This is a genomic window from Bacillus sp. FSL W8-0519 (assembly GCF_038005585.1).
GTDB lineage: Bacteria > Bacillota > Bacilli > Bacillales > Bacillaceae_G > Bacillus_A > Bacillus_A paranthracis.
The window spans coordinates 964,651-1,079,993 of the sequence record NZ_JBBOTL010000001.1 but is presented as its reverse complement, the minus strand read 5'-3'; the positions used below and the strand labels follow the sequence as shown (position 1 = coordinate 1,079,993).

Below are 115,343 nucleotides of genomic sequence, written 5' to 3'. Positions count from 1 at the left end.
TCCATATGCAATCAGAACAAATAAAACAAAGTTGAAGGGGAGCGATCACATGTATTTCGGAAGCAAAGGTTGGTATGTAAAAGAACTTAAAAAATTAGGTATCCGTACTTATGAAGGTAAAAAACTAGAATCGTATCGTACGCATGTGTTATCTAGTTTACTTGAGAGAATGAAGAGAGCTTCGGCTTAATAAAAAATAGAAGAGGCCACTTTTCAAGTGGCTTCTTGTCAGAGTATTAGGAAAGCCTTCCATCTTGTAAGGGTTCAACTGCAACATCAACTAGTGTAAAATTATGTCTTTCATTCACAAAGACATTTTTATTTTCCATTAAACCTGCTATGTGCATGGCTATCAATAATCATATTATTCTCCATCCCTTACGTTTTTTTACTTTGTTGCCATTTTTCTTTCTTCAAATACTTCCGTAGCAACTGTCAAAATCGTATTTAAAGCTATTGGAAAACCACCATAAATCAACATTTGCATCATTACTTCTACAATTTCTTCTTCTGTCCACCCTACATTTAAAGCTCCATTAATATAAAACTTAAGTTGTTGCGTATTTCCTAATACCGTTAACCCAGCTACTGTAGCTAATAGACGAGACTTTAAATCTAATCCTGGTCTTGAAAAAATTTGTCCGTAATTAAATTCAACAGCTAATGTGCCTAAATCTGGTGCAATAGAATCTTTAAAACTATCGAGAATCGCTTGATAATTCTCCTCGTCTATTTTTTTCAGAATATCTATACCTTTTTGATAATTCTCTTCATTCCTTACCATTATGCATCGCCCCTTTTCATATTTTCAACCATTTTTAAGCTCTTAACCTCATTTTTCATGTTTAAAAGACTCGTAAATCCTAAACTCACCATCACCATACCTGTTATGCAAACTCCTAGCCAACCCCAATTGCTCCAAGCTAATACCCCTATATACGATCCAAGTGCCCCACCTAAAAAAGTGGCTACCATATACAGTCCATTTAATCTACTACGTTTATCTGGGGAGAGCTGAAATATTCTGGCTTGACATGCAACTTGATTTGCTTGTGTACCTACAGTTACTAATAATGCAGATAAAATTAAAGCAGTTAACCAGTAACCTAACGTAATAGAAATAATAAATGCTATGAATGTAATTGTCATACAAAGAGTATTCGCATAAATTGGACCCTTTTTATCAATTACCCGCCCAATTATAGGAGTAGCAAATGCACCTCCTATTCCAACTAACCCAACTAATCCTACAACATCACTTCCATATGAATAAGAAGGTGATTGTAGAAGGAAGCCAAGAGTTGTCCAGAACACGCTAAATGCACCAAATATCATTCCTTGGCTTATACAAGCTTGACGCAGTACTTTTTCTTGTATAAACATGGGGCCTAATGAAGTCAATAACTCACTATACTTCATAGAAGCAACCCCTTGACTTTTGGGTAGTAAAAGTCTTGTGAGTACAATGATTACCAGCATACTTGCAAAGGAGACCCAATACATTGCTCTCCAACCAAAATGCACGTCAATCAAGCCACTAACAAAACGTGCTCCTAAAATCCCACATACCAAGCCTATGGCTACATTTCCTAGGACCTTTCCGCGCACCTTTTCATCAACCAAACTAGCTACAAGGGGTACAATTATCTGAGGAATAACCGTACAAATCCCTATCAAAAAGTTGGTCACCACAAGCCAAGTCACATTTGGTGAAATGGCGGCTGCTGCTAGTGAAAGACTTACTGCACATAGCAACGTTAAAATTAATTTTCTTCTCTCAAATATGTCCCCAAGTGGTACTACTAAAAGATTCCCTAAAGCATATCCTACTTGTGTTAAAGTGGCTACAATACCAATAGATGCTGCTGCTACATTAAATGTCTTCCCCATGCTTACAAGCAAAACCTGATTTAAATACACATTCGCCACTGTAAATCCACAAGTAACTGCCATGAAAAAGATTACTCCCTTTGTAACTCTTGGGTTTTCTTGTACAGAAGCATTGGCTTTATTCACTTTATTCACCCCCTTTATCAAAACTACAACTTTAATATAAAACAAATATTTTAATGTAAATAGATATCCAGTTATACTAGTATTAACAGTACTACCTTAAAGAAAGGGGCTTTTTATGAACAGTGAACAGGAAAGAAAAAAAGAACTCGGAAATTTTTTGAAGTCTAGACGCAACCGACTTTCTCCACAAGATTTTGGATTACCAATTAGTTCACGCAGAAAAGCCAAAGGATTACGTCGTGAAGAAGTAGCACAACTAGCTAATATTGGGGTAACTTGGTACACGTGGATTGAACAAGGCCGAGATATCCAAGTCTCAATACAGGCTTTAGAAAGTTTAGCTGATGCCTTACGCTTAGATAAAGAAGAACGTGAGCATATGTTTTTATTAGCTCATCAACAGTTACCTCCTGAAAAGCCTTTAAAAACTGATGACGAAGTAAGCCCTGTACTACAAAATTTTATAGATGATTTAAAGTTTTACCCGATATATGTAACAGATCAACTTTGGGATGTTGTAACCTGGAACCGTGTTGCAAGTGCAGTATTTGGAGATTTTGAAACTATGAGTTTCAAAGAAAGAAATGCAGTTTGGAGATGTTTTGCCTCTCAAGAATATCGAACCTTATTAGCAAATGATTGGGAGGCCCATGCAAGGAGACTTTTAGCACAATTTAGAGCTACATGTAGTCGTTTTGTTGGTGAAGAATGGCTCAAAGAAGTAGTGGAAGAATTAATGGCTATTAGCGTAGAGTTCCAAGAATGGTGGCCCGCTCACGATGTTCTCGGTACACCGAGTGGGAAAAAGGAAATCCATCATCCAATAGTAGGCACACTATTATTCGAACATATTACATTCCGGGTGTATGACGCTCCAGACTTAAAACTCACTATGTATCGACCTAAAGACCCAGAAACTTTAAATAAATTAAAACAATTACTACAATTAACTTCCAATTAAATATAAAATACATACTCATACTGATTATTAACATAAGGCCTACACTGCAAATTATGCAATACTAGGCTAAACCTTACAAACTAGAACGAGAAGAATAATAGCCTTTTGTTCCCTTTTATTCATTTTCAACAAAATAGCCCTTCAAACCAAAAATGCTATAATAAACCCAATCAAACTAAGGGGGATCATTTATCTTGCACGGAAAACACATTCAATTTCACAAGTTCGGCAATCCAAAAGATGTACTACAAGTTGAATATAAAAATATAGAACCATTAAAAGAGAATGAAGTTTTAGTTCGTATGCTAGTTAGACCGATTAATCCATCTGACTTAATTCCAATAACGGGAGCGTACGCTCATAGAATTCCTTTACCTAACATACCTGGTTATGAGGGTGTTGGTATTGTAGAAGATGTTGGCGCGGGCGTTACGAGAGAGCTTATCGGTAAACGTGTTTTACCTTTACGCGGAGAAGGTACTTGGCAAGAGTATGTGAAGACGTCAGCTGATTTTGTAGTTCCTATTCCGGATTCTATCGATGATTTTACAGCGGCACAAATGTATATTAATCCTCTTACAGCGTGGGTTACTTGTACAGAAACGTTAAACTTACAACGTAATGACGTTTTATTAGTGAATGCTTGCGGATCCGCCATTGGTCATCTTTTTGCGCAGTTATCAAACATTTTAAACTTCCGACTCATTGCCGTGACAAGAAATAATAAGCATACAGAGGAGTTACTACGCCTTGGTGCTGCATATGTAATCGATACTTCCACTACCCCGCTTTATGAAACCGTTATGGAATTAACGAACGGGCTCGGCGCGGATGCTGCAATTGATTCTATCGGGGGATCAGATGGAAATGAATTGGCTTTCTCCTTACGTCCAAACGGGCACTTTTTAACGATCGGTCTTCTATCAGGTGTACAAGTTAACTGGGCAGAGATTGTCACGAAAGCAAAAGTGCACGCGAACATATTTCATTTACGACATTGGAATAAAGAAGTAACGCCATATAAATGGCAAGAGACGTTTCGTCATTTAATTCACTTAGTAGAAAATAAGCAATTACGTTTTATGAAAGTACATTCTACATATGACTTAGCGGATGTGAAAACGGCGGTTGATGTTGTGCAGTCTGCTGAGAAAACGAAAGGGAAAGTCTTTTTGACTAGTTATTAACTACAATTGAAGTGGGCTTTTTGATTGGCCTTTTAAATAGACTAGATAATACCTTTAAGAGCGAACATTTGTAAGTATCTGGTATAATTCTATTAAAAGGTGGAAGGAGATTTTCACATGTGGTTAATTTCGGCAATTTGGCCTGTTATACTAGTCGGGGGAATTGTAGTATTTGTAATAAAAAGATTGGAACATAAATATAAGAACGGAAAATTAGGTAAGAAAAAATCAAAAGAAGCTCAAAACTTATTAGATAGTCTCATACCTATAGGAATGCTTGTTGGCTGTATAATCGGTTTGATTTTCGGTATGTTTTTCCCGGACTTCTCCCTGCTTTCAGTTAGTTTAGGATCTGGAATAGGCTATTTATTTGGTTATTTCGCCTATGAAATTTATAGTAAGACAGGCAACAATTTTTCCTAATCCAAAAAGAATAAGCCGGACAGTACATAATAGTCATATAAAATATGTACTGTCCTTTATTTTTGCATCAACGTTATCACCGTACCTTCCACATCCTATACACCTTTTTGATTGATTTTCCTCTCCTCCCTCTTTTGTATATTCTCTTTTTTATTTTCATTAGATCTATACCCATAGTAAAGTAGAGCGCATGTAATAACTGAGCCTACAATGTATCCTAAAAAACATCCTAACCAAAACATAATATAATCGCCTCCATCCATAATAAATTTTATGTAATATAACTCTTTACATGCTCAATCGTTTATTTCTATCAACTATACACTCTCTAAAGCTATTCATACTATTATTTCTCTTCTTACCTCAAATAATAATTTTATTATTTGTCATAAAGTTAACATTTTTCCATATTATTACTTTTATCTTCGAGAATAATATACTACATTTGAAATAAGCAGGCTAGTATATCAGCTCTTCTCCCTCTTACCTTTAGTTATGAACAAAAAAAACCCCTCAAAGCATAAGCTTCGAGGGGTGAGCCTGTTTTTTTACTTATATACGTACAGCTGTACCACTTACAGCAACCATTAACATTCCATCACGAACTACTTCGTAATCTACGTCAACGCCAACGATAGCGTTCGCACCTTTTTGTTTTGCAAGTTCTTTCATTTCATCCATTGCGATATCACGAGCTTCTTTTAGCTTGCTTTCATAAGAACCAGCACGACCACCGACAACATCACGAACAGAAGCGAATAAATCGCGGACAATATTTGCACCCATAATAGCTTCACCATTTACAATATCGATATACTCAATAATTTCTTTACCTTGAATTCCAGACGTTGTTGTTACAATCATGACTGACACTCTCCTAATAAGTTGTAGTTTTAATTAGCTTTCTTATGTCTTTATTATGACATGGAACAAGCAACGAATCTATTGAATTACCTTACAGGAATGTGACAGTTTTGTAAGAATACAGCGACTATTTTGTTTAATAAAGTGCTTTAACATTAGGATACATAAACGACTCCCTATTTTCTTTCCAGTCGCGTTCTACTTCTTTAAAAGTTGGTCGTCCTAATTCTTCCTTGTTTTCATGTTTACGAAACCATTTCTTCACATACTGATCTCCATTCTTATTTTGCACTGTACAAAGGGAGCTATTACTACTATCCTTTAATATTTTTACAATCACGACAAGACACCCCTTCTCTCTGAAACTTGATCTTTTACCATAAGCCCTTCCTCTCTTATAGTCATACGACTCCTCGGTCGCGCCAAAGTTGTAAGATCAAAAACGATATTTACTTTGTTTACATTTTATTTAAAGAAATCAGAGTTATAAGCATTATGCTTATCAAATATTTTGTAGATTTCTAACTTATCATCTAATTTTGCATCTACTAAAATTAATATATTTCCATCGTAAATGTATTCTTCATATTTCTTAGCGTGTTCTTCTGGAATGCCTAATCCGATAAATGCTCCTATTAAACTTCCAGCTCCTCCGCCAATACCGGCTCCCCCAATTGCTGCTGCGATCGGTCCCGCTGCTACAATTGGGCCCAGTCCAGATACAGCAAGTACACCAAGGCCTGTTAATAAACCTCCGAGTCCGCCTGCTACTCCTCCTGCTACAAGTCCTGTCGCTGAAAAGATATCTCCTTTATGTGCAGTTTCATGATTCACTTTCTCACCTGATTTTTCTTCCAGATGTTCAATTTCCTTTTGATCTTTCGCAATAGCTGAAATGTTATCTGCCGAGTATCCTTTTTCCTTTAATTCATTAATAACGAGTGCCGCATCATCAATTGTTGGAAAAACACCTACTATTTTTCTATCCATATTCATAACTATTAACCTCCTAAAATTTTATATAACGTATCTTTATTACTCTTCGTTTTTATATACACTAATTTTTTTATTCACATAACCATTTACGAAAAATGCTAATAATAAAAGGACTACAAGAGAACTACTTAACAAGTAAATGAAATCAAATGTAATATCCGTTATCATTTTATCCATATGTAACAGTCTCCTTTTTATTTAAAGTAAAAGTATATTTTTATAGACTAAAACTTTACAATCCATCTTCGGTCAATCTCTTTATGGTATATGTATACCCTTCTTCCCCCTTTCTAAACGTAAAAAACTATAATTATATTTTTTTTATTTATATGTTTAACATTTTTTAAAACGGGTACGTTTATATTGTTATGCTTATTATATGGAAAGGAAAATTACGATGAACGCCATTCACTCTACTACTATTCTTTATAATGAAACACCTACAATAACGCAGATTCATCATTTTTATGCTTTAATGACAACATTTCAAACAAATGTATTTATAAGTAAACGGGGAACACTTACTTCTATTAAAAACTTAAGCACATTAGTATCATTTTTCCTTACTGTAAAAAAGAGAGAGCTTGTACTATTTATATTTGAAGGAATAGATGCAAAAAGAGCTTTAAGAACACTCTTTCCTTCTTAAAGGTTTTATTACCCCCTATTCCCTCGATTGTTATTTTTCATACATAGTTTTATACTTCAAAATGATTTCCTCTATTCAAAACGAGACCCCCTAATACAATAGGGGGATTTCTAGTTTAGCCCTATGAAAACTGATATAATATATATTACGTTTTTCATTCTTTAAAATAGAAAACTTTTAATAACCTTGAAGGTAGGAATTTTTAATGAAATCGAAAGCAAAATTTAGTATTCGCTACAAAATTATGGCTGGTTATTTAGTTATCATTTTGTTTTTACTTATTTCTTTTATTATGTTAAACAATCAGATTTCCAATTTACAAAAATCTCGTAATTTTATTATTGATCACGATTTTAAAGTTCTCAATTTAACGAATCAAGTGGAGAAAGACTTGCTAACAATAGAAAATAAAGCGAAAGGCTTTATTACTTCTAATAACGCGAACTATTTGCAATCTCTTAACTCTGCCGAAAGAGATTATGAAAAACATTACCATAATCTTTTTTCTTTATTAGAAGATAATCCATCTCAGCAAGAAAAATTAAAAGAGATTAACGGAAACATTACTAATTGGATGAATAAAGAGATTCACCCGTTAATTGCAAATCATAATAGTAATAAAATACAAGAAATCGACACTACCGAAATCCAATCATTACAATCACAACTAACTGACTTCCGTAGCACTGAGGAGCAATTAACGAAAAAAAGAGCTGCACAATTAGATACTAAAAATAATAAATTAGAGCTTTGGTTATACAGTTTATTGTTCTTACTATCTTGTGTTTCTATTATCGTTTCACTTTATATTTCGAATTCCATTACAAAAACGATTAAAAATGTAATTCAAGCTATTAAATCCATTTCTTCTAAAGAAAAAATTACGGAAAGAATTCATGTAAATACACATGATGAAATAAAAGATCTTGCTCATACAACGAACCATCTGCTAGACGAAATATCGAAAAGAGAGTGGTTACAAACGGAGATTGCAGAATTAATTTTAATGTATCAAGGTGTATCTTCTATTGAGATGTTAGGTAACAAAATTTTGAGTGGAATTATACAAAAAACGCAAACTTCTTGCGGTGCGTTTTATGTACGTGAAGAAGTTGAAGAAACTGTCTACTTTGTGAAAAAAGCTTCTTTCGCCGATCAAGGTGTTGATATTGGAAAACAATCTATTAAAATGGGTGAAGGCTTCATTGGACAGTCTGCTTTAGAAAAGAAAAGTTTTATTCTTAGGGACATACCTGAAGAGTTTCGTTACGTTACTACTGGATTATTAGAAATACGCCCTAAAAATTTACTAGTCATCCCTGTCTTATTTGAGGATGAAGTGATTGCAGTAATGGAGTTAGTAAGTGTAACTGACATTTCAGATTTACATCAAGATTTAATTCACCAAACTGTTGATAATCTAGGTTTAACAATCCACAGCATTATGGGACGTATGCGAATTCAAACTCTTTTACATGAATCACAAGCAATGACAGAAGAGTTACAAGTTCAATCAGAAGAATTGCAAACGCAAGCGGAAGAACTACAAATGCAAGCCGAGGAATTAAGAACAACGAACGAACAGTTAGAGTCTAGAACGGAAGAGGCCGAGCAAAAGACAGCTGACTTACAAGTGACTAAATTAGAATTAGAAGAAAAAGCAAGCGAGTTGTTACGTAGCTCAAAATACAAATCAGAATTCCTAGCAAATATGTCACATGAATTACGCACACCGTTAAATAGTATTTTACTATTATCTGAAATGTTAAAAGAAAATCATGATAATCATTTATCCGATGATGAAATTGAATTGGCAACCGTCATTCATTCATCAGGGAAGGATTTACTTACTTTAATTAATGACATACTAGATTTATCTAAAGTAGAAGCCGGAAAACTAGATGTCATTTTTGAAGCAACGAACATAAGTGATATGGCAGCAAGTATGCAGCAAAACTTCTTACATATCGCTGCACAAAAAAATGTAGAATTTACTGTTGAAGACAGTGACACCATTCCTAATCTGTTTTATACAGATGCAAAACGGATTGAACAAATTATTAAAAATTTATTATCCAATGCATTTAAATTTACGGAAAAAGGATCTGTCTCTTTACATTTCGATTCAATAGAAACAAGCAACTTGAGTCATGATATCCAGTCTATAAGTAAAGACTGGATATCAATTTCAGTAAAAGATACTGGTATTGGTATCGCTAAAGAACAGCATCAACTTATTTTCGAAGCCTTTCAACAGGCAGATGGTGCAACAATTCGAAAGTATGGTGGTACAGGATTAGGTTTATCTATTTGTAAAGAGTTTGCTAGACTATTAGGTGGTTGGATTACGTTAGAAAGTAATGTAGGAGAAGGTAGTACTTTCACTGTATATATTCCTAACCTTCCAAACGGATTAACTGATATACAAGTATCCAATTTAGAAGTCGCAGCAACGGTAGATGAAGTTATTCCTGCTGAAGTTGTTGAGGAAACTATCGTGATTCCAGAAACAAATAACGTTTTCCAAGAGAAAACTATTTTAATTGTCGATGATGATCACCGAAATATATTTGCATTACAAAATGCATTAAAAAAACACCATGCCAATATCATTACTGCACAAAACGGCCTAGAGTGTTTAGAAATACTAAAAAACAATACAAATATCGACCTTATTTTAATGGATATTATGATGCCAAATATGGACGGTTATGAAACGATGGAACATATCCGAATGAACTTAGGGTTACATGAAATACCTATTATCGCATTAACTGCTAAAGCAATGCCAAATGATAAGGAAAAATGTTTATCTGCTGGCGCTTCAGATTATATAAGTAAACCATTAAATTTACATCAACTCTATTCGGTAATGAGTGTATGGTTAATAAAATAAGTGAGGTTTCGTTTCAGTGGAAAATAAGTATTATAATTTTGATCCATCAGTAGATGCGGATAAGCGTACGAACTTAGAAATTGACTTACTATTGGAAGCGGTATTTAAACTATCAGGATTTGATTTTCGCCAATACGCTCGCACATCTATTTATAGACGGATTTGTAATCGAATGCAAATTTCTCATATCCCTACCATTTCAAAATTAATAGAAAAAGTAATTCACGAGGAAGGGGTTTTAGAACAGTTATTAAATGATTTCTCGATTAATGTAACTGAGATGTTCCGTAACCCTATCTTTTTTAAGGCGCTAAGAGAGCATGTTATTCCTGAATTAAGAAAGCATCCTGAAATTAGAATTTGGCATGCTGGATGCGCAACTGGTGAAGAAGTATTATCCATGGCCATCTTACTTCACGAAGAAGGATTAAGTGAAAAAGCTGTTATTTACGCAACAGATATGAATACAGACGTGTTAGAAAAAGCAAAACAAGGAATCCTTCCGTTAAATAAAATGCAAACTTATACGAAAAACTATTTACAAGCTGGCGGTACACAAGCGTTTTCTAACTATTATTCAACGGATAGTCGTTTTGCTTATTTTAATCCTTCACTGTTACAAAACATTATTTTTGCACAGCATAATTTAGTAACTGATCAGTCTTTTAACGAATTTCATATTATACTTTGCCGTAACGTTTTAATTTACTTTACAAGTAAACTTCAAAACCAAGTACAGCAACTATTTTATGAAAGTTTAAGTCACAATGGATTCCTATGTTTAGGAAATAAAGAAACCCTTCGTTTCTCGGATATCATGCCGCATTATACCCAATTTAATCCGAACGAACAAATCTATCAAAAAATACAATAAAAGCGTATGAAATCCTCTATTTGGATTTCATACGCTTTTTATTTCGCATTCGCTTGTATCATAATGAGACACATATCATCTGATTGTGCTTCCTTCTGTTCTTCCTTGTAAAACCCTTCTATCTCTTCTTCTAACTCTCCCCATTTTCTTTCTGTAAAAGTACGTAATTTCTCTTCAGCCTCAAACTCATCACTTGCTATTGCTTCAAGAACACCATCTGTAAACAATACGATTTGAGCGTTCTTTTCAAAAGGTATAACTGTCTTTTCAACTTTTATTTCATCAAAAAACCCTACCGCACAACTTCCGCGATTTAGTTCAACTACATTTGTTTCATCAACTAAAACATATCCAGAAGGATGTCCTGCATTTACATATTCAATCGTTCTATCTTCTGTATTAACTACTAAATATATCGCTGTAAAATAATATGGAATATTGTCATTCTCATTATGTAAAAGAGTCATATATTTATTTAAGTCTTTCATAACGAGTTCTGGGTCGATTAAACTTTTAATCGTTTCACGTAATACAGACGAAATGAACATGCAAACTAAGGAAGCGGATACACCATGTCCCATCACATCTAATAATATAATACCGTAGCGGTTTTCATCGATTTTATACCAGTAATACATATCTCCAGCTAGTTTAAATGAAGGTAAGTAACTTGCTTCGATTTTTATGTGTTCTTCTCTTAATGGGCTACTTAATAAGTTTCTTTGTACTTGCGTAGCTAAATCTAGTTCATTCCGAAGATTTTCTTCCTGTTCTTTATGCCAATTTAATTCCGATTTCAAGCGTAATGCTACACGCATACGCGCTAACAATTCAACTTTATTTATAGGTTTCGTAATATAATCCATTGCCCCCATATCAAGAGCTTCAGCTAATTTATTCGCATCTTCTAAAGCTGTTACAAAAATAATAGGAATATCTTTAAACTTCTCCTCTTTTTGTAATCGCCTACAAACTTCAAGTCCATCAATTTCAGGCATCATAATATCTAATAGTATTAAATCTATTTCATTATGCCTGGAAGAATCTTTTCCAAAATGGATGTATTCGAAAAGCTCTTGTGCAGAATTCAGCGATACAAGATCCTGATATCCGGCTTGTTTTAAAATCTTCTTAATTACAAAGATGTTAACCGGATTATCATCTACAATTAAAATGGACACAAGTGATTTCCCCTTTTCTTATATAAAATGTAAATCGATTATTATTTTCTATTTTTCTAGTATTACATACTCAGTTATAAAATAAAAATTTCCTACTCAAACATATTTTTTATATAGCAAAAGAACAAACCCCCAGAAATGAGAGTTTGTTCTTTCACTCTATAAGTTTCCACTTTTAATTTAACACCATTGCTTTATCACTTAAAAGACGATCCAATTCTTCCATATGATTTGTTTCATCTGCGATCATATCTTCTAACTTTACAACTAACTCTGTCATATTTAATTTCGCTGCTTGTTCTTTTCTCTTTTCATAACGCTTAATTGTTTCATATTCTGACTTTCTAGCTTCTTCTAACATTTCTCTAACGTCTTCTACTTGTTTCACTGGTAAAGGGATCGTAGTAGGTGTACCACCTAACGTCTTAATTTTCTCCGCTAAATATAGGGCATGTCCTTGTTCATCACTAATTTCAGATTCAAAGAAAGGTTTTAACACTTGTCTATATATACCAGAAACTGTTGCTGCATTATGGTTATACATAATAATTGCTGAGTATTCTCCTGCTAAATCTTCATTCAATCCTTCGATTAGTTCTTTCACATCGTGTGACATTTTTATATCTCCTCCTATACTTAATACGTACCCCTTTTCTCATGTTTTAAACATCATTATTTTAAATTTTTTATGTATCTAAAAATGCGGCTTGCTTCAATTTACTTATCGCTTGTCTTTTAATACGAGAAACGTGCATTTGTGAAATACCTAACCGTTCTCCTGTATCCTTTTGATTTAAATTCTCTTCAAATATATAATGAATAACACTCTTTTCCGTTTCATTTAATACATTAAAAATATCCTTTAAAACGAGACGCCTTTCTGTCTCTTCATATCCTTGCTCTACTTCACCTACAGATTCAATTCTCGCTACCGAACTTCCATCAGATGCATTTTCAACTACATCATCTAAGGAAGATACTCGATAATTATTTTTCGCATCCATAATTTCTAGTACTTCCTCTTCGGATAGTCCTAAATGATCCGCAATCTCTATAATTTTCGGTGAACGTTGCAAATGATCTGTTAGCTCCTCTATCGCAAGTTTAATTTTTCCGCCTAAATCTTTAATTCGCCTTGGAACGTGAATGCCCCAAGTTTTATCGCGTAAATACTTCTTTATTTCCCCTACTATCGTAGGTATTGCAAAAGGCTCAAAAGCATTCCCTATCGAATAATCATACCTTCTTATTGCGCCTAAGAGCCCTAGCATGCCTACTTGTATAATATCCTCATGCATCGGCCCGCCTTTTGAATAGCGATATGCAATGGAATATACGAGATTTTTATAATGATCAACTAACCTTTCCTGTGCTTCATCACATTGGTTTTGTTGAAATTCTGCAATTAGTTTCATAACGTCTTCTTTAGTAAGATTCGTAGGTTGAGATTGGATTTCCATCATTCTCCACCTGCTCTCTTTGTATATATTTTGTCATTAAAACTGTCATGCCCTCATCATGCATGATTTGTATATCATCCATTAACGTATTAATTAAATATAAACCTAAACCATTTTCCGGCAAATGTTCTACTGGTTTACTAATATCATACGGACCAACTTTCCTTTTTAAGTTATTAAAATCAAAGCTAACCCCATTATCAGCAACCATAATTTCTAATCGATCTTCATATAGCCCAAAGACAATTGCAATTTCTCCAACGTCTTCTTTGTATGCATGTTGTACAATGTTTGTACATGCTTCACTAATAGCAATTTTCATATCTTCTATATCGTCATAAGCAAAGCCCATTCGATTCGCAACACCAGCCATCGTTAAACGAATAATAGCCACATATTCTGCCTTTGCAGGAATTTTCATTTCTATCTTTTCAAATCTCTCCATCATCCCTAGTCACCTTCTTTCTACTTTTTCAAAATCGGAATTCAAATTTAATATTTCTGTTAACCCTGTAATATCAAATAATCTTTTTAACCTTTTAGATACACCAATAAACTCTAGTTTTCCATCATTTTTCTTAACTGCTTTTAATAGCGCTATAAAAACACCTAAACCTGTACTATCCATATACTCTACCTCAGTAAAATCTACTACCATATGAACCTCTTTTTCGCTTGCAATAGGCATCATCTTATTTTTTAAATCTGATGCCGTATATGCATCAATTTCACCATTAAGTTGTACCGTATACCCTACATCATTTTGCAAAATATTTATTCCCAAATTCATCATTTCCGCCCCCTTATCTCAAACTACTACTATGTTAATTACCCATAAAAATTAGTTTTAAACATATTTTTTTATTTTTATTATAAATAAATTTTCCACACCTTTCTCGGCTTAACACGTAAAAAATACTACCAAATGTTTAAACCTTATAAATTTGTGTATATATAATCTATAAACATTATTTTTAGGGGGATCTATCTATGGAAGAGCACAATTTTAAAAAAGGAGATTTTGTTCAATTTTCTTATCGACACGATCATGCTACAAAATTAGTTGGTTCCATTATTAATATACTAACGAATACAATTGTAGTTGATATAGGTAATAACGAGGACTTATCTCATATAGAACCAAGGCAGGTCGTAAGAATAAACGCTTGTAAAAAAGTAACGATGGCTTAATACATAAATAGAAAGTGTAATTTCAATGAGCGGGGGCCTTCATCCCCCGCTCATTCCTATGCAGATTACATAAAAAAGCATCCAATTTATTTGAATTGGATGCTTTTTTATGTATATTTATCATTCTATTTACTTTATAACTATATATAATAAACTTAAGATTACTATTCATTATCATACTTACGCTTTCCGTAGCATTCTAGAGAAGAATGTAACGATTAAAATAAAGACAATTGCACCTAATAACGCTGGAAGAATAAAGATGCCTCCCCATTCAGGACCCCAATGACCAAATAACGCACTACCTACCCAAGATCCGATTAATCCGGCAATCACATTACCAACTATACCTAAAGGAAAGTCTTTTCCCGTAATCATTCCAGCTAACGCACCAATAAGTCCACCTACAATACACGTAATAATAAGTCCCACAATTAACCCTCCTATATTCGTTTTATATTGTATTTATCAAGCTTTGGTATGTAACCAAAGCTTGATAAACATGTATTATTCTTTATTATCCAACCCATCACTTATCTTCTGTTTCACTTTTCCGACTTTTTCTTTTATCGTTCCCTTCGTCTTGTCCCACTTCCCTTCATTTTTCAACTTTCTATCTTCTGTAACTTCACCAATTCCTTCTTTTACTTGTCCCTTTGTCTTTTCCACTTTACCAGTAATTTGTTCTTTTAGTCCGCTCTCACTCATATTTCCCATCTCCTTTTCGTAATAGATTTATAGATTTACAGGATACAAATTTAAATAGAATACACGCATCTTCTTTCTTGTAACCATTCACCGACTCTCTCTAAATCTTTAACGAATAACAAGATTTTCCCTTCATCCAGCTTTTCTTCGTAGAAGTTCGCTTCTTCCTCATTAAGCCCTAACTCCTGCATCTTATTTCTTAACTGATCTCCCGTTTTTTGAAAGACGTTAATAATACTTGTCCCAAGTCCCTCCTCTTGTATACCAATTGTATTCACGTCTGCATTGTCTGCGATTCTATCTGTCCTTTCTTTCTCGTGTGTTAATACGTAAATATCTTTTTGGTCTATTCCTTTCTTTACTAGATCATTCGCCGCATTCATGACCTCTTTCTCCGTAATAAATTCATATACAAAAGGTTTCCTATACTTCGTTTCCATCTTTAACTTCCTCCTTTAAAATGAATTATTTGTTATATTATATGTAGTACACCTATTTTCGAAATGTTAAACATAAAATTTGAAAAAAAAAAAATGAAAAGGAGAGTACATATGCACTTTCGTCTAGAGTTATTTGTAGAAGATTTGCAAAGATCTATTCGTTTTTATGAGGAAATCCTTACCCTTGTATTCTCAAAAAAGAATGCAACTAGTGCAATGATTAAACTAGGGGATTTTTCTTTATTATTAACCCCTGATTATATTCTCAATGAAAATCATTATTTAAAAACAGGTGGACTTAAGCCAAAAGGTAAAGGTGTTGAAGTTATCATGGTTTTTGATAATATTGAACAAATATACCAACATGTATTAGAAAAAAATTATCCAGTGGAATCTAACCTTAAAATGCAATCTTGGGGAATGAAGGATTTTCGTATTGTAGACCCTGATGGTTATTATTTACGGTTAACCTCCTCTTGAATTTTCTCTATCCTAAAACTAGTAAAATAAATCCTCTTACAATAACTACCTAAATTAACAGAAAATTGTTATGATTAAGCCAAGGAGGGGATATAATGAAAAAAACCACTTATATATGCGCTCTAACCGCTCTATCTTTCACTTTAATAGGCTGCACAAGCACCTCAGCTACAGATAAAGCTTCACAAGCTAAGCAAGAACAGAAACAAAATGCCTTTCAATTAAACTCCGCAAACATTACAGATATCGAAATACTTCAGACAACCAATAATACTACTTCTAAATCTCAAACAGACAACGAAGAAATGATACAATCTATCGTTTCCGCAGTTCAAAAAGGCACGCCTAAAACAATCACTTTAGATCAAAAAAAGCGAGAATCGGCACATTCTACTATTACCGTTACATATAAAGATGACACAAAAGAAGAATTTCTTGTTTGGGTTGATAATAATGAGAAAATTACGATTGCTAAAGATGAGAAGAAGGATAAGGTTGAAGGTGTAACAGTGAATATTAAAGATGTAAAAATGATGAAGGATTTCTTTTAAAATTTTAATATAATTGATGTTAAAAAAGAGTAGGATGTAATCCTACTCTTTTTTAATCTTGTCCAATAAATAAACTTTTATAAAAGCTATTTAAGATCTAATTTTGCTAAATCATGTTGTAAAACATTATTTCCTTCTTGTGGGTTAAATACGATTGCACTAAGACCAAAAACATTCGTAACAACATCTCTATCTTTCGAACGAATGATTCTTACTTCATAAGCAAAAACACCTGAAGAAAGAGCTGCTGAACGAAAAGTAACACGTCGATTAGGTGCCAATGTTTGTGTTGAAGGGTCTACTAATGGTAACAATACCGGAGAACCCGATGACCAATCAAACATTTCAACAGTTACTGTATGAGTATCATCTGGATCAACATTCATAGCTTCCACAGTAAGAAACAACGTAGCGGAATGTCTACGTAATACACCCGTTGACAAAGTTTCATTGTGGTGTTTATGATGTTTTTCAGGAGGATGATCATAGCCATAACTCATACCAATCCCCCCTTTCATTTACAATTAAGGATAAGTATTCCTTACAATATATAATGCTAGTATTATTTTAATGAAAGGTATAAAAGCGGATTTCTATCTGTGTTTTTGGAAATTTTATTCCCCACTTATTCCCTATTAATAAATAATATAAATTCTCCTATTTTGTCCTTGAACTCCTTCAAAGAATAAATCTATTTTGAAAAGAACCTGCTCCATTCATAAATACATAAAGTAAATGGAATCCGTTAAAACACATAATTGATCCTTTGTTTTCCCCCTCCTATTTAAAGGAGGAACTGTTCTCGGCTTTGGTGATAGTTATGGCTTCGCGGGAGGATTTGCTTTATTAGTTGTATTGTTTATTTTATTAATCATCATTGGAGCTGCTTGCTTCTGCTAAAAAACTATTGGAAAAGACATGCGATATGCAGAGTTTCAAGTGCAACTATTACTTTAATGATGTAATATTACATTCGCCCCCAAAATGAACTTCGATGCTATAAAAAAGATAAAGTGTTCATTTATACAACCTTAGCTTGATAGCAATATCATGAGTTCCCATCCCAGACAAACTAGTTAACATCTCAATAATTGCTATTGCAGAAAAGTACAACAAGCTGGACAACATAGATTTCAAACTGTAAGATTAGATGTTGGTGAAATCGGACAGCAAAGTATATATAGAAAATAGGTGTTAATTTTGAAAATCAATAAAAAATTTGAACCGATAATTTTTAATCTCTTTATGATTTTAGGTATATCTAGTATTATCTCTTTCGTCATGGTTTCAATGAATGTTGGGTATACAGCTTTATTTCTCAAATCATGGATAAAAACATGGGCAATTGCTTTCGTGCTTGCATTTTTAGCTTCTAAATTACTACCCTTTGTAGTGAAAAGGATAATGAAAATATTCATATTTGTTGAGAAGGATGCTTAAAAATAAAGTGATGTACTACTCTAGTTCATTTAAATGAAAAGAAATAATCATCACAAAACTTAACCTAGTAAAATGTTTCAACTCAAAGAAAGGTACTTGAAAAGTTGTCTTTTCTTTATATGTTAAAAAAGCTCGCCTATTTCCGTAGGCGAGCTTTATCTTTATTACACAATAAGAAAGTATACTCTCTTTTTCTCGGAAATTTTATGTAATTTTACATATTCATGAACATACATGTTTTGATGGACTTTATCTATATACTCATGGCAGTAATCCATTAAAAATGTATCTTCTTGAAAGCAAAACTCTCTTTTAGAAAAAAGAAAAGACACCCTAAAGTGCCTTCCTCCGACTTGAACCATCTTAATTTTAATAATATGTATTGGACTCCCATCCAACTATTATTTTACCATGTTAAGTTGTTTTTGTTTATTGAGAAATACAATAATTTATTTATGCTGACCGTCTGTATGAGATCCTTTGTAGTCCATGCAGCGATTAACAAGAGAACAATAGCCGTGATAAACACCTAAAAGTCCTTGCTTGAGCCACATAGATAATGCGGCATTTGAGCCAATGGTTAGAAACATAAGCATGACTGTGTATTTATTAAATCTCATTATAAGCAATCTCCTAGTGGAACTGCGCATAAGAAAATTTCACCATTCATTTATCACGTAAAAAATGGTATTAAATAAAATTTAGATTCCTTATTTACAATTAAAATCTATATTTTTAAAAATGATATAGAAGAGGGCATGAGTAAAATTATGCACTAAGCCAATGTGATACTATCTCCGAAGGAAATACCGTATTGCAGAGTAAAAACATTGTACTTCCTAGTGGAGTGAAATTCAGTGTTATTTTTATAACTCTCCATGTTTCCATTCTTTATTATGAATATCTAATCCTTCTTGACCAAAGAAATGGAGAATAAATTCTTTTTCATCACTAACAGTTTTTTTAGCTAGTTTAGATCCTTCCATACTTTGCTTTGTTCCAGAACGTAAATAATGAATTTCCCTAAAGTCTTCAACTGCAGATTCGAAATTTCCATCGTACCATTTGTTCAGAATAGATTCATATTTGGGTCTTTCATCATTATTGATAACATTTAAGTTGTTTTTTAAGTATTGAATGTTTTCTTTTATCATTTGAAACCGCCCTACATCACGAGTACCAGAAACATGAAGATTATTTCCATTGAATGTGAGTTTTTGTAAAGACATATGTATCATCATATCATTTATCGTTTGCTCGTTTTGGATTTCACCAATCGACTGTGCCGCTTTAGATAATTCATCTTCACTTACTACATAACTATCTTTTTGTTGCTTTTGAATGGTTTGAACTTTCAATTTTTCCTGAACCTTTTCTTCTTGTTTAGGTTTTGATTCAGTTGCAGCCTTCTCATTTGAGCTACAAGCAGCCATTCCCATAAGCAATGTACTGCATGTTAACGCCGTAAGTAACTTTCGTTTCATTTTTTCACGCCTATCTGTATTGGTTATTTTAAATAGATTTTTTAGAATGTAAGATTTCTCATCTCATAGTAGCAAACAATTCGTTTGTATATTGTCATGTTTTGTCGAAGGATAATAAAAAACACCCTATGGTGCCTTTCTCCGGCTTGAATTATCTTAATTTTAATAATATGTATTGGACTCTCATCGCCTATCAAGCTAAGAAAATACAACTACCCCAGAACGAGATTGTATCCTAACTTACAATAAAAAAGTTCATTTTTTCGTTTTGGGGTAATTTAAAATTTTTAAGTTAATAGGCACAGGGCACGCTCTATAAAGCATATTTTTTGAACGGTGTAACATATAAATAAAATGATATGTTAAATTAAGTTATAAAAAAACAACCTAGATCCCATAGGATCTAGGTTGTTTTTTTACATAAATGTAATCGTCACTAAAGAATATCCTTCTTTCGCATTATACGGCTCCGCTTTATAAGAAACACGGTTTGCTCCTTGCGGATAACCGATTTCTCCAATTGCTTTTTTCACATCTTGCAATGCGCCATTCATTGATTGTTTATAAAGGATTTCGATCTTTGGTGACTTTTCGTTATAACGTTGCTGCATTTTATTTTTTAATTCGTTATAGTTATTTGCGATGTATTCATTTCCTAAATAGTTTAACTTTGTATCTTTTAATATTTGCTGATAGGCAGGGATTTTCGTACCACCTGCAGCAATTTTATTTGTTAATGTACTATAATAATTTGTTGTAGCTTGCGGATAGTCCCCGCGGTTCCACTCATGATTTCTTGCGATTTGCTCATCTGATAAGTTGAAATAAGAATATGTTACGCGGCCTTGTTCATCTGGCACAGGATCATCGAATGTTGTATCAAGGTGATACCATTTGTTTTCGATTTTCACTAAGTTCCAAGCATGAGGCTGACCGTCTCCAGTTCCTACTACAAAATGATTCTCAATTCCTGCTTCTTTTAATAATTGATAAGTTAATAGTGCGTAACCTTGGCAAACCGCAGAACGATTTACGAGTGCTTCATATGCTGTGTAAGCTTTATAAGACGTATCATAAGAAACATGTTTTACGACATAATCATGAATCGCTTTCACTTTTTCGTGATCATCCATCCCAACTTGTGTAATAGAAGAAACAATTGCCTTCGCTTGCTTCATTACATATTCTGTTTGTTCTTTCGTTTCACGATATGTAATTTTTAGCGTAAACGTATAATTTCCAGGTGATCCAGAAAGTCCATATGAAACATTCGATCTATTATTATTTGTATACTCATTTTTACTTGCCACTTCTTTATAGGCGTTAAAAAGTGTATTCATCACTTCTTTTGTATTACTATTTGTCGTTTTATATGGAAGTGTAATATTCGTTTCGTACGCATTAATACGCTTCTGCACTTCATCTTTGAATGCTGCTAATAGTGCTGCATCTCCTGTATTTTGCACCGCAACCGCAGGCTTTTTATACTGCAAAGCATTATATAAAAACTGTGCATATTGTTCACGCGTTACCGTTTTAGCAGGTTCAAATTTCCCTTCGCCTGTACCAGATGCAATCCCGTTTGACTGCACCGCACTAATTGCCCCTTCTGCCCAAAAACCATTCGGAACATCATTAAATGTATGCTTTTGCTTAGCCGAAACTTGAAAAGCATTTTTAATAATTTGCGCCATTTCTGCACGGCTAACAGAATCTTTCGGTCTAAAACCTCCGTTTCCATCCCCGTTAAAAATCCCTAATTTCGTTAACGTTAAAACCTCTTCTGGAAACAATGTGGATCCTGAGCGAATATCTCGATACGGATTGTTTAAAGTAGATCCATCTTGTAATACGTAACGAGCACCATCATTACTAAACGCACCACCTTGCTTATTCGGTAACAACGCACGATAAATTAAAGCTGCAACTTGCTCTCTCGTTGCAACATCACCGAAACCAAACTTCCCATTTCCATAACCAGAAATAATATTTTTACTCGATAAATCTTTAATCGCCGGATACGACCAATGCGACGTAGGCACATCAGAAAAAATACTTGCCTCAGCTGCTCTCACATCACTACCATTTGTATATAGTAAAGCACCACCAATAAGTGATAATGATGTAATTGATTTTAGTAGTTTTGTGTACATAATTCCTTCTCCCAATATCGTTTCTATTTATGTTATTTTTTGTCGAAAAATCTAAAAGAATATGACAAAACATATTATACTATTAAAATTTTTTGAGGGATATATTAGGTTTTGAAATATGCAAAAATTCATATTGTTATAGGGATTCATGGTGATATTATGTTGTTTTATTTGTGGATATATAAATAGTAACCCGTTATAACTCCCTCATGATAATCTCTAATTTAGTATTGAAATTCTCTAAATCTCAATGTATTATATTTTTGTATTTTCTCAGTTTCCCAAGCCGAGAAAACATCATCACTTCTAAAAGGACCCGAACTCCAGGGGGTCCTTTCTTTTATTCCTCATTTTTATAAACGTATTTATCGTTTTATCTAGTACAATACTAAGAGACTCTCGCGTTTGCTTTCGTGCCATATCATCACTTATTTCATTATACAAGCTACAGCCATTTCTAATTTCTGTGGAGCGATGTATTGCCTTACTAACCCTAAACCAATCGTATCATTTATTAAATTATCTATTATTATAATCTAATTTATAAAACATGAATTCCTTCGAATAAAACTCAATATTATGTCCATAATGTTGATAGGCTGTATGCCAAAACCCATTTAGTTTTCTCTGTATCTCCTTGTATTGAGCAGTTAGCCTTTGCTAGCTGCTCTTTTATTTGTAACCTTGTTAGACAAGTTTTCATATAATGTAGTCATTCCTTTCTTATAAATTAAGCTCGTCACTTGAATTATAAAAATGGGATTATATCCTATAACATTTTCAGGAATTATCCATATTTTATTTCTGAAAAAGTGCTTTATTTTGCTGAAAGGTGGTTGCGGAAACAACCGCCTTTTTATTTATGGCAAAATGAGATTTCTATTACGATCTATTACAAAGTATGTTATTACTGGTACAATCCGGTATAATAAATACAGATCAAATATTGAAAGGAAATATGACAATGAAAAGATATTTGAACTTCATTTCACTTTTCTTAACTGTACTTGTAATAATTAATCTTACAAATATACATACGAAGTACCAATTCTTTATAGGTGCATCTATAGCAATATGTTTAACTATTATTTCTACAAATGAAATTATAAAATTCCTTGCTACTAGTAGCTTATTAGTTTATGGATTTGCCGCTTTTACTTATTTAAGTATTGCTTGCTAACTTTCAATTTCGTTTTGTATTAAAATAACATTTTTATTTAACTTCATCACGTTAAGTTATATAGAAAACTATATATAATTGAATATTAAAAATGTTATTTCGATTCTAATATAGAGGCACATACGACTTTTTTCTTTGTTTATGGAGTTCTTACATAATAGTAAGGACCTTTTTTATTTCAAACACAATTTGTTCATTTTTTTGATACATTTATGAAACATTCATGTGTTATCTTCAGTACGTTCTATTCTTTTTATAATGTCGTGTGAGATATACCAAAACGTGAAACCCTAGACCCCTTAAACCTAGGGCGATTTTATTTAATTACTAGTTTTCATCAACCCGAGAGCTTAGTAATTACCTCTTCAGGCTCAACTCTCTCCCTTTTGAGAATTGAGCCCTTTATTTATAATATTATCTCCATACTTCCTACTTATTTGTACAAAATTCTACTTCAACCTCTCCCAAAAACTTTAATATCACATAAAGCTTACGTAAAGATTGCTATAATTCAATTTATCCCTCAATAAACGTTATATAATAAAATTGAAAATATCCAGTTTGCATACAATTGTCTTTCTGTATGACATATAACTCTTTTGCTAAGAGAAATCCTAGCTTTTTTATAGAGAATCAGTTTAAAAATCAAAAATAAAAGAACCTCAATACATGAGGTTCAAAAACTCTACTATTTTAAATTACCTTCGTAAAAAGCAACTCCATTTTGAACATGCTTTAAATACCATGTAATCGTCCCGCCACAAACATTTTCATTAAAACTATTAGCATATACTCCATTTGAGTAATAAAGAGTTCTTTTAAATTTACCATTAGAATACTCATAAGGAATTGAGCATGCTGCTTGCTTCGGAGAACTCACAGCTTTTTGCGTATCAGCTGAAGCCGCTCCAATTCCTCCTGTTAATGCAATACCAGTTGCCAATAGCCCTACTACTAATTTCTTAAACATAATAAATCCCCCTTTAATAGTTTTTATAGCTTACAACTTAAATGTATCACTTTTGTAATTTATGTAAATATCTTGAATATGTAGAAATATTTATTTAACTCTTGGTAATATTAGGATTTTATTTTATCAAATGAAAAATAGAGGAATTTAGAGAAGTATGTAACAGTGCATAATAAAGTGAAACCTTAATCAGTGGGGGGTCTTTATCCTCCACTGATTATTAGTTGAACCAATCGGACTTTTATGGGCAGTTGATCCCCCACCTAACTTCTTTGCTTTCGCTGGAGGATTTGCTTTATTAGTTGTATTATTTATTCTATTAATCATTATCGGATGCAGTTGTTTCTGCTAAAAAACTATTAGAAAAGGTACCTATATGGGTACCTTTTCTTTATATGCCTTATTCATTATCTAGTTCCAAATTTTTATCACGATTGAATTTGTTTTTTCATTTTTCGTATTCATCATACCTGAAATAAGAATCGATTTCAGACATGTGTTTTTAACGAAAAGAATTGGGGACCATTTTTTCCCACAAAGGAAATACCTTTTTGAAAATCTCTACCATGGAAGGATCAAATTGTGTACCAGATCCTTCTATAATACGTCTATACGCTTCTTCAGGAGATAGAGCCGAACGATACGCTCTTGAAGAAGTCATCGCATCAAAAGCATCTGCTATTGCAACAATTCTTGCGCATAATGGTATTTGATTTCCTTTTAGTTTTTGAGGATAGCCCTTTCCATCCCATCTTTCATGATGAGAAAGAATTATATCTTCGCTACCTTTTATTAAAGATATATTTTTAAAAACTTCTAATCCTAATTGTGGGTGTGTCTTAATAATATTATACTCTTCTTCTGTAAGAGAAGATGCTTTCTTTAAAACCTCATCCGGAATACCTATTTTCCCTATATCATGTAATAAACAAATAAAATGAAATTGTTTTAAAAAATTATCATCATATTCATTTGTTTCTTTAGCAAGAATCGTAGCATAATTGGCTACACGTTCACTATGTCCTTTCGTATATTGATCCTTTAATTCCATTATCCTCATTATCGATAAAGCTGTTTCTTTCATTTGTTTTTCATAGGATGCTTTAATTTTTTGTACTAAAAATTTTAATGAAAGAAATACAAAAAATGACGTAACAAAAATGATTAGAAACAATAATATTAATGATATTGGATAATTAATTTCAAAATAATAAATAGCAATTAAAAATCTACATACCATACAAATAGATACCGTTAGAAGATAATGAATACTTAAAAATAAAGGTGCAGAAATTACTAGGAAGCACTCTAAATATGGGATATGTAAAGACGAACCTGGATCACGTATAAACATAAGATCATATGCCAAAAGATAAATAATACTAACACCAAGAAAAATATATTTTGTAAACATTTGTTTATTCATTTTTTGTAAACACTTATTACATAAAAAAAATGAAATGAAAATAAATAAAAATACGAGTTCAAATAAAAGCTTCTCTAGTGTAAAATCCTTTCCAAGAATAAAATGTTGATAAATATTATCAAACAAAAGAGTACTACAGGGAATAAATAGAAACATGTTTATCGGTTCTTTCGTTTCAATATTTTTAATCCCTTTCATCATTTTACACACCGCCAAACTTTTTTAATAAAAACATAAGTTCATATAGATATTATTAATAATATCCAAGAATAGATAATAGTGCAAAAAATACCCTTTCTCATAACCTATAAATGGGGTACCGCCATGATAGGAATGTATAAAGAGATGGATAGGGTTATAGAAAAAGAAAAAGGCGAATTCCTTTTGAAGTTTGGAATTCGCCTTTTTCTTGCTACCGATAATGAGACGTTATATTAACCTCATATGTATAGAATATACAGTAAACTAAAAAGGAAAATTTTACATTTTTTATTGTTTCTTATAAGTGAACTATTTGTATTCCTGTCTATATAATTTAAACGAATAAATAGCTCCAATAAAGAATACAAAAGCTTCAAATAATATAAAGATTTGACGGAAATTCTCGATATCTTTACCAACTAAAGAAATAAATATTGCATTCATTAGAATTTGAGTAATAAACATACGAGAAGTAATTTTTAAATAAATAGCATTTGTTCCTTCATCTGGTTTACCAATTTTTTTGTAAATAATAATAAGTGCAATTACTGAACCTAAAAATAGAAGTGCTGTAAGTCCTACAACAATATTGAAATTCCCTGTACTTTCTAACATCCATTTATTTAATAAATCAATCATTATTATCTTCCTTTCCTACATAAGAGAATATTTCTTTCTTCTTTTTCACTATAATAAAAAAAGAAAAAGGAAAACATCGAACTTTCTTACAAACATTCTTGTATTCTTACAATTTTGTCATTTTGCAAATGTATTCATCGCCTTTCCTTTCATTATTTTCTTTGGAAAGCATAGTGAATTACGAAATAGAGCGCTACATGATCAACTTCCAAGAAGTAGTGCACGAAACCTCTTAATTCATGCAATTAGTATGTAGAATACTAATGAGTTATTGATTAAGAAGATAAAGGAATAAGAAATACGATAAAGAATTAGAATAGATAATGTAAAAAATGGAAAGAGGGGAAAAGATGAATCTAAAATTAATAGATGTAACAGAAGAAAATTTCTTTGAAATTATTAATTTAAAATCAGATAAACTTCAAGAAAAACACATTCAAATATATGAAAGATGGGTTGGTTCAAATGCTTTCTTTCTTGCAGCTTGCCAAACGTTTGGGTTTACTCCGAAAGCTATATATGATAATGATGTTTTAATAGGTTTTGCTTCGTATGGGTTTAGAAATGAAACGAAGCAATATGAGTTAATTAGTATGATGCTTGGCCATCAATATCAAGGGATAGGGTATGGGGTTCCTGTTTTAAAAGCAGTAATAGATATTATGGTTCAGACGTACAAATGCGAAGAAATATTCTTATCGGTTATTCACGATAATGAACGCGCAAAGCGGATTTATGAAAAAGTGGGTTTTAGGCCAACAGGAGAGATTGAAGAAGGACACCATCCAGAATTAGTTTACTGTTTAAAATTAAAAAACTATGTAAATGTATAAAACTATATATACCTCTAGTTCTGTATAAATCTTTTCATTTTCTGGTTTTTGCTCCATATTCTTTAACATATGAAGCAAAAAAATTAATTTTGTGTAGTTTATTTTTGTTAGCATGATAGCGATGTGGTACTCCCCCTGTTAGTAGTAATTTTAATATCACTATGGATAAATTACTTTTAGAACTTTACTTCCAAGAATGAATTTTATGTGAACAATTAGTTGAAAATTCCCTTTATTAATTAACTAAGTAATATTTTGAAAGAACATATAGATATAATAGAAAGAATACTCGGTGCATCATCTCAACGCGCTGAATAGGTACATTATTGCATGTTAAAAATTTAACTTAAGGTGGAATTGTATATGACTGAAGATAAAAGACTGAAAAAGCCGGTGGTAAGTTTTATATTACTAACCAACATTATTTTTTGGCCACTTTTTCTGCTTGTAGGAATTACAAAGTTATTACATTTTCCAACTTGGATTTTTGATGTAATGCTCTGCATATCAGCTTGGTCTTCCACTTTTGCTTTTATGTTTCTATTTAAAAGAATTTATCCTGGACAAAGTTTTATTCAATTCGTAAAAGATAGATTTAAAAATAAACTTAACTACTCTATCGTTCTTACTGTCAGTATGATTCAAATAATTATATTTTTGACGATGTTGTTTCTCATTTCGACTAATAGTGAAGCAGACTCTATTTTTAATAGAACTACATGGGGCGTGTTAATTTATTATGTTGTTAAAACTATTGTATCTGGACCACTAGGAGAAGAATTAGGGTGGAGGGGTTTTGCATTAATGGAGCTCCAGAAAAAATACTCACCATTAAAATCTTCCATCATTATTGGTTTTTGGTGGGGAATGTGGCATCTACCTATATGGTTTACTACAGGTTTTACAGGCAGTAATTTAATCAAATATATTTTATTTTTTATGATTGCAATTATATCTACTACAATTATCATGGCAACATTTTATAATTTAAATCAAAATTTAATTATTCCAATGATCATCCACTTTTTCTTTAACTTATTTATTGGCATAATCAATGGACAATTAATTGAATTAATTATGTATACTGCAATTTTTTATTCCATAGTTGCGATTTTACTTATAATTATAAATCCAAAGAAAGTTTTATATCGAAGATACTATAATTTTTTATAATTCTTGATTTCTCACTCTTCTTGCATGATAAATTTCTCCATACTAATTAACAACTAATATTAAAACTATTAATCCAATAAATCCCTAGAAAAAATGGTTATCTATACACTAACTTAGTTAAATATGGATATTTTTCAAGGAGATAAAAAAAACTAATCCCTATAAGGGATTAGTTCAATATCTCAAAAGCTATTATATTACATAGTTTTATGAGCAAACGTTATATAATGTTGTGTGGGATACATAACCTGTCATCCCTTTATAAGTAACTTTTAACCACTGTTTAGAATTACTATAATGCCCTTGAACATACTCACCTGTTACCCATGTGCCAGTAATTTTCTGACCACTAGTAAATGTATGTAAGACAGGTGATCCCACAGTGTAACCACTGCGCATCTTTGCACCATATGTACCTACCGTACCTCCCTTGGCACAAGCTGCTACTACTGTTTCATTTTCAGTAGTATTCGTAGCCGCGAAAGCAGAGCCGTTAAATGTAAATAAAGTAAACATAAAAGCTGTTAATAAAGTACAAATAGATAAGCGACGTAACAAAATAAATTCCCCCTTTTTTTATAATTTCTTTCTTCACAAACGATTATCTTAAATATTCTAATTATTTTCAATATATTAATGTTGAGAAATATTAGTTGTATTTTTGAAATAAAATTTTATCAAAAATAGTAACAAACTCATATTTTACAGAGAGCCCGAAAATAGTCTTCTACCAACTATATAAAAGCCCCTTCACCTTAAGGCAAAGGGACTTTCTCATTCCTATTTCAAACTACCCGCAATCTCCGTAAAGATAACTCCAAGCGCATGTGCACCTGCATCTGGGTAGCCTAAGCTTCTTTCACCAACTGTACCGGCGCGGCCCATGCGAGCTACGATTTCTTTCGTATACTCTGCTCCTTTGACCGCTGCTTCTGCTCCTTTTTCAAAGGCAGTTTTCATGTCTTCTTCGCTTGAAGCGCTAGCTAACCAAGAGTCTACACATGGAGCAAGTGCGTCAACAAGTGTTTTGTCACCAACTACCGCTCCTCTGCCGAATGATCTTTCACCGATAGATTGTATGCCTTGCAGTGCTGCTTGCAACATTTCAGCAAATTCTTTCACTGTTAACTCACGCTTCTCGCCTGCTGCTTTACTAGCTGCGCGGAATGCACCGCCCCAAATTGGACCAGATGCGCCGCCGCAATGTTCCATAATAATCATGGAACAACCGTCAAGGAATGATCCGATCGTTACGTTTTCTTGTTCTACAATCGAATGCCACTCACGTTTTAATTGCTTAAATCCTTTTGCTACACTCATTCCGAAGTCTCCATCACCTGCATGCGTGTCTAACTCACAGAATGGTACTTCATTTTTAATAATACTATCGCTCATTTTATCAACGAGATAAATCATGTTGTTTAATGTAATAACATTATCTTTAATCACAGCGTGCTCTTCCGCTGTTTCTAGTTCAAATGAAACTTCCTTCTCTTCTGTCTCTTCAAGTACATTTACATACTCAACACTTTCAACTGGCCCATCTACTTTAAACGCTGGTGTATTACACTCTTTTGATAGTAATGTTTTTAGCTCGTCATCTAGCTTCATCACTGTTAAAGACATACCAGCCATATCGATACTCGTCATATAATTGCCGACAAATACTCTATTAATTTTAATGTTTCTAGCAGCTAGTTCTCTCGTCACTGCGTTGTTAAATAAGTAAAGTTCTTGCAGTGGTGTTCCGCCAAAACCGTTAACTAGCAGTGCGATTTCCTCGCCGTCTTTTACTCCTAAATCTTTCATTAAATCATTTGTCATACGGTTCGCTAATTCATCTGCTGACAGCATTTTTTCACGTTTAATTCCTGGTTCGCCGTGAATACCTACGCCGTATTCCATTTCATCTTCCGCAAGTGTGAAAGTAGGTGATCCGCTCGCTGGAACTGTACAAGAAGTTAACGCTAAACCGATTGTGCGCACGTTAGCCGCTGCTTTTTCCGCTACTGCTTTCACCGCTCCTAAATCCATACCTGCTTCCGCTGCTGCACCGGCAATTTTATGGACTAAAATAACGCCCGCAACGCCGCGGCGTCCTACTGTGTATAGACTATCTTCTACCGCAATGTCATCGTCTACTTTTACATAGTCGACTTCGATTCCATCTTCAGTCGCTAAATGCGCACCGTTTTTGAAATTCATAATATCGCCGCTGTAATTTTTAATAATTAATAACGTACCTTTTTTACTAGCTGTCTCTTTAATCGCTTGGTACACCTGAATTTGTGAAGGCGAAGCAAACACATCTCCGCACACTGCCGCATCTAACATTCCCTTTCCGACTAATCCCGCATGTGCCGGCTCATGACCACTACCGCCTCCGCTAATTAACGTTACTTTATTTTCGTTCATTTCTTTCTTCTTAATGACTTTATATTTTTTCAAAAGCTCAAGCTCTGGATGAGCCATAACCATTCCGTTACACATTTCCATTACTAATGTTTCTGGTTTGTTTATAACCTTTTTCATTGTAGTTCTCCCTCAATTCCTTTAATATATTATGATATATTTGAAATCTTCTTCTTACTATCCATGTTAAAATGAAAGCGTTTTATAGTAAACGGACAAAATGGACAATCTGTCTAAAGACACCGCTCTCATTTATAGATAGGATTTTTATATTACTAACATTCTAGGGATGATTGAGATGACCTCTTCTATAATTTCTAAAAAGATAATTGCGAACTCATTGAAGTATTTAATGGAAACAGAGTCGTTTCATAAAATATCAGTGAGCGATATCATGTTACACTGTCAAATGCGTAGGCAAACTTTTTATTATCATTTTAAAGATAAATTTGAACTATTAAGCTGGATCTATAGAGAAGAAACGAAAGAAAACATTATCGACTTTCTCGACTATGAAACGTGGGAAAACATTTTCGATTTATTATTTGATTACTTTTATGAAAATCAAAAATTTTACCGAAATGCTTTTAAAGTCATTGAACAAAACTCGTTTAATCACTATTTATTTGAGCATACGAAAAACTTATATATGAAGATTATTGATGAACTATCCGTGAGCTGCGGATTCAGCCTTTCTGATGAGACAAAAAATACGATTGCCTCCTTTTATAGTCACGGCTTCGTTGGAACGATAAAAGATTGGATTGAAAGCAAGTGCGAAGTAAATCCTTCCATTATGTCTTCTCTCATGAAAAATATGATAAACAATCAATTACTACTATTACTGGAGCAATCAGCAAAGTAATTAAAGGGTGGCAAAAGCAATGAAAAAGATTATGAATGATGTACAAAATATCGTTCAAGATATGATGCATGGCTTTTATTTTGAACATAACGACAAAGTAAATTACGACGAAACAAATAACATCATTTATGTAAAAGATATCGAAAAAATGACGCAAGACGTCGCGATTATAAGCGGAGGTGGTAGCGGACACGAACCAGCTGATATTGGTTATGTAGGAAAAGGAATGCTTACGGCGGCCGTAAACGGCAGCATCTTCACTCCGCCTACAGTGGAACAAATTGTGGCGGCAACTCGCCTCATGCCAAAAGAAAAAAGTATACTATTCATCATAAAAAACTTTAAAGATGACGTAGCTAACTTTTTAGCGGCAGAACAAATCGCAAAAGAAGAAGGAAGACAAATTGACCACATCATCGTAAATGACGACGTTTCAATTGAAGATGATGCTTCTTTTAATAAAAGAAGACGCGGCGTCGCTGGTACTGTTTTCGTTCAAAAAATATTAGGTGCGGCCGCTCTTGAAGGTCATTCTTTAGAAGAACTAACAACACTCGGCCGTTCTGTTACCGAGAACTTACACACATTAGGAGTCGCCCTTTCACCTGCAAACGATCCAGTGAAAGGTAAAGCTTCATTCACATTAAACGATGATGAAGTCTTTTACGGTGTCGGCATTCACGGAGAAAAAGGTTACCGTAAAGAAGCACTATCCTCTTCTGAAATATTAGCGATTGAACTAATGAACAAACTTAAAAGCATTTATCGCTGGAGAAAAGGCGACAACTTCGCCATCCTCATTAATGGACTCGGAGCCACTCCATTAATGGAACAATACATTTTCGCAAACGACATTCGCCGTTTATGTGAGCTGGAAGGATTACATGTGAAGTTCGTAAAAGTCGGTACCCTGCTCACTTCTTTAGACATGAAAGGTGTTTCACTCAGTTTGCTTAAGGTAGAGGATTTGGATTGGGTGAAGTGGTTGAAGGCGGATGCTCGAGTGGGTAGTTGGTAAGTAAGAATTATGATGATAAAAGCCTTTAACTATAACAAGTTAAAGGCTTTTTGCACATTGAAATATCGCACGAGCGTTCAAAAGAAATTCGTAATCACCTCACTGAAGGATGACAGGTCTTCCAAATAAAGCTGGATAATAAATTAACATCGCACCTACAAAGGAACACACTAAACAAAAAACAGCCTCGTATTTTATAACAAGAGAAGAGTTCGTATCCAGCTGTTTTTCCTTTCTTTTAAATATCAGTTTAAACAAAACGCTATATAATAAATACCCAATAATCGCCCCGAGGGTGTTCGTAAATAAATCATCAATATCTGTAATTCTATTATTTAACAATTGATTTAACTCAATTGCCAATGAAAAAAAGAATCCCGCACATACGGTTTTTTTCATTTTTCTAAACTGCGGCCAAATAGTCGGTAATAAAAAACCGAACGGCATAAACAATACAATGTTCAAAAGATACGTAGTACTACCCGCCGTATCAAATAGAGTCAAGTTAATTTGATTTACACGAATCCACGTTTCATATCTACTTATATCCCATACAGTCGCAATCTGCGTCACCTTATACACTAACGAAAGGTAGAATAGAAAAACATACACCCATAGAAAATGCCGAATAGATATATTGTTTTTCGCTTTAAAATAAAATCCAATTTGAAATAAAATACAAAACATAATTGTAAAAAAATAAGTATACAAATAACTCATTAAAACTCCTGTATGCATGTGGAATCCCCTAACTTTACATTTTCATCTATGACTTTGTTGTTTATAGGATAGGAGAAACTTTTAAAATAAAAAGTGGGGTAAATATAAAATTTTTCTTAAATTTCATATTGGGTTTTATTATTACTCTTATTAGGAATCCACTATTCGTTGTTAGATAGCAACATGCTTACACCTATAAAAACATTAAACTACTGAAGAATTCTTTCCTCAATATGACAGCAGATTCACATCAAAAATGTAAATCCTCATTCCCCTCGTATTTTCCTTTATTCAGTCTTTTTCTTATGAATAATTCTGCAACAATTACATTAGGTACCCACGCTAACCAAGCAATAATAGCGTAACTAAGTTCAAACCGCTCTATTCCAAATAGAGCGATAAACAGCGGTAGCCAAATTCTTAATGTAACTGCCGCAAAGGTTAAAGAGTAATTTCTGATCATCCAATTTCGATGGTCTTTCATTTTTTTATTCTTAACTCTATGTAATGCTTGATATGCTGATGTTAGCCAAAATACGGATAACAAACCGAAACCCAGTTTCGCTACCAATCCTCCTGTAGCATAAAAGGATAGGTATAGTCCAGAAAGGCCTCCTAATAATATACCAACCATATAGATTCTCCCCATTATTCGATGACGATTGATATTCCTTTCTCTAAATTTAGTCGATAATGTAAACGGACCAATTACTAATGCTACTATACTCGTTGTAATATGTGTAAATAACATACTATACCAGAACTCACTTAATTTAGATCCAAACATAAGCTTGGCTTTTACAAGCCCTGTTTGAAATCCATCCATAATAAAATATTGGACAATAATATAACCAGATACTAAAAGAGCAAAACAAGTAAATACAAACCAAATTTTCCTGTTCAAATTTCACTGCCTCCCTATTACATTCATGGAAATTAGATTATACGTTACTGTTCATTCTTGTAAAAAATAGAAAATCCTTCTAGACAAATGAAATACCTCTGAAAAAAGGACATGTAATAGATTAAGATTTCCAAAAATAAGGAATATATATGTTATATTGTTAAAGGTACTGAAATGGGGGGTCTAATGGATATGTTGCAACAAGTAATAGATACATTTAAAATGAGCAAACTTTTTATATAATAAAAAAACCTCAAGTATATCATTCTATACTTGAGAGTTTACTCATCTATTCCTTCGCATCCCTCATACTGTAATACCCCAAATTAATAATAACCAAGAAATACCCACTCATAATTCCAGCAGCAAATGTCCACATGAATTCATGGTGTTCAATTTCATACATAATAATTGCGCCGAGAATTGCGGCTGCGAACCGGTTCATCATCCCGAGCATCGGTGCTTTTTCTTTTTTTACAATGCTATCCCCAAACTTTTCAATACGTCTTCCTAAAATCCAGGCGCAGTACATACTCACTAAAAGTCCAATGCTTATCCCTACGAACTGGGCTGAAAAAGGTGTCATCCACCATCCCAATAACATTACGCCTAGCAAACAATATATTTGTATGTTAAATGATCTTAATGCCATACGAATCATGTTCTGCTCCTTACCTTTCTCTTTAATTCCATCTTTCGGACTTCAAGCTTTCCGATATATCTTTTTTAAAATGAGGGAATTTGATTTTACTCACCATTAAATACGCGAGTACGCATGTGCCAAACGCTACAGAAACTGGATTATTCAGGAGGCATAAAATAAGAAGGCACATTGCCGCAAATGGAATGGGCATGCCGATAAAGGTTGGGAGTTTGCTTTGCTGCGTGTTAAATCTTGCAAGCCGAAGCATTCCGCAAATACTGTAAGCGAGTGCACATATCACCCCAACAGACTGCAGATCTTTTAACGCAACACTATAGGCAAGAATAGACGGCGCCACACCAAAGGTAACTAAATCCGCAAATGAGTCTAACTCTCCGCCAATTTCCGAAACAGCATCTAGTTTCCGAGCAATCATGCCATCAAACAAATCAAATACCATACCTGTAATAATGAACATGACTGCACCATACATATCGTGAACGAAAACAGCGTGAATAGCGAGAAGTCCACATACAAAGTTTGCTATCGTAATCATATTTGGTATGTAACTCATCACATGCTTCCCCTCCTTTTTACTCATTACCTCATCTAAGTTCTTACTCATTACAATCAAGATCCTTCTGTTTTTCTTCCAATATCACCTTATTTATTTTCTTTAACGTATCCGTCATTTGCTCTAAAGCACCGATATCAATTTTTGAAAAATACTTTTCAATTAATACATCATCTAGCTCAGACAACTGCTCCATATACTTACTACCGTTTGGACCAAGGGTAAGGAAATACTCCCTTTTATTATTAGGATTTACTTGTTTTGAAATCATCTTCTGCTTTTCCAATTTCGATAAAACTTGGCTCACAGCACTTTTCGATATATTAAAAGTTGTCGCAATGTGATTTGCTGTCGTGTTTTCATTTAAATGAATATGAAATAACATACTCTCTTGCTGCCCTGTAAGACCATACTCATCTTTCAACTCCTGAAATAGTAAAATGTAGAATTCATTATAGGCTCTGTTCATTTCATTAATTATTTCTTTATACGTTCTCGTCATAGCACTCTTCCTCCATGCTGTTATTTTGTTTCGTTCAATAGTTAAGTTCACTTAACTTAACTATATTATACTGTTATGTTTGTGTAAAGGGAAATCGATTTCTATCCATTCCTATAACACGGAATAAAGTATGCCATTTGCCTTTTCCACTGTTTTTCATTGATCAAATTCTGCTCTCTCTGGCATGATACATCTATCATTTCGAATAAATAAACATAATCATTACAAAAATTCCATATAGACCCATTACTGGTTAAAATGTTATAATAAAATCACCCTACATAGTTACTCATATTCCGATTGAGGAACTAGCGTCTTATTAAGCAATGCGCATAACTCAAATAAAAAAGACACTTTTTACAGTGTCTTTTTTATTTATATTCTATTCCTAAGAATTCTCTCTTTTACAAACAAAATCTATTACATGACAAAGGAGACTATCAAATGGAGAATACTGTATCAAGAGAACTACGTAACATACGTATATGCCTTATCATCTTGATCATTGTCATTGCATTTTGGGACCGTGAGAAACCTGTGGAAATCACTGACCATGGTGGCGATCCTACTTTAAAGGTCAGCAATATGACCCAAATTAGTGAGAATACCTTTGTCACTAAAGATGAATATGATCAAATTAAAATATTTAAGTTTAACCCAGACACAAATGAAATCAAACTAATAAAAGAGTTTTACGCTGACGAAGAGTAATAAAATCCATTGGACAGAAGGCACCTCAAGGTGTCTTTTTTATTTCCAAAAGGACCTGCTCACATTCATGCGTCAAACATAAAGTAAATAGAATCCGTTAAAAAAACACGAGTGACCCTTTGTTTTCCCCTCTTATTAAAGGAGGAACTATTATGGGATTTGGTGGTAGTTGCGGCGGAGGCTGCGGTTTTGCTGGAGGATTTGCATTATTAGTTGTGTTATTCATTTTATTAATCATCGTTGGAGCTGCTTGCTTCTGCTAAACAAACTATCGGAAAAGACACTCTTATATGGGTGTCTTTTCTTTATGAAGTAGAATGATGAAAAGACGGATTTACCAAGCTAAGCGACTTGTTGGTACTCTGCCTAAAAGAAGATATGTCTTTATGACCTGACTTCTTATTTTACTCGGCTACTTCATCTATTTTTTCATTTTAAAAATTCTACACATAAAAAAAGAAAGTGAGAAAAAACACTTTCTTTTTTAAAATCTACATATCTAACTTTTGTAAAGCACCAGTTTTCTTATTTACTCCATAGAAAACTGTTTCATGCTTAGACCAATCTGTTACTTTATATCCATATTGATCTTCAGTTTCAAATTCTTCTATATATACCGCAGTTCCAGGATGGCCCTGAGCTTTTAAAAATGAATTTACAATAGACAATCCCACTTTAAAATTAGGTACTTTTAGATTCGTAGCTTCATTATTCACATTTTCTTTATTACTTTTCTCTTCTACATTAGAAACTTCTTTTTTCACTGGTTCTGGTTTTTGTTGTTCTTCTTGTTTTTGTTCTTGTTTTTCAAGTTTTTGTTCTTCTTGTTTTTCAGCAATTTGCTTCTGTTGCTCTTCTCTTTTCTTTTGTTCTTCTCGTTTTTTCTGCTCAGCTAACTTTTTTTTCTCTTCTTCGTCGTTTACAAAAGATTTTACTTCTTCTTTAGCCTTTGTAACTATTTCTGACCACTTTTTTTCTTGATCTTTAATTAATGGATGATCAATAGTGAACTTCATAAGACCATCTTTCGTTACTTCATCAACATTACTTAATTCTTTATTTTTAAGAACTTCTTCAACCAACTTCATATTCTTTTCATTTTCTTGCAATTGCGATTGGAGTTCTTCTGTCTCTTTTTCAACACTTAATAAAGATTTTGTAATTTGTTTTTCAAATTGATGTTTAGGTAGCTTTTTTACTTTATCCATTTGCTCTAGTGTAACCTTTGGTGTTTCTGTTTTTTTCATATCATTTAAACGATTCATCTCTTTAGACAAAGTTTTTAAATCATCTGTTTTCTTATCTTGTTTTAACTCACTAGCCTCTGCATATAAATCATTAGCCTTCTTATAATCTTCTTTTTCCATTGAGGAATCTGCTCTCTCAATAATAGTATTCACTTTCCCACTTCCTAAGAAGTAATTAACTCCGAATCCTAGTGCTAAAACTAAGATGACCAATAATGGGATCCATAAAGCTTTTTTCATAAGTTTGTAACGCTCCTTGATTATTTTTTTATTAATATATAACATATATTAAAAGTACACTTCATTATAAACCACTATAGTGGAAAAATGAACCAAAAAAACTTTTGTAATATAATTTATTAGAAATTACTTAGCAGTTACAGTTAAGGGTAGCATCACATCACCATCAACTTAAACAATTGATTGTGCATCAATAATGAAAGAAATGTGCTGATCTTATGAATAATTGTAAAAAAGGGGGCATTTTCGTTATAGAGATGTTTCAAAATCTTAGCTTGATGGGCATGTGGTGCTACCCTCTGTTTTACTAAAGCTACATAAGCTTACAACATTTGTTCAAGAACAAGATGGTACTGAGAATTACCATCTTGAAAGTTTCTTATGAAATAATTAATCAACTTATAAATTATCATGTAAAAAAAGAATTAACTCTAGACCAGAAAATAAAATTACTTCTTTTTTCATTATCGGCTACTAACACATATTGATAGACAGATAGGCATGTGAAGTTTTCCCTAAATGCTGAGTAGATTCTTATAAATTATATTACAGAAGTTTTTCGTTCATTTTTTTGCTGTGGTGGTTTATAATAAGTTGTATTTAAATATAATGATAGGATGATTTAATAATGCAAGAATGTATTGACTGTGGAAAACCCATTTCAGTAAACGCTGAAATTTGTGTACACTGTGGATCAACAAGACCTCATAGTGATTTCGATTTTATATTCGATTTAGTATCTGCCGGGGTATTTTTAGTAGGAAGAGCGCTACAATTGAGTCCATTAATAATTCTTGGCGCTTTTTTAGAATATATAGTTTTTAAAGAGATAAAATATAGCTGGATATTTTGGACGAGTAGTGCCATTCTCTTTTTCATTTATTTTAAATATAGAAAAATATCCGTATTTTTATTCCCTATTATTCTTGGCATCATGATATGCTTTATGAGTATACTTTATGGATTTTTGATAGGTTTTGTCCTGCTCTTAGTTAACTACTATTACTATAAAAAAACACAGTAACCAGATATATAGTTGATACTCTAAAATAAAAAACACTCTTAATGAGTGTTTTTTATTTTAGAGGGACATGCACACCCCAATCAAACTGAGATAAGTTTATATACCCAAACAGGGATTTTATGATTATAAAAGATGTTAATATTTATCTGAAATCTTTATAAACTAAAAAGTATGAGAATCCGATCCTTTAGCCATAATTACGACTAAAGGATTTTTTTATATGAAAATTAAAACATAGTAAAAAACGGCATACTTACTCAAATTGTTTTTCACCTTATTAATTATATCCAAAAAGTTGGATAGCTTCTTTTACTACTCATGTTATTAATGAATAAAGCAATAACTACAATAACAAGGGAACCAACTAAAACTGGTGTTACTAAATAACTCCAACTGTATGCCCCTAAAATAACGATAATTGGATCAGCCCCTGCCGGAGGATGCGTTGTTCTCGTTAACATCATAACGGCTATTGCCATCCCCACTGCTAAAGCTATCGTCCAATATTCATTCCCAAACAAATGATATATTGATAGACCAATGAAAGTTGAAATCAAATGTCCTCCAATAATATTACGTGGCTGTGATAACGGTGCATTCCAAACTCCAAACGCTAATACACAACTCGCCCCAAATGGAGCCATTAACAATTCTGTAGAAGTTATACTCGTTAAATATGTTAAGGTGAGAATTGTTAAAAATCCCCCTAATAGTCCCGTCAAAGAGTCCTTTATGTTTACTTGTAACGGACTTCTTCCTTTCCCTTTCATTTTTGCAAAATATCGTACACTTATTGGTGGAGCCTCTTTCTGCTTAGCTGCTGTTATATGATTCATCATTCTCCTCCTTTATTTACCAATAATTATATTTCAAACAAACTAACTGGTCAATATTAATTTTAGGGGTTAGTTTGAAAATACATAAAAAAAGATCAACTGCTATAAGTTGATCCCTAAACTTCTTCACATTTTCGATCCTGGAATTTTGCTACCTTTTTTCGGTTCCCACATATTTTCATAGAACACCATTTTCGTTTCCCACTTTTATCTATAAATAATAAAACACAGTCGGGATTTGAACACCTTTTAAGAGAAATAAGCTTATTTTCTGTTATTAAGGTTAAAGCATCAAATGCAATTATCGATACAAGTACATCCTCAACTTCTCCAACTGGGACAGGTACTAGACGCTGTTCAATGACTTTATATGTAAAGGGTGCCTTCTCAATTTGTTTTTCTAAATACGTAATAAAATCATTAGAAATTTCGTGCTGATCAGCAATTGCCTCAAACTGTTTTCTCAGTACTTCTCTTGCCTCTAATATGCTAGATGTAACTTGATCCATTCGTTCTTGAATTCCTATAAGTGTTTTTTCATTCCAAAAAGGAAGATTAACCTTTATTACATATAGCCATTCTAATACATCTTCATCCGTTATTAATAAATCATAACGTTGTCCACGCCTAACTAACTCTGTATTCACTAAATCTAATGAGAGATTTCCACATATAAGCGGGAATTGTTTTGTTTCCTGCATGTACTCATCACCTACTCTTTAAATAATCATATTCCAAATTCATACAGAAGTACAACTTTTTTATTAACTGTAAAGTATGAAGATCAAAGCCTTTAGCCATAATTACGACTAAAGGCTTTTTTCTATATAACTAAAAAGGAGCTGACTGTATGGAGCATAATAAAAACGGAATGCTTGCTTTAATCGTTTTATTTGTAGGACTCGCATTTTTTGTTTTCGGTATGATTTATCATTTGTGGGGCACCTTTTAAATCGAAGAAATTTTATTTACTGGATATGAAAATGAAGAAGAACTTTCTTTACGAAAAGAACGCATATGAATTTTTAAAGAGGATGCAAAGATGCATCCTCTTTAATTTATCTTCCGTCCGAAAAATGTAAAAACAAAAACATCTTTTGTCCATTTTCCTTTCCCATACATATAAAATACGAATCCACTAATACTAGTTAGTATAATAAGCACAGCGAAATATATCCAATTTTTGTTACTACCATTCTTTAAGCTATCTATAATTTGCTCCTTAGTATTTCCAATATAAACAAATTCCCCATATCTACTAGGTAATTCTTTTATTACTTTTCCATCTATTGATCCAAGCACAACTACATTTTCTTTATTTTCTATTGCTCTAAATGAATAAAAGCGTTTATTTCCATCTGCTAACTTTGTAGCATTCGCCTGAATATCATTTATTCTTGTTGAAATTACATTCTGATCATTTAATTCCATAAAGGGAGTTTCCAGAGACACATTTTCTTTATTTATTAATTTTAATTCTTTATCTCCAATATGTATGGGTTCATTATAAAAAGCTGTTACTTGACCGTTACTCCATAAAGAACGATTTGGTGCAGAAGTCTGTGTATAGTATGTCGTTTTTTTCTTTTGAATTCGATTCACTACCGCATACCCATCAGCAAGTAGCGTTTCATCGCCTGTTACACGTTCAGCATATATCTTTCCCCTTACAAAATATATACCATTTGCAACCTCTTTTTCACTTGAAATCATCTGTATATCACCGAGTTCATTCCAGACTAAAAAACTATTTAAACTCCTATATCCATAAAACAAACATGCCATTAATAAAATGGTAAACATTGCCCCTATTTTAAATGTTGCCTTTTTATTCACCGGTTGTTATTCCCCCATATACTGCCAATACTTTCATCTTAATTATAATTTATAAATATTATTCATGTACATATATTAATCTTTTTCCCTAAGCTAACTTTGTTACCTCTAATTTAAGTAAACGTCAAATAACGCTGAACCCACACGCACATTTGGATTTTACTCTTCCATTTCAGATGATAATTTTTTTAGTCAGTAATATAGGCGATGAACCAATAAGTTCTGTTTTCCGCACCAAACAACTAAAATATACACATCAAAACATCATATAATTCATATATATGCAATATTACATAGAAAAATTTCATTATTACATGCTATACTAAAACAGGAGTCGACAATCGTTATTTTCTTCTTAGTTTTAAAGCAATATGGATATATACCTTCTTATCGCATTTGGATTGTACAAGCAAAAGAAGACATCTTACTAGATGTCTTCTTTTCTTATATTTTTATGAATTCCTTTGAGCAGATGCTCTCCAAGCACGAAAAGATGTTGGGTGTCCAGAATGAGCTCTTTGCTTTGCAGCAGCAACAGCTGGTTTTTCTTCAATAGTCTTTGGTTTTTCTTCCACAATCAATGATTTTTCTTCAAGAGTATTCACAGCTGTTTGCATTTTTTCCAGCTGTTCTTTTAAAGCTTGCTGTTCAATCTTTAAATCTGTAAGTAAACGTAAAATCATTTCAGAATTAGCCATAAAGATCCTCCTTCCCCCAATACACAGAATAAAATAGAATATGTCATCAGCGGAATAACGGTGACAAAAATAAGATCGTCAACTCTCTTAAAATCTAAGCACCTTTATTTTTCAAAAGGACCTGCTCAAGATTATCCGTAAAAACATAAAGTGAATTAAATCCATTAATTAATGGTCTTTATGGAAGGAGGAGTTAATATGGGCTATGGCGGTAGTTGTGGTGGAGGCTGCGGTTTCGGCGGCGGTTTCGCTTTACTTGTTGTACTCTTTATCTTATTAATCATCGTTGGCGCTAGCTGTTGGGGCGGCGGATTCGGCTGCTAAGGGGAGGCACTCTTGAGAGTGTCTTTTTTTTATGTTTTTGGATGTACAGCCCCTCCCTATCCGTCGTTTCCCAGCGCTAAAAAAACAATGTTTTTGTTATCTTCTCCCTCGAAATTCGTACATTTTGAAATTGACATAACACTTCATGCACCATATACTGTTAACAACAGTATACTGTCATTAACAGTATAAATCCTAATTCATTCTAGGAGGAAAACCCATGAAACATACAGGAAGACATACAGGTGCATTTCTTTTGTTATTTTTAGCTGAGGGCGATAACTACGGCGGGCAATTACTGCAAAAGTGCGAGGAAGAACTTCCCGTCAATCCAATCGATAGCGCCATTTTATATCGCACGTTAAAGAAATTAGAAAACGAAGGTGCAATTGAATCTTATGTAAGCACAGATCATCAAGACAAACCGAGAAAGATGTACAAAATTACGCCTGCTGGAAAGGAACAACTGGCGGATTTTCAAATGGATATTGAAGAAAAAATGAAGAACTTATCCTTTTTCTTAGGTAAATATAAAGACTTACAGGAATCCGATCATGATTAACGGCGTGATTCTTTACACGTTAGCCATTATTCTTACTGGGATTTCTTTTATGAAGGACCGCAAGAAAACGAAAGATGCTCTAATGAAGTCGTGGAAAATGTTTCGTAACCTTCTCCCTGCGATGCTCTCCATCATGCTTTTCGTTGGCTTATCGCTTTCTATATTAACGCCGTCCTTTATTTCTTCTATCATTGGAGAACAGTCCGGATTGTTAGGTATTATGTATTCAGCAATACTCGGCTCCGTTGCACTTATTCCAAGCTTTGTCGTATTCCCTCTTGGAAATACATTAGTCCAACACGGTGCAGGCCTACCTCAAGTTGCGGCACTTATATCTACACTCATGTCAGTAGGACTTACAACTTTACCGATGGAACAAAAGATATTTGGGCGAAGCTTTGCTTACGCACGTAATGCAGCCGCTTTGCTCATGTCTCTTCTATTCTCCTATATCATTTGGATGGTGATGGTATGAAAGAATTAAAAAGATATCGCTTCTTTTTCGTCTTACTACTCGGGCTCTTTGTATTAACTTTTATAAATCAATCTTTAGGGTGGAGTGCATTACAACTAACAGGGAATAGCATTTTAGATATGCTGTTTCTCCTCCCCCCTGTCTTACTATTTGTAGGGCTACTTGATCAGTGGGTGAAAAAAGAAACGCTCATGAAATATATGGGTGAAAAATCAGGTATATACGGAATCTTATTTTCTCTATTATTAGGAGGCATTGCAGCTGGTCCTCTCTACGTCGCCTTCCCAATTGCAGCACTATTATTAAAAAAAGGTGCAAGCATTCGATACATCGTATTTTTCTTAGGCGTTTGGACAACTGCGAAATTGCCAATTCTCGTGTATGAATTTTCTTCATTTGGAGCTACTTTTACACTCATTCATATTTGCTTTGGGCTAGTATTCTTCTATGTAATGGGGCTTATTTTTGAGAGGTTTTATAATCAGGAAGAGTTGCTAAGGTATGATGTTACGGAGGAAATGTAAAAGACATCTTTAATCATAAAGATGTCTTTTTATATAAACCTTAATTTTCGTTCTGTAAAACTCCCTTTACTTCTACTCCCTTTTTCTCTTCTTTTAAGAACAACGATACGATAAAAGCAACGATGATAAAGATTAATCCAAGTGCAAATGCACCTTGGAATCCTGACGTTAAACCATTTAACTTCTCTACTGGGTCCATTGGGTTTGCGGAGCTTTCCATATACTGAGTTGTTCCTGAAGACATTTTTGAAATAAAGATAGCCGTACCAATTGCGCCAGCTACTTGCTGCAGAGTATTAAACAACGCTGTTCCGTGCGGATATAGGTCTGGTGTTAATTGATTTAAACCGTATGTTTGTGCTGTCATGACAAACATGAGTCCAACCATTAATACGCTGTGCATAATAATAATTTGTAACATTGATGTGTCAGGTGTAATGCCTTTAAATAAGAACATTGCAATCCCTACTAACACAATGCCGGGAACGATAATAACTTTCGGACTAAATTTATCGAATAGTTTACCTGCAATTGGTCCCATTATAGCGCTAATAATACTTCCCGGAAGCATGATAATTCCTGATTTAAAAGCTGTAACGAGTAAAACTGTTTGCAAGAACATCGGTAATAAGGTCATCGTTGAAAATAAGGACATCATCACAATGACAATTAATCCAACTGATAATGTAAACATCGGAACTTTAAATGCGCGTAATTCTAAAATTGGATTCTCAATTTTTAATTGTCGAACGACAAAAATACATAATGAGATAAGCCCAACAATTAAAGTGCCATATACTTTCGCATCGGACCATCCTAAGTCACCTGATGCACTAAAGCTATACACAAACCCGCCAAATCCTAATGTCGATAAAAGGATAGATGGATAATCTACTTTTGGTCTTGTTAACTCTGAAACATTTTGAATGTACTTCATTCCAATCATAATTGAAATGATCACGATAGGAATAACAATATAGAATAACCAGCGCCAATTTAATGAATCCACAATTACTCCAGATAATGTAGGGCCAATTGCTGGAGCTGCCATCATCACAAGTGCGATTAATCCCATTGTGGCACCACGTTTTTCAGGCGGACAAATAATTAAAATCGTATTCATTAATAACGGTGAAATTAACCCTGTCGCTACAGCTTGGACGATACGGCCAATTAATAAAACAGAAAATGTCGGTGCAAATCCCGCAATTAATGTACCAGCTAAAAACGTTACCATAGCGATCAAAAACATCTGTCTCGTTGTAAGCCATTGCTGAAGTAACGCTGTAATTGGGACTAAAACCCCAACCACCAACATGTATGCTGTAGAAAGCCATTGAATCGTTGAAGCTGTTACACCGAATTCTTTCATTAATACTGTTAACGCATTACCAAGTAACGTTTCGTTTAATAATGCAACCATTGCCCCTAAAAGTAATGCAATTAAAATGGGGGTATGTTTCATATTAGAAGTATCAACTTTGCCACTTGCAGGGCTCTTAGTTGTCATATTCATTTGCAGATTCTCCTCCTGTTTCTTACTTAAAAAACTTTAAATATACCTAAACACATGTAATATAATATACATATGTAGATTAAAAAGGGAGAATCAATTTTCAGCCACTGTATATTTAATCTACAAAAAAGGAGAATTGTAGATGAACGATAATGAAAAACAAATTGATTTACGTATTAGACGTACACATAAATTACTATGGGATTCCTTATTTGAATTAATGACGCAATCAAAACAGAAATATAGTACCATCACGATTAACCAAATATGTGATCGCGCGATGGTACACCGAACAACCTTTTATAAACACTTTGAAGATAAAGATGCTTTATTAGCCTTTGGATTTAAACGATACAGCAAGATGATTGCTGAAATACCCGTTTCAGATCGATTAAGTAAACCATTTCAAGTAATGGAACAATTTCTACACCATGAAGAACTCGGTAAAATATTAGAGACGCAAATGTCTGATGAACAATTTATTAACCGGACACAGTATTTAAGTCACGAAACGAGAAAACAAGAAATAGAAGCGTTATATCAACTGCGCAAAAATCATACGATGCCAAATGATTTAATCATTGAATTTTATTCAGGGGCAATCACCTCATTAAGCGCATGGTGGTTTAAAAATGAAAGAAAAGTTTCTGCGGCTGAAATGGATAGGTATCTCCAACAACTTATTAACCGAGATATTTTTCAGTTTGAAAAGGAATAAGACTACACCTTTTCAATCATGCAATCAAATTGACCCAAAAATAGGAATATGATATATTTTCCGTAGAATACTATATAAGTGTAACAGCGAATAAATTGGCATATAATAAAAAGAAGAGATGCGCTAACATCTCTTCCTTAACTGCTACCGTATAGGGTGGTGGTTATTATAAGTTATTATTTTTTTGCGAACCCCACCCTTTTGCTTCCTACGGCGCGGAGTGGTTTTTTTGTTGTCCTTATCCAGAAATTGCTTCTGCAAAAAATACGCTGAAACTTCGCGCACAGTTGCTTTGACAAACTCTTTTACAAGATCAAACAAAAAGTCCATATTATCACCTCCTTTCCTTCCGAATAGAAAGAAGGGATAACCACCCACCCTCACAATACGCAGTTGACTTTATTTTATCAAATGATTGTAAAGATATTATGTAAATAAAACAAATGAAATTTTATATGGAAAAATATGAGTTTATATTATTTTCATTCTCTTCACTTAGATTACTTACTGAATATAGTCATACAGATTTTTCGCTAACAACAAACAAGTTACGGTAATGAAAAGGGCGCGAACATACCCGCTTCCTTTTTTTATAGCAAATCTGGATCCGGCGATTCCTCCAGCAATTTGAGCAATTCCCATTATGAATCCATACACATAGTTTACTTGACCTACATACATAAACATGAACAATGCACCAACGTTACTTCCTAAATTAAGAAACTTCGCCGTACCTGCTGCTTTTAAAAAATCATACCCAATGAATAAAAGAGCAAACATTAAAAATGAACCTGTACCAGGACCTAGAAATCCATCATAAAAACCAATAATAAAAATAAAAAAGGTAAAAATAATGACGTGTCGACCAGACAATTTTTTATGAGTGGAAATACTTCCCCAATCCTTTTTGAATATCGTATAAATAGCGACCACACCAAGCATGATCAGCATTAATGGCTTCAGTACTTCTGGATTCATTAAATGAACGGTCCATGCCCCTATTATGGAACCTATGAAAGTGATTGGAAATAATTTAAACGCCGATTTCAAATCAAGATTACCAGAACGATAAAACACAATATTACTAGTGGCACTTCCCATTGTCGATGCTAATTTATTTGTGGCTACTGCACTTGCTGGATTCAATCCTGTAAATAATAAAGCTGGTAAGGCGATGAGTCCGCCACCACCTACAACTGAATCAATAAATGCAGCCACAAACCCAAAAACAATCAAAATCATTAATACAGATGGGTCTAAATAAAAATCCATACTAGTAGCCTCCCCTTTAGTCACTATTGTAATAGTAACTATCAATTTGCTAAATGTAAAGAGTTATTGTAACGTTGAAATATAAAGTGAAACTTTAATCAGTGGGGGTTTTGTTCATCCCCCACTGATTATTAGTTGAACCAATCGGGCTTTTACGGGCAGTTGATCCCCCACCTAACTTCTTTGCTTCCGCTGAATTTTGAGGCGGAGGTCTTACTGCCCGTTAAAGCGGGATAAAAGCAAACATCGGAGGAAAAAAAGTGGACTACATAGTGCAACAGCTTAAAAAAATTGGTTTTAATGAATATGAAGCTAAATCTTATGTATCTCTTGTTAAACAAGGGCCTGTCACAGCCTATCAAGTAAGTAAAGATTCGGGTGTCCCAAGAGCGCGAATTTATGAGATTTTGGGTAACCTTGTAGAAAAAGGAATTGTCATGAAGGAAGAAATAAATGACACCACTCGCTATTCACCTCTACCTGTTGAAATCTTTTTACAAAAGGCTCAATCAGAATGGCAGTCTACTTATGAAGGAATCAGTGACTCATTAAAAAAACTAGAAACTTCCGAAGAAAAAACGGATAATCGAGTCATTACTTTAAAAGACAATCAAACAATCATTAGCTACTGTCAAACATTAATAAAAAAAGCAGAACGACGTATTGTCATTTCAATGTGGGATGAAATGTATGAAGCGTTAAAAGAGGATCTAGCTGAGGTAGCTGATAAAGTCACAGTACAAGGCATTACCTTGCATGTTGAAAATCCTATTAAAAATCTAGAAGCCCATCGTATAACAACTTATACAGAAACCCTCTCTACAGAGCATTGGTTTATTTTATCAATAGATTCTAAAGAAATGATTTATGGACCATCACTTGAAGAGCGTAATATTGCTTTTTATACAGATGACCCCGTTCATATATACTTATTAGAGGATTATGTATGGCATGATGTTTTAGTAAATCGACTTGTCCGACGTAGCCAAGATGACTTGGAGCAGTGGATTACTGCGGAGAGACGATCTTTCTTTATGGGGAAATAAGGAACATATTCAAAAAATAAAGCATAAGTGAATACAGTGGAAAACTTATGCTTTATTTTATATACAAAGTAATACTCAAGTCTTTTCACTATTTCCCCTCCACAAACCTCCCAAACTCCTTCAAAAACCGCAACTTAAAACTCCCCACAGGTCCATTCCGATGCTTCGCCACATGAATCTCCGTCATCTCTTTCTGCTTCGTTTCCTTATCGTAATAATCTTCGCGATACATAAGCATAATGACATCCGCATCTTGCTCAATTTGCCCTGTTTCTCTTAAATCAGATAAAAGAGGACGCTTATCTTGACGCGACTCTACAGAACGAGACAATTGCGACAATGCTACTACACAAACATTTAACTCACGTGCTAATAACTTAAGTTTACGAGAAATCTCACTAATCTCTTGAAAACGATTGCCCTTATGCTTCGGATCGCCCGTAATAAGCTGCAAATAATCTACAATAATTAAAACCTTTTTATCACCGTGCTTCCTCTTTAACTTACGAGTTTGCATCCAAATATCTTGCACCGTAACCCCTGCATTGTCGTAAATCTCAAGAGGTAACTCACCAATCTCCGCAAACGCCTTACTCACCCTTTCCCAGTCTTCCATCGCAAAACGATGCTTCGGATTTTTCAGCCTACCTCCTGACACTTCACCTACGCAAGAAGCTACCCTTTTCAATAATTGCTTACTACTCATCTCTAACGAAAACAACCCAACCGCCGCGCCAGACTTCGCCGCATGCAGTCCAACATTTAGCGCAAACGCTGTCTTCCCCATCGAAGGACGAGCACCGAGAACGACAAAATCTCCTTCCTGCAATCCGCACGTCATTTTATTTAGCGATGTATAACCCGTCTCAATACCAGTAATCTCTTTCGCATCTTGATGAAGCTCTTCATATAAATCAACTAGCGCATCCTTCAAATCAAACTCACATACACAGTCCTTCTCCTCTAACTCACAAAGTGCCGTAATCGTCTCACCAATAATTTTCTCACTCTTCTCTGCAATAAGACGCTCTCCCATCTTGTGCCCAAGAACACCCGCCTGATACATTTTCCAGGCACCTCGAACAAGCCCCTCATAATAAGAGAAGTTGCTAGTAGTAGGCACACCATCCATTAACCCTATAAAATACTCCATTCCCCCGATCCCCTTCAAAAACTTCGGATCCACTCTAGAAGTGAACGTCACAAGATCAATCGGTTGCCCCTCATCTTCCATCTTTCGCATTAACTGAAATATAGACTTATGCACCGGCATAGAAAAATACTGCTCCGTCAAACGGCACTCCTTAATAAGCTCTCCATCAAGTAATAGAGAGCCTAACACCGTCTTTTCCGCCTCCACATTTTGAATACTCATGGACGCCACCCGCGCTCCGCTAAAAAGCGCTGCAACTCTTCCTCAGACGGCGTATTCTTCTCCCACTCCTCACACCTCGCCAAAAACTCCTCCGTCTCCCCCGTACTAACAGACGACCCCTTCTTCCGGAAATTCGCAGCATCCGCCTCAACCTCACACACTTTCGTAAACCCTTTCCCGTACCAACCACGCAAAATCCCCTTCACATAAGCCATCTTCCGATTTTTATTCTCATACGAAATTTGAAGAGCCTTCAGCACCAACTCCTCTGACAAATCATTCATCCATGCATTCAATTCCTCCACCGTAAAAGGAGACAAACTACCAAAATGTTGCTCATAAAACGTGAACACCTTACTTCCCGTCTCTTCCTGAACAACCTCTTCTTCCTCTTCTTCCTCACAAGCCGGCTCTACATCATCCATAGCCAAATCACCAGGCATACCGAAATGCGCTAACAGCATCGGAACATTCAGCTCCTCCTCTACGCACTTCTGAAGAAACATATGTACAAACTCCTTATTCTTCACACCCTTCAGCTCACGAAGCACACACTTCTCCACATTCGTATTTGTTACCGGATTATAACGAAGCCAATTCAAAACGAATAACTCCCGCGTATCCGCATCATAAAGAATCTTTCCATAATCAACAAAGCGTTGCACAAGCTTATCAACAGTCTCCCGATTATAACCCGTCTCCATCTCAGCTAACCGCTTCGGAAAAGGAAAAATCCCACACTGCGTCGTCTTCGAACAAGTTAATAAGTACACATAAAAATACCGCTCCTCCGGCGTCAAATCCAAAACAAAATCATCCTGCCAAAAATTCACCTGCACAGTACGATACACCGCCATCCCAATTCCTCCCGTCCTAATTCAAAAATGAAAATTTCCTCTTTGTACTATATATAGGAAGGAGGGCTGGGTTTTTGGCGTGTTATTTCAAAAATTTTTTCGACTCCTACTACGGTGTTTGTTGGTGTTTTTGTTTTGTTATGTTTTTTCTTAGTGATTTATTACTTGGTAGGGGCTTGTAAGGGGCTTAGGAGGGGCTAGTTATCGGTTACTTCGATTAGAAACACTCAATCTGAGAAGCCACCTCGTTCTTCTGCTTTCTTTTTTCGGATGTTATTGATTTCTTCTAATGTTGTACCTTCATGTTCGGCTAGGGCGTTTATTAGTTCTAGTAGATCGGATAGTTCTTCTAGTTTATGTTCTTTAGTATTTGCTTCTAGATATTCGGTTAGTTCTTCTTCTGTTTTTTTGCAGATTTCTTTTATGTATTCTTCTTCAGGTAGGATTCTTGTTGTAGGTGTTTTTCCGTTAGCTTTTATTATTTGTGGGATTTTGTTTCGGATTAGTTTGTTGTAGGTTGGCATGGGATTTTCCTCCGTTTGGTTTTTCTTCTATTATAATGGAAAAGCAGTTTAACTAGTTGTTAAACTGCTTCATTGCTACTTTTATATAGTTTTCTTCTTCAGTTGTGAAGAGAGCTGGGAATTCGGATAGTGGGAGGTTTGATTTTGGGATTATGTCCTCTATATCACTTTGAGGTGTATCAAAATAGTTCGTTACCTCTTCTATTACATTGAAAAATTCCTTCAAGGTAACTTGAACGTCATAATGACTCGGATCCTTCTCTTCTTCCTTATACTTTTTCAACTTCCCTATTGCATCCATAAAACGCCGATCAAACTTTTCTTTTAGTTCCTTATTATTATAAAAAGCTCGAACACTATCCGTTGAAAAGTGTTCCTCTAGCCATTCCTTATTTTCTTTCTCCCAAATAAAAGTTTGCAGAAAAGAAGAAAACAAAGCAACATTTACTCTTTCTTCCTTTTGAAACTTCTTCGTCATCTCATCCATATGCGAAAGCACCTTCGCAATTCTTTCTTGCTCTGCCAACAGCATCTCTCTTTGAAAATGCATTTGTCTTAAAAATTCTTCCTTCTCTATATCACGCTGCAATATAATATTTTGAATTTCACCAAGCGAAAAACCAAGATGCTTAAATGATTGAATTTGCTGCAGCACATACAAATCATCTTTCGTATATAACCGATGTCCGCCCTCAGTATAATCGCTCGGTTTTAATAAATTAATCTTGTCATAATAACGAAGCGTCCGTACCGTAACATCCCCAACATTTGCAAACTCACTAATCATCCACGCCATATCATCACCTACTCCGCTAACTTCTCTTGCACATACTGAAGCATACGAGAAAAACTCATCTCATTCTGCCTACAATATTGAAACAAACCTACAACAAGCAATAAAAAAGGAACATTCCCTCTATAACGATTTTCATACTCACTAATACCATCATAAAAGTACTCATACTTTCTTTTTCGTAAAACAATATAAATTGCAATAAACAACACGGCAATCATAATAGAAATTCGCTTTCCCCTTATTTCCACTTCTTGTTTCATCACCTATTCTCCTTCCAATGCATACTTATCTTCTTTAAATAACGGAATTCGAATGAAATAACGATACGGTTCGTTACGTATTACTTTCCACGCAACAATAATTACTTGAATTACCTCAAAGGCAAACACACTCCAAAACAAAACATCACTAATACGCGAACTAATATTAAATAGAAGAAAGATTAACAAATGAAAGTTGAAAGCCTTTCGGCAATGGTATTTGTACACCTCATTTTTACGTGCCAGTGTGATGTACATGAGTAGTGGTGAAAAAATTCCTATTGCAGCTGAGAGTAATAGCATGATGATGGTGTTCCTTTTTTCTTTTGTGGTGGTTTTCATGAGTGGTTTGGTCCCCCCTTTTTGATTTGTCTTCTTTAGGTTAGGGGGTGACGTTGGGGGAGGTGCAAGAGGATTGTATAGAAAAAGTTTGGTATCACTAATATAGAGATAAAACAAGACCTTTACCTTGACAGGGTGGAGATCGTGAGTTCGAGCTTCTCCAGGATCATAGTCGTAGAAACTATGTCAAATTAACGTTTGATGCGGTTATTATTTGTTTACCTTCATACTATATAAAGCTAGTGGTCACAGAATTGGTCGCATTACCTACAAAATCTCGTCTATTTTGTTAACAAAAGACAACGAGTACACCTTACTCGCTGCCTCTATTTCATTATTGATCACAAAATAGATTTACACTATATTGTGACTTCAAAATAAATAAAATGGTACTCAATTTTAAATATTGATTCTGCAAAAATTAACATTTTTAAAACAAAAAAACTTCAAGATTGTATGAAACACCTATAATAAAGACTTTTTTCTAAAATTATGTGAACAGAGACTTACTTGGGAGTAAGTTAGAAAAACAAAGACTCCTAAAGCATGAAAGAGTTTTGTATGATGGGAAATAGTTTGATAGAAGTCTCCTTGTGACCGCAGAGTAATCATTTTTCGTGAATATAATTCTGATAAATGATTATTAGAAGGATGTGAGGAAAAAGATAAAGTACTAATAATGAAGAGGCAAGGCCCCCACTATCATCGGCGCTGAGAAACTTAACTTGGATCAAAGTAGATCCTTTGGTTCCCCCTGGTTCGGTATGGCCCCTATATTTTTCAAAAATTCCATCTTGCTCTTTCATCCGTGTGCTTCATTCGTATTAGAATATTCTAGAATAATTTATGCAGCTCACGCGAAAATTTTTTAAAAAAATAATACTCTTTACGTTTGTTGAAAAGTAAATATCCAGAACAATACAAACAGCCATTAAACATAAAGTTCCAAAAAACATAAGTAACAGGACTACAATGCCATATCCTACATCTTTAAGTTTATGAATTCCCAAAAAAACTCCGACGCAAACAATGGCGGTAACAATAGTATTAATTACAATTTTAATACTTAGAAAAAACAAAACCATTAATAAACTTAACATTTTATCCCTCTCCCTATTAGGAGCTGGATAAATCTTCTTTTTAACCACTTTCAAATGCAGCTTTGGGGTGGGGTCGGTGTGTGCCTTTCTCGCCATAATCACCAGACATTAATTATACAAAATATTAAATAAGTATTAAAAATTATTTTAAGTAATAGCCAACGGGAATTATACATTTATTCAAATCATGTAAATAAAATGACCATGATGCGCAAAATCATACACTTATAAATCGATATTACTAATCAGTATGGCTACTGTACAGAAATTGCACAGAATTTCTAGAAATAATGGCACTAGCAGATTTTATTTGTACAAATAAACATTCTACCCTTGCATTACTGGACTTAATAGAATCAATTTATATAAAAATACTGCATAAAAAAGCGTTCAGAGAATTGACAGGGTGAAGCCCCCCCTTGCAGTACAAGGAGGGGGGCTTTATGTAGCAAGTCTTTATCTTTTTTTGAAAGATAAATTTTTTGCCTCTTGATCAAGATTTGTTGAACCATTTCGTTTTTGTAAAGAATAAATATTTTAACAGCTGTATAGAAAATATACAGCTCCCTTATTAAATGACTATGTTACTCTAGTAGCGCGTAAGAAGCCAGTCTATGATTAGAACAAGCTTCTTACAAATCGTGCATTCAGAGAACGCTTACTAAAGTTACCTCTTTTACATGTAAGAGAGCAGAAAGAAGATTTACCTTCCGAAAATATCAGTATTTAACACGTTTCCGTCATAATTTCGATTGCAGACAGGACAGTGAACATCCCACTGATTGGGTACCTGCCAATTATAGTTTCCGAAGGCATATTTCATTAAGTCTATACTTCTATATTCCAAGGGATGACCTTGTCTATGTCGACACGTATTGTCCACCCACACATCACCGTCATTTGGACAAATATAAGTTTGTTTGTATCCTTGGTCTTGTACATCAGCCATATCACCACAGCTCATGCATAGTTTCTTACGTTTTCCAAAGTAATGAAATAGCCGCTTAAAGTACACATTTAAATTTTCTGTATCTCCTGGCAGCACAGAAAAGTGACTAATTGTATACACAGCATCATGATTGACATTCCAATGTGTTGCATGTATATCTGTGTGCACCAAGGCCGCACTCTTCATACATACCTGGTCATTCTCAATATTATTTAAGTAACGGTAACATGACCTTTGTATATCATCCACGATTACATCCTGATTGAGTTGCTTATATGGCTTGTACTTGGCATCAAGTGTATGTCCTTGCCAATTTTGCCCTCTTTCTGCCCGATACAAAATCAAATAATCCGGCTTTAGGTTCCCGCCTTGCACCTCAATATACGGTTCATAATAGATGAAACATTCACCGCTTCCCTCTTTAAAAGGAAAACAATGTCTCCAGCCACTAACAGTTTTATCTTTCATATACTTGTTTACCAGTGATTGTATCACACCTGTAAAATCGAACTTAACCCTATACAATTGCTGCAGAAACTTTAATAAAATCCAAACTTCATACAAATGGGGCGAACTTACCATTGCCTCAATAAATTCCTTTTCTGTAGGCTCCAGTTGAGGCTCCAGCTGTTCAAAGCGTTCATACAATTCATATACAGCACCGTAAGAACAATTATGAATAAAGTTATGTGTTAATTCAGGCGTAATCGGCTCAACATCAAAGAGAGGTTCATTTAGCATAGCATCAATGCTTGCACAGCACTGTTTCCATATTACTTCACGCTCTTGAAGTTGGTTCAACTCCTTCTCAATGATACTTACACGTTTTTGGATATGTTCCCTTATATTCATATTTCCTACAGAACCAATACGGTATCCTCGCTGCTGTTCATTTCGTCCCGCGTTTAGGAAATTAACAAATGGATTTGAGCTACCCGATCTCCTACCTAAATGTTCCAGTGTCTGTTTACGACCTTCCAATCCTTTATATAGGTGCTGATATGCAGAGTGCTCAACCAACATCTCCCGTACAATCCGCTCTTTAATTATTTCTAACATGTAACGAATCATACGATGCTCATCTACATTCGTTTCTCGTATCGTAGTGGACACGGACAACTGCTCCCGGAATGGAAACATCACTCCTTCTAAAATGGTCCGTCCATCCCACCTATTAATATGAGAGCGCGAAACTCTCATCCTTGTCCGTGTGAGATGCTCGATTGGCTGACCGCAGATTTCGTGGATCCACTCTTTCATTTCTTTAACCAATTTAACTAGCTCTTCAAGAGGGAAGAGTGGCTGCTGCAGTTCCTTTAAAACATCTCCATTTTCAGGACTGAAAGCAAGCCACTCAAAAAGACTCCTAACCTCTGCCGTCATAGTTTGATACTGCTCATATGTCATATTACATGGCAAGACAATGACACGTTTCTCCTCTAATGTTCTGCCTTGCGCATCTAAAGCTAAAACTTTCCATTCCCCACAGGCATTCATGCCAAAGCATGTTTCGGAGCTCTCTTGGTATCCACCTTCAAACCAATACTTCCTCTTCTCATACCAAACATCAGGCATACTCTTCGACCTAGTCAGCAGGACCTCTGTATCTAGTGACTGAATGACCACCTGAAACGCATTCTCGGCATGTACGCCAATTCGAAGAAGCTTCCCCTGCTCTCCCCTGCTATATTCATGCATAAGAAAGTAGTCACCCTCCTGCATGAGAGGTTCAAACTCCTCGATGTAAGTCTCACTATATTGTTGATTAAGTGCGTGTTTAATTTCATTCACATATATTTTCAAAAGTTCCATCTTTATCACCAGAACTGAACACTACGTGTTCCTTGTAGCATTTCTCGGAACTTACCATGAGAAAGGGGATAGTTAGTCAGTTTGGCAGAAAAATCTTGAAGCAGCGCCACCTCAGATTCATCCCGTTTAGATACCACAATACGCGGGAGTAGCTTTGTATAAATAAGCTGGTCAATATGATGCTCTTCCACAGTATGCAAGCGAGTTAAGTATCCTATCAGCTGTTTATATCCGCGGCTGTTCAAGCGGACATTCGGGATTTTACTCAACTGCTCAGAAAGTGCTACAAGCTGCTTGGCTTCTGCTTCCACATCAATTTCCTGTCTATGCTGTTCCGTAAACTTCGCAAGCTCTACCTCAATGAAACCAAATTTAACATTTTTTAAAACATTGTCTTTAATTTCATTAGTGTGGTCCGAATGCTTTAGTTCAATAACAAGGCTACGGTCTATAACCTTTGGGCTTAGCGGTTTAACAGTGTAATCCATATTCAAAGTTCCTACGAAACGGACATTTTCCGGTATAGTAAAGATAGCAGGATATCGAGATGTGAGCTCCAATGCATTTTCATAACTCTCTCTATCTCTAGTACTCATATTCTCAGTTAAGCTTATGCTTTCAACCAGACGTTGCGCATCAGAGAAATAACGCTGACTGTAAAGACGAATGAACGGCTTTTTCTGCTCGCGTGCACTCAAAAATTCTGAAAAATAATACTCCACGTGAGCTAGGTTCATTTCATCCAAGCAAACTAAGTATAAGTGATTCGGGTCATCCTTTGCATCTGCTAACGCCTCCAAAAATGGCGTTGCTATGTATCGTTTTTCTATCGGATTAAAATATCCCAGTAAATCCTGCGTGTCAGTCCAACTTGACTGCACAGGAATGAACTTCGCCCTAGCACCCTTAATCGCCCTCGCCATTGCAGCAACCACACTTGATTTTCCTGTACCAGAAGGACCACTTAGTATTACAAGGATGTTGGCCTGAAGCGCTCTAAAAAAACTCTCAATGACAGACTCCTCATATACTAAATCATCCTCAGAATTATGATAGAATAGCGATTGCAGCAATTCAACAACAGTTTCATTATTCCATGGATAACTACTACCCTCCCACCCTTCTTCATACCCAAAACCGCTTTCTAATGCCATAAGATCTCTGGCGCGCGCAAGTAATTGTACCCATTCCTTTTCCTTAGGTTCCAGCGACTGCAATCTGTCTTGATACGCATTTTCGCGTTTTGCCAATTCCTCAAGCTGTTCCGCTAACTGCTTCTGTTTTATCTGTAATGTATCCTGTGTAGATTGAAAGACTTCAAGAAGCTCTGCTATCATAGCTTTTTCCATGTCAGCGCCAAAATGAGCTTCGGCCGCATCCGCTAGTAATGGTCCGCCAAGCTGAACTAATAGTTCAGAGAATGCAACGTTAATCTCTTCGTAAGTGTTTAAATCCAAGGTAATGATGTCCGATAAATGTCTGTTATCGTAAGCAGCTCGATAACGTGAAGTGAATAAAGTTCCCTTCTTTAACACCTTGTTAAAACCATTTGCCTGAATGACAGCTGAAATATCCCATGAAGCATACTCCTCAAGAGGATGGCCACAAACTTCATATCCCTCTCCTGTCGGCTGCATCACGGTTGCATACACTCTAATTCTCTCTACATTTTTTCGGTCTATAAAATTCTCAAATGACTGTAGTCTACATACCACCTTATCGCCGAATAACTCTTTTCTTAATCGTTTACCAAACTTTTTCAATTCATCTTTTGTCAGTATTTCGTTCTCATACGCTTGACGAAGCACTCCAATATCATCATAAGCTTCATTTTCTAGCCATTTTTCTACTGTAATTCCTGTCGCCATATTTACCATAGACTTCCGGTACACATTATTTTACATAACGCTACCTTATCTCCCCTTTCATTAGTGAAAATATGTAAAGAACTGCTTTATTCTTTGCACGAGGTGTATAGCAGATTTTTAAATTACACACTACATGAAATACAATATTTCAATTTATTTTTATATAACAAATATACCATTGAGTAAATCAGAGTGTCGATAAGCACCTTGATAGTCAAGGGCTTTTCTTTATATAGCCTATCCTCGTCTATTTTTGAAAAACAAATCTAAGCTTTAGTCCTACTTATACTGTTGGATCACTTCCTGGTAATTCTGATAAAACTTTAAAAATCTCACTTCTAATGGTCTCTGGTGACGTAACCTGCAGAAGTGGTATAACCTGTGCAATCCCTTGTTGAATTCCCCAATATTTTTTCTTTGATTTCTCATATGGCTTACTGGTCCAAATACCATTTTTTTCTTGGATTTCGAAATTATTCTCATCCCTAAATGGATAATAGAAAACCCAATGCTCAGAGACACTCGGCATCTTGGTCCAGAAATCATAGTCATATGTAAATCGTGCAAGAGTGATTTCGGGGTAATCCTCCGACCCATTGTTCAAACTCACTTCAACACAATATATATCCCCTGTTCTTAAATCAGAAAGATGTGGAACCGATGAATTTTCTTGAAGTTGATATAACTTAATAAAGTTACTTGTAAGCCATCCATTTGTATTTGATTCAGACTTCCACCTGAGGAATTTCGGTGTTAAAGACATAAATCCTTCTTCTTCTCCAATCCGATCCATTTCAATGAAAAGCAGATTAAGATTTTCATATGTTTTCTGTAAAATATTAGTAGACAAAGTAATGTTTTGACCTAAATTACTTGTTAAAGACATAAGGGTTTACCTCCTTTATTTTATCTAATGGCCATATTAAGGTATTATAACGATTAAGTTGACCATGAAAGATATATCCATCTTTAGTAACAAAGTCTTCCTCTAATACAGTCGTAAATCCTGTAAAACGAACAAAGCCTTTTTTAACTAACAGTGCCTTTAAATCCTCAATAATCATTATTTGCCACTGTTCTAATGAATTTATATCAATACCTTGCAGTGATTCCAGTACTCCCTGCCATGACAGGAATCCAAGACTTACATTTTTAGAAATAATAGAATGGTTCCCCAAAACCTTTTCCACCGATTGCATAATAGGAAATGGAGCTAAAAAAACAAGAAATTTGGGTAATACACCTCCAATATCATCTAGCATTCGTGCATAACGCGCTAATTGATTTTTACTCTCTTCGGCACTTATTATCTGCTCTGTTTCTTCATCTTCTGAAGAGATCCCGCTCAAATACTTAACCTCAATCCCCACTACAGCATTATGCAATCTAAGCAATAAATCTATCTCACCTTCGAAATGGCGGTGCCAAAAATCGAGTTGACCAGGATGCCCTTCCCAGTCCGAAATAAGTTTTTGCCACTCGTCATCAATTGTTTTTTCATTAAACCGTACCGAGGAGAGTACTAATTTCATCCCTATCTCAAAAGGTAAATATCTGATTGTCCCAAAGAAATCTCCAGTTAATTTGTCCTCTAGTCGGTTGGAAAGGTTACTACCTGTTTGAGATATTTTATTGTATATTTCTGCAATCATTGCTCTCCTCCTATATCTTATATTTAATTTTAAGTGTACTCCTAATCTGCCTGTCTTTTAATTATCATCATTCAGATTAAACCAAAATATTCCTAAAATAATATATTATAGGAATATTTTAACATAGTTTCTCAAACTGATTTCATCTATTTTTTGTTTATATTTTCTGTTTGCCAACTAATTCATCTTCTCTCTTTCTAAAATTCTCTATTTTAGATTGAAGCACATTCATCCTCTTTTAATTAGTGAAATATATAAACAATATTCACGATTAAATCCAACATTTATTATTAATTACGGGTTAGCTATATAAATTAATCTACAAAGTTTATTTATATGGAATTTGTCTCTTATTTATAAGAAGGTTATTATAGAATATAAGAAAAGCGGTTCTGGTGCAAAGATTGCATCTATTTGAAAGAGGCATATAGATTAATGGAATCTATTCTTATGTAGCCATTCCGGATAGTTGATGAATAAACTTCATTTCATTTTGGACAGACTTGTCCCGTAAAATAAGTTGACCTTTTTTAATGATATGCATCGCTTCTATTCCTGAAATAATAGATTTAGCTGTACGAAAAGATTTCAATCCCAACATTGAACGAACTCTCTTTTTAATAAAACGATGATCTGCTCTACAATGTTATTAAGGTATTTTATATGCCTTATTTGGATGCCTACAGGCATCTTTTTCTTTTTCTCTTTCTTTAACTCTTCAATCTCTATAGAATAGGCCGGATTTTTGTCTACTGTAATCACACAGGGCTTTGGAACATGAAAAGACTGCAAAGTTTTCTTAAAAAAAAAGCTTTGCAGCCCTATGATCTCTTTTTTGCTTAAATGAAAATCAATTGTATTTCCTTTTGAATCAACAGCACGATATAGGTACATCTATCGACCTTTGACTTTCACATACGTCTCATCGACTTGCCAAGAATCATTGGTTGATTTAAGATGACATCGTACGCGCTTATCTAATTCGGGACCATATTGATGAACCCATCGCATGATAGTTGTATGAGTAAAAGATAGCCCACGTTCTTCCATCATTTCGACTAAATCACGAAAACTGAGGTTGTACCGTAAGTACCATCTTATGGTTAATAAAATAATATCCGGTTGAATAGATTTTGCTTTTCCATACCAATCACATCCTTTTTTAGGGTGCTAGTATCAGTATGTCCAAGTTTTATAGATTTTTTTGCACCAGAACCCAAAATTCTTCATGGATAATTGGAGCTCTATAAAATCTATTATTATATATATAAACTTCCTTAAACATATTTCATGTTACTTTCCATATAACTTTAGCAACTTTCTTCCTTCCTGAATAATATCTTCCTTTAAACTATCAGGCTTTATTACCTCTACAGCCGCTCCCATACCAAGAATCCATTTCTTTATAGATTCCTTCCCACTCATTGTTGCTTGAAAACGAATACTACCATCCGATTTATATTCTATAATTTGATTTTCTCCCCAAATTGATTCTGGCACGGACACAGAAAACGGTGGATGTATAAGTAATTCCAACTCTAGTGGTTCATTCATAATACCGAACCTGGGGAACTCTTTTCGAATATCAAATTCTCCAGGGATTGTGTATGTATCATAAATAATTCGAATATCTTTCATTCGGGACAATTTGAACATACGTGTGTCTTTTCTACGATCACACATGGCAATGCAATAGAAAAACTCATTGTAATGTACAAATCCATATGGAGCAATGACACGTTCAGATCGTTCACCAGATCGTTTTTCATACTGAATTTTCACTTTGCATCTTGCTCCAAAGGCTTCTTGTAACTGTATATATTTTCGATTTTCATCCGAAAACTCATAATTTGGTCTGGATCGCTGCACAAAATAAATATGACGCTCTCGATCTTTCTCCAATTTCCGTAATGCTTTCAGCTTATCCAAAGCTACTTGTGCATCACCTGAATAAATAGCATTTCCTTTAGATAGTAATTGTTCAATCGCAAATGTTAGAGCACGCAATTCTTTATGAGACAAGTTTTTTATTGGGAATAAAGATGTGTTAGAAATATAGTATCCTCCCCCACGTCCTCTTTCACTTTCAACAAATATACCTGCTTTTTCAAGCTCATCTCGGTAGATGCGGATCATGCGCTCCTTAACTTCAAGCTCCTCTGCGAGTTCGCTAATTTTCATTTTTCCCCTTCCATGAAGAAGCTCTATCATACGAAGAGTATTACTTAACTTACTCATGATTCTTCTTCCTTTCTAACTTACACCGCTAGTTTTGACGTTTTAACTCATCTAATGTATGCCCATCATTATCTTTCCACTCTGTCCATCCATTTGCACGTCGCCCTAGTACTGCCGCAGCCGCCGCACTTGGAGAACTAAATATATAATCCTCCTTAAAAATATATACATTTTCTTTTTTCTCTACTATATCGCTATTTAATAATTTTTTTCGCATATTAATTACCGATGCACCCGCTGTACGAGCTTCCTCAATATTTGCTTTTGATCCTTTAAAGACAACAAAGCCATCATCTGTATATTCTCCTGTTGCATAAGCTTCTTTTCCTTTACAAGTTAATACTTCTTCCTGCTTTGCTGATGCCTCGTGTAATTCTTCAAATAACGGATAACCTAATGTTCCAATTAAAATTTTTATATCTTCAAATACACGCATTAAATCTGCTTGCATCCATTCTGTTATATACGATTCTTTTGGTATCATACTATTTTCAACTTCATAGCGCCCAACTTCCTTTGCTTTTTTATAAGTAAAATGCTCTAAATATTTTACATATGATTTTGTAAGAGTATTTGTTTTTGAAATAACCACTAACGCAGTATTCCAAAAATCTTTTTTCGCGTTATGCTGTTTTAAACGTTCAAAACAATTTTCTGATTCGCCAATATAGACCTGATCCTTCGCCTTATCATCTGAAGAGCCAAATAAGAAATAGATCCCTACATTTTGTAATTCCTCTCTATTCTTTGCTTCTTCCAATTTATTTCTCGGTATTACAATAATTTGAGTAATTCCACTTGTAAATTCAGCTATACGAATACTTCTAGGTGAACCATCTGGTAAAAATATTTGAATTGTTTGAGCTCTCATTATATATATATCCCCTTCCACTTACATTCTTTTACAACCTGATTATTTTGTATAACATATATGAATATATCGAACGGTAATTCTTCCAAATCCCGTTGGTGGTTGATTGATAAAACAAAGTTTTCATCTACCATTAAAATAATACAGCGTGTATTTCCATTTTCATCTTCACTCATAAAATCTACTAATGATAGGTTGGAATATGTCTTAACATTCTTACGTTGATTATTCTCCTCATACTCATTAATCAATTCTTTATAATCACTTGATATAAGTCGAGAAATATTCTTTTTATCCGGTACTAAGGTTACTTGCATCACTTTATACGGAGGCATAACGTTTACATTTCTCTCCCTTTCTACTTCTTCAAGACGACTTTTACGACGGTCTTCAATATCGAGTAGCTGCGCTTTCATCTGATTAATCAATGCTGAATTACGATTATCTACATTTTCATTGCGATATTTCTCCAACTTATCCATCGTATTTTGATATTGCGAATCAAACGCACGACGTAAAAATTGTATTTTTTTATTTAACTGTGTTTCGTTTCTTATGACGAACTCTTCTCGCTTTTGCATCACATGATCCATTGCCTGCATAAGTAAATGAGTTCCTTCTTCTTTCTTTTGAATCGCTGCATCAAATGATGAACCATATAACCAATATGAATCTAATTCTATTACATTTCCATTTTCTCGCTTTGCAAAATACACTATATCTTTATGCAATTCTCTTCCGGTTCCATCTGTTAGCCTAATTTCATATCCTTCAACTTCAAGTTTCTCTTGAATTGAAATTGGGATTTCATAAGTAACAACTGTTACTCCCTCCATCTCATCTTTCATAAGCTTGATTGCTAAAGAAAACAACGGATTATCATTTTGGATTAACGAAACCGTTTCATCTATATACTCTTCCTTGCTTGTAAAACGATAGGAATCCTCTTTCCCTTTCAATGGAATACGATGCTTTCTCGCAAATTCACGAATTGATTTCGGAATTCTATCAATCCGATACATTTGATCATTTTGCGAGGGATATACTCTAACCCTATAATCACTTAATGTATTAGCAGTAAAATCTGCGTATACTCTCATCGGAACCTTTTGGATGGCTATTTCCTGTTGTTCACGTTGCATACCAGGTAGATCAATACTATCCATTGCAAGCCGCTCTTCTTGAGCAACTCTTAATAACTCCTCATATTCCTCCGATAAAACTTGATTCACATCTCGTTTTATATCTTCTAGCTGTTCCCGATTCAAAACTGCATGTTGCATAAGTGTAGGTAAATCTATCATCCGATCTTCGAGACGATCTCCTATAAAATCATAAACAAGGTCTTGTCCTAAATCGTTTTTCATTTTGTCCATTTTTACTAAAAGAGTATGTAACACATCACCTTCACGTGTATTGCCCGCTACTAAATTAAAAACAAACACTTCATTCTTTTGACCGATACGATGTATACGTCCCATACGTTGTTCTAGTTTGTTTGGGTTCCACGGAATATCATAGTTCACCATTTGATTACAGAACTGCAAGTTAATTGATTCTCCACCCGCATCTGTTGCAAGCATGATTGGATAATCACTTCGGAAAAATTCCACCTGTCTTCTTCTCTCATCCATAGAATATTTTCCAATAATTTTAGCAATACGTAATCCGTGTGTACTAAGGCGCTTTTCTAAATAATGCAGCGTGTCTGTTGATTCCGTAAAAATGAGAATTTTTTCTCCTTTTTGCAAAAGGCCATCCGTTCCAAACAACGTATTTTCAAGTTCTATATATTTACGTTCAACACAATTTTGGCGAATATCACTCGAATGATGAATAAGACGTTCTAACTCTGTAATCTCTACTTCCAGCTCTCTCGGATCAATCGTATCTATACTTTCTTCACTGTTTTGCTCTAATAGTTCTTGCTCTTCAAATGTTGCTTCTTCATAATCCTCTACAGATATATCCTCAAGATCAACATGTTTTTTCTCCATCACTTCTAACAATGTTACCAATCGTTGATGGCGACGTACTAATGATAAATGCACAGCTTCTATAGAAGAACTTAATCTTCTTTGTAATAAAATCATTGCAAAAGCAGTACTGTTATTCCCTCGACTCATCGCACGATTAAAATGCACTTTTACATACTCTGTCACAGCCTCATATTGTTCTAATTCTCTATCTGACAAGTCATATTTAATTGTTTTTGTTGTACGCTTTGGAAATAGAAGAGTGCCGTCAAATTGCTTCAAACCTTCTTTTAAGCGCCGAATAATAAATGGATTCGTTTTATCACGTAACGTTTCTTTAATCCCAATAGAAGAAAAAATATCTGGATCAATCAGCTTCATTAAATGACGAAAGTTTTCTACATCTCCTTTATGAGGAGTAGCAGTCAACAACAAAGCATGCTCACTATTCCTAAGAATCCCTTCTCCCAATTGATATATCTTTGTACGCTTCGTTTTTTTATTCTTATTACCTGTTGTATAAGCTGCCATCTTATGAGCTTCATCTACAATAACTAAATCAAAATCAGCTTCCATCACAAGACTTTTAATATCATCTCTTGATGCCCAATAAAGAGATGTTAATATACAGTTCTGTTCAACAAATGGGTTTTTACCGTTGTATTCTTTTAAAGTATGACGTGTCACAATCGTAAATTCTTCTCCGAACTTTTCATGTAGTTCTTGCTGCCACTGCTTCAATACTAATGGAGGAACAAGAATTAAAATCCGATCCGCACTTCTTCTTGCTTTCAATTCACGAATGAGCATACCTGCCATAATTGTTTTCCCAGCTCCCGGGTCATCCGCAAGCAGAAAACGGACAGTTGGCACTTGCAACATTCTCCCATAAACTGCTTCAATTTGATGTGGAAGTGGTAGAATATTTTTGTTTCCTAATGCACGAGACTTAGAAAATTTCCGATCAATCAAAAGTTCTCGATATAACATATAACGCTGTAATTGTTTTGGCGATAACAAAGTTTTCCCGGCTAAATCATTCAACTTTTCAATTGATTGCAACTGTTCCGGGAGCATAATTACTTGATAGTACTGATTACTATCTTTTCCATATGCCTCAACACGATAAAAACTTCCTTGTATATCTTCACATTTCTTTATTTCTACTATTTCAGGCCATAACGATCCTTTAACAATATCGCCTACCTCTAACATAAGACTCCTCCTACCAATAACATTTCTATATTTCATTATAGCAAAAAGAAAAGGCCTCCCAATATTAGAAATAATCGGAAGGCCTTCAACCTATTAAATACTATATAACTTTAGTTCAAACTCTTCTTCTTTATACATTTCTGTCGTACGTCCCGAAACATCCTCTAAACGTAGTACACAAACATCACCTGTTTTATAACGATCTTCTAGCAGATGGAATACAGCTTCTGTTTGACGCTCTACTACCTCTCCTTTAGAATCGAATACGATTGTTAATTCATTTGAAATCCGCTCATTATTACGATAAAATGCTGCGCGCAATGTTCGTGGATATAACTCATTTGACACTTTTTCTTCTTGGAAAAATGGCACGATAAATTGATAACTTGTAATGACTTTTTGAATAGAAGTAACTCGAACATCTACAAGTTCTTTCTCTGCCTTACGTGCTTTTCCTTTTAACTGACGATATTCAATTAAAGGCACAATACTTTCTTGCGGCATTGCTCCTCCGTGAACAAAGCGTAGTCCACCACCAGCAGTAAAGCGATTTAATCCTTTCGCAATAACCGCTTCTTGTTCTAGCCCTAAATATTTCAAAGAAATCTTTACTGTTCCTTCAGGCTCTATTAAATCTTTCCCGATAGCAAATCGACGATTACTATCAAAAACATCACCTTTTATACTTTCTGTTTTCTGATGTTTTTCTACTTGTGAAGATTGATATAAGAACCCATGATCACTTGTAATAAAGATGCGGCCAGCGTCATACGTACCAGTCAGCTTTCGAACAGCAACCTTTACACGTTCTATCGTATTCTCAACAGCCTCATACGTATAACCTTCCGTTTTACCAGAATCACCAATCGCATCGATATTATCATGATATAAATAGACAACACGTTTTCCTTTTATAAATCCTAAACCGTCTTCCTTACTTAAACCAATGAATTCTTCCATTTTTAATGCAATAGAATCTGGTTCACGCGATTGTAAAATCTTATTTCGATTTTGCAACCCTTTTGTAGAAATTTCATCTACATATACAGTACCATCACTTGCAATATCAGATATCTTTCCAGGTAACAACGCAGCCATTCCGAGTTGTGTATACGTCGGTAGCGATGCTTGCATAGGAATTAACCTTACTTCTGTATTCAATCGCTGACTAAAACTATTTGTTAACTCTTGTCCAATCTCATAGCGAAGTGCATCAGAAATGATCACAAAAATACGCTCTCTAGAACCTTCCACAAGCGGACGAATCATATAACGATAAAAGTTCTTCTGCTGCATTACATCAGTAATTGGCCAGTTTTCTTTTAATTTAGCCTCTACTATCTCATCTGTATAACGACCTAACTCTACTAAATATCGATTCTCATACCAAAACGTTAATCGCTCCAATAACTCACTATATTCATCTAAATTAGGCTCATTTACATAATGCACTTGAAAATGACGATACGCTTGATCGATATTATAATATTTCTTTGTATAAACCGTAACCCATTCCTCTTCATTCTTCGGAATGTCATTACGCTCAAATACATCTTTCCACTCATACAAACGGAGTGCCTTTTCTAACAGTTCATACTCCTTATGAAAACGAGTCTTATACCAATAGCTCTTACTTCGCTCAGCTAAAATACTCTTCCACTCTGTTACCACTATCGTTTCATTTAGAAGTAGCTCATGTAAAACATCAAGAATTTTACGCTCTACTACTGCAAACGTGTCACATCGAAGAAAAGCTTGATAAGTGTACTGGTCCACTGATTGTGTTACATTCCACTTTTGTTCTAATATGTCTAAAATTCCTTCTAGTACATTTCTTTCTTCCGACTTTAACCAATCTTCAATAAACACTTTACATATATTCGGAACTGTTGACTCATACTTAAACGCTACTAGCTTCTCATCTAAGTATGCAGCATAATGCTGGAACACGATTGTCTCCATAATTTGAACAAGACGATTATCGTCTTGTTTAGCAATTCCAAAATACTCTTCTATGAACGTATAAAATACTTCTGTATCCAAATACTTAGCAACTTGCTCAAGCATTTCATTTGTATCAGATAAACTTCCACCAGCTACAACACTTTTTAAAATATCTTGTGGCGTAATACTTTTAGCATTACATAACACAGCCAGCATCGTTTGCTTTACCTGCTCAACTGTTGACTTATTAGGAAGTAATTTTTGAAACTTCGCTACACGTTGCTTATTATCAAAGAACTTCGTATGCTCTTCTAAAAATGGTCGGATTGCAAGATGATCTAAACGCAATTCCTTCATACGAATCGCAACCTCATCAGCTTGAAACTCACCGTAACTTCCGCTATATAATAAAATATCTAATAAAAAATTCTCCCGATCCTCTGGTTTTGGAAATGGAGCATAAATTAAATACGAATTATCGGTATCCTCTTTCTCCAATAAAACCTTTGTACGGAAAGCATTATGTTCGTCTAAATAATGAAATTGAATATTTTCCCGTTTGATTGCTTCTTCTATTTCTGTCACATCACGCCCTTCACTTTGTGCATCATACCAAAACACCAGTGAACGATTCGTACTATTATTCTCTTCCTGTTGTTGATGAAACAGTCGAAGTAACTCTTCTATGATATTCATCAGTCACCAACTCTCACTAAACTTATTGTCCAACTCCTAGAATAAAAAAGAATAGGACGATTGTAAACTACTCAAATAAAAAAATGGATAGAGAGCATGCTCTATCCATTTTTATTATTTAATCTTCGCAAGCACGCTTTCAATCTTCTTGTAGTTTACAACTACTCCATCATCTAAATCAAGTGCAATACGTTGATTTGCAAGTTCAGCCATCTTCTTATCAAAATCAATAAGCTCATCTTGCTGTGCTTTAATTGTCGTTAACTGCTTATTATAACGTTTCTTCATCGTAGCTGTTAAATCTGGATTTACAAGATCTTGATCTAAACGTTTTTGTTCTTGGCTCAATTTTTCTTGTAAATTCTGCACATAAGAGAAGCGCATTGTCGCTAATGTTTCTGGTGTATAACGGTGCAAGTAGAACAATGCACGGAAGCCTTTCTTCTTACCTGAATCCGCCATCCAGTAAATTGGACGTTTTTGATAAATCTTGCAGTGATCGCTATAAAACTCATCAAAGAAATAACGACGCAGACGCTCAAACGGCGTTTCATTATTTTTCATTGTAAGTGACTCAGCTAACCAACGAAGATTCTCTGCAAGAGTATCTTGTCCAAACATAATCACTAATAATTCTTGTAAACGCGTTACAACATCATCTTCAAAATACTCTGTATCCGTTAATGGAATAATACCATCTGAATCAAGTTGGAATGTTTTATACTTACTAGCATCCCATTCTCCGCCAGCATATGCTAGACCTTCTACATCTAGTGAGTAACGTCCCATCATGAGACCAATGCAGTAAGATAGGAATGATTTTGTATCACGGACACGGTCAGCTCGGCGAATTGTTATTTCTTCATCTGGTACTTCTGGTGTTAGTTCTTCTTGCAAACCGTACAGTTCTATGAAGATTTTGTTTAGCTCTTCTTCATTTTGTTGGAGCCGATCGAATTGATTCCCTGCATATTCTTCCCAATTCTCATAACATTCTCCTAACGTTTCAGCTTGTTTATTATATTTTAAAAATGGATGTTTTTCAAAATCCCAAGATGTCTCAAAAGAATCCCAATCTATTTTACACAACTCAATATTATCATTAACCTTTTCATTAATAATTTCAAGTTTGTCACTACTCAAAGCGAAAAATGGAACACTTCTTATATCCTTAACTTGAAAACTCATAGTAGGATTAAAGAACTGGAACATCGCATTAGCTACTACAGAATTTAACAACCCCAAAATAGAATTATAATCCAAATCATTCTCAACAAAAATTGAAGAGCCTACTTTATCAAAAGTAGCTATATCTGGAAGAACCCTAAAACTTGGTTTACTTGAAGTAACTAATCCCCAAGTAATACCTTTCTTATACCATAATTCTTCAGGAATGATTTGAGATGCGTAACCAGTCCTATAATTATTTCTGGCTTCGGGAGACCAATCTACTAAAAAGGTAAGATTTCCATACCACCTTCTAAAATTTCCACCTTTAGAATAAAATCTCCATTTATAATTATTACCAATAAAACGGTCTATAACTTCCCAAAAATACCTTACATACTTTTCATTATTGCCAGTGACATTTTGACTTCCAGAAATAGTGAATTCATACAAACTGTTCTTCTTATTAAAATTTTGTAACATCGCTTCTGAAATCCAATATGCAATTGGTGCCCCTGGAACTTTATTAAATTCTTTACTTTTCGGATAGTTTAACCTTTCATTTTTCATAGGGAACATTATTGGAATACCATCTGCATCTATTTCTGTATATCTTATATACATAGTAGATGATTTGTAATCATTTAACTTATGATTTCTAAAGATGAATGCCGATGTTCCAAAATTTATTCCTAAACTAGTTTTTCCCTTTCCTTCATATGGCATGTGAACTAGCGATTGTATTAATAGTTCTTCAATAAGTTGTTTCCTTAACAGCTCATAACTACTTAAGAACATCCAACTTTCCATCGTAATCATAGATAAAAAACCCCGAGGCTTAACGATCGTCCGATACCTGTCCATAAATACCGAAAATAAATCACCTTTAGATGTTGTATATCTTTTTTTTACAAAACTACTTAATTCAGCATTCATTCCTTTTGTCCCCATATAAGGTGGATTTGTAACAACCACATCATATTGTGATACCAATAATCTAGCTTGTATTATTATTTTTTCAATTACACCTAGTTGTTCATAAACCTCAAAATTCTCTAAAGTATACTCTCCAGTTTCCTTTAACTCTCGAACTTTTCCAATGTATTTATCAAAATGCACTTTTTCAGATTGAAGGATCGAACCAAAGTTTTTCGCATCAATAAAATTATTAAGTAAATCTTTTATCTCTTCTTTTTCATTATCATTCTCACCAATTAAATCTGCTGCTTGTTCTATCAAAATACTATTAGACTCTTGAATAGAAATAATATTTAACTTCGGAACATTACGGAAAATACGTTTGGTTTTTTCACGAGCTTTCATCATTAGTGCAAAAGAAGCTAATTGAGCTGCACGATCATCAATGTCAATTCCATACAGGTTTTTCTCTAAAATTAGGGTTGGAATTTCCTTTGTTGAATATCCACGTTCTTCATAAATTTGATATAACAAATCAAATGCATAAACTAAAATGTGCCCTGAACCACATGCAGGATCGAGAACTGTAATCTCTTCAGGAGACAAATTAGGATTTCGTAGCTCCTCTAATTTTGCTTGTACTTCTAATTCTTGCTCTGCTGGTTCAACATAATACTTCATTTCTGCTTTCAGTTCAGAGGCAGGATGTGATTCTAACCACATATGACCAAGAGAATTTTCTACCAAATAACGTACAATCCAATGTGGTGTAAATAACTGTGTCGCAGCTGGAATGTTTTCTTTTGTAATTTTTTTATTTTTCTTTAATCCTGCGAATACTTCATCTTTCCTTTCGGAGATATAGTATTGATATAACCATCCAATTACTTCAACATGTTCAAACTCTTCATCTTCTACTTCTTTTCCCAATTTATTAATTAATGAATCTGCATGTAATAAAGACTCCGGTAATAATAATTCCGTATAATCCGCTAACTTTTCAAATAAGAAATCCATCATTCCATTTAATTCATTACACTGCGCCACTAACAGCTTACGAAATGCTTCTTCACGGTTTCCTTGTGCTAATAAAGAAGCTACTTCCTCTTTATTCACTGGTAAATCCGTATATTGATACTCTGTTAAAATATCTGGATCAACTTTCCCTTTCGTTTCACTAGAAAGCACACGTACTTTTGACGGAAGATAGTTATGTACTTCCATATAGCGAATAGCGATAAGGCGGTTAAACCATGTGTATGCTACTTCTTCAATTACATTATCGTAGCCTTTTGTTTCAACTGCTCTTAACAATTTTTGAATACTATTTTTATAAGATACTGGATATTTATTCCCATTTACTTCTACATAATCCGCCCCTGCTACAAGCACAGGAGAGCCTTTGGATGTGACTCCAAAGGCTTGTGCTCGTAATGCGATTTGTTCACGAAGTTCGTTACGGGCATAGATTGCAAATTCTTTTAGTACTTTTTTATTCATCGCATTTGTTCTCCTTTATTTTTTAATCTGTACTGTTTTTCCTTGATTTAATTCTTTATTAACCGCATTTTCCAGTTTTTTCAACCATTCCCTTAAATCTTGAATGTTCTCTATTTCTACTTGACCATCTGGTAGTGCAACAGCCATTAATTGCGAGACACTCATTTTCACAATATTAATTTGATCAGTACCATCTAGATCATCTTGGTCATCTGCGTAATCTTTATATAGTTCCTTGATCCTCTCCTCCAAACGGCGATAATCATTATTTGCCATTTGCGTATACGTATACACACGTGAAATACTTTCAAGGTCCTGCATTTGTTTAACACGTTTCTGTAATTCAGCTATTTTTTCTTGAACTACTTCTTTGATGGAATCAATATTTTGATATCGTGTTTGTAGGCTTTCCATATCACGACGAATTGTTTCCATTTGCTTCAATTGTGTACCAATTTCATGTTTTACAAAATTAGAAAGCCCTTGTTTCAATTGCTCATTTAAAATTGGCAAATTAGGAATATGCTTATATGGATTGTCACTTGTTAAAATAGATACAATACTATTTTTAACTTTTTGCACTTCTGCATCATGCTGTGCTACATCTAGATCATCCCGGCGCTCTTTTAATACACGTACACTTTCATCAAAATGACGAATTGCATTACCATTATAGAATGAGTTTAAATGCTGCACATCTTCTAACCATTCTTCTAAATCCTCATCAAGCTCAATAAATTCTTCTACAAAGTTTTCTTGTTTTGTAATAGCCAATAAGTCTACAATGCTATTTTTAATTTTAGAAAGTGCAATTCCACCAGGGTATGGATATTGTTGGTCTTCACGTTGCTTCGTACGCTGCATATCCTCAATTAGCTCCATGAAATGTTTTTGAATTTGATTGCGAATACTTTTCGCAACTTCATCATAAGTTTCACCAATATCATAGAAATTAAATAATTCGCGCATTGTTTCTACAACTTCTTTACGCACACGTGGTGGTATACCGATTTGTGCCTCGATAACAACTTTTTCTCTTTCCGAAGCCTTTGTAATTCGAGCTATAAACTGCGAGCTTGTTGTATCAAAGCTTTCATTTAAATACATCAGCTTAATTTTTTTATTATAGAGAGCAGCTGCGACCATACCAGCGATATCATTTTCGCTCCATCCATATGGTACATCTTTAAACTTCTCTACTAACAATTTCATAGTAACAATTTGTCTACCACGACTTTCCTCTAAGAAACGAACAATCGTATCATAAGCCAGGTGGTTTTCAAATGTTCCATCTAATCTTGCCGGTAAACCTTTTGTTGCCCAATCAAGAATGATGTCATTTGCATTTTTTACAGGTACTGGTTCATCAATATAACCTAAATAGCTGTACGTATTTCGAACTAAGATCTCAAATGCACTTTGTAATTGATTTTCTAATGTACCCTTAAATTCGTAATCTTGCCCTTGAATAAAGTACTTTGCATTTGTTGCTGCTTCAGCTAATGCTTCTGTCGCTTTCTTCTCAAATTGACCAATTTGCGCACGTTTTTCATCTAATATTTGTTTTTGTTTTTCCGTTAAACTTGTTGAACTTTTTTTATTAGTAAATGCCTGGATTTTTTGTGCATATTGCATTGGTTCAAAGAATTTTTCAGCGTAATGATCCGGAATATACATAATCATCGTTCCAGAATGTGCATCTGCACGTGATTGTTCTTCTGATATATCACCTGTATATACTTGCAGTGTTAACGCATTTGTCTTCCCGCCACGATTATATGTATCAAATGCTTTATTAAATTCAAAATCATGCGTTTTCTGATAACGATATGATCTTACCTTCACAATATCTTCATAGAATACTTTACCTAATGCATCAACAACATTTGCCTCATTTAAATTCTCGCTTTGAATTTCACGGTTAATTTCTTGCTCATCATCACTTAAGAAAACAAATGTACGATCTGCATTTTCTGCGATTAGCATTTTTTGACGAAGGCGATATAGTGATTGTTTTACGTCTTTTTCTAATTCATTTTTAATGCAATCTACACTATCTACAAGCAAAGTTGTAATGTTTTCAACAGTTGCTTTTACTTCATCAATACCTTTAATCATGAATAATACTTTAAGTACTTCTATATCAAATTTAGTAATGCTATCACGCTTGCCAGCCTCAATAATAGTAGCTGAAACAGACGTACTTAAGAAACGTTTTACTGTTTCGTAAAACTGTGAAAATCGTGCTAGTTGGTTTGTATCTTCATCTTTCAGCTGAATCGCAACTTCTTGGAAAGCATTCAATAAAGAACGTTCTCCTTGTGATAAGTGTGCACCAGCTTCTCCTTGTCGACGAACCTTATTGAATACACGTTGTAATAATTCTACTTGATATGGAACGAATGGATAAATAGATGCATATTCATCTGCTTCTTTAAATCCATTTTGCAGCACGGATTTATCTTTCTCAAACGTCAATGTGTTATTTAAACTTTGACCAATTTGATCGAAATCAATTTGTAAGCGATCTGCTGTTGCTGCTGTTTTTTCTAAAAGACGGCGTTTAATAACCTCATCTGTATTAGAGCTTGTAAGATGAATTTTTGTTGCAAAACGGCCTTGGATTTTCGAAAAGCTCTCTGTCCCTTTAATTTTTGTTACTGCATCGATTTGTTCTTGTGATGTAACAATAACCCAAACTTTACCGTGACAGTGATTTCCTAAATCTTCTGTTACCGTTTGAAGGTTTAACATTAAATTCGTATCGTCACCGATATACTGACCAATTTCATCCACTAAGAATGTAAGACGGTATTCCTCACCTTGAGTTTTCACATGTTTAGCAACTAACTTAGCGAAGTCTTCCGAACTCATCTCGAAATTTTTGTTAGAAGCGGATAAAACAGATTCAGCTGTATCTGTTGTGTATCCTAATTGAGTTAATGCCTCAACAAATGATTTTTTCTTAAATAGCAAACGTGCACGGCTATCTACCCATTTCGTACCGTCTATCTCTTCAAAACACTCAACAAACTGATTATAAATTCCCTCTTCTGCAAGTTGTCTTTCTAAATTAGCAATCCATGGTGTAGAAGAGTAACCTAAATATTCATTAAACACTTTGAAAAATACATCCACTATGGTTGCTTTTTCTTTTTTCCCACCTGCTGATTTAGAATCTACGTTGAATAAAATCGCTTGGCTCTTATAATTTGCAGATTGTTGAAGGATATTTAATAACTCTTGATCATCAGTCTTATTCACAAAAAAGTCTACAGCTCGTTTGCCATATACTGTTTCATTGTTTAATAAATAAGATAAAATTTTTAAGAAATGAGATTTACCTGATCCAAAGAAACCAGAAATCCATACACCCATTTTTGTTGTTTGATTTTCAAAGCTATATGCATAATTTTTGAAGAAGTACGCCATATTCTCTCTAATTTCTTTTGTCATTACGTACTCATCTAATTCATCTTGAATAACATCTTCATCTCGCTGCCCAGCCTGAACAACACCATTAATTTCACGATCAATATCTTTTTTAAATAATTCTTTAATTGTAAAAGAGTCTTGCAACATACTTGTTTCTCCCCTTATCTTCTATATCGAAAACGCACGATAATATCCGTTTGATTCAAAACGATTAAATAAGCTTAACCCTTGACCTGTATACTTTCCTGGGTAAAAGATAATAATTGGTGTATTTGTTACTCGTGCATGTAGTTGATTTAAGAGCTCATGTGTACTTACAAGTTGAAATACACTGCCCACACCTGTAACAAAGACCATTTGCGCATCAGTAGCTTCTTCCCCAATACGTTCTACTAATTGTTCTTCTTCTAAAGTTGGAAGAATTGCTTCGAATAATTCTTCTGTTCCTTGCTCTTCTTCAAATTGCTTTAATCCCTCTATACCCCCAATGTCTTCAAACAAGTCAATGATCATGTCGAATAAATTTAAGACTTTTACATTTACTTGCATTTTATCTGCAAAATATTTCACTGAATTTCTAACCATCAATTCATATTCAGGATTATAGTCAAACACAAAATAAGGGACTTCATTTCCGAGTCCACGCATCTTCAAAAAATCCTCTTTTTGAATTTCTTTAAAAAAACGATCCAATTTCTTTTGAATTATTTCCATTTCTTTCACCATCAATCATTTAATGTAAGCATAAGTAAGTCACTGTACTCGGAATTATTCTCTACGTATTCCCGTAACTCTTTACTTAACGGAATCGACTTAATTTCATACTCATTTCCTGTCTTCAAAAGAAGCTCTCCATCCACCAGGATCTTTAATGTAACTTGCTTTAGCTTATACTTTGTTTGGTCCGTCCATTTTCGAACTTCTTCATATTGTTGACCTTTTTCTTCAAAGAAGGTCATGACATTACCTTCTGTTACCGTATTCTTAAAGCGTTTCAAGTTATAATGGATTACTTCTAATACAAAATCACGAGGAAACTTAAAATGCTTTAAGAACGCATATAACAAAATGGCGTTATTGTCTGAGCGCGAACCATTTACTAGCATGTTACGTAATGTATCATTCAACTTTTCCGCTCTTCTATACACACGTGGAAAAATATCTTTCATTGCCGCTTCACTGCGGCAATGAAAGAGGTTTTCCTCAAATACTTTATCTTTAATAGCTTGCTTTGACATACCCTTTAATTGTAGGTCTGCCACTATCTTCATTTCATTACGATATAAATGTTCGGCTGTAAAACCACCAGAATATACTTTCATTTCTATATCACAACCTTCTAATTTCTAGTCCTGTAGCTTCTTCTTTAATTCTGCCCAACGATGCCATACTTTCAACCATGCATAAAAGTCATAGTAGCGTTCACGATCTTCTTCAAATGCTTCCATAACTACCTCTTCTTCCTCATCGTCAAACAATCGTAGTGTATCTTCTTGTTCTACTACTTTCATCTTTTCCACTTGTGGTTCGATGTTTGGATTAGAAATATCTGTGATTATCCAGTCTTTAAAAGACTTTCTCGGTTTTGGAGGTGCATTTGGATCACGATCCTCCAATAACGGTGATATGTTACCACGATAAAACATGTGCAAATCATGGTGGGCACGCGTAATGGACATATATAACATTTTAGCGTGTAAAGTCTCATCTTTAAAGGTTGTTTTACTTACATCATGTATAATTACTGCATCAAATTCTAATCCCTTTACTAAATACGATGGAATAATAACAATTTTTTCATGTAATTCTTGTCTTCCTTCTGAAATTACTTGAATACTATTGACTCCTCGTCTTTCCAATTCATCATAAGTGTCAATAGCTGCCTGTTTTGTATCTGTTAAAATAGCAACTGTTTTATGTCCTTTTCCATCAAACTCTTGAATAGAACGTACCATTTCATCATATAGCTCTCCAGCACTTGCCACATTTTGAATAGCAGGTACAGCTCCTGGACGGTTTACCGGGATTACAAGTGGAAAATCATAGTTACTATTTAACAACACACGATTTGCCATATCCATTACTTGTCTCGTAGAACGGTAGCTCGTTTGCAGGTGAAGACGCTTATATTCTTTTTCTTTAAATACATATGACTCGATTTCTTCCCATCGATCTAAACCATAGAAAGAGAAAATCCCTTGCCCAATATCACCTAAAATCGTCATTGATTTTGCATAGTCTTTCATAATTGCAAGTTGGAATGGACTATAATCTTGTGCTTCATCAATGAAGATATGCTCATATTCTAATTTTTTCCCATTAATTTTCGCATCCAAATAAATAAGCGGCGCAATATCTTCATATGTAAATTTTTCTTGTTTTACTTGTCTTCCGTTTTTCAGAAGCAAACTAAGTAGCTCTTGTTCTATACCTTTGTGGAATGTATCAAATACTTTCTTTTGGAAAATAGATTTATACATAAGTATTGCAGAAATATGCTGCATCTTCTTCACATATAACTCAATTTCACTTTTCATTTTTTCGCGGAATACTTTCTCACGTAATTCCTTCGCTTTTTCCAATGCTTCATAAATTGCTTTACGCTCTTCTCCTTCTGGAAGCGTAATAATCCACTTCTGATAAGCATCTTCAAACTCATCTTCAATTTGCTGTATTTTCTTCTTCGTCTCTGCTATGCTCCAACTTGTAATGAAATCTTTTACTTTTTTCATACGAACATTCAACGGCAAATGTTCCTTCGTTTGATAGAAATTATGAATTTCATCTTTTTGCAACATAACATCTGATCCAATAATAATACTACCATGCGGAATCATTGTACTTCCGATATACTCAACAAAGTCATCTAATAACTTTTTAAAACGAAGAGATCCTTTATATTTTGAAACTTTTATAAGATCTTCTTTATTAGAAGAGGCATAGACATTTACATAGTGGTCATGTAATTCTGGAATGCTGTTTACATCTGTAAAATAAGTCGATGCCCAATCATAGAATGTACGTTGTTCAATACCGTCTACTTCAATTTCAGGAACAATATCTTTAATGTAGGATAAGAAAATTTCGTTCGGCGCCAAAATCAAAATATCTTGCGGCTTCACTTGTTCATGATATTGATATAGAAGATAAGAAATACGATGAAGGGCAATTGTAGATTTCCCACTTCCCGCGGCCCCTTGAACAATAATAGTGTCTTTTAACGGTAAACGAATAATCTCATCTTGCTCCGCCTGAATACTCGAAACAATATCTCGTAATTGATGAGATTCACCTGTATTAGACAAAATTTCATTCAAATAATCATCCATATATTTTACTTGCTGACCGTCTTCCTCTTCCACAATTCCACTTTGACCAATTTCATTTACGCTATTAATCGTTCCATCTTGAATAATAATACCGCGCTTACCAAGAATTTGAACAAATTGACTTTGATCATTTCCAATAGAAAAACGAGATTGCACGCCTTGGTAAGCATTGTAAAGCTTACCTAAATCAGTACGCCAATCTACAACAACAAGCTCCCCATCATCATCAATACCTTTTTTCCCTATGTAAATAGTCTCTTCACCATAGTCATCTTCAAAATCCAACCTACCAAAATACGGACTTTTTCGTGCTTCATTTAACTTCTTTATTTGCTTATGTTTTATTTCTTGTAAACTAGCTTCAACCTGAGATGTTACTTCCTTCTTCATCTCATCTTCTGTTTGATCTAACAAACTATCTATTACTTTTACCGTTTTATCTAAATACTTTTGTTCTTCTGCTATAAGAGTAGTATTCATCGCTCATCACCTTACATTTTATTACATACAATTATAATATAAAAATACCGATTGTTATAGGCTGATATATCAAGGTTAAAATCCAATTTATGGATCTAAATATTATTGTTTGCTACGTTCTTAACAACTTATTAATTAGTATCTTAATAAAATTTTATAATAAAAACCGGTATTATTCACGTCACTTAATCAAAAAATCTACAAATCATAAATTACAACTTAAACATATATGGAACAGCACATCAAGTAATTGAAAAAAAACACGGACTTCTCCCAAAAATATTGAGAAAAATCCGTGACATAACACTCTTTTGGTTATCGTTTATAAAAAATGAAAATAAAAGTTGCTTACTTTAATCTCTCTAAATGATATTCCGTATTCCCCTTACCACGCTCTTCATTTTCTTTTCGTAAGTTATATTCCAGTTTTCGTAATCGGTATGTCTCTTCATCCTGAAGTTTACTCACCAGCAACTTCTTCTCATTTAATAAAGTTATTAATTTTTCTTCCGATGAAAACAACTCTACATCCACTAAAGATCTCCCTGTATTTCGGTACGCTCGAATTGTAAATGTATATTTTTGAAATACCCCATTTATACAAGTAGTATCGTAATCTAGTTGATTTGTAGTAGGAGCATCATGTCCTTCTGCTTTTGGATCATATATAAATTCGTGCGCCTTAGTTTGGATATTTGAGAACTTTAACGGCTCATTTCTTTTACCATTACGAACAATCGCAACAATTAAAAAATATGGTAAGTTTAAATAATCAGCAGAGTAACAATCTGAATTACTTGGATCTGCCCACTCATCAAAATATTCATCATAAGGATGGCTATGATATGTTCCAATGCAATGCGAAGTTGAAAATAACTCTTTAGCAGATTTAACTGCCATATCCACTTTAGAATCAGGCATTACCATCATATTAGAGCGCTCCATTACACTGCCGATCGGAAAAGCATAATCGCACTCTGTAGTTGTGCTTTTTTCCATACCGAATAATAAACCATGCGCCTCTGAATGCACTTTCTTCTTATTTTGTGGAAAGAATTGTACTGCATCTAATAAAATAGTAGAAAGTACATGTTGAATCAGTTCAAACGGTTTCTTTTGCTCCATTAAAATTACTTCCCCTCATCAATCTAGTGTTTTACTTGTATAGATAGCTGTCTTTGTATTTTCTGGTGTTACTAAGACTGGCCACCAAAACTTGCATCCACGCCAGCCATTTTCTTCTTTCCCTTCCTGTCTAAGAAGAATTAAGGCCGGTATATCAGTCGCAACTTGTTTAGCAATTCTAAGCTCACTCTTTGCTCCTGTTGGTGTATCTGGTGCATCTTCAAAACGCCCATCTTTTCGAACACGACTAATATTTCTATCCGTTCTCACAATACACCACAATTTTCCGCGATGCTTCGATGTGGTATCATTTGCTAAATACTCCATACTAGAGATAAATGATTCAACATCCCATTGTTTCCCTTCATTTTTATCAAATGTATTATAGATGTTGTCTATTAACTTTACCGCTACATCAAGATCAATTAAAAATGGTTGTCCATTAAAAGCATCTACGCTCTCTAATGTATCATCGATTTCTTGAACTGTTTTTGTAATATATGTTTTATATCCTGTTTGAAATCCGACAGGTAATAAACGCTTTAGCGGTTTTAATGCTGTTATTTTGGATAATAAAATTTTATTAGGACTACATGAGATAATTTTATTCTTTGGATCTTTTTGTATAAACACAACACCTTTATCATGTCCACCATTTTCAAAAGCTTGTCGTAATGCAGAATCAAACTCATGTATTTTTTTCATTACATCATAAATTACCGAAGTTGTGTAAAAACGAGTAACCGCTAAATCTTCTAATGGGCGATAACCAAACATTCGTGAATGTTGTAGCACGGTATCCTGTTGGAAAGTCTTCGGATTTCTTCCATAATAAAACCCTATTAAATTTCCAATTGTAATACCGCGATCCAAAATTTGTCCCCCAATAAAAATATTTAACGGAGCACGCAGTTTTAACTGACCAGTATCATCAAGTAATTGACTCACATCTTTTTCAGAGTTCACCTTAGTTATCATTAAATGATCTTTCTTTAGAACAATGAGCACCTCTTTTTTTACTTCCTCTAAATCAGGTATATCACATTCTAGAATTGTGATAGATTTTGTCAAATTCCCATACGATTCCTCAATTAAATCGTGAAGAAGGATAGAATCTTCATCTGCAATACGTTTCAATTCATTTTTAATCTCTACTACTAACATTTCTTGCCATTCATGCGCTGCCTTTGCTTGTTCAGTGTGCACAATAAAACTATATTTTTTTTGACGTACTTCCTTTTTCTTATCTTGCTGACGTCGAATTGCACCACCTACGATGAAGTTAATAATCGCATGACGTAAAGTCTCGACCCTTTTACTTGTCAACACTTCCTCTATTTTTAACCTTCTTCTATCTTGTTTTTTTAAAACTAATAATTCATCGGTAGAGATTTGTTCATAAATATGAGACGCGACAGAATTTTCATCTTCACTCTCTTCAAAGTAATAATCCCCACCAATATAAGCATCTGGTACTGGCACCAGTTCCGTAAACGCCGGCTTAATCGGTTTAAACGTTCTGATGGAATCTTCAATCTTCAAATCTTCCGGTTGTAAGTATAGTGAATATGGTGTAGCTGTTACTTGTAGAAAATCAGAACACTTTAGTTTTTTTCGTAAATCATCAATAAGACCTGCAATAACCTTAATTTCATAAATCTCTTGTTTAGTTTTTGAAAAACCGATACTAGCAAAATCTGCTTCATCATCAAGAATAAGAACGCGTTTACCTGCAAGAGACGGATACGTTTCAAAAAATGCAGTATGTAATCTTCTTAAATTATTTGCTTCTTTTTTAACAACAAAAATTAATTTTTGCTCTAGCTCGTAAGCAATTAGGTTGTCAGGGATAGACATACTATCGTAGATTTGCAACACATCATCATCTTTAAAGTCCTCGAACTCTTTTTTTAAACGTTCAAATGTTTGCTGTGCCAAAGCACGAGTTCCTTTTGTCAAAACAATAGTAACATCATAATCATTATCGAATGCAAGAGCAGTAATACCAATAAAAGCTCTCGTTTTACCACTTTGAATTTTCCCTAGTAACATACCTGGTCTATTGACGCTCGTATCATTTTCAATTAGCTTGTTTACTGTATTTTCTATACATTGCTGTGTTTCTATTGAATAATTATTTTTCTCTGTTAACCTTTTATAAAAACGGCCCGTTTTATTTAATGTACTTACTTGCATAAACCCAACCCCTTCAAAAGATATCTCTATTTCTTTATTGTATTAGTACGGAATGATGTACTTTGCATCTTTAAATCAATTATATAAATAATGCATTTCATTAACTACCATATTATTCAAAAAAACCTTCTTATACACAAACATCAATATATCACCCCAAAATGCACAGTAGCACACCCATAACATACACCATCTCTATCAAGATGTTCTGGCAAAGTCCTTGTATTACAAAACTGACACCGCTGATATCGCCTTTTTCTAAAATCAGCTACGATACGAATACTCTCTTTCATTTCCACCGCTTTCTCACTGTCACTTAATTCTTCTAGATGCTCCCATAATAATATATGATGCGTAAATCGTGTCATATCTGGCATGACAGAACTATTCCATACCAATCTATAAAACCCTATTTCTAATCCCATTTCTCCCGCACGAATAAACATGTTCGGATCAAAATCCAGCCCTCGAACTGCGAACTCGACATCTAGTTCTTTCAACTCGCAAAGCTCCAGTTGTTTTGATATAAATTGTTGTATCTCTGTTTTTGCTAATTTCATTAGTGATAAATCTCCTTCATTAAATTAAAGTAATTGCCAAGTACATTCCTCTGTACTTGGCAATTGTTTTTAAATATGAACGCCCTCTTCAGCGATATCCGTTAACATTTGGATGACATTTTTACAACCTTCATCACTAAATAACTCGTTCATTGCACTTAGTACTACATCTTCACCTGACCAATTACTAATCGGACATGTGCGTGTATAAATTTTAGTAAACATCGCTTCCGGTCTTTTAGCTTGTAGGCTTATTTTTTCCCCTTTACTTTCAAGCTTATGTAATAGCATTAGTCTCTTTTGTGGTTCCAACGGCCCGATTTCTAGCGTAAGTTTTAATCTATTATCTTTCAAACGTTCAAACCACATAATCGCGCAGTTATTTAACCACCAATTCCATTTCGGTATACCAAATTGTTCTTCAAGCGAGCGAAACTGTGGCATAATAAATGACGGTTTTTTACTACTAATATTATAAAGATCTTCCTGAAGGTTATGTTGACGAATAAATGATTGGAACGCATTAGCTAAAACATCTACATTTACTTCTACTCGATTACGTTCTTCAGGCGTATGTTCTTCTCCATTTATAAAGCTAGCTATCGTATCATCTATCGCAGAAACGACTTGATTAAATTCTGCACTGTTATACATGTTATTCATCACTTGAAGAATCTCATCTTGATCCGCCCAATCTTTAACATCCCTATATACTGTGTAAATTCGCGTAAACTTCGCTCCATTTTCTTTCGCTTTCTCTTTAATCGTTATACCATTCTCTTCTAACTTACATAACAACTTTAATCGATTCTCATGTTGTTCTAATGGACCCACTTCAACCGTAAGCTTCATACGCCCATCTGGTTCTCTTTCAAACCAAGTAATAAGAGCGTTACGTAACCACCACTCACCATTTGGAACTCCGACAAACTCATCAAATTGTCTCCATTCTTCAAAGATGAATGATGGAATACGAATATGTTCCTTGTAGCAGCCATTTGGTATTTGATTTTGTTCTACAAACTGTAAGAATGCCTCTCTCATTACACTATTTCCAGCTTTATGTATAAAACGAAGTGTTTCTGCATACTTCTTATAAATTTTGCGAAGGTCTTCTTTCACTTCACCATCCAATTTCCTCACAGCCCGTTGCAACTCTTTACTAACAAACTTTCCAACCACTTTTCCGTTCCCATTTAAACATAGAAAATCAACAGCAGCTTTATGGTTTTTATACACTGTTAACGCTAGTTCAATATCTTCCTCATCACGAACTAGTTCTCCCTCTAATATATCAATATAGTAAGAAATAAAATCTTTAATCGTACTAGACGTATACTCACTATAAATTTCTAATTGCCCTTTCAGGATATTTAATACATCCCCATAATCTAAAGTGAAATAATCTTTATGACTTGGTGCACTACCATCTAACCTTAAAAAGATTGGAATGATCGTATATTCTTTATATTTCTCGCTAACAAAATTGATATAATTTTGTAATTGTCCATCTGATTCCGATGACTTATATTTATTTTCAATCAGAATAGCAACCTTTTGCGACTCTGATACTGCCAAAATATCAATTCGTTTATTATTTTCCGTCTGTACTTCACGGAAAACTTCCAAATCTTGAAGAGACTGCTTATGTAATTTAATAAAATTATATTGGCCAATTAACTCCTCATTCTCCGCTTTTACAAACGTTTTAGAAAGCAACTTATTTACAAACATAGAACTTAAATGATGATTCTCCGTAGGATCAAGTAACCAAGCAATCATATTTGAATGCCTAATCTCAAATTGATCCACCTTTAATATTTTAAAAGGATTAAAACGATTAAACTTACTATGTAACTTCTCAAACTCCATCGAATCATCTAAAAGTGATAAAATCTCAAAATTATAATCCATTCCCCACACCGCCGTTTATAAATTTGTGAATTAATTCTCCTGAATAATCATTTTAATAAATTGTTATAAGTAAATTATAACTTATAATGTGGCATTATTTATGTCACATATCCTATTTCTTACAAATGAACATTCATCAATCACCAAATTTCACCATCCCCCCATACCAACCACTACTCTCCTCCAAAAACCCCCTCGTCTCCCCACTATCCTTATAAAAACTCTCCCAACCCCGTTCCCTCAAAATCTCCTTCCAACTATCACTCTCAACCATCCTCTTAATCACATCATCCCAATAAGCAACCTCTTCCTCCGTCATATCTTTTGGGCCCATAATGCCTTTCCAGTGCTGGAATATGACGTTGATTCCTTGTTCTTTCCATGTTGGGATTTCTGGTAGTCGGTCTAGTCGTTTTGGTGCGGATACGGCTAATATTTTTATTTTGCTGGCTTTGTATTGTTTTTCGGCTTCGGATAGGGTCATGGTTGCGGCGCCTATTTGTTTGTTCGTTAGGGCGTTTATGATTTTTTCTTTGTTTTCGTAGACGAAGAATTGTAGTTCGGCTGGGTTTATGCCGAAGGCTTTGCTTACTTGTACGAAGGATAGGTGATCGTCATTTCCTAGGCCGGGGGCAACGCCGATTTTGAAGTTTTTCTTGTCTTGTTTTAGTTGTTTCATTAGTTCGTTTGCGTTTTCTATGTTTGAGTCTTTTGATACGACAACAACTTCCCAGTCCGATGCTAATGTTGCGAGCGGCGTGAAGTCTTTATATGTTAGTTTACTGTGGCCTAGTAGGTTGTTCGTTATGAGTAAGCTTGAGTTAATCGCCAGTACGTGACCGCCTTTTTGTTTCGTATATTTCCAGCCGACATCACCGCTGCCACCTACTTTGTTTGTGACTGTGATTGGTTTTGTAAAGATTTTTTCTTCTGTGAGCGTTTTTTGCATTGCTCGTGCTGTTAAGTCCCATCCGGCTCCTTGAACGTTCGGCGCAACGATTTCTACTTCTTCTATGTTTACTGTATTTGTTTCGGATTTTTCCGAGGAACAACCAGCTATTACTCCTGTCATGATCCATATACATAGTAATAATCGTTTTTTCATAGTCCTCGTCCTATGCGATATTTTCGTTCTGGTCGTCCGATAATGCCGTATGTGTATTCTACTGTGCACTCGTTTGTCGCTACTAAGTATTCTAAATATCTTCTTGCGGTTGTTCTGGAGGCCCCCATTTGTTCTCCCATTTCTTCTATTGTAATGCCCTCTTCGAATCCTTTTATAATACCTTTCACTTTTTGCAGTGTTAACGGATCAACGCCTGTCGGTAAGTTTTTTATATCTTGTGTTTGCGACATACCGAAGAAGTTATCGATTAGTGCTTGATTCACTTCATTGTTACTATGTAGTAATTGCTTTTTTCTTTTATAGTCTTCAATTGTGCGAACGAATTTTTCTAACGTGACCGGTTTTATAAGATAGTTACTTACGCCGTTTCGGATTGCTTTTTCTAGCATATGGTTTTCATTCGCTGCAGTAACCATAATGACGTCAACGTTTGGAAAGTCAGCGTGAATTTTCGGCAATAAGTCTGTTCCGATTCCGTCTGGTAAGTAATTATCTAATAGAAGCAAATCGATTTCTTCCTTTTGTAGTAGTTCCATCGTTTCTTTTGCATTTAATGCTTTTCCGATTACTTTTACGTCCTTTATTTTTAATAAAAACTCTTCCTGAATTTGTGCGACGCGGAAATCATCTTCTGCAATTGCAACCTTCAACATATGTCCATCCCCCTGTTTGTCATGTACTTTCTTTCAATGTTTTCGGAAGGTAAATTGTAAAAATAGCTCCCCCATTTTTCTCGTTTTGAATTTCAATCGTTCCTTCTAGTACATCTACCATTTCTTTCACGTTTGCTAGTCCGTAACCACGATTATTTCCTTTCGTTGAAAATCCTTTTTGAAAAATGGTCGTTATTTTTTCAGCTGGTATTCCTACTCCGCTATCTATCACTTCAAACACAATATCGTGCCCAATATCCGTAACGAAGAAGGAAACACTCTTTTCCTCTCGCTCACTCACCGCATCAAATGCATTGTCGATTATGTTTCCAAGAATCGTAATAAGGTGCGAAACTTTTATATGGTCTGGTAACGGATGAAGTGCACTATCTCCTTCAATATGAAAATCAATTTTCTTCTCAGACGCTGTTCCGATTTTTCCTAATAAAATAGCTTGTACTTTCGCATCATGAATTTGATGGAATAAAATATGGTTTTGGCTTTGATGAATATTAGATTCTTGTTGGATAAATTCAATCGCTTCTTTGTAATGCCCTAACTGCAATAAGCCAGATAAAACGAACAGCTTATTTGTAAATTCATGCGTTTGAGCACGCAAGTCCTCTGAATACTTTCTTACCTCAGATATCGTATTCACTAAGTTTTGCAGTTCTGTTTTATCTCTAAAACTACATACAACGCCTACCGTATTATTATTTTCGAGTATTGGTGTCATGTTTAAAATAAACACTTTATCTTGAAATGCGATTTCTTGATCGTTTTCTAGTACTCTCTCCATATGAAATTCCGGTAAAACTTTTGAAATGTGCTGCTGCATATAATCACCATTTACATGAAGCATTTCCTCTGCTGATGTGTTCATCATTGTAATAAAACCATTTTGATCAATGGCGATAATTCCTTCTTTTATAGATAGTAATATTGCACTTCGTTCCCGGTATAGCGCTGCGATTTCATTCGGCTCTAAACCGAGTGTGTCTTTACGAATGCTACGTGCTAAAAGAATGCCACCCACAATTCCAGCTAGTAATACAGCTAAGGAGAAGAGTATAATTTCTTTCGTTCTACTCAATATGTTAGATTCAATACCTTTTATTAAAAACTCTACTGTCACAACGCCTACTACTTGATCGTATTCTCCGTTATGAACAATAATGGGCGCCTTCGCCATTAAAGCCGGACCACTTACACTATTTCCTTCGAGTGTATAATAACCACCAAAGGTGAGTGCTTCATAGTTATATGGATTGTTACTCTTTGTACCAATCAACTCCGAATTAGAATTCGAATACATAATCCCATAGCGATCTTCTATAATGACAGTATCGGCACCAGCTTGCTCACGAACTTGTTCCGCAATGGATTGAATGGTACTTTTATGCTCGTTATTTTGAAAAGCATCTTTTATAGCAGGCATAAAAGATAGAGATTTAGCTGTTTGCAGTGCTAATTGTTCCACTTGACGCTTCGTATCAACGGACTGAATGTAAACAAATATTCCAGCTAATAGGAGAACGACAAATAAAATTAACGCGATAATTAAGCTTACTATTTTCGTTTGTAATGACACTTTGCGTGATTTTTTCATACCCCATACCCTTTGATAAAATATTCAAAACTATCAATCTCCTTTTTCTATTATTATGACAAAACGAATAATGAAGCAACTATTAAAACTCTCCATGTACATAAAGTACAAAAAGAATAAAATTGTCATAATATTGAGATTTCATTCCACAAACAGTACAATTCAACTATAATGAACACGCTTTCATAATTATCATTTTATTTATAAGCACGAGGAGGAATTAGTATGGCTCAAGCAAAATCCAATCGAGTCGCCGGCAATATTTTCAAAGGTTCTGTCGGTAATTTAATTGAATGGTACGACTGGTACGTTTACTCTGCTTTCGCTGTTTATTTTTCAGCGGAGTTCTTTCCTAAAGGAGATCCAACGAGTCAGTTACTGAACACAGCGGCTATTTTCGCAGTTGGATTTTTAATGCGCCCTATCGGAAGTTTATTAATGGGCCGCTATGCGGATCGGCACGGACGCCGGGCAGCATTAACACTTTCGATTACAGTTATGGCCGGTGGTTCTTTCATTATTGCCTGTACACCTAGTTACGAAAGTATCGGTATTATGGCACCAATTATTTTAATTCTTGCCCGTTTACTACAAGGATTATCACTTGGCGGAGAGTACGGAACATCTGCCACATATTTATCTGAAATGGCTAGTAGTGGACGCCGTGGTTTTTATTCCAGCTTCCAATATGTAACGCTCGTTGCGGGGCAAATGGTTGCATTAGGCGTTCAAATTGTTCTTCAGCAATTACTAAGCGAACCAGATATGAAAGCTTGGGGATGGCGCATTCCGTTCATTATTGGAGCGATGGGTGCAGTAGCTGTATTATGGCTTCGCCGCACGATGGATGAGTCGGAGCAATTCGCAAACATAAAATCACAAAAACGCGAAAGCGCAGGAACCGTTCGCGCTCTTATGAAACATCCTAAAGCAGTATTAACAGTAGTCGGCCTAACACTCGGAGGCACTGTCGCATTCTATACGTACACAACATATTTACAAAAGTTCATGGTAAACACAGTCGGTCTTCCGAAAGAAGTTGTAAGCTGGATTAACTTTGTCGCACTACTTATTTTCGTCGTACTTCAACCGATTGCGGGGCTACTATCCGATAAAATTGGACGCCGCCCACTATTAATGGCATTCGGTATTCTCGGAACATTACTAACAGCACCGATCTTCTTCTTTATGGAAAAAACGACAGAACCAATCGTAGCATTTTTACTTATGATGGTCGGCCTTATTATCGTTACTGGTTACACATCGATTAACGCAATTGTAAAAGCAGAACTCTTCCCAACTGAAATTCGCGCACTTGGCGTAGGTTTACCATATGCACTAACCGTTGCAATATTCGGCGGAACAGCCGAGTTTATCGCATTATGGCTAAAGAGTATCGGAATGGAATCACTATTCTACTTCTACGTAGCCGGATGTATCGCGATCAGCTTTATTACGTATTGGCGTATGGATGAGTCATCGAAGACTTCGCAGATTGAGGCGGAGCTTGGTGGTGGGGATCGTTTGAAGAATGGTACTAGTTCAAAATAATACACGGAAGGTCACTTTGGAAGAGGTGGCCTTTTTATACTCTCCCAACTAATCCCACACCCCAAAAAAATATATCAACGATTATCCAATTATATCGACCGCAACTCCGAATATATCGACGATTCGACACAACATATCGACTTACCGACAAATTTCGCAAAAAACAGCGCCAAAACTACCAACCAATCCCACACCAGCACCCACGCCCCCTACAAAAGAAAAAAGCACCAGATCCCCCCCAGTGCTTTTCCCCACTCTAAAACAAATGACAAGCCACCTCATGCCCCTTCGCAATCTCGACCATCTTCGGTACTTCCTGTGCGCATTTTTCAGTGGCGAATTTGCAGCGCGTTCTGAATTTGCAGCCGGATGGTGAGTTTAGCGGGCTTGGTACTTCTCCCTCTAGAATGATCCGATCTTTCCCTGTTTTTGTTGGATCTGGTTCTGGCATGGATGAGAGCAGTGCTTGTGTGTATGGATGTGCCGGTTTTGTGTATAGGTCTTCGCTATCGGCAATTTCTACTATGTTTCCTAAGTACATGACTCCGATTCGGTCTGATATGTGTCTTACCATAGATAGGTCATGCGCGATGAATAAGTATGTGACGCCTGTTTCTTCTTGTATGTCTTGCAGCATGTTTACGACTTGCGCTTGGACTGAGACATCTAGTGCTGAGATCGGTTCGTCACATAGGATGAAATCTGGTTTTACAGATAGTGCGCGCGCGATGCTGATGCGCTGGCGCTGGCCTCCGCTAAATTCGTGCGGATAGCGATATAGATGTTCTTCTTTTAGGCCTACCTTTTTGAGCAGGTCTAATATGATTTCTTTTTGTTCTTCTTTTTCATAAGATCCATGAATGTTCATTGGCTCACTAATAATTTGGAATACGTTCATCGACGGATTTAATGATGCGTATGGATCTTGGAAAATGATTTGCATTCGTTTTCGATATTCTTTTAGTTCACTTTCCTTTAAGCTTGCGATATCTTTTCCGTCAAATAAAACGTTACCTGAAGTAACATCATGTAAGCGAATGATGCTTCTTCCTGTCGTTGATTTTCCGCAGCCAGATTCTCCTACTAATCCAAATGTTTCACCCTTTTTAATTGTGAAGCTTAGGTCATCGACTGCTTTTAATTGCTCTGTTTTTCTGCCGAATAGTCCTTTTTTAATAGGAAAATACTTTTTTAAGTTCCGAACTTCAATTAAATTTTCTTCATGCATGGGAATCACCTACTGTCTTATCGTTTAACCAGCACATGGAACGCCTTCCGTCTCCGATTTCAAAATACGGTGGACGTTCTTTTTCACAAATGTCCATCGCATGCGGGCAACGCTCTGCGAATGGGCAACCTTGTGGCGGGTGTAATAAGTTTGGCGTTACACCTTGAATTGGTGCGAGCCTTTCTTTTACACCGTTCGATATTTTCGGTAAAGAGTTTAATAGCCCCTTCGTATATGGATGATTCGGCGATTGGAAAATATCAAGTACAGGTCCTTCTTCCATAATAAGCCCACCGTACATAACGATAACGCGTGTACAGTTTTGCGCGACTATCCCTAAGTCATGTGTAATAAGAAGTAACGCCATATTCGTTTCATTTTTTAAGTTTTTCATTAAATCTAGTATTTGTGCTTGTATCGTTACATCAAGCGCTGTCGTCGGTTCATCCGCAATGAGAAGATCTGGATTACAAGACATTGCCATCGCAATCATAACCCGCTGCTTCATACCGCCGCTTAGTTCGTGCGGATATTGTTTTACCCTTTCTTCTGGCGATGAAAGACCGACTTGTTTTAGCAAGTTAACCGCAATCTGCTCTGCTTCTTTCTTTTTTACTTTTTGATGACGTATAATTACTTCCGTCATTTGCTTCCCGATTTTTACGACTGGATTTAGCGCCGACATTGGATCTTGCGAGATAAGTGAAATTTGATTTCCTCTAATAGAACGCAATTCTTTTTCAGATTTAGAAAGGATGTTTTCATTATGAAAAAGAATCTCTCCTTCTTTCACTTTCCCTGGTGACGCAACGAGAGACATCACGGACTTCGCCATTACACTCTTTCCGCTTCCAGATTCCCCAACGATACCAACTACTTCTCCTTTATTTAAACGAAATGTAACACCACGAACAGCTTCCACTTCTCCACTTTCTATGAAAAAAGAAGTCTTTAAATTTTTCACTTCTAATAGTTTTTCAGACACGCTTCTCACTCCTTTCACTTAACACTTTAGTTTTCATTTCCAGCTCCTTTTGGTGCGAAAGCTTTCTTCAACGCTTCACCAATTACGTTAAAACTTAGTACTGTTAAAAGAATAAGGAATCCTGGGAAGAGCGTTAAATACCAAGCTTCACCGATATATCCTTGCGCATTGTTTAGCATACTGCCCCAAGAAGAATCTGGTTCTCTAATACCTAAACCTAAGAAGCTAAGTGATGATTCCATTAAAATTGATGTCGCAATCGTTAATGTCGCGGCGATAATAATGGTTGATAAAATGTTTGGAATGATATGTCTTACAATAATTGCGAGTGATTTTTGTCCAGATACTTTTGCATATAAAACGTACTCACGCTCTTTTACAGATAACGTTTCTGCCCTTACGATACGTGCGGTGTCCATCCATGTTAGCAATCCGATAATAAGAACTAACGTTGTAATTCCTGGTTTTAAATAAGCATTCAATAGTAACATTAAAAAGAATGATGGAATTGACATAAGCACTTCAACAACTCGCATTAAAAAGTTGTCTAACTTTCCGCCAAAATATCCGCTAATCGTTCCAACTGCGGTACCGATTGTAATAGAAACAACCATCGCTAGAAAACCGACCGCAAGTGAAACTCTTCCGCCATATAACGCCCTAGTTAAGTAATCTCTTCCGTAATCATCCGTTCCGAAAGGATGACTCACACTTGGTTCTTGTAAGCGATCTGGAATTGACATTTTACTAGGATCATACGGTGATACAAATGCGAATATCGATGCAATCGTTAAAACCGCCAGTATAATAACTCCCATTAGTACAAACTTATTTTTCGTAAAACTACTTTTTATCGTTTGAAATCTCCTATTATTCATTCCAAATCACCCCCTCATTCGAATGCGCGGATCTACTACGCCATATAAAATATCAGCAATTAAGTTACCGAGAATTAACATGAAGGATGATAGTAATGTAATTGCCATAATAATTGGATAATCAAATCTAAAAATAGCATTTACCCCAAGTGAACCAAGACCTGGCCATGAAAATACTGTTTCCGTAATAAACGCTCCGCCAACTAAACTTGGAATAGATAATCCGAAAATTGTAATGATCGGTATTAATACATTTCGAAGTACGTGGTTAAATAAAACTGTTTTCTTCGAAGCACCGTACGCATATTGAATTTGTACATAGTCTTCTTCTAATTGTTGAATTGTACTGGAACGAATATATCTCATATAAACAGAAACGTTTTGGAACGCAAGCACCATACAAGGTAAAATACCGTGCTGCACAATATCCAAGAAGGAATCTTGCCCGACTGTACGCATACCCATACTTGGAAGAAAATTCAACTTTAAAGAGAACAAGTAGATTAATAGTAACGCGAACCAAAAGACTGGCATTGAGATTCCCACATAAGAAATAAAGTTTACAATGCGATCAAAGATAGAATTCTTTTTCACACCTGTAAGTAGTCCAAGCGGGATTGCAATTACAAATGAGACGAGTAAAGACGATCCCATTAAGCCGATTGTCGCAGGTAACCTTTCTACAATAAGATCTAAAACAGGACGGTGATTTTGCAGTGAGTAACCAAAGTTCCCTGTTAAAATATTTTTCAGCCATAAAATATACTGCATATAAATTGGTTGATCGAGCCCTAAACTTTTGCGAATACGCTCAACATCAATCGGACTCATATTCGGTGTGACAAAGTTTCGAACAGGATCACCTGGCGCTAGTTTTATTAATAGAAAAGAAATAATAGAAATAACAAATAAAAGCGGAATTGCATTTAAAAGCCTCTTCGCAATTACTTTATACACAAACTTCCCCCCTCAAGCTAAAGAAGCTGATTTCCACCAGCTTCTTTACTGTTTGTTTCTTATTTCACTTCATAAATCTTAGATACATCTTCAAACATTGTGACAGGAATTGCTTTTGCTTCTTTCAATCCATCAAACTTTTTATCTACTGCAATAACTGCTTTCGGATACGCAATTGGTAGATAAGGTAAATCTTCTCTAGCTGTTTCTTGAATTTTATGATATAGTTCTGCGCGTTTTGTTTTATCTGTTTCAACTGCAGCTTCTTCCCATAACTTATCGAAATCAGCGTTTTTATAACGTGCATAGTTGTATTCAGCATTACTTAAGAATAAGCTCTTATATGAATCTGGCTCAGGTCCCATTATGTAACCACCGAATGTAATATCGAATTCTTTATTCTCTTTATCTAAGCTTTTGTCACTTGCTGCACTAGCATCTAATGCATTCAGTTCAACTTCTAAGCCAACTTCTTTTAACTTTTGTTGTGTATAAAGCGCTAAGCTTTCCATAATTTTATTATTCGTTACATACATAACGCGTACTTTTTCTTTATCTTTCACACCAGCTTTCGCTAATAAATCTTTTGCTTCTTTTTTATCATACTTATAATCTTTAATGTCTTTTGCATAATACATAGCGTCTGGCGTTAAAATTGAATTTGCCGGTTCTGCAAATTGACTAGAAACGAATGCTGAGTTAATCATTTCTTTCTTATCTAATGCATGCGCAATTGCTTGGCGCACTTCTTTTTTCTTCATCAGATCTGTATTCATGTTATAAGATAAGTAGAATAATCTACCTTCTGGGAATGTCACCATTGAGAAGTTCCCAGTGCTATCTAATTTCTTAAAGTCTTGTGGCTCAATCATCTTCATGTTGATTTGACCATTTTGTAGTGAAACATTTGCTGTATTACGATCTTTTACAACGCGATATACGATAGAATCTAATTTAGCTTTACCACCTACATAATCATCGAATCGATCTAATGCAACGTACTCATCAGACTTATACTCTTTAAACTTAAACGGACCTGATCCTACAGGTTGTAAGTTTTTCTTACTCTTCGCTAAATCTGCTTCCCCTTCAAATACATGTTTCGGGATTGGGAAGAAATCATTCATCACACCTTCAAAAGATGCACTTACTTGTGGTAAAACGAATTGAGTTGTTAACTCATCTACCTTTTTCACCTCAAGCGGTTTTCCTTTAAAAACAAAGTTTTCACGACTTGAGCTATTTTGCTTCTCATCTAAAATAGATTGGAATGTAAATGCTATGTCGTCTGATGTAATTTTCTTACCATCATGCCATTTCAAATTATCTTTTAATTTTAACGTCCATGTTAATTGATCCTCTGAAGGCGTAAAACTTTCAGCAAGAACAAACTTTTTCTTACCGTCTTCCATATGATACAGCGGTGCATATAAAGCTTGCTGCACCGTTAACGACACACGATCATTCGCATAAAGCGGATTCATCGTCTCTGGGTTATCGCTAACGCCAATCGTTAACGTCCCCCCGTCTTTCGGAGTCCCTGATTTACTAGTGCCCGCTTGCTTCGAAGAATCTTTTCCTCCAGAACAAGCCGCTAATGCAATAAGTAGTATTAGGACAAATGGTAATGCAAATAATTTCCGTTTCATCTTTCGGCCCCCTCAAACTAGTTATACCCATAAGAAAACTCGGAATTAATACCGAGTTTTCTTATAGGTTTTAAATTACCACTACCCGTATATAAAGTCAAACTTTTTCGTAAAACTAGGAAGTTTTTACATATCTATCAAAAATAAATTATAATATCATTATATTAAGTAAAAATAAAACAGGGGGGTGATAATGCATGCAATCAAAAATATTAAAAATCAAACTAAACACAGAAAATAAAAACCCTATATATGCAGTAAAACTAGCATGTCCTGAAGGAAAAGAACTTTATATTAAATTCGATTATACATATTGTAATAAAGCCTTTATGCCCTTAGAAGTAGGCTACGATGGGCACGATAAGGGCGCAAAACTAGCATGGTATACGAGAGAAATAGAGAAAATGACCGTACAAGATTTTTTAGAAACCATTGCAAACAAAATAAATAAGAAATATGAATTCACATTGCATGCATAATAAATAAGGGGGGAATTCCTCTCCCCTTATTTATTAACCCTCAACCCAAACAAAAAAAGACCACCAAAAGGCAGCCCCTCTCAAAACTCAATCCTCTCCCCAACTCCGCGCTCCACCGCTCTCTCATACAAATACTTCGCAACAATTATATCCACTACCGCCAAACCAACCGATTTAAAAACAGTAATCTCTTCATCGTTTTCGCGGCCGGCTTTTTCTCCGCTTATAATTTGACCGAGTTCGGCGTGGAGGTTGCTAGCTTCGAATAGACCTTCTTTTATCGGAACTTGAAGGTCCCCTGTTTCTTCTAGTGCTGCTTCTTTTGATTCGACTACTACTTTGTTTGCATTACCAATAGCGTGGGATGGTAGTTCTTGCATACTTGGCCTGAATGAACCGACGGCGTTTACGTGGACGCCTTTTTGTAGTTTTTTTGAGAAGACTGGTGTGGATGCGTTCGTAGTTGTGACGATGATGTCTGCTTCGCTTATTGCTTCATTTGCACTTGTGTAAACGTAAGCAGGTTTACCAAATTTCTCTTGTATATGTTGCGCAAATGCATACGCTTTTTCTTCTGTTCGGTTGTATAAAATGACTTTTTCAATATGTCTAACTGCAAATACAGCTTCCGCAATTCCCTTCGCCTGTTCTCCTGTCCCGATAATACATAAAGTTTTTGCGTTATGACGAGCTAAATATTTTGTCGCTACTCCCGATAAGGCGCCTGTTCGAATCATCGTTAAGTACGATCCTTCTAAAAGTGCGAGCGGTTCTCCCGTTTGAAAGTCGGATAGCATCACAATCCCGTTTATCGTTTTCTTTCCTATCTTTTTGTTCTCGGGCACTACTGTTACTACCTTTAAGCCAAGTGCCTCAAGTCCTTCCGCTACTGAGGGCATAATTAATGCAGTATTCTTCTCGTTCGCAAATGGTAATGAACCGCGAATTGGCGTGATTGTTCTTTCTGCGGAAAACTCTTTTAAGGCAAGCGCCGCATATTCAATGACTTCATTCATATTTACTAAGTTTCGTTGTTCGTTCGCGCTTAGGACTAGCATATCTTTCCACCTCCTTCTTCTATCCTAACAAAAATCCCCGATTCAAATCATCTCTCGGGTCTACAACGAACTGATGAAATCCTGTAATAAATGCATTTCCCGTTACTTTCGGAACGACAGCTTCATATGTATGTACCGCTGTTACCGACAATACTTCCCCTTCAAATTTCCCGTCAGTAATACATTCGTGGACGAAAATTTCTCCTTTTTGCAGAGCGCCTTTTTCAAAAAGAGTTGCGATTCTTGCGGAAGTTCCTGTGCCGCAAGGAGAACGGTCTACTTGCCCATCAGCGAAGATTGTTACATTTCGTAACGTTGCGTCTTCCCCTTTCGGTTCATCTGAGAAAATAACGCCGTATATTCCTTTTAACCCTTCTTCAAGTGGATGCTTCACTTCCATCTGACTCTCAATGTAGCGCTTAATTTTACCGCCCCACGTTTGAATAGCAGCTAAGTCTTTAAAATCAACTTTCAAACCCAATTCTTTACTATCCACAACAGCGTAAAAAGCTCCGCCAAATGCGATATCTACTTGAAACTCATAGTTATCTATTTGAATAGGAACGTCTTTTTTGTATACAAATGAAGGAACGTTTTCAAATGATACGGACTCTACTTCACTCCCATTATATTTTGCGTACGCAATGACTTCCCCAGCAGGGCTATCAATAATAAACTTTTGTTTTGTTTCAAACATACCAGTTTCAATTCCGACTGTAATAACAGCGATAATGCCGTGTCCACACATCGTACTCCATCCTTCATTGTGCATAAATAACACACCAAAATCAGCGTGAGCACTCGCAGGCGGAGTAATGATACAACCGTACATACCGTGATGTCCTCTCGGTTCATACATAAGAACCTCGCGAAGATGATCCAAATGTTCCATGCAGTATGCCCGTCTTTCTAGCTGCGTTTCTCCCTTTATTTTTGGCACGCCACCTGTAATAATTCGAAGCGGTTCCCCAGCTACGTGTGCATCAATTGTTGTATACACTTTACTAACCTTCATTTCCATCTCTCCCCTATATGTTGATACTCTTTTTATTGCAAATATCATGCCAACGCATAGGGTATAAATTTGTATACATTGTTTAAAAAAGCATACACTACTGTCTATTTTTTTATACACGATCCAGAAGCTATTTTATGGAACCACTTGATACAGCCAGGCTTATTATTTTCACTGGAAAGTTACTTCCACCCCCAACATATACTGTTCAAAAGCAAAAAGGAAGTGATCCAATGTATTACGGAACAAAAGGCTGGTACGTAGCTGAACTAAAAAAATTAGGCGTGCGTTATCATGAAGGACGCAAACTAGAAAGTTACCGCGGACACATCTTGCGCAATTTACTACTTGCACAACAAGAGAAATTAAAAGAACAGTAATATACTAATGTAACGATATCGACGATTCTCGGAATATATCAGCGATTTCACACAATATATCGGCGATTTTTTAAATTTATCGACGATTCGACATGGAATATCGACTTACCGACAAATTTCGCCAAATCCCTCCTCCATTCCACCAACCAATCACACATTCATACAAAGCAAAAAAAGGTCACCCAAACGGGTGACCTTTCTTCCTTATTCACAAACAAGAATTTGTCTAGAAAATGTTCCTTTTTTTGTAGTGCAGCGATCTGTAATTTCAAATCCTGCTTCATGAATCATATCGTCCATTGTTTCCATTGTAACAACGACTACCTTTTTAGCAATGCGGCGCGCGCTTGAAAGAATGGAGAGCTGATTTTCTGGTGTTGCGTGCGTAAATAAATCATATGGCATGTCAATAATTGCGACGTCGTAATTATCCGTAATCTCCTCGATCGGGCCTTTCGTTATCGTCCCATCGAATCCGAAGTGTGCAATATTTTCTCTCGCTCCAATCGCAACGAGCGGGCTTATATCTCTACCAACGATGTTAATTCCCATCGAAAGAGCTTCTACTACAACCGTTCCAATGCCGCAGCACGGATCAATCGCTCTTACTCCCTCTGGATTTGGCACCGCAATATTTGCAACGGATCTTGCAACGCGTGTGCTAAGAGATGTCGAATAGCTACGTGGTTTTTTTATGTGGTGATACCAAACTGGTTCACTTTCTACATAGTGCCCGAAATACCAGCGTCCTCCAAGAGGAACAATCCCGAATACACGCTCTGGATTACGAACATCCGCTTCTCCTTCAATATGCATGCCGAGGTCTCGCTCTATCAGACGTCTTTCTCCATATTCAATTTTATTCTCTCCAACAAGGTCATTAATTTTAACGAAGATAACTTTGAACGTCGCCCCCGCCAAATCAATTTGTTCTACTTGTTCCAAAATACTTTCTAAGTCGTCTCCTTCATACATAACCTCAACGCGCTCTTTCATAAAAGGACTTCTACTCGGGTCAATTTTGACATCACTTTTCAAAATATTAACGTGGGACTCCATTCCAAAGAACGAGCGCATTTCCAAGTAACATAAAGCACGCTCCTCCTCACGAAATGCATACGTATATATACATGCAGGTGTTTTCCTATGATTATTCAATCTATGATCATCCTCTATATCGTTATAATTACAATACTTTCTTATATAAAATTAAATGATATCACATGCCTGAAATAAAGAGAAACGTTAATAAATAAAAGAGACTGCCTATTGGCAATCTCTTTTAATGTATTAACGGAAAGAAGATACGTTATTACCCTTTGCTTCGTAATAGTCTAAAATACCTTGATAAATTGCTTCTGCTGCACTTTGTTTCTGTGCTGGTGTAGCGATTTTATTTGCATCATTCTTATTATCTACAAATGCTAATTCTGCTAATACAGCTGGCATTGTATTATATTTTATTACGTACCAATTATCCTTTTTCACACCACGGTCATATGTCCCAAGTGCTGCTACAAGGCGTTTTTGAATTTTTTCTGCTAATAAGCGACTGTCTTCCGTATGTGGATTCGTTGATCTTGTCGGTGCTGCTGCATAATAGAATGTTTCTGTACCGTGTCCATTTTTTTCATCCGAACCGTTACCGTGAATACTTACGAAAATATCACCCTTATTTTCATTAGCAAATTCTACTCTTTTTCTTAAAGAATCACTAGCATCTACTCCTGGGCGTGTATCGTTCGTACGTGTTAACTTAACAGTAAATGGTGTCTTTTTCTCAAATAGTTTTTGTAATCGTAAAGATGTATCTAATACGATTTGACTTTCTTTCTCGTAATAACCAACATTACCCGAGTCAATTCCACCGTGACCTGGATCAATAATAATCGCTTTACCTTCTAAGAAGTTCTCTTGTTTTACTGGGTTTAATTGATTTTTATCAACCCATTGGAAACCAGCGCCTACGCGGATACGAATCCAGCTTCCACTCTCTTCCATAACCGTTACTGTTTGTGCATTATATGTACCTAGCACTTTAGAACTATGTGAAGCTGTTTCATAAGTAGTAAATCCTTCATTAATCGTTTCTGTTTTTTCTGTTAGAGGTGTCCACTTCTCACCTTTACTTGTTACAATTTTTAACCAGCCGTCTGCTCTTTGTTCTTTCACTACAACCATTTGTGGCTTATGCTGAACATCAGTAATACCAGATGATAATGATGGTTGATGATATGTAATAAAGTTTCTGTTCATATACATTCTTTTTGATGTATCTGTTTTATTTTGATCAGCCATCGCAATAAACTGAGCTGCTTCTGCACGAGTTACAGTTCCTTCAGGCTCCCAGCCATTTCCCGTACCTTTAGAAATCTCTAAAGCTACTAAAATATTAGCTTGTTTCTTACCCCAATGAGGTTCCAAATCTTTAAACTGTGTTGGAAGTTCTCCAATAATTTTCTTATCTAATGAGTATGCTTGTACTAACATAGATGCCATAGATGCACGGTTAATTTGGCTTGATGGATTAAATTTACCAGTACCATCTCCACTAATTACACCTGCTTTTTCCACTGCAGCAATGTACGGAGCTGCCCAATGGTTTTGTGCATCTTTAAAAGATGGCTTTGCTTTTGGATCAATTGGTAAACCAAGAACGACTGCTAAAATTTTTGCAGCTGATCCTCTATCTACTGCTTCAGATGGAGAAAACGTTCCATCTGGCTTTCCATCAAGCGCCTTTTTTCCTACTAAATAATCAACTGATTGTTGCGCCCATGAAGGAACATCCGAAAACTTCTTCGCTGCTGCGAAACTACTTACTGGAGACGATAATAAACTTGCGGCTAAAATACCTGCCGCGACTGCACGATACTTCATAAAAAATAATACTCCTCTCGACAATCATCTTTTAATAACGCGTAATCTTAATATATAAATCCCTGCAAATTCGAACAAAAAAAATTAGTGCGCCTCTATTATTTTATAATACTCGAATTATGTAGTAAACCTAATTTCTTAATATTGTAAAATAAATTACAATTAATTTACTCTTTGTTAAATAAAGTCGATTTCTCTGCACACAAAAAATAGGCTACTAGAGGTAGCCTATTTCTTTTCTTATTCTGCAATCATCTCTGATAATACATATGCATAAACAAGTGCTTCTGTATGAGCAATCGAACTTTCATGTGTACGCTCAAATGCATGAGAAGAATCAATACCTGCTCCAATTAATGCATGTTTCACATCAAATCCAGCGCGAATTGCGGCTGATGCATCCGATCCATAGTACGGATAAATATCTACTTTATATTCAATATTGTTCGTTTTCGCAAGCTCTACTAAATGTTTACGTAGTGCATAATGATACGGACCACTAGAGTCTTTTGCACAAATAGATACTGTATACTCGTCAGATGCTTGTCCATCACCTAGCGCTCCCATATCAACCGCTAAATATTCAACCGTTTCTTCTGGAATGTTAGAGTTACCACCGTATCCAATCTCTTCATTGTTAGAAATTAAGAAATGAGTTGTATATGGTAATGTTACGTTTTCATCTTGTAATCGCTTAATTAATTTTAATAGAATCGCAACACTTACTTTGTCATCTAAATGACGTGATTTTATGTATCCACTCTCTGTAATTTGAACGCGCGGATCAAATGAAACGAAGTCTCCTACTTCAATTCCTAATTCACGTACTTCATCAGCTGAAAATACGCGCTCATCAATGCGAACCTCAATATTTTTCTCATCGCGTTTCGCCTCACCTGCATCTTTATATACATGTACAGACGTTTGATGCATTAAAATCGTTCCTGTATACGTCTTACCACTTGATGTTTCAATTTCACAATATTCCCCTTCTACAGAGTTCCAGCGAAATCCGCCAATCATAGAAAGACTCAGACGACCATCTGGCTTAATTTCTTTTACCATCGCACCTAACGTATCAACGTGTGCTGTTAATAAACGGTGCTGTGCATCATTTTTCCCTTTTACCGTTAAAATAAGAGCGCCTTTATTGTTACGCTTCGTTTCTACATTCCACTCACTTACATAGTTTTCAATAAAACGAATGATTTTCTCTGTATTTCCAGACGGACTTGGAATAGAGACAAGCTCCTTAATCAATTCCATCGTTTCTTTCGTATGATGTGCCATTGTCATTTCCTCCTCATTTTTCCTATTATTTAGTATACCGAATTTACTATAAATCCTCTACTCATATAGCTTAATTTTCTAAATTATAGTAAAATTCATTTTAGTATATAAAAGGAGTTATACAATATGAATATATCAAAAAAATATGTACACATTGCACTCATTTGGTTTTTAGCATCATTACTTTGTTTACAATTTTCTTATGCAGTTCATACTACTACTTCTATTACAACTGGCTGGGTATTAACAGCTATCTTCTTCATTATTAGCTTAATTGCAACAAAAAAGCATAGCGTTAATGAGTAACGCTATGCTTTTCCTACAAATCTATTCTTCTGAAACATCCAACAAGTAAATACCTCTTTCAAACCCACCGCGCTCTATCTCTTTTTGCTTACGAAGACGTTCTACATCTTCAATTGTCGCACCTTCTGCACGCGCTAATGAGATGATTACTTCCAGTGCATCCGCAAGAGAATCAAGCGCATGTTCACGCTCTTTCATAGAAGCAAATTCACGAATTTCTTCTGTTCCAATTTTCGCTAAAGCTTGTATGTATGCTTGTCCTGTTAATTTTTGTGCTGTATATGTTTTTCCAGACATTAAAATCTTCTCTGGAACACGATCTCTTACTAACTTGTTATATACTGACATCATCCACCCTCCTATGTTTAATAGCAGCCGAGCTCTGCCTTATAAAATAACCACTCTTTTTTCACACAAGCACTTAACATATCAATTCCTGATCCGTGTGCCCTTACTGCCGGAAAGAAATAATGCTCTGGTTCTTCTTTCTTATCGCCATATAAGGTTTGGTACTCATCAGGAATCGCCTCTTTTTTCACATCCCGTTCTTTCTCCACTTCACCTGAGAAAGCAACAATTGGATGCCCTTCAAAGAATAGTGCAGTTCGTACCGCAAGAGATGGTGTACTATGCAAAGCATAATAAGTAAGTAAAATAATAACGATAACACCAATAATTTTCTTCATATATTACTCCTAAAAAAAGTGCTAACACAATTATACTAAAATGTGTTAGCACTTTCTCCCCTTTACCTTAAATTAACCGTTAGTAAAACTATTACTACACTTTATTCTCCTTTAAATGCCGGCAAACGTTTTTCTAAAAATGCAGCAATACCTCCTTTATGATCCGCAGTTTGTCTCATCGCATATTGACCGCGTTTTTCAAGCTGCAGCGTTTGTTCTAAATTGGAGCGATTTACTTCACATAAAATTTGTTTCGTTTGAATCATCGCTTTAATCGGTTTTTGTGACCATTCACTAATCTTTTGCTTCACAGCTGTTTGGAAATCCTCGCCAATTACTTCATCAATTAAGCCGATATCAAGCGCTTCGCTCGCTGATAATTTCTTTCCTTCCCAAATAATTTGCTTCGTCATATTTTCACCAACGCGCTTTTGAAGGAAGAAATGGCCGCCGCCATCTGGAATTAAAGCGATTCCAATAAAGTTCATCGCAATAATGGATGAAATATCTGCCATCACATAGTCAGCTGTTAGCGCAATACTTAATCCAAGACCAGCAGTTGGTCCATGAATCGCACTAATAACGAGCTTTGGCATCGTATATAAAGTCACAACGACTTCAGAGATAGTATTCATAATTCCATCAAACTTGCTTTCATCATTACTTGAAAGCATCGATTTAATATCTCCACCCGCAGAAAAACCACGGCCGTTCCCGCATAACACAACAATGTGTGCAGAACTCTCCGCTACTTCTTTCAGTTTTTGTAATAACTCTTTTAACGTTGGCTCATCTAATGCATTTAACACCTCTGGGCGATTGACCATAACCGTTGCAACGTGCCCTTCATATTTCACAATGACAGATTCTGTTTTACTTGTTACTTCCATTATATATACCCCTCTTTTCTACACAAAGATTATACTTATATAATTATAGAAAGGATGTGAAAAACCCTTCTTTTTTCTTAATTTTCTGTCTAATAATCTCGTAATTTGTATATCACCTTGCATAAAACATACAATTTCGTTGAAAAATATAGAAATTAAAGTCGGTTTATCCCGGCTCTTCATCTATTTACCATTACAATAAAATGGTGTATTCTTAAGTCTGATATAAAAATTAAATATAGAAATTCATTCCCCTTCCTATTATATAGAGGGGTGCTGAAATAAAGGAATGAAGAAATGGAGGAACATATGGTTACTAAGTTAAAACAGACGGATAACTACTTCCCGCATTTCCTACTGCTATTCATCATGTTTCAACCAATTTTAGATTTATTAACGTCTTTTTCAATCTATATATTACACATGAGCGCAACAGTCGGAATCGTAGTCCGTTTCGCCTTTATGCTTCTTGCATTAGGTTATCTACTTCTTCATCATAAACAACAAGGCGCGAAAAAGTACATTCTCTATTTATGTTTACTCGGCATTGCACTGGCAATCGGTCTTGTAAATAATATGATGGTTAAATCTCCAGTTTCATTTGGAGAAGAAGTTAAATTTATTTTAAAGAGCATATATCCAATTGTGCTACTGTTTGGATATATTATCGTCTTTAAAGAGCTAAAAAATAAAGAATATGTGTTTCATAAAATCATTACATATTTCTTATATGCAACTTTAATTTTAAGCATCACAATGATTATCGCAATGCAAACTGGCACTGATTTCCCAAGCTATCCTCACTCAAAAATTGGCTCAAGAGGTTGGTTCTTTGCTGGAAATGATTTAAGTGCTCTCTTCGCGATTATGTTCCCAATCGTTGTCTTATATTCGATTTATAAAACAACTTCTTTCTCGAAAATATATTACTGGATTCCAACAATACTTGCGATGTATGCAAGTATTATGGTCGGAACAAAAGTTGGATATGGTGCAATTGTGCTAACATTAGGCGTAGCACTTTTCTTCTCGTTCATTGAATATATAATAAACCGTAAAAAAGAAAAAAAAGGATTCACATATCTTGTAAACACCATCGTTGCAGCAGTTGTACTAGGAGGTTTAATTGTTCTTACACCGCATACTCCTATCGCAAAAAATATGGGAATCCACATGCAAATATACGAATACAAAAAATCAGTACAAGAAGAACAAGATAAAAAAGAAGGAAAAGTAATTAAAGAAGATCTAGAGGATGCAAAAAAACACGCAAAAGGTGAACTAACAGACTCTGAAGTGAAGAGTTTAATTTATAGTGATCGGGACAAATTCTTAAAAGTATACAAACAATACTATAAAGAAGCACCGCTCTCACAAAAACTTTTTGGAATGGGTTACGCTGGTAACTACACAGTTAAAATTAAATTAATTGAAATGGACTTCCATGACCTATTTTTCGCCTTTGGAATTATCGGTTTCCTTATTTACTTAATACCACTTCTATACTTCGGTATTAAACTGTTCATCCGTATGATCACAAACTTTAAGAAAATTATAACTGTAAAATATATGCTATTATCTAGTACACTCATCCTATCACTTGGCATTGGCTTTATGTCTGGTCACGTATTAACAGCGCCATCTGTTAGCATTTTTTTCATCGTTATACTTGCCTACTTAATTGTTGATTTAGAAATAGAATAGAAAGAAGCAGCATCTATTTGGATGCTGCTTCTTTCTACTCCAGTCATAATTGCTTTTTCTCGCTTAATTAAATTTTTTGTGGACTACTAAAAAAGATCGAATCACATGACGATTCGATCTTTGAAACAAAACTATTTCTTTCTATTGAAACGATGCATGAATCTGCTCCAGCACCTCATCAATATTATCCTTCGTAATAACAATCCCAAAATCTTTCGGCACATTACGATCTTCTTCATTTACAACTTTATGTGCAATTATCTTCCCGACTTCTGGCCTGAAATGATGTCCATCCATATAATTATCTAAGTTCTTTGTTACTGAATTTAAATACATGAAATGATGCACTTCTCCAAATACATCGACAGCATCATGGAGCCACCTTTTATAATCTTCCCAACGCCCTGATTGAATCATCGCACGGAACAATGGCTCTGAAACAGGAGTTGTAAAAATATAAAACTTTGTATTCGGATTATGAGATTTTACAGTTCCTAATATTTCCTTCATATTTTGATACTCATAATTCCCGCCATAAATCTCTCTACTAAATTTATCTACTTGCGCGGCAATTTGTGTGTCACGCTCTTCTTTCGTATACTCACGCATCGATTTTATGTTATCGCGATTATATACATCAATAGTCTTATTGTGATGAATGGAGTTTTGAATTGTATTTCGGGAATATGTAATCCCATCCATACTCACATACGATTTAATTGGATATAGTAAGCTTTGTGCCTCATTAATATATACTTCTGGCTTTTCAAAACCGATTTCTCTATTTTTGTTCGTTCCAAGGAAATCTAAACCAATCACAATAGAAGATAATTCACTACCTTTTCTCTCTTTTGCATATTCAATGTACGCATCGTACTCACGCGGATCTGTACTACTTACCGCATAATTAAATGCGTTTAATCCAGTAAAATCATTCTCATTGATAAACGTTGTTCTACTACTTCCAAGTATAACGCCATCATAAGTAAACGGACGATATGTTATATAATTCGTTTTTTGTTGTCTCTCATTAAACCCAAACTGAACATTATTCCACTTATTTTTATGAGAGAATAACCAAAGTGAATCTGCATAGCCATTAAATATTCCAACACCTGCAAGTGGAACAAAAACACATACAAAAACGAAAATAAGCCACTGTTTGTTTTTCATATTCTCCACCTAGAAATTAAAGTATAAAAACTCACTAATACTCGTTAAATGCAATACACTATACACAAGTAATATTGCAGTAAATAACGCCGTCCATACTGTCGGACGGAATGAGTCTTTTAACTGAATTGAATTTTTTAAGAAGAAACTAATACATAATGCTCCGAAAATATACGCTACTATTTCCGTATTTAATAATGAAACATGGTATGCTTCAGTAAATGAAACACCGTATCCTTTTAAAAATTGTAGCTTCTCAATAACAAATACCGGGAATACGCTATTGGCTAGTTCGAATCCATTAAATCCAAACATTCCTTTTAACACTTTCACCGCATCATGCATCGATGTTGCTCTAAAGAATACCCACGTTATATTAATGAAGAAAAACGTCACGAGCCATCCCGCCCAGGCCGGCATGCGCCCTCCTGCTTTGTTCCACAAACGATGAACGACAGAAGCTAATCCGTGCAGAAATCCCCAGAAAATAAATGTCCAACCAGCCCCATGCCAAAGTCCACTTATTAAGAAGACAATCATAATATTGACGTATGTACGCGTAATACCTTTTCGATTTCCTCCAAGAGAAATATACACATATTTCGTTAAAAACTGGCTTAATGTCATATGCCAACGATGCCAAAAGTCTTGTATACTCACCGCTTTATAAGGTGAGTTAAAGTTTTGAGGCAATTTAATGTTGAACATTAACGCAATTCCAATTGCCATATCGCTATATCCACTGAAATCAAAGTATAACTGAAATGTAAACGCTAATGATGAAAGCCAAGCTTCAACAAAGGTTAGCGACTGCTGTACATCAAACCCTTCCCGTACGACAGGAGATAAAACGTCTGCAATCCCTACTTTCTTGAAAATACCGATGGCAAATACAAAAATACCGAGAACGATATAATTTGATTGCCAACGCTTTTTACTACGATCCGCAAATTGCGGCATAATTTGCGCATGGTGTACAATTGGTCCTGCAATAAGTTGCGGGAAAAATGTTACAAACAGAGCGTAATCAAGAAAATGACATGCCTCCGTTTCCCCGCGATATGTATCTACTAAAAACGCAATCTTTTGGAATGTATAGAAACTAATCGCAAGCGGTAACGTTAATGATAATAATGTAAAATGAGTTCCAAATAACGAATTTACATTTTGCAAAAAGAAATCATAGTACTTGAAATAACTAAGCATTCCTATATTAAATAGTAAGCCTACTGTTAAAAGAAGTTTACTCTTATGCTTCACGAGCCTCATTCCGATAAAGTAGTTCACAATGAGCGATACTAACATAAGCGGCAAATACTTTATGTTCCAATAACTATAGAAAAATAAAGATGCTGCCACAAGCCAAGCTTTCGCTAAAGTAGTTTGTCCAAATTTATTTAATAAAAAATATAAAAGAAATGCTATCGGTAAAAATAAAAAAATAAACTCAAACGAGTTAAATAACACACCATCTCTTCCCTTCTAAACAAATCACACCTTATTCATCTTATCTTATCCAGATAGTGGGTGTCAAAAGGATTCCATACCGCTTTTCTTCTATTATATAGAATAATTATTTTAATCGAATTATTAACATGCTAAAATATTAAAGGCACTATTATAAAAAAGAATATATAATAGATATGTCGTTTTTTTTACGAAATGTATTTCGAAAAAGTGAGGAGAGTCCTTTGGTATTTAGTAGTTCGATTTTCTTATTTATCTTTTTACCTCTCGTATTATTTCTCTATTTTATAGTGCGTGCCGAGCTACGTAATTTCGTATTACTTGCATTTAGTTTAATTTTCTATGCATGGGGCGAACCACGTTTCGTTCTTTTAATGCTCTTTTCCATCGTATTAAACTACTGCTTCGGCCTACTCGTGCATCATTATGATAAACGAAAAAATATGAAAGTCACATTTTTAATTATGGCTGTAGTCGGAAATATACTATTACTTTCTTATTTTAAGTATATTTCATTTTTCACAGACATTTTAAACAACATATTGCACTTATCTATTCATGTGGAACCTATTCCACTACCAATTGGAATTTCATTTTATACATTCCAAGCGATGTCCTATGTCATCGATATATACCGTAAAGATGGGGATGTTCAAAAAAATCCACTTAACTTAGCGCTATATATCTCTATTTTCCCTCAGCTTATTGCCGGACCAATTGTTCGTTACAATATCGTCGCTGAGCAAATTAAAACGCGCATCCATTCTTTTGAACGATTCACAGAAGGTATTCAAATTTTCGTTCTCGGACTAGCAAAAAAGATATTAATCGCTAACCAAGTTGGATTTGTCGCTGATAAAATCTTTGCCTTACCACCATCTGAAATGAGTGTTGGAACGGCATGGATTGGTATTATCGCCTATACCCTGCAAATTTATTTCGATTTCTCAGGGTACTCTGATATGGCAATCGGACTTGGAAAAATGTTCGGCTTTGATTTCCCGAAAAACTTCAACTATCCGTACATCTCTAAATCTATTTCAGAGTTTTGGAGAAGATGGCATATTACACTCGGCTCTTGGTTCCGCGATTACATATATATCCCGCTCGGCGGAAACCGCGTTTCAAAACTAGCGAATTATCGTAACCTTTTCATCGTATGGGGGTTAACTGGTTTATGGCACGGGGCGAGCTGGACATTTATCGCCTGGGGCTTATATTACGGCTTTATTATTTCAATTGAAAAAGCTGGATTCGAAAAAATATTAAACAAACTATGGAAGCCACTGCAACATGCATACGTATTACTAATCGTTATGATCGGTTGGGTCTTCTTCCGAGCTGACAACTTCGCTTACTCTTTCCAATATTTAAAAGCGATGTTCGGCATAGGTGGCCAATCTTTCATCGATGACAATACGATGTTATACGTACATGAATACATTATCGTATTTCTCATTGCCTTTATCGCAGCGACACCAATTTTAAAACGAATGAAAAACATACTAGAACTTGCGCCAAAAACGTATATGTTCACAATGCAATTTGTACGTCCTATATTATTACTAACATTATTTATGATTTCGGTTATGTACTTGATTAACTCAACATATAATCCATTTATTTATTTCAGGTTTTAACTGATGTAGGAAGGAAACGTTATTATGAAAAAATTGGGGAACCTCATCCTGTTTATCGGTTTTCTCACCATTATCTTTTCATTTGGCATATTATCGTTACTCAAAACAGACCGAGACATTTCACCAGTTGAAAATCGGCCGCTCGCTCAAAAACCAGCACTTACGAAAGAAGCTCTCCTAACTGGTAGCTTCTTTAAAGATGTCGAAACATACACAAATGATCAACTAATCGGACGAGATGAGCTTATTAAAAACTATACAATTGCTCAAATTAATATGGGCAAATCTCTCATTAACGACATTATTTTAACTGATGATAAATGGCTCCTGAAAAACCCGGCGTGGACAAAAAAATATAATGAAATTGACCAATCCATGCCTGCTATAAACGATTTGTCGCAGTTTTTAAAAGAACAAAACGTTGAGTTTTACTTTGCTTTACCACCGTCAAAAACGAATGCATTATCATTTAAATTACCTTCTCATATTCACACATATGCACAGGAAAATTTAAATTACTTTCTAAAGAAGCTTCCAGCAGACGTAAAGCCAATAAAACTGATGGAACACTTTAAACAGAACTATACAAACGAAGAAATACAAGACATGTATTTCAAAACAGACCATCATTGGAATATGGACGGTGCCTTCTTAGGTTACCAATATATAATGAACACAATCGGGCAACAATCTTCTATATATAAAGGAAAAGAAATAAAAAAAGAAGACTACACTCGGACATGTGCGCAAAATAAACATTTAGTTGGAAGTTTTAACAACCAACTATACCAACTCATCGATGCCAATGGTGAAAAATTATGCTACTACACACCGAAAGACGGTTTCAACTTCACAAGCGTAACCGCAAAAGATGTGCAAGGTACTATTCACCAAAACTTAGATGAAATATACGGCGTAGAAAAACAAAAAGATACAACATCATACGCAGGTTATTACACAGATGACTATCCAGAAATCGTCATCGAAAATAACAATGCACAAAATGAAGTACGCGCCCTAGTCCTAAAAGACTCATTCGCAAACGCAATCGTGCCACACTTAGCACAAAATTTCAAACACACATCTATCCTCGACCTGCGTCACTATCACGAAAAAGATGTATATCAATACATGAAAGACAACAATATTAACATGGTATTGTTCGTGTATAGTGATTCGAATTTGAGTGGGGATATGTTTAAATTTAAGAAATAAAAAGAAGGCTCTTGTACATGTACAAGAGCCTTCTTTCTATTAAAAAATCAGTGGGGATGAATCCCCACTGATTTTTTACTTTATCTATAATCGACTTATAGATTTGGGTTGTTAAGAACGTTCACTTGTACTGCTTGTGAACCAATTTCACTTGTTACAACATTCTTATCGCCTAATACTTTGAATACTAATGTACCTTTGTCAGTGTACTTAGTAGTTAAAGCATCATAAATATCTGCTTTAAAGTTGTTGAATACTGAATCACTTGATGCTGTTACTGTTACATCGCCAAGTTTTTGGTCAAAGATGTCATAATGAGCATTACCATTTGTATCAAGGTAAAGAGTTCCTTTATCTTTGCCAGACTTCACAACACGTACTTTATGTTGTGTTTCTTTTGTTAAGTTAATACCTTTTACGATATCATCAAGGTTACTCTTCTCAAGTTCTAATACAGTACCGATGTTAATTTTCTTCTCAACGAAGTTTTCTGTTTGAACTGGTTTGAAGTCTACAGATTTAATAGCGATTTTCTCTTGAACGATTTCTAATGTCGCTTTACCAGCAGTTGCACCATTTTTCGTTAAGTGGATATCAACTTTACCTGGTTTTAAACCTTTAACAACAACTTTATTTCCAACAATTTCAGCTGTAGCTACTGCTGGATTTTTAGACTCAACTTCATAACCTTCTAAGTTTTCAGGATCAGAATATACGCGATCTGAAGTGTACTTAGATAATTGATACTCAACTGTGTTAGCCACATTTAAGTCAAGTTTTGAATCAGGTGATTCACCGTATTTACCTACTTTAGATACAAGTTCGAAGTTTTTGAATGCAACGTTACCTTCTGTTACGTTCACATATAATGAACCTAAAGTTTCACCGTTAGCATTTTGGAAGTGAACTGTACCTTCGCCTACTTCATTACCTGTAACACCAATTGTTTTTGTACCGATTGAGCCAGCATCAGTTGTTGTTACATCTAATTTTTTCACTACGCCAGTTTTTGGAAGAACCTCTTTAATTGCAGCTGTGTTAGCACCAAATGGATCGCCATATTGGTCAGTTGTTACGAAAGTAACAGGTAACTCTTTATTTTGAACAACTTGTAATTTATCTGGATTAGCTTTTACTGATTTTAACGTACGAGAACCAGTCGTTACTTTGAATTTAACGTCTTTTGTAACGTCGCCTACTTTAATAGTAAGTGTAGCTTCACCAGCAGCTTCAGCTGTAATGTAGTTGTTTACTACAGAGATAATACCGCTGTTTGAAGATTTAATGCTAATTGAGTTTGGATCAACTACTTTATCTTCTCCAGCGATTGTAGCAACTACGTTATGGATTTGTGCTTTTTCACCAACCACTAACGTTTGGCTGTTTAGTTTGAAGTCTTTTCCAGTCAATGTATTACCGTATACTACACCGTTTTTATCTGCATCTACCGCAAATACAGTACTCTTAATTGCAGAAGCTGGTGTATCAAGGTTTTTCACTGAAATAATACCAGTGTTAGAAACAGTTAAACCACCGCGTTTTGTAACTTGAACCTCTACTTTGTAATCACCGTGAGAAAGGCCAACACCAAGTTTACCTGTAGAAGAAGTTGACTTTCCACCCTCAAAAATGTTTGCTGGTGAACCGTCTAAGTTATTTGCTACAAATTTGACGTCATGGTTTGCTAAGTTTAAGTACTCAACATCAGCGTTACCTTTTTCGTCGTTTAATTTGAAGACAATTGCTTGACCAGCACGATCATCATCAAATGTAAGTTTTTCTACAGCTAATTTTTTCACTTCGTATACGAATTTCGCTACGAATGATTGATTTTTAACTTTAATGCTTAAGTCTTTATTAGGAGCTACTTTGCCACCAAGTGTTACTACAGCAGAAGTACCATCAGCACTTGCTTCAATCGCAACAGCTTTATCTCCTTCAAGAGTTACATCATCAGCAGAAAGTTTATCTAAACCAGTACCTGTTAATGTTAATTTCGCTGGTTCAGAAATTTTCACATCTGTTACATATGCTTGTGCATTATCTTTTTTACCATACTTTTTATCTGTTAATGCGATAAATTGAGCTGCTTCTGCACGAGTTACAGTTTTATTTGGCTCCCATTTCGTACCAGTACCTACAGAGATTCCAAGGTTAATTAGGATGTTTGCTTTTTCTTCACCCCAATGTTTTCTTAAATCATCAAATGTTGTAACTAACTCGCCATTAACTTTATCTTTTAAGTTATAAGCACTTACTAACATAGAAGCAAATGAAGCACGGTCAATCTTTCCTTCTGGATAGAAGTTTTCTTTGCCGTCACCTTTAACGATACCAGCTTTTTCAACTGCTGCGATATATTTAGCAGCCCATGTATTTTTA

General features: G+C 34.9%; 109 protein-coding genes and 4 pseudogenes (1 of these 113 running past the window's edge). 34 read left to right on the top strand and 79 right to left on the bottom strand.

The window, feature by feature from the left end:
* Positions 1–49: 49 nt before the first annotated feature.
* Entirely contained in the window at positions 50–190 is a 141-nt protein-coding gene (locus NST14_RS05585; protein WP_000273537.1) for a YflJ family protein, read from the top strand.
* Positions 191–388: 198 nt separating this feature from the next.
* Here NST14_RS05585 and NST14_RS05580 read toward each other — a convergent pair whose 3' ends face one another.
* Positions 389–784 (bottom strand): carboxymuconolactone decarboxylase family protein, encoded by a 396-nt coding sequence (locus tag NST14_RS05580; protein WP_074532277.1) that lies wholly within the window; start codon positions 782–784, stop codon positions 389–391.
* A complete protein-coding gene (locus NST14_RS05575; RefSeq protein WP_074609777.1) occupies positions 784–1,953 on the bottom strand; it encodes an MFS transporter in 1,170 nt (389 codons plus the stop codon). The genes NST14_RS05580 and NST14_RS05575 overlap by 1 nt, the downstream gene beginning before the upstream one ends.
* A gap of 178 nt (positions 1,954–2,131) precedes the next feature.
* Here NST14_RS05575 and NST14_RS05570 point away from each other — a divergent pair, with 178 nt between their 5' ends.
* The 3 genes from NST14_RS05570 (at position 2,132) to NST14_RS05560 (ending at position 4,587) form a co-directional block, all read left to right on the top strand.
* Positions 2,132–2,977, top strand: a complete 846-nt coding sequence (locus NST14_RS05570; RefSeq protein ID WP_001083674.1) for a helix-turn-helix transcriptional regulator — start codon at positions 2,132–2,134, stop codon at positions 2,975–2,977.
* Between the two features lie 194 nt (positions 2,978–3,171).
* Positions 3,172–4,164 carry a zinc-dependent alcohol dehydrogenase family protein gene (locus tag NST14_RS05565; protein ID WP_000546061.1) on the top strand — a complete coding sequence of 331 codons (993 nt, stop codon included), beginning with the start codon at positions 3,172–3,174 and terminating at the stop codon, positions 4,162–4,164.
* A gap of 117 nt (positions 4,165–4,281) precedes the next feature.
* A complete protein-coding gene (locus NST14_RS05560; RefSeq protein ID WP_000266262.1) occupies positions 4,282–4,587 on the top strand; it encodes a hypothetical protein in 306 nt (101 codons plus the stop codon).
* 552 nt (positions 4,588–5,139) lie between these two features.
* Here the strand turns inward: NST14_RS05560 and NST14_RS05555 are convergent.
* The 4 genes from NST14_RS05555 to NST14_RS05540 form a co-directional block, all read right to left on the bottom strand.
* Positions 5,140–5,451, bottom strand: a complete 312-nt coding sequence (locus NST14_RS05555) for a YbjQ family protein (protein WP_000637511.1) — start codon at positions 5,449–5,451, stop codon at positions 5,140–5,142.
* A 136-nt stretch (positions 5,452–5,587) separates the two neighbouring features.
* The gene (locus NST14_RS05550; protein ID WP_341118382.1) at positions 5,588–5,791 is read right to left on the bottom strand and encodes a DUF4028 family protein; all 204 of its coding nucleotides are present in this window, start codon (positions 5,789–5,791) and stop codon (positions 5,588–5,590) included.
* A gap of 125 nt (positions 5,792–5,916) precedes the next feature.
* Positions 5,917–6,447: a general stress protein gene (locus NST14_RS05545; protein WP_071741434.1), complete on the bottom strand. Its 531-nt coding sequence runs from the start codon at positions 6,445–6,447 to the stop codon at positions 5,917–5,919.
* Between the two features lie 39 nt (positions 6,448–6,486).
* The gene (locus tag NST14_RS05540) at positions 6,487–6,624 is read right to left on the bottom strand and encodes a hypothetical protein (protein WP_000359816.1); all 138 of its coding nucleotides are present in this window, start codon (positions 6,622–6,624) and stop codon (positions 6,487–6,489) included.
* 220 nt (positions 6,625–6,844) lie between these two features.
* On the opposite strand from NST14_RS05540, the gene NST14_RS05535 reads away from it, so the two are divergent.
* The 3 genes from NST14_RS05535 (at position 6,845) to NST14_RS05525 (ending at position 10,866) form a co-directional block, all read left to right on the top strand.
* Positions 6,845–7,096: a hypothetical protein gene (locus tag NST14_RS05535; RefSeq protein ID WP_000991342.1), complete on the top strand. Its 252-nt coding sequence runs from the start codon at positions 6,845–6,847 to the stop codon at positions 7,094–7,096.
* Positions 7,097–7,301: 205 nt separating this feature from the next.
* On the top strand, positions 7,302–9,992 hold the full coding sequence (locus NST14_RS05530; protein WP_229143254.1) for an ATP-binding protein: 2,691 nt from the start codon (positions 7,302–7,304) through the stop codon (positions 9,990–9,992).
* A 16-nt stretch (positions 9,993–10,008) separates the two neighbouring features.
* On the top strand, positions 10,009–10,866 hold the full coding sequence (locus NST14_RS05525) for a CheR family methyltransferase (protein ID WP_098947152.1): 858 nt from the start codon (positions 10,009–10,011) through the stop codon (positions 10,864–10,866).
* A 38-nt stretch (positions 10,867–10,904) separates the two neighbouring features.
* Here the strand turns inward: NST14_RS05525 and NST14_RS05520 are convergent, their stop codons facing one another.
* The 5 genes from NST14_RS05520 to rsbV form a co-directional block, all read right to left on the bottom strand.
* On the bottom strand, positions 10,905–12,047 hold the full coding sequence (locus NST14_RS05520; protein ID WP_000025560.1) for a fused response regulator/phosphatase: 1,143 nt from the start codon (positions 12,045–12,047) through the stop codon (positions 10,905–10,907).
* A gap of 175 nt (positions 12,048–12,222) precedes the next feature.
* On the bottom strand, positions 12,223–12,663 hold the full coding sequence (locus NST14_RS05515; RefSeq protein ID WP_000017748.1) for a ferritin-like domain-containing protein: 441 nt from the start codon (positions 12,661–12,663) through the stop codon (positions 12,223–12,225).
* A gap of 70 nt (positions 12,664–12,733) precedes the next feature.
* On the bottom strand, positions 12,734–13,510 hold the full coding sequence (gene sigB / locus NST14_RS05510; RefSeq protein ID WP_002163732.1) for an RNA polymerase sigma factor SigB: 777 nt from the start codon (positions 13,508–13,510) through the stop codon (positions 12,734–12,736).
* Positions 13,473–13,955 carry an anti-sigma B factor RsbW gene (rsbW, locus tag NST14_RS05505; RefSeq protein WP_000970573.1) on the bottom strand — a complete coding sequence of 161 codons (483 nt, stop codon included), beginning with the start codon at positions 13,953–13,955 and terminating at the stop codon, positions 13,473–13,475. The genes sigB and rsbW overlap by 38 nt, the downstream gene beginning before the upstream one ends.
* A gap of 6 nt (positions 13,956–13,961) precedes the next feature.
* A complete protein-coding gene (gene rsbV, locus NST14_RS05500) occupies positions 13,962–14,300 on the bottom strand; it encodes an anti sigma b factor antagonist RsbV (RefSeq protein WP_001996861.1) in 339 nt (112 codons plus the stop codon).
* Between the two features lie 197 nt (positions 14,301–14,497).
* Between rsbV and NST14_RS05495 the strand changes: the two genes are divergently transcribed.
* Positions 14,498–14,698: a hypothetical protein gene (locus NST14_RS05495; protein ID WP_000390993.1), complete on the top strand. Its 201-nt coding sequence runs from the start codon at positions 14,498–14,500 to the stop codon at positions 14,696–14,698.
* 180 nt (positions 14,699–14,878) lie between these two features.
* Here NST14_RS05495 and NST14_RS05490 read toward each other — a convergent pair whose 3' ends face one another.
* From NST14_RS05490 to NST14_RS05480, 3 genes are all read right to left on the bottom strand, one after another.
* Positions 14,879–15,130: a GlsB/YeaQ/YmgE family stress response membrane protein gene (locus NST14_RS05490; protein ID WP_000522902.1), complete on the bottom strand. Its 252-nt coding sequence runs from the start codon at positions 15,128–15,130 to the stop codon at positions 14,879–14,881.
* Between the two features lie 75 nt (positions 15,131–15,205).
* Positions 15,206–15,406 carry a CsbD family protein gene (locus tag NST14_RS05485; RefSeq protein ID WP_000004269.1) on the bottom strand — a complete coding sequence of 67 codons (201 nt, stop codon included), beginning with the start codon at positions 15,404–15,406 and terminating at the stop codon, positions 15,206–15,208.
* 50 nt (positions 15,407–15,456) lie between these two features.
* Positions 15,457–15,846: a general stress protein gene (locus NST14_RS05480; RefSeq protein WP_073536576.1), complete on the bottom strand. Its 390-nt coding sequence runs from the start codon at positions 15,844–15,846 to the stop codon at positions 15,457–15,459.
* Positions 15,847–15,957: 111 nt separating this feature from the next.
* On the opposite strand from NST14_RS05480, the gene NST14_RS05475 reads away from it, so the two are divergent.
* Both NST14_RS05475 and NST14_RS05470 read left to right on the top strand, forming a co-directional pair.
* Positions 15,958–16,326: a VOC family protein gene (locus tag NST14_RS05475; protein ID WP_000545705.1), complete on the top strand. Its 369-nt coding sequence runs from the start codon at positions 15,958–15,960 to the stop codon at positions 16,324–16,326.
* A gap of 95 nt (positions 16,327–16,421) precedes the next feature.
* Positions 16,422–16,877: a hypothetical protein gene (locus NST14_RS05470; RefSeq protein ID WP_000754259.1), complete on the top strand. Its 456-nt coding sequence runs from the start codon at positions 16,422–16,424 to the stop codon at positions 16,875–16,877.
* Positions 16,878–16,963: 86 nt separating this feature from the next.
* On the opposite strand, the gene NST14_RS05465 is transcribed toward NST14_RS05470, so the two are convergent.
* On the bottom strand, positions 16,964–17,377 hold the full coding sequence (locus tag NST14_RS05465; protein WP_000120200.1) for a hypothetical protein: 414 nt from the start codon (positions 17,375–17,377) through the stop codon (positions 16,964–16,966).
* 325 nt (positions 17,378–17,702) lie between these two features.
* Here NST14_RS05465 and NST14_RS05460 point away from each other — a divergent pair.
* Positions 17,703–17,777 (top strand): annotated as a pseudogene (locus NST14_RS05460) (YjcZ family sporulation protein); the annotation flags it as partial.
* Positions 17,778–18,077: 300 nt separating this feature from the next.
* Complete coding sequence (locus NST14_RS05455) at positions 18,078–18,317, top strand: DUF2798 domain-containing protein (RefSeq protein ID WP_000700215.1); 240 nt, start codon at positions 18,078–18,080, stop codon at positions 18,315–18,317.
* Between the two features lie 449 nt (positions 18,318–18,766).
* Here the strand turns inward: NST14_RS05455 and NST14_RS05450 are convergent.
* The 3 genes and pseudogenes from NST14_RS05450 to NST14_RS05440 form a co-directional block, all read right to left on the bottom strand.
* Positions 18,767–18,937: pseudogene (locus NST14_RS05450) on the bottom strand (hypothetical protein).
* Positions 18,938–19,183: 246 nt separating this feature from the next.
* On the bottom strand, positions 19,184–19,801 hold the full coding sequence (locus NST14_RS05445) for a DUF6241 domain-containing protein (protein ID WP_000823726.1): 618 nt from the start codon (positions 19,799–19,801) through the stop codon (positions 19,184–19,186).
* A 416-nt stretch (positions 19,802–20,217) separates the two neighbouring features.
* A complete protein-coding gene (locus tag NST14_RS05440) occupies positions 20,218–21,954 on the bottom strand; it encodes an S-layer homology domain-containing protein (RefSeq protein WP_229143255.1) in 1,737 nt (578 codons plus the stop codon).
* 964 nt (positions 21,955–22,918) lie between these two features.
* Between NST14_RS05440 and NST14_RS05435 the strand changes: the two genes are divergently transcribed.
* A complete protein-coding gene (locus NST14_RS05435) occupies positions 22,919–23,134 on the top strand; it encodes a hypothetical protein (RefSeq protein WP_000833256.1) in 216 nt (71 codons plus the stop codon).
* A gap of 688 nt (positions 23,135–23,822) precedes the next feature.
* On the opposite strand, the gene NST14_RS05430 is transcribed toward NST14_RS05435, so the two are convergent.
* Complete coding sequence (locus tag NST14_RS05430) at positions 23,823–24,104, bottom strand: LCI fold-containing protein (RefSeq protein WP_000473834.1); 282 nt, start codon at positions 24,102–24,104, stop codon at positions 23,823–23,825.
* 277 nt (positions 24,105–24,381) lie between these two features.
* Here NST14_RS05430 and NST14_RS05425 point away from each other — a divergent pair.
* Positions 24,382–24,456: pseudogene (locus NST14_RS05425) on the top strand (YjcZ family sporulation protein); the annotation flags it as partial.
* Positions 24,457–24,606: 150 nt separating this feature from the next.
* Here NST14_RS05425 and NST14_RS05420 read toward each other — a convergent pair.
* Both NST14_RS05420 and NST14_RS05415 read right to left on the bottom strand, forming a co-directional pair.
* Positions 24,607–25,731: an HD-GYP domain-containing protein gene (locus NST14_RS05420; RefSeq protein ID WP_016716670.1), complete on the bottom strand. Its 1,125-nt coding sequence runs from the start codon at positions 25,729–25,731 to the stop codon at positions 24,607–24,609.
* Positions 25,732–26,040: 309 nt separating this feature from the next.
* A complete protein-coding gene (locus NST14_RS05415; RefSeq protein WP_000566279.1) occupies positions 26,041–26,370 on the bottom strand; it encodes a hypothetical protein in 330 nt (109 codons plus the stop codon).
* A 350-nt stretch (positions 26,371–26,720) separates the two neighbouring features.
* On the opposite strand from NST14_RS05415, the gene NST14_RS05410 reads away from it, so the two are divergent.
* Together NST14_RS05410 and NST14_RS05405 are read left to right on the top strand one after the other, a co-directional pair.
* The gene (locus NST14_RS05410; RefSeq protein ID WP_229143259.1) at positions 26,721–27,203 is read left to right on the top strand and encodes a GNAT family N-acetyltransferase; all 483 of its coding nucleotides are present in this window, start codon (positions 26,721–26,723) and stop codon (positions 27,201–27,203) included.
* Between the two features lie 363 nt (positions 27,204–27,566).
* Positions 27,567–28,376 (top strand): CPBP family intramembrane glutamic endopeptidase, encoded by an 810-nt coding sequence (locus NST14_RS05405; protein ID WP_229143260.1) that lies wholly within the window; start codon positions 27,567–27,569, stop codon positions 28,374–28,376.
* A 207-nt stretch (positions 28,377–28,583) separates the two neighbouring features.
* Here NST14_RS05405 and NST14_RS05400 read toward each other — a convergent pair whose 3' ends face one another.
* Both NST14_RS05400 and dhaK read right to left on the bottom strand, forming a co-directional pair.
* Positions 28,584–28,934, bottom strand: coding sequence for an SH3 domain-containing protein (locus tag NST14_RS05400; protein WP_000946187.1), 351 nt, complete (start codon positions 28,932–28,934; stop codon positions 28,584–28,586).
* Between the two features lie 222 nt (positions 28,935–29,156).
* Complete coding sequence (gene dhaK / locus NST14_RS05395; protein ID WP_229143261.1) at positions 29,157–30,908, bottom strand: dihydroxyacetone kinase subunit DhaK; 1,752 nt, start codon at positions 30,906–30,908, stop codon at positions 29,157–29,159.
* Positions 30,909–31,086: 178 nt separating this feature from the next.
* On the opposite strand from dhaK, the gene dhaS reads away from it, so the two are divergent.
* Both dhaS and dhaQ read left to right on the top strand, forming a co-directional pair.
* Entirely contained in the window at positions 31,087–31,653 is a 567-nt protein-coding gene (gene dhaS, locus NST14_RS05390) for a dihydroxyacetone kinase transcriptional activator DhaS (protein ID WP_000204221.1), read from the top strand.
* Positions 31,654–31,672: 19 nt separating this feature from the next.
* Positions 31,673–32,671, top strand: a complete 999-nt coding sequence (dhaQ, locus tag NST14_RS05385; protein WP_229143262.1) for a DhaKLM operon coactivator DhaQ — start codon at positions 31,673–31,675, stop codon at positions 32,669–32,671.
* Between the two features lie 99 nt (positions 32,672–32,770).
* Here the strand turns inward: dhaQ and NST14_RS05380 are convergent, their stop codons facing one another.
* From NST14_RS05380 to NST14_RS05360, 5 genes are all read right to left on the bottom strand, one after another.
* Positions 32,771–33,409, bottom strand: a complete 639-nt coding sequence (locus NST14_RS05380) for a VanZ family protein (RefSeq protein WP_229143263.1) — start codon at positions 33,407–33,409, stop codon at positions 32,771–32,773.
* Between the two features lie 232 nt (positions 33,410–33,641).
* Positions 33,642–34,295: a DUF2306 domain-containing protein gene (locus NST14_RS05375; protein WP_229143265.1), complete on the bottom strand. Its 654-nt coding sequence runs from the start codon at positions 34,293–34,295 to the stop codon at positions 33,642–33,644.
* Positions 34,296–34,584: 289 nt separating this feature from the next.
* Positions 34,585–34,956: an ATP synthase subunit I gene (locus NST14_RS05370; RefSeq protein ID WP_229143266.1), complete on the bottom strand. Its 372-nt coding sequence runs from the start codon at positions 34,954–34,956 to the stop codon at positions 34,585–34,587.
* Positions 34,957–34,978: 22 nt separating this feature from the next.
* Entirely contained in the window at positions 34,979–35,563 is a 585-nt protein-coding gene (pssA, locus tag NST14_RS05365; RefSeq protein WP_229143267.1) for a CDP-diacylglycerol--serine O-phosphatidyltransferase, read from the bottom strand.
* Positions 35,556–36,014 carry a MarR family winged helix-turn-helix transcriptional regulator gene (locus tag NST14_RS05360; RefSeq protein ID WP_000198928.1) on the bottom strand — a complete coding sequence of 153 codons (459 nt, stop codon included), beginning with the start codon at positions 36,012–36,014 and terminating at the stop codon, positions 35,556–35,558. Before NST14_RS05360 ends, pssA begins: the two co-directional genes overlap by 8 nt.
* A 444-nt stretch (positions 36,015–36,458) precedes the next feature.
* Here NST14_RS05360 and NST14_RS05355 point away from each other — a divergent pair, with 444 nt between their 5' ends.
* Positions 36,459–36,725, top strand: coding sequence for a YmzC family protein (locus NST14_RS05355; protein WP_000432376.1), 267 nt, complete (start codon positions 36,459–36,461; stop codon positions 36,723–36,725).
* A gap of 152 nt (positions 36,726–36,877) precedes the next feature.
* The gene (locus NST14_RS05350) at positions 36,878–36,988 is read left to right on the top strand and encodes a YjcZ family sporulation protein (RefSeq protein ID WP_000505679.1); all 111 of its coding nucleotides are present in this window, start codon (positions 36,878–36,880) and stop codon (positions 36,986–36,988) included.
* Positions 36,989–37,216: 228 nt separating this feature from the next.
* Here the strand turns inward: NST14_RS05350 and NST14_RS05345 are convergent, their stop codons facing one another.
* Entirely contained in the window at positions 37,217–38,212 is a 996-nt protein-coding gene (locus NST14_RS05345; RefSeq protein ID WP_229143268.1) for a hypothetical protein, read from the bottom strand.
* 628 nt (positions 38,213–38,840) lie between these two features.
* On the opposite strand from NST14_RS05345, the gene NST14_RS05340 reads away from it, so the two are divergent.
* The gene (locus tag NST14_RS05340) at positions 38,841–39,236 is read left to right on the top strand and encodes a hypothetical protein (RefSeq protein WP_098320872.1); all 396 of its coding nucleotides are present in this window, start codon (positions 38,841–38,843) and stop codon (positions 39,234–39,236) included.
* Positions 39,237–39,517: 281 nt separating this feature from the next.
* Here the strand turns inward: NST14_RS05340 and NST14_RS05335 are convergent, their stop codons facing one another.
* The 4 genes from NST14_RS05335 to NST14_RS05320 all read right to left on the bottom strand — a co-directional run bounded on the left by NST14_RS05335 (position 39,518) and on the right by NST14_RS05320 (position 42,606).
* On the bottom strand, positions 39,518–40,072 hold the full coding sequence (locus NST14_RS05335) for an HPP family protein (protein ID WP_001015678.1): 555 nt from the start codon (positions 40,070–40,072) through the stop codon (positions 39,518–39,520).
* Positions 40,073–40,188: 116 nt separating this feature from the next.
* Positions 40,189–40,773, bottom strand: a complete 585-nt coding sequence (locus NST14_RS05330; RefSeq protein ID WP_001158426.1) for a CGNR zinc finger domain-containing protein — start codon at positions 40,771–40,773, stop codon at positions 40,189–40,191.
* Between the two features lie 352 nt (positions 40,774–41,125).
* Entirely contained in the window at positions 41,126–41,908 is a 783-nt protein-coding gene (locus NST14_RS05325; RefSeq protein WP_098487702.1) for a hypothetical protein, read from the bottom strand.
* A gap of 452 nt (positions 41,909–42,360) precedes the next feature.
* Positions 42,361–42,606 carry a hypothetical protein gene (locus tag NST14_RS05320; protein WP_000013680.1) on the bottom strand — a complete coding sequence of 82 codons (246 nt, stop codon included), beginning with the start codon at positions 42,604–42,606 and terminating at the stop codon, positions 42,361–42,363.
* Positions 42,607–42,804: 198 nt separating this feature from the next.
* Between NST14_RS05320 and NST14_RS05315 the strand changes: the two genes are divergently transcribed.
* The 4 genes from NST14_RS05315 (at position 42,805) to NST14_RS05300 (ending at position 44,491) form a co-directional block, all read left to right on the top strand.
* Positions 42,805–42,930: a YjcZ family sporulation protein gene (locus NST14_RS05315; protein WP_000540377.1), complete on the top strand. Its 126-nt coding sequence runs from the start codon at positions 42,805–42,807 to the stop codon at positions 42,928–42,930.
* Positions 42,931–43,150: 220 nt separating this feature from the next.
* On the top strand, positions 43,151–43,492 hold the full coding sequence (locus NST14_RS05310) for a PadR family transcriptional regulator (RefSeq protein ID WP_000683189.1): 342 nt from the start codon (positions 43,151–43,153) through the stop codon (positions 43,490–43,492).
* Entirely contained in the window at positions 43,485–43,967 is a 483-nt protein-coding gene (locus NST14_RS05305) for a hypothetical protein (RefSeq protein ID WP_000606986.1), read from the top strand. Before NST14_RS05310 ends, NST14_RS05305 begins: the two co-directional genes overlap by 8 nt.
* On the top strand, positions 43,964–44,491 hold the full coding sequence (locus NST14_RS05300; RefSeq protein WP_000661324.1) for a permease: 528 nt from the start codon (positions 43,964–43,966) through the stop codon (positions 44,489–44,491). Before NST14_RS05305 ends, NST14_RS05300 begins: the two co-directional genes overlap by 4 nt.
* 40 nt (positions 44,492–44,531) lie before the next feature.
* Here the strand turns inward: NST14_RS05300 and NST14_RS05295 are convergent, their stop codons facing one another.
* Positions 44,532–46,007, bottom strand: a complete 1,476-nt coding sequence (locus NST14_RS05295; RefSeq protein WP_001057542.1) for an MDR family MFS transporter — start codon at positions 46,005–46,007, stop codon at positions 44,532–44,534.
* A 142-nt stretch (positions 46,008–46,149) separates the two neighbouring features.
* Between NST14_RS05295 and NST14_RS05290 the strand changes: the two genes are divergently transcribed.
* Positions 46,150–46,725, top strand: a complete 576-nt coding sequence (locus tag NST14_RS05290; RefSeq protein WP_000999280.1) for a TetR/AcrR family transcriptional regulator — start codon at positions 46,150–46,152, stop codon at positions 46,723–46,725.
* A gap of 144 nt (positions 46,726–46,869) precedes the next feature.
* On the opposite strand, the gene NST14_RS05285 is transcribed toward NST14_RS05290, so the two are convergent.
* The gene (locus NST14_RS05285) at positions 46,870–47,055 is read right to left on the bottom strand and encodes a hypothetical protein (RefSeq protein WP_229143269.1); all 186 of its coding nucleotides are present in this window, start codon (positions 47,053–47,055) and stop codon (positions 46,870–46,872) included.
* A 174-nt stretch (positions 47,056–47,229) separates the two neighbouring features.
* Positions 47,230–47,997, bottom strand: coding sequence for a TSUP family transporter (locus tag NST14_RS05280; protein WP_229143276.1), 768 nt, complete (start codon positions 47,995–47,997; stop codon positions 47,230–47,232).
* Positions 47,998–48,257: 260 nt separating this feature from the next.
* Here NST14_RS05280 and NST14_RS05275 point away from each other — a divergent pair, with 260 nt between their 5' ends.
* Positions 48,258–49,043 carry a TrmB family transcriptional regulator gene (locus NST14_RS05275; RefSeq protein ID WP_000384608.1) on the top strand — a complete coding sequence of 262 codons (786 nt, stop codon included), beginning with the start codon at positions 48,258–48,260 and terminating at the stop codon, positions 49,041–49,043.
* An 88-nt stretch (positions 49,044–49,131) separates the two neighbouring features.
* On the opposite strand, the gene dnaB is transcribed toward NST14_RS05275, so the two are convergent.
* From dnaB to NST14_RS05140, 27 genes and pseudogenes are all read right to left on the bottom strand, one after another.
* Positions 49,132–50,418, bottom strand: coding sequence for a replicative DNA helicase (gene dnaB, locus NST14_RS05270; protein ID WP_141101254.1), 1,287 nt, complete (start codon positions 50,416–50,418; stop codon positions 49,132–49,134).
* Positions 50,415–51,275: a DnaD domain-containing protein gene (locus NST14_RS05265; RefSeq protein ID WP_229143277.1), complete on the bottom strand. Its 861-nt coding sequence runs from the start codon at positions 51,273–51,275 to the stop codon at positions 50,415–50,417. Before NST14_RS05265 ends, dnaB begins: the two co-directional genes overlap by 4 nt.
* A gap of 227 nt (positions 51,276–51,502) precedes the next feature.
* Positions 51,503–51,799, bottom strand: coding sequence for a nucleoside triphosphate pyrophosphohydrolase (locus NST14_RS05260; protein ID WP_229143279.1), 297 nt, complete (start codon positions 51,797–51,799; stop codon positions 51,503–51,505).
* A 52-nt stretch (positions 51,800–51,851) separates the two neighbouring features.
* Positions 51,852–52,595, bottom strand: a complete 744-nt coding sequence (locus tag NST14_RS05255; RefSeq protein WP_164690533.1) for a MerR family transcriptional regulator — start codon at positions 52,593–52,595, stop codon at positions 51,852–51,854.
* A gap of 8 nt (positions 52,596–52,603) precedes the next feature.
* The gene (locus tag NST14_RS05250) at positions 52,604–52,855 is read right to left on the bottom strand and encodes a hypothetical protein (protein ID WP_229143281.1); all 252 of its coding nucleotides are present in this window, start codon (positions 52,853–52,855) and stop codon (positions 52,604–52,606) included.
* A 3-nt stretch (positions 52,856–52,858) separates the two neighbouring features.
* Positions 52,859–53,197, bottom strand: coding sequence for a DUF4870 domain-containing protein (locus NST14_RS05245; RefSeq protein ID WP_229143283.1), 339 nt, complete (start codon positions 53,195–53,197; stop codon positions 52,859–52,861).
* 1,803 nt (positions 53,198–55,000) lie between these two features.
* Positions 55,001–56,743: a hypothetical protein gene (locus tag NST14_RS05240; RefSeq protein ID WP_341118371.1), complete on the bottom strand. Its 1,743-nt coding sequence runs from the start codon at positions 56,741–56,743 to the stop codon at positions 55,001–55,003.
* A gap of 320 nt (positions 56,744–57,063) precedes the next feature.
* Positions 57,064–58,926, bottom strand: a complete 1,863-nt coding sequence (locus tag NST14_RS05235; protein WP_229143290.1) for an McrB family protein — start codon at positions 58,924–58,926, stop codon at positions 57,064–57,066.
* A gap of 283 nt (positions 58,927–59,209) precedes the next feature.
* Positions 59,210–59,812 carry a hypothetical protein gene (locus NST14_RS05230; RefSeq protein ID WP_229143292.1) on the bottom strand — a complete coding sequence of 201 codons (603 nt, stop codon included), beginning with the start codon at positions 59,810–59,812 and terminating at the stop codon, positions 59,210–59,212.
* A complete protein-coding gene (locus tag NST14_RS05225) occupies positions 59,796–60,578 on the bottom strand; it encodes a hypothetical protein (RefSeq protein WP_229143293.1) in 783 nt (260 codons plus the stop codon). Before NST14_RS05225 ends, NST14_RS05230 begins: the two co-directional genes overlap by 17 nt.
* 448 nt (positions 60,579–61,026) lie before the next feature.
* A pseudogene (locus NST14_RS05220) lies at positions 61,027–61,706 on the bottom strand (IS6 family transposase).
* 165 nt (positions 61,707–61,871) lie between these two features.
* Positions 61,872–62,816 (bottom strand): helix-turn-helix transcriptional regulator, encoded by a 945-nt coding sequence (locus NST14_RS05215; protein ID WP_229143294.1) that lies wholly within the window; start codon positions 62,814–62,816, stop codon positions 61,872–61,874.
* Between the two features lie 28 nt (positions 62,817–62,844).
* On the bottom strand, positions 62,845–63,687 hold the full coding sequence (locus NST14_RS05210) for a GIY-YIG nuclease family protein (protein ID WP_229143295.1): 843 nt from the start codon (positions 63,685–63,687) through the stop codon (positions 62,845–62,847).
* Positions 63,687–66,878: a DEAD/DEAH box helicase gene (locus tag NST14_RS05205; protein ID WP_229143296.1), complete on the bottom strand. Its 3,192-nt coding sequence runs from the start codon at positions 66,876–66,878 to the stop codon at positions 63,687–63,689. The genes NST14_RS05210 and NST14_RS05205 overlap by 1 nt, the downstream gene beginning before the upstream one ends.
* 93 nt (positions 66,879–66,971) lie before the next feature.
* Positions 66,972–69,518: a BREX-1 system phosphatase PglZ type A gene (gene pglZ / locus NST14_RS05200; protein ID WP_229143297.1), complete on the bottom strand. Its 2,547-nt coding sequence runs from the start codon at positions 69,516–69,518 to the stop codon at positions 66,972–66,974.
* A gap of 114 nt (positions 69,519–69,632) precedes the next feature.
* Positions 69,633–73,103, bottom strand: coding sequence for a BREX-1 system adenine-specific DNA-methyltransferase PglX (gene pglX, locus NST14_RS05195; RefSeq protein ID WP_229143298.1), 3,471 nt, complete (start codon positions 73,101–73,103; stop codon positions 69,633–69,635).
* Between the two features lie 15 nt (positions 73,104–73,118).
* Positions 73,119–76,685 (bottom strand): BREX system P-loop protein BrxC, encoded by a 3,567-nt coding sequence (gene brxC / locus NST14_RS05190; RefSeq protein WP_229143299.1) that lies wholly within the window; start codon positions 76,683–76,685, stop codon positions 73,119–73,121.
* A 21-nt stretch (positions 76,686–76,706) separates the two neighbouring features.
* On the bottom strand, positions 76,707–77,252 hold the full coding sequence (locus NST14_RS05185) for a DUF1788 domain-containing protein (protein ID WP_229143301.1): 546 nt from the start codon (positions 77,250–77,252) through the stop codon (positions 76,707–76,709).
* 11 nt (positions 77,253–77,263) lie between these two features.
* Positions 77,264–77,860 carry a DUF1819 family protein gene (locus NST14_RS05180; RefSeq protein ID WP_229143302.1) on the bottom strand — a complete coding sequence of 199 codons (597 nt, stop codon included), beginning with the start codon at positions 77,858–77,860 and terminating at the stop codon, positions 77,264–77,266.
* A 24-nt stretch (positions 77,861–77,884) separates the two neighbouring features.
* Positions 77,885–80,347: an RNA polymerase recycling motor HelD gene (gene helD, locus NST14_RS05175; protein ID WP_229143304.1), complete on the bottom strand. Its 2,463-nt coding sequence runs from the start codon at positions 80,345–80,347 to the stop codon at positions 77,885–77,887.
* Positions 80,348–80,695: 348 nt separating this feature from the next.
* Positions 80,696–81,472, bottom strand: a complete 777-nt coding sequence (locus tag NST14_RS05170; protein ID WP_229143306.1) for a hypothetical protein — start codon at positions 81,470–81,472, stop codon at positions 80,696–80,698.
* A gap of 18 nt (positions 81,473–81,490) precedes the next feature.
* Positions 81,491–83,668: a Z1 domain-containing protein gene (locus NST14_RS05165; protein ID WP_229143314.1), complete on the bottom strand. Its 2,178-nt coding sequence runs from the start codon at positions 83,666–83,668 to the stop codon at positions 81,491–81,493.
* A gap of 143 nt (positions 83,669–83,811) precedes the next feature.
* Positions 83,812–84,228: a hypothetical protein gene (locus NST14_RS05160; protein ID WP_229143316.1), complete on the bottom strand. Its 417-nt coding sequence runs from the start codon at positions 84,226–84,228 to the stop codon at positions 83,812–83,814.
* A gap of 69 nt (positions 84,229–84,297) precedes the next feature.
* Positions 84,298–86,142, bottom strand: coding sequence for a PDDEXK-like family protein (locus NST14_RS05155; RefSeq protein WP_229143318.1), 1,845 nt, complete (start codon positions 86,140–86,142; stop codon positions 84,298–84,300).
* Positions 86,143–86,278: 136 nt separating this feature from the next.
* A complete protein-coding gene (locus NST14_RS05150; RefSeq protein WP_229143320.1) occupies positions 86,279–87,247 on the bottom strand; it encodes a tripartite tricarboxylate transporter substrate binding protein in 969 nt (322 codons plus the stop codon).
* A complete protein-coding gene (locus tag NST14_RS05145; RefSeq protein WP_076874671.1) occupies positions 87,244–87,921 on the bottom strand; it encodes a response regulator in 678 nt (225 codons plus the stop codon). Before NST14_RS05145 ends, NST14_RS05150 begins: the two co-directional genes overlap by 4 nt.
* A 19-nt stretch (positions 87,922–87,940) precedes the next feature.
* Positions 87,941–89,530 carry an ATP-binding protein gene (locus NST14_RS05140; RefSeq protein WP_229143322.1) on the bottom strand — a complete coding sequence of 530 codons (1,590 nt, stop codon included), beginning with the start codon at positions 89,528–89,530 and terminating at the stop codon, positions 87,941–87,943.
* Positions 89,531–89,755: 225 nt separating this feature from the next.
* Between NST14_RS05140 and NST14_RS05135 the strand changes: the two genes are divergently transcribed.
* On the top strand, positions 89,756–91,081 hold the full coding sequence (locus tag NST14_RS05135) for an MFS transporter (RefSeq protein ID WP_229143324.1): 1,326 nt from the start codon (positions 89,756–89,758) through the stop codon (positions 91,079–91,081).
* A 256-nt stretch (positions 91,082–91,337) separates the two neighbouring features.
* On the opposite strand, the gene NST14_RS05130 is transcribed toward NST14_RS05135, so the two are convergent.
* From NST14_RS05130 to NST14_RS05110, 5 genes are read right to left on the bottom strand one after another with little or no spacing between them, the layout of a single operon-like run.
* Positions 91,338–92,309 carry an ABC transporter ATP-binding protein gene (locus tag NST14_RS05130; RefSeq protein WP_000544145.1) on the bottom strand — a complete coding sequence of 324 codons (972 nt, stop codon included), beginning with the start codon at positions 92,307–92,309 and terminating at the stop codon, positions 91,338–91,340.
* The gene (locus NST14_RS05125) at positions 92,302–93,294 is read right to left on the bottom strand and encodes an ABC transporter ATP-binding protein (RefSeq protein ID WP_048557124.1); all 993 of its coding nucleotides are present in this window, start codon (positions 93,292–93,294) and stop codon (positions 92,302–92,304) included. Before NST14_RS05125 ends, NST14_RS05130 begins: the two co-directional genes overlap by 8 nt.
* A gap of 26 nt (positions 93,295–93,320) precedes the next feature.
* Positions 93,321–94,172, bottom strand: a complete 852-nt coding sequence (locus NST14_RS05120) for an ABC transporter permease (RefSeq protein ID WP_229143326.1) — start codon at positions 94,170–94,172, stop codon at positions 93,321–93,323.
* A gap of 6 nt (positions 94,173–94,178) precedes the next feature.
* Entirely contained in the window at positions 94,179–95,129 is a 951-nt protein-coding gene (locus tag NST14_RS05115) for an ABC transporter permease (RefSeq protein WP_000278764.1), read from the bottom strand.
* Positions 95,130–95,188: 59 nt separating this feature from the next.
* Positions 95,189–96,778 (bottom strand): ABC transporter substrate-binding protein, encoded by a 1,590-nt coding sequence (locus NST14_RS05110; protein WP_193635048.1) that lies wholly within the window; start codon positions 96,776–96,778, stop codon positions 95,189–95,191.
* 197 nt (positions 96,779–96,975) lie between these two features.
* Here NST14_RS05110 and NST14_RS05105 point away from each other — a divergent pair, with 197 nt between their 5' ends.
* Positions 96,976–97,257, top strand: a complete 282-nt coding sequence (locus NST14_RS05105) for a hypothetical protein (protein WP_001190848.1) — start codon at positions 96,976–96,978, stop codon at positions 97,255–97,257.
* 80 nt (positions 97,258–97,337) lie between these two features.
* Here the strand turns inward: NST14_RS05105 and NST14_RS05100 are convergent, their stop codons facing one another.
* Together NST14_RS05100 and NST14_RS05095 are read right to left on the bottom strand one after the other, a co-directional pair.
* Positions 97,338–98,315 carry an ornithine cyclodeaminase family protein gene (locus tag NST14_RS05100; RefSeq protein ID WP_229143328.1) on the bottom strand — a complete coding sequence of 326 codons (978 nt, stop codon included), beginning with the start codon at positions 98,313–98,315 and terminating at the stop codon, positions 97,338–97,340.
* Positions 98,316–98,334: 19 nt separating this feature from the next.
* Complete coding sequence (locus NST14_RS05095) at positions 98,335–99,378, bottom strand: proline racemase family protein (RefSeq protein ID WP_324255449.1); 1,044 nt, start codon at positions 99,376–99,378, stop codon at positions 98,335–98,337.
* Between the two features lie 89 nt (positions 99,379–99,467).
* On the opposite strand from NST14_RS05095, the gene NST14_RS05090 reads away from it, so the two are divergent.
* Positions 99,468–99,710 (top strand): YflJ family protein, encoded by a 243-nt coding sequence (locus NST14_RS05090; protein WP_000433496.1) that lies wholly within the window; start codon positions 99,468–99,470, stop codon positions 99,708–99,710.
* A 204-nt stretch (positions 99,711–99,914) separates the two neighbouring features.
* Here the strand turns inward: NST14_RS05090 and NST14_RS05085 are convergent, their stop codons facing one another.
* The 3 genes from NST14_RS05085 to NST14_RS05075 all read right to left on the bottom strand — a co-directional run bounded on the left by NST14_RS05085 (position 99,915) and on the right by NST14_RS05075 (position 103,880).
* Complete coding sequence (locus tag NST14_RS05085; RefSeq protein WP_001059296.1) at positions 99,915–100,868, bottom strand: TRM11 family SAM-dependent methyltransferase; 954 nt, start codon at positions 100,866–100,868, stop codon at positions 99,915–99,917.
* 132 nt (positions 100,869–101,000) lie between these two features.
* Complete coding sequence (locus NST14_RS05080; protein WP_048557122.1) at positions 101,001–102,590, bottom strand: N-acetylmuramoyl-L-alanine amidase; 1,590 nt, start codon at positions 102,588–102,590, stop codon at positions 101,001–101,003.
* 240 nt (positions 102,591–102,830) lie between these two features.
* Positions 102,831–103,880 carry a M42 family metallopeptidase gene (locus tag NST14_RS05075; RefSeq protein WP_000930097.1) on the bottom strand — a complete coding sequence of 350 codons (1,050 nt, stop codon included), beginning with the start codon at positions 103,878–103,880 and terminating at the stop codon, positions 102,831–102,833.
* A 126-nt stretch (positions 103,881–104,006) separates the two neighbouring features.
* Between NST14_RS05075 and NST14_RS05070 the strand changes: the two genes are divergently transcribed.
* On the top strand, positions 104,007–104,186 hold the full coding sequence (locus NST14_RS05070) for a hypothetical protein (protein ID WP_001027091.1): 180 nt from the start codon (positions 104,007–104,009) through the stop codon (positions 104,184–104,186).
* A 21-nt stretch (positions 104,187–104,207) separates the two neighbouring features.
* Here NST14_RS05070 and NST14_RS05065 read toward each other — a convergent pair whose 3' ends face one another.
* From NST14_RS05065 to NST14_RS05055, 3 genes are all read right to left on the bottom strand, one after another.
* Entirely contained in the window at positions 104,208–104,534 is a 327-nt protein-coding gene (locus tag NST14_RS05065) for a nucleoside triphosphate pyrophosphohydrolase (protein ID WP_000118158.1), read from the bottom strand.
* Between the two features lie 17 nt (positions 104,535–104,551).
* Positions 104,552–104,872, bottom strand: a complete 321-nt coding sequence (locus NST14_RS05060) for a hypothetical protein (protein WP_000720155.1) — start codon at positions 104,870–104,872, stop codon at positions 104,552–104,554.
* Between the two features lie 101 nt (positions 104,873–104,973).
* Positions 104,974–105,762 carry an enoyl-CoA hydratase gene (locus NST14_RS05055; RefSeq protein ID WP_341118359.1) on the bottom strand — a complete coding sequence of 263 codons (789 nt, stop codon included), beginning with the start codon at positions 105,760–105,762 and terminating at the stop codon, positions 104,974–104,976.
* Between the two features lie 309 nt (positions 105,763–106,071).
* On the opposite strand from NST14_RS05055, the gene NST14_RS05050 reads away from it, so the two are divergent.
* Positions 106,072–107,466, top strand: a complete 1,395-nt coding sequence (locus tag NST14_RS05050; protein ID WP_229143332.1) for an O-antigen ligase family protein — start codon at positions 106,072–106,074, stop codon at positions 107,464–107,466.
* Between the two features lie 141 nt (positions 107,467–107,607).
* On the opposite strand, the gene NST14_RS05045 is transcribed toward NST14_RS05050, so the two are convergent.
* Together NST14_RS05045 and NST14_RS05040 are read right to left on the bottom strand one after the other, a co-directional pair.
* Positions 107,608–108,639, bottom strand: a complete 1,032-nt coding sequence (locus NST14_RS05045) for a hypothetical protein (RefSeq protein WP_000792077.1) — start codon at positions 108,637–108,639, stop codon at positions 107,608–107,610.
* A 9-nt stretch (positions 108,640–108,648) separates the two neighbouring features.
* Positions 108,649–110,106, bottom strand: a complete 1,458-nt coding sequence (locus NST14_RS05040; RefSeq protein WP_000898520.1) for an MBOAT family O-acyltransferase — start codon at positions 110,104–110,106, stop codon at positions 108,649–108,651.
* A 224-nt stretch (positions 110,107–110,330) separates the two neighbouring features.
* On the opposite strand from NST14_RS05040, the gene NST14_RS05035 reads away from it, so the two are divergent.
* On the top strand, positions 110,331–111,746 hold the full coding sequence (locus tag NST14_RS05035; protein ID WP_000232139.1) for an MBOAT family O-acyltransferase: 1,416 nt from the start codon (positions 110,331–110,333) through the stop codon (positions 111,744–111,746).
* Positions 111,747–111,770: 24 nt separating this feature from the next.
* Positions 111,771–112,961, top strand: a complete 1,191-nt coding sequence (gene patB1, locus NST14_RS05030; RefSeq protein ID WP_229143333.1) for a secondary cell wall polysaccharide O-acetyltransferase PatB1 — start codon at positions 111,771–111,773, stop codon at positions 112,959–112,961.
* Between the two features lie 95 nt (positions 112,962–113,056).
* Here patB1 and NST14_RS05025 read toward each other — a convergent pair whose 3' ends face one another.
* Positions 113,057–115,343: the 3' portion of an S-layer homology domain-containing protein gene (locus tag NST14_RS05025; protein WP_001140724.1), read on the bottom strand. It continues 293 nt past the right edge of the window; the window shows 2,287 of its 2,580 coding nt (coding positions 294–2,580); its start codon lies off the right edge, out of view; it ends in the stop codon at positions 113,057–113,059.

Bases quoted from the DNA above. Each gene is read 5' to 3' on its own strand.
- NST14_RS05120 (WP_229143326.1), bottom strand. From the start codon at position 94,172: ATGAATAATAGGAGATTTCAAACGATAAAAAGTAGTTTTACGAAAAAT.
- NST14_RS05260 (WP_229143279.1), bottom strand. From the start codon at position 51,799: ATGCCAACCTACAACAAACTAATCCGAAACAAAATCCCACAAATAATA.
- NST14_RS05295 (WP_001057542.1), bottom strand. From the start codon at position 46,007: ATGAATATGACAACTAAGAGCCCTGCAAGTGGCAAAGTTGATACTTCT.
- NST14_RS05135 (WP_229143324.1), top strand. From the start codon at position 89,756: ATGGCTCAAGCAAAATCCAATCGAGTCGCCGGCAATATTTTCAAAGGT.
- NST14_RS05265 (WP_229143277.1), bottom strand. From the start codon at position 51,275: ATGGCGGTGTATCGTACTGTGCAGGTGAATTTTTGGCAGGATGATTTT.
- NST14_RS05545 (WP_071741434.1), bottom strand. From the start codon at position 6,447: ATGAATATGGATAGAAAAATAGTAGGTGTTTTTCCAACAATTGATGAT.
- dhaQ (WP_229143262.1), top strand. From the start codon at position 31,673: ATGAAAAAGATTATGAATGATGTACAAAATATCGTTCAAGATATGATG.
- NST14_RS05210 (WP_229143295.1), bottom strand. From the start codon at position 63,687: ATGAGAGCTCAAACAATTCAAATATTTTTACCAGATGGTTCACCTAGA.
- NST14_RS05290 (WP_000999280.1), top strand. From the start codon at position 46,150: ATGAACGATAATGAAAAACAAATTGATTTACGTATTAGACGTACACAT.
- NST14_RS05345 (WP_229143268.1), bottom strand. From the start codon at position 38,212: ATGAAAAAAGCTTTATGGATCCCATTATTGGTCATCTTAGTTTTAGCA.
- NST14_RS05105 (WP_001190848.1), top strand. From the start codon at position 96,976: ATGCAATCAAAAATATTAAAAATCAAACTAAACACAGAAAATAAAAAC.
- NST14_RS05315 (WP_000540377.1), top strand. From the start codon at position 42,805: ATGGGCTATGGCGGTAGTTGTGGTGGAGGCTGCGGTTTCGGCGGCGGT.
- sigB (WP_002163732.1), bottom strand. From the start codon at position 13,510: ATGATGGAAATCCAATCTCAACCTACGAATCTTACTAAAGAAGACGTT.
- NST14_RS05045 (WP_000792077.1), bottom strand. From the start codon at position 108,639: ATGAAAAACAAACAGTGGCTTATTTTCGTTTTTGTATGTGTTTTTGTT.
- patB1 (WP_229143333.1), top strand. From the start codon at position 111,771: ATGAAAAAATTGGGGAACCTCATCCTGTTTATCGGTTTTCTCACCATT.
- NST14_RS05410 (WP_229143259.1), top strand. From the start codon at position 26,721: ATGAATCTAAAATTAATAGATGTAACAGAAGAAAATTTCTTTGAAATT.
- NST14_RS05160 (WP_229143316.1), bottom strand. From the start codon at position 84,228: ATGAAATTAGCAAAAACAGAGATACAACAATTTATATCAAAACAACTG.
- NST14_RS05095 (WP_324255449.1), bottom strand. From the start codon at position 99,378: ATGATATTTGCAATAAAAAGAGTATCAACATATAGGGGAGAGATGGAA.
- NST14_RS05585 (WP_000273537.1), top strand. From the start codon at position 50: ATGTATTTCGGAAGCAAAGGTTGGTATGTAAAAGAACTTAAAAAATTA.
- NST14_RS05570 (WP_001083674.1), top strand. From the start codon at position 2,132: ATGAACAGTGAACAGGAAAGAAAAAAAGAACTCGGAAATTTTTTGAAG.
- NST14_RS05050 (WP_229143332.1), top strand. From the start codon at position 106,072: ATGGTTACTAAGTTAAAACAGACGGATAACTACTTCCCGCATTTCCTA.
- NST14_RS05555 (WP_000637511.1), bottom strand. From the start codon at position 5,451: ATGATTGTAACAACAACGTCTGGAATTCAAGGTAAAGAAATTATTGAG.
- NST14_RS05515 (WP_000017748.1), bottom strand. From the start codon at position 12,663: ATGTCACACGATGTGAAAGAACTAATCGAAGGATTGAATGAAGATTTA.
- rsbV (WP_001996861.1), bottom strand. From the start codon at position 14,300: ATGATGAATTTGGGAATAAATATTTTGCAAAATGATGTAGGGTATACG.
- NST14_RS05150 (WP_229143320.1), bottom strand. From the start codon at position 87,247: ATGAAAAAACGATTATTACTATGTATATGGATCATGACAGGAGTAATA.
- NST14_RS05235 (WP_229143290.1), bottom strand. From the start codon at position 58,926: ATGGCGACAGGAATTACAGTAGAAAAATGGCTAGAAAATGAAGCTTAT.
- NST14_RS05330 (WP_001158426.1), bottom strand. From the start codon at position 40,773: ATGCAGGAAACAAAACAATTCCCGCTTATATGTGGAAATCTCTCATTA.
- NST14_RS05420 (WP_016716670.1), bottom strand. From the start codon at position 25,731: ATGATGAAAGGGATTAAAAATATTGAAACGAAAGAACCGATAAACATG.
- NST14_RS05535 (WP_000991342.1), top strand. From the start codon at position 6,845: ATGAACGCCATTCACTCTACTACTATTCTTTATAATGAAACACCTACA.
- NST14_RS05230 (WP_229143292.1), bottom strand. From the start codon at position 59,812: ATGTCTTTAACAAGTAATTTAGGTCAAAACATTACTTTGTCTACTAAT.
- NST14_RS05560 (WP_000266262.1), top strand. From the start codon at position 4,282: ATGTGGTTAATTTCGGCAATTTGGCCTGTTATACTAGTCGGGGGAATT.
- pssA (WP_229143267.1), bottom strand. From the start codon at position 35,563: ATGAGTAAGAACTTAGATGAGGTAATGAGTAAAAAGGAGGGGAAGCAT.
- NST14_RS05110 (WP_193635048.1), bottom strand. From the start codon at position 96,778: ATGAAACGGAAATTATTTGCATTACCATTTGTCCTAATACTACTTATT.
- dhaS (WP_000204221.1), top strand. From the start codon at position 31,087: ATGACCTCTTCTATAATTTCTAAAAAGATAATTGCGAACTCATTGAAG.
- dnaB (WP_141101254.1), bottom strand. From the start codon at position 50,418: ATGAGTATTCAAAATGTGGAGGCGGAAAAGACGGTGTTAGGCTCTCTA.
- NST14_RS05145 (WP_076874671.1), bottom strand. From the start codon at position 87,921: ATGTTGAAGGTTGCAATTGCAGAAGATGATTTCCGCGTCGCACAAATT.
- NST14_RS05225 (WP_229143293.1), bottom strand. From the start codon at position 60,578: ATGATTGCAGAAATATACAATAAAATATCTCAAACAGGTAGTAACCTT.
- NST14_RS05305 (WP_000606986.1), top strand. From the start codon at position 43,485: ATGATTAACGGCGTGATTCTTTACACGTTAGCCATTATTCTTACTGGG.
- NST14_RS05355 (WP_000432376.1), top strand. From the start codon at position 36,459: ATGGAGAATACTGTATCAAGAGAACTACGTAACATACGTATATGCCTT.
- NST14_RS05240 (WP_341118371.1), bottom strand. From the start codon at position 56,743: ATGAATGCCTGTGGGGAATGGAAAGTTTTAGCTTTAGATGCGCAAGGC.
- NST14_RS05070 (WP_001027091.1), top strand. From the start codon at position 104,007: ATGAATATATCAAAAAAATATGTACACATTGCACTCATTTGGTTTTTA.
- NST14_RS05495 (WP_000390993.1), top strand. From the start codon at position 14,498: ATGGAAGAGCACAATTTTAAAAAAGGAGATTTTGTTCAATTTTCTTAT.
- NST14_RS05215 (WP_229143294.1), bottom strand. From the start codon at position 62,816: ATGAGTAAGTTAAGTAATACTCTTCGTATGATAGAGCTTCTTCATGGA.
- NST14_RS05060 (WP_000720155.1), bottom strand. From the start codon at position 104,872: ATGAAGAAAATTATTGGTGTTATCGTTATTATTTTACTTACTTATTAT.
- NST14_RS05540 (WP_000359816.1), bottom strand. From the start codon at position 6,624: ATGGATAAAATGATAACGGATATTACATTTGATTTCATTTACTTGTTA.
- NST14_RS05380 (WP_229143263.1), bottom strand. From the start codon at position 33,409: ATGCATACAGGAGTTTTAATGAGTTATTTGTATACTTATTTTTTTACA.
- NST14_RS05090 (WP_000433496.1), top strand. From the start codon at position 99,468: ATGGAACCACTTGATACAGCCAGGCTTATTATTTTCACTGGAAAGTTA.
- NST14_RS05475 (WP_000545705.1), top strand. From the start codon at position 15,958: ATGCACTTTCGTCTAGAGTTATTTGTAGAAGATTTGCAAAGATCTATT.
- NST14_RS05250 (WP_229143281.1), bottom strand. From the start codon at position 52,855: ATGAAACAAGAAGTGGAAATAAGGGGAAAGCGAATTTCTATTATGATT.
- NST14_RS05310 (WP_000683189.1), top strand. From the start codon at position 43,151: ATGAAACATACAGGAAGACATACAGGTGCATTTCTTTTGTTATTTTTA.
- NST14_RS05155 (WP_229143318.1), bottom strand. From the start codon at position 86,142: ATGGATTATAATTTTGAGATTTTATCACTTTTAGATGATTCGATGGAG.
- pglX (WP_229143298.1), bottom strand. From the start codon at position 73,103: ATGAATAAAAAAGTACTAAAAGAATTTGCAATCTATGCCCGTAACGAA.
- NST14_RS05580 (WP_074532277.1), bottom strand. From the start codon at position 784: ATGGTAAGGAATGAAGAGAATTATCAAAAAGGTATAGATATTCTGAAA.
- NST14_RS05530 (WP_229143254.1), top strand. From the start codon at position 7,302: ATGAAATCGAAAGCAAAATTTAGTATTCGCTACAAAATTATGGCTGGT.
- NST14_RS05435 (WP_000833256.1), top strand. From the start codon at position 22,919: ATGAAAAGATATTTGAACTTCATTTCACTTTTCTTAACTGTACTTGTA.
- NST14_RS05320 (WP_000013680.1), bottom strand. From the start codon at position 42,606: ATGGCTAATTCTGAAATGATTTTACGTTTACTTACAGATTTAAAGATT.
- NST14_RS05470 (WP_000754259.1), top strand. From the start codon at position 16,422: ATGAAAAAAACCACTTATATATGCGCTCTAACCGCTCTATCTTTCACT.
- NST14_RS05075 (WP_000930097.1), bottom strand. From the start codon at position 103,880: ATGGCACATCATACGAAAGAAACGATGGAATTGATTAAGGAGCTTGTC.
- NST14_RS05415 (WP_000566279.1), bottom strand. From the start codon at position 26,370: ATGATTGATTTATTAAATAAATGGATGTTAGAAAGTACAGGGAATTTC.
- NST14_RS05285 (WP_229143269.1), bottom strand. From the start codon at position 47,055: ATGGACTTTTTGTTTGATCTTGTAAAAGAGTTTGTCAAAGCAACTGTG.
- NST14_RS05445 (WP_000823726.1), bottom strand. From the start codon at position 19,801: ATGAAACGAAAGTTACTTACGGCGTTAACATGCAGTACATTGCTTATG.
- NST14_RS05185 (WP_229143301.1), bottom strand. From the start codon at position 77,252: ATGGAAATAATTCAAAAGAAATTGGATCGTTTTTTTAAAGAAATTCAA.
- NST14_RS05405 (WP_229143260.1), top strand. From the start codon at position 27,567: ATGACTGAAGATAAAAGACTGAAAAAGCCGGTGGTAAGTTTTATATTA.
- helD (WP_229143304.1), bottom strand. From the start codon at position 80,347: ATGAATACTACTCTTATAGCAGAAGAACAAAAGTATTTAGATAAAACG.
- NST14_RS05280 (WP_229143276.1), bottom strand. From the start codon at position 47,997: ATGGATTTTTATTTAGACCCATCTGTATTAATGATTTTGATTGTTTTT.
- NST14_RS05170 (WP_229143306.1), bottom strand. From the start codon at position 81,472: ATGGAGCAAAAGAAACCGTTTGAACTGATTCAACATGTACTTTCTACT.
- pglZ (WP_229143297.1), bottom strand. From the start codon at position 69,518: ATGAATATCATAGAAGAGTTACTTCGACTGTTTCATCAACAACAGGAA.
- NST14_RS05255 (WP_164690533.1), bottom strand. From the start codon at position 52,595: ATGGCGTGGATGATTAGTGAGTTTGCAAATGTTGGGGATGTTACGGTA.
- NST14_RS05300 (WP_000661324.1), top strand. From the start codon at position 43,964: ATGAAAGAATTAAAAAGATATCGCTTCTTTTTCGTCTTACTACTCGGG.
- dhaK (WP_229143261.1), bottom strand. From the start codon at position 30,908: ATGAAAAAGGTTATAAACAAACCAGAAACATTAGTAATGGAAATGTGT.
- NST14_RS05485 (WP_000004269.1), bottom strand. From the start codon at position 15,406: ATGAGTGAGAGCGGACTAAAAGAACAAATTACTGGTAAAGTGGAAAAG.
- NST14_RS05100 (WP_229143328.1), bottom strand. From the start codon at position 98,315: ATGCTAGTCCTAAGCGCGAACGAACAACGAAACTTAGTAAATATGAAT.
- NST14_RS05370 (WP_229143266.1), bottom strand. From the start codon at position 34,956: ATGATTCGTATGGCATTAAGATCATTTAACATACAAATATATTGTTTG.
- NST14_RS05480 (WP_073536576.1), bottom strand. From the start codon at position 15,846: ATGGAAACGAAGTATAGGAAACCTTTTGTATATGAATTTATTACGGAG.
- NST14_RS05440 (WP_229143255.1), bottom strand. From the start codon at position 21,954: ATGTACACAAAACTACTAAAATCAATTACATCATTATCACTTATTGGT.
- NST14_RS05350 (WP_000505679.1), top strand. From the start codon at position 36,878: ATGGGATTTGGTGGTAGTTGCGGCGGAGGCTGCGGTTTTGCTGGAGGA.
- NST14_RS05430 (WP_000473834.1), bottom strand. From the start codon at position 24,104: ATGTTTAAGAAATTAGTAGTAGGGCTATTGGCAACTGGTATTGCATTA.
- NST14_RS05140 (WP_229143322.1), bottom strand. From the start codon at position 89,530: ATGAAAAAATCACGCAAAGTGTCATTACAAACGAAAATAGTAAGCTTA.
- NST14_RS05065 (WP_000118158.1), bottom strand. From the start codon at position 104,534: ATGTCAGTATATAACAAGTTAGTAAGAGATCGTGTTCCAGAGAAGATT.
- brxC (WP_229143299.1), bottom strand. From the start codon at position 76,685: ATGTTGCAAGACTCTTTTACAATTAAAGAATTATTTAAAAAAGATATT.
- NST14_RS05335 (WP_001015678.1), bottom strand. From the start codon at position 40,072: ATGAATCATATAACAGCAGCTAAGCAGAAAGAGGCTCCACCAATAAGT.
- NST14_RS05080 (WP_048557122.1), bottom strand. From the start codon at position 102,590: ATGAAGTATCGTGCAGTCGCGGCAGGTATTTTAGCCGCAAGTTTATTA.
- NST14_RS05465 (WP_000120200.1), bottom strand. From the start codon at position 17,377: ATGAGTTATGGCTATGATCATCCTCCTGAAAAACATCATAAACACCAC.
- NST14_RS05055 (WP_341118359.1), bottom strand. From the start codon at position 105,762: ATGGAAGTAACAAGTAAAACAGAATCTGTCATTGTGAAATATGAAGGG.
- rsbW (WP_000970573.1), bottom strand. From the start codon at position 13,955: ATGATGGAGAGATTTGAAAAGATAGAAATGAAAATTCCTGCAAAGGCA.
- NST14_RS05360 (WP_000198928.1), bottom strand. From the start codon at position 36,014: ATGACGAGAACGTATAAAGAAATAATTAATGAAATGAACAGAGCCTAT.
- NST14_RS05575 (WP_074609777.1), bottom strand. From the start codon at position 1,953: ATGGCAGTTACTTGTGGATTTACAGTGGCGAATGTGTATTTAAATCAG.
- NST14_RS05245 (WP_229143283.1), bottom strand. From the start codon at position 53,197: ATGAAAACCACCACAAAAGAAAAAAGGAACACCATCATCATGCTATTA.
- NST14_RS05165 (WP_229143314.1), bottom strand. From the start codon at position 83,668: ATGCAAGTAAGTACATTAAATAAAACGGGCCGTTTTTATAAAAGGTTA.
- NST14_RS05180 (WP_229143302.1), bottom strand. From the start codon at position 77,860: ATGAAAGTATATTCTGGTGGTTTTACAGCCGAACATTTATATCGTAAT.
- NST14_RS05130 (WP_000544145.1), bottom strand. From the start codon at position 92,309: ATGCATGAAGAAAATTTAATTGAAGTTCGGAACTTAAAAAAGTATTTT.
- NST14_RS05340 (WP_098320872.1), top strand. From the start codon at position 38,841: ATGCAAGAATGTATTGACTGTGGAAAACCCATTTCAGTAAACGCTGAA.
- NST14_RS05205 (WP_229143296.1), bottom strand. From the start codon at position 66,878: ATGTTAGAGGTAGGCGATATTGTTAAAGGATCGTTATGGCCTGAAATA.